The following is a 95659-nucleotide window of genomic DNA, read 5'->3' as shown; positions in this document are numbered from 1 at the left end:
GCCTGGCCGGATAACCTCGGAATCTGCAGACCGCGCCGCCATCGTCGCTTTTGCCCACCAGGCCATATCATCCAGCAGACCCTTGGCGGAGGGCTCGAGATGGGCGGAAATGGTGGACATTTCGCCGTTCTGGCCAAGCGGCGACACAGCAAAGAAATCGCCGCCCCCGATATGCACCGCATTGCGCACCGGCACCATCTGCAGCTCTACCCCGATGCCACGCAGATGTTCGATGGCCCGCGCGGCCCCCACACCGCCGTAGCCGACCGCGCCCATCGGCTTGTGGATCCACTCCACATAGGCCTGATCCAGCGCGTTCTTCAGCGATCCGGTCACCGAGTGGTTGTATTCAGCCACGACGAAGATGTAGCCGTCGAATTCGGCGATCTTCTTCTGCCACGCTACCGCTTTCGGATCCTGCGACGGAACCCAGGCGTTGCTGGCGACCTCATGGAAGAACGGCAGGTCATAGTCCCGCAGATCCACGAGTTCGACCTCGAGATCGTCGCGTTGACCGGCGATTTCCATGAACCACGCGGCAGGCTTGTCCGCGAAGCGGGTGGGGCGCGTCGATCCGATGATGACGGCGATCTTCGGCTTGGTCATGTCACACTCTCCAAAGTTGACAGAATTTCCTTTAGTGACCGACGAACTGTCGCCTCGCGGCTCAGAGAGCGCAAGACGGCACCTGTACGTAACCGAGGCGCGGCACGGAAACCGCCGTCACGTGCCCACCGGGCCTTGCCGCGGGGCAGACGCAGTGCTTTATCTTTGACATGAGCAAGCGCAACGACAACCCCGCCGATCCGTTCAAGAAGGCCTTGGCCGAAGCGACCCGCACCATGGCGGCGGACCGCGATCTTGCCGTGACCTATTCGGTCGACCCTCCCGGCCAGACGAAGGAAGGGGTCAGGCTGCCGCAGATTTCCCGACGCGTGACGAAGGATGAGGTGCTTCTCGCCCGGGGCACCGCCGATGCATTCGCGCTCCGCCATCGTTATCACAATACCGGAACCCATGCCCGCTACCTTCCGCAAGGGGATATGGCCCGCGATCTCTACGATGCCATGGAAACTGCGCGGACGGAGGCCATAGGGGCGCGGGAAATGCCCGGCACAGCCAAGAACATCGACGCCAAGATCGGCCATGAGGCAGAGCGGAAGGGCTATGGCCAAATCCGCGATGCAGCAGATGCGCCGCTGGCGCAGGCTGCGGGCTATCTCGTCCGCCATCTCGCGACCGGGCGACCGCTGCCGCCCGCCGCGGCCAATGTGATGGGCCTGTGGAGGGGTTTCATCGAGAATCAGGCGGGTGGGCAGTTCTCCGACCTGCAGGACGTGCTGGCGGATCAGGCGGCCTTCGCGCGTCTGGCGCGGCGGGTGATCTCGGATCTCGGCTACGGCGACCAGCTCGGTGACGATCCCGACCTCGAGAACGAGGATGAGGAAGACAGCGCGGAGACGGAAGACGATCAGGACACGCCTGAAAGCGAGGGCGACAATCAGGAGGAGGGCGAGGAGAACGAAGCCAGCCCCGAGCAGTCTCAGGAGCAGCAGCAGGATGCCGCCGAGGCGCAGGTCTCCACCGAACACGACGCCGATGGCGAGATGACTGAGGAAGCGGAGATGCCGGACGGCGAACCGCCGACCGAACCGCCGCCCCCTGCTCCGCATTCGGAAGCCGATCCCGGCTACAAGGTTTTCACCACCGCCTATGACGAGGAGATCAAGGCGGAGGAACTGGCTGATCCGGCTGAACTGGAACGGCTACGCGCCTACCTCGACCAGCAACTCGAACCGCTGAAGGGAGCCGTTTCCCGATTGGCCAACAAGTTGCAGCGCCGCCTGCAGGCCCAGCAGAACCGCTCCTGGCTGTTTGATCTGGAGGAAGGAACGCTCGATGCCGGGCGGCTGGCGCGCGTCGTGGCGAACCCCACGATGCCCCTCTCCTTCAAGCAGGAGAAGGACACCGAATTCCGCGATACGGTCGTGACGCTGCTGCTGGACAATTCCGGCTCCATGCGCGGGCGGCCCATTTCCATTGCCGCCATCTGCGCCGATATCCTCGCCCGGACGCTGGAACGCACGCAGGTGAAAGTGGAGATTCTGGGCTTCACCACCCGCGCATGGAAGGGTGGGCAGAGTCGGGAGGCGTGGTTGGCAGCGGGCCGCCCGCCGCAGCCGGGACGTCTGAACGACCTCCGCCACATCATCTACAAATCCGCCGATTCGCCATGGAGGCGTACGCGCGAGAATCTCGGCCTGATGATGAAGGAAGGGCTGCTGAAGGAGAATATCGACGGTGAGGCGCTCGAATGGGCGCATCGGCGACTGGCCGGACGGCCAGAGATGCGTAAGATCCTCATGGTGATCTCCGACGGCGCACCCGTGGATGATTCCACGCTCTCCGTGAATCCCGCGAATTATCTTGAAAAACACCTGCGCGACGTAATTGCGATGGTGGAGCGCAGGAAAGCGGTGGAGCTTCTGGCCATCGGCATCGGTCACGACGTGACACGCTACTACAATCGTGCCGTCACGATCACCGATGTGGAGCAGCTTGCAGGTGCGATGACGGAGCAACTGGCCGCGCTGTTCGACGCCGACCCCCGGGCGCGGGCACGGGCGAAACTTCCCGGCGGCGGAGGGCGATTCGTCCGTCGGGCCTGATGGCAGACCCACACATGTAGCCATTCACAGTCGGCGCTGGCGTCCGCGCCGGCGCCTGTTACATCATTGACCCGGCTCTCGCCTTGTCCGCCCCGCCGGCACCGCGCTAGACAGGGGCGCGTCGGTTGGAGGCGCGGTTAGGCCCGGGGGAGTCCCATGTTCCAGAGTTTTGATGCGCCTACGTCGCCCGAGCAGGGCCCGCCCCGGATCGCCGCCCTGCGCAAGCTCCTGGCGACGCGCGGAATCGACGGTTTCATCGTGCCGCGCGCTGACGTTCATCAGGGCGAGTATGTCGCCGATCATGACGCGCGGCTGGCATGGCTGACCGGGTTCACCGGTTCCGCCGGCTTCGCGATCATCCTTCCCGAGATCGCTGGGGTATTCATCGACGGACGCTACCGAGTGCAGGTAAAAGCGCAAGTCGCCCTCGACAGCTTCACTCCCGTCCCGTGGCCGGAGACGAAACCCGGTGATTGGATACGCACCAACCTGTCACGGGGACGGGTGGCGTACGATCCTTGGCTGCACAGCCGCGACGAGATCGACCGGATCACCACCGCGCTGGCAGGATCCGAGGTAACACTGGAGCCGACGGACAACCTCGTTGACGCCATCTGGTCCGATCAACCCGCCCCGCCGCTTGGCCGGATAGACGTGCAGCCGGAGGCACTGGCGGGCGAAACCAGCGCGGAGAAGCGCGCCCGCCTCGCCGCGGCGCTGAAGGAGGCCGGGCAGAAGGCCGCGATCCTCACGCTCGCTGACAGCATTTCATGGCTTCTGAACATCCGCGGCCACGATATTCCGCGCAACCCGGTCGTCCATGCCCTTGCCATCCTTCGTGATGACGGACAGCTCCGGCTCTTTGTCGATGACCGGAAGCTCGACGCCGACCTGCGCAAGCACTTGGGGCCGGAGATCAGTGTTGAACCGCCGGACGCCTTTGCCGCCGCTCTGGACAGCCTGGAGGGCCCTGTCCGCGTCGATCGGGCCTCCGCTCCCAAGGCGGTGTCGGACCGGCTCGCAGCTGCAGGTGTGGAGATCGTCTGGGCCCCGGATCCCTGCATCTTGCCGAAAGCCCGCAAAAACCCCGCAGAGATCGCCGGAACGGCGGAGGCGCATCTGCGCGACGGGGCGGCAATGTGCGCGTTCCTCGCGTGGCTGGACGCGGAGGCACCGAAGGGGACGCTGACGGAGATTGCCGTTGTCTCCGCGCTGGAAGGCTTCCGCCGCGCGACCAACGCGCTCCGCGACATAAGTTTTGACACCATCTGCGGCGCGGGGCCTAACGGGGCCATCGTGCATTACCGTGTAACGGAAGGCACGGACCGTCCGGTGAAAACCGGAGAGCTTCTGCTGGTCGATTCTGGCGGACAATATGTGGACGGCACGACCGACATCACCCGCACCGTCGCAGTCGGACAGGTGGGGGAGCCGGAGAAGCTTGCCTTCACCCGCGTACTGCAAGGCATGGTGGCCATCTCCCGCGCCCGGTGGCCGCGCGGATTGGCGGGGCGGGATCTGGATACGCTGGCGCGGATGCCGCTCTGGCTCGCCGGGCAGGATTACGACCACGGCACGGGGCACGGGGTTGGTGCATTCCTCTGCGTACATGAGGGGCCGCAGCGCATCTCCCGCATCTCGGAAGTGCCACTGGAGCCGGGCATGATCCTGTCCAACGAGCCGGGTTACTACCGCGAAGGCGCCTTCGGCATTCGCACGGAAAATCTGCTGGCGGTTGTGGAAGCCCCCCCTATCCCCGACGGAGACGACCGTGCGATGCTCTCCTTCCGCACCCTCACCTGGGTGCCGATCGACCGACGGTTGATCCTGCGCGACATGCTCTCCCCCGAGGAACGCTTCTGGATCGACGCCTATCATGCGGAAGTATTGGAGCGCATCGGGGAGCGGGTCAGCCCGGAGACGCTGGATTGGCTGCGGAGGGCGACAGCCCCCCTCTGATCGTCAGGGGGAGAGCAGCGCCCGCGCCGCATCGCGCGCCGCATCGGTCACCACATCGCCCGCGAGCATGCGGGCGATCTCGTCCACCCGCGCCTCCGCGCCGAGCGGCGTGACCGAAGACAGCGTCACGCCGCCTTCCACCCGCTTTTCCACCCGCCAGTGCTGCGCGCCATAGGCCGCGACCTGCGGGGAATGGGTGACAACCAGCACCTGCGCCCCCTCCTCCGCCAGACGGTGGAGACGGCGCCCGATGGCATCGGCGGTGGCGCCTCCCACGCCCCTGTCGATCTCGTCGAAGATCAGCGTCTGCCCGCCTGCCTGCCGGGTCAGCGACACTTTCAGCGCGAGGAGGAAACGCGAGAGTTCGCCCCCCGACGCGATCCGGTCGAGCGGACCCGCCGGTGCGCCTGGGTTCGTCGCCACGGTGAAGGTCACGGCGTCCCGTCCCTCCGGACCGGGATCGCCCTCCTCCACCACGGTCGTGAAGACCGCGCGCTCCATGCGGAGTGGGCGCAGCTCCTCCGCCATGGACAGATCGAGCCGTGTCGCGGCCTCCCGCCGTCGGGCAGTGAGCGTCCGGGCGGCAGCGTCATAGGCCAGACTCGCCGCCTCCACCTCCGCGGCCGCTCGGAGAAGCGCCTGATCCCCCTGATCCACGGCAGCCAGCCGCGCCCGGATCGCCGCCGCCAGCGCGGGCAGGTCGTCGGCCAGAACTGCATGTTTGCGCGACAGCGCACGGATAGCGAAGAGCCGCTCCTCCAACGCTTCCAGCGCGCCGGGATCGAAATCCAGCACCTCCAGACAGCGTTCCACTCCGGACTGCGCCTCCGCCAGTTCGGTAAGCGCGCGTCCCAAGGCGGCGACAGTCTCCTCGAGAACCCCCTCTACCTTGTCTGCCGCCCCTTCCAGCCAGCGGAGCGCATCCGTCATCGCGCCCTCCGCCCCCTGAAGGCCGAGCGCGTCGCCCGCGCGGGCTACATCGGCACGGATGCGTTCAGCCCCCTGCATCATGCGGCGGCGGGCGTCCAGATCCGCCTCCTCCCCCACTTCCGGGGAGAGGTGCTCCAGCTCAGCGTCGGCGTGGCGTAGGAACTCCTCCTCCGCCTTGCCCGCCGCAAGTGCGATGGTCGCGGCAGCCTCCGCCTGGCGCGCGGCAGCGAGCCGCCGCCAAGCGATACGGACTGCCTCCACCTCCGGCGTGAGACCTCCGAAATCGTCCAGCAGCCGACGATGCCCACGGGCATTGAGCAGACCCCTGTCATCATGCTGGCCATGCAGCTCAACCAATGTCTCCGACAATGCGCGAAGCAGCTCGGCCCCGGCACGGCGGTCGTTGATCCACGCGGTCTTACGACCGTCCGGCATGTTCACGCGGCGGAGGATCAGTTCGCTGTCGTCGGAAAACCCGGCCTCCGTCATAACCGCCCGCGCAGGATGCCCGGGGGGCAGGTCAAAGACCGCGGTCACCTCGCCCTGCGCGGCGCCCTGCCGCACGAGTTCCGCCCGCCCGCGCCAGCCCAGCACGAATCCCAGCGCGTCGAGCAGAATGGATTTGCCTGCGCCAGTTTCGCCCGTCAGCACATTGAGGCCAGGATGGAACGTCAGCTCCAGCCGGTCGATGATGAGAATGTCGCGAATATCGAGTCCGCGGAGCATGGTTCCCCCCAGCCCGCGCGGCCCGTCAGAGCCACTCCCCGCGGATCGTCTGCCGATAGATTCGCGACAGCCAGCTATCGCCCCGCATTTCAGGCTCCAGCCCGCGGCCGCGCAGGAGTGCGTAGCTGTCCTGATAGAACGGGCTGGACTGGAAGTTGTGCCCCAGAATTGCGGCCGCCGTTACCGCCTCATTCTCGAAGCCGAGCGCGAGATAGGCCTCCACCAGACGGTGCAGCGCTTCGGGCGTATAGGTCGTGGTCTGGTAATCCTCCACCACCGCCCGGAACCGGTTGATCGCGGCGGTATAATGTCCCCGGCTCAGGTAGAAGCGACCGATCTCCATTTCCTTCGCCGCCAGATGGTCGAAGGCGAGGTCAAACTTCATCATCGCCGATTTCGCATATTCGCTGTCGGGATATTTCTCGATCACGTCGCGAAGAGATTGTAGCGCCTGGAAGGTCAGCCCCTGATCGCGGCCAACGGCCCCGATCTGATCGTAATAGCTGAGCGCGAGAAGATACTGCGCATAGGCTGCGTCCTGATCGCCGGGATAGAGATCGACGAACCGCTGGGCCGCACCGCGCGCATTCTCGTAATCACGCGCCTGATGGTAGGAATAGGCCTCCATCACCAGCGCGCGCTTGGCCCATTCCGTATAGGGATAGAGCCGCTCGATCTCCGAGAAGTAATGCGCCGCATCCTTCGGCTTGCGGTTTGTCTCAAGCTCATACTCACCGCGCTGGTAAATCTGCTCCGCGGTGAAATTGTCCAGCGGCACATCCGTTCCCGAACCGCCATTCCCCGAACAGCCCGCGAGAATCGTCGCCAGCATCATCGACCCGACGAGAATCGCTCCCCGCTTGCAGCCTGCCATGATCCTGAACCTCATTCACTGCCCCACGGGCGATGCGCTTGCCGGTTTGCCGCCCCCTTGTCGGGTCGTTGCATCCCGTTTCGCCGCCTGTTTCCCGTTGGTCCTAACATAGAAAAATCCGGGGCGCAAAATGGCAATCGACCCCCGGCGTGCCGAGGGTCAAAAGCGTGATCTTCAGGTTCAGATGAGAACGGGCACGTCGGTGCGCCGCACACCCACACCCGGCAGTTTTCCGCCTGTGACGCCTTCGGCCACATCAACCATCCGATAGGCGAAGGGATCAGCGAACAGCGCCCGAAGCAGCTTGTTGGTGAGGGCATGGCCACCGCGTTGCGACGTGTATTTGCCAAGAATCGGTGCCCCCGCGAGAGACAGATCGCCAAGCGCGTCCAGCATCTTGTGGCGGACGGCCTCATCCTTGTGGCGCAGGCCGCCGGGCGACAGGACCTTGTCGTCATCAAAGACGACGGCATTCTCATACGTCCCACCAAGCGCCAGACCATTGGCCTGCATCCGCTCCACATCGTCCTGACGGCAGAAGGTGCGGCTGTCGCAAAGTTCCCGCACGAAAGCACCGTTAGACATGTTGAGCGCCTTTTCCTGACGGCCGATTGCCGGCTCGGCGAAATCGATCGTGAAGTCGATCTCCAGCATGTCGGCCGGATCCAGCCGCGCCCACGCCGCGCCGTTGTGCACTTCGACGGGTTTCAGGATACGCAGCGCACGCACCGGGACCGCAAGCTCGCGCAGGCCGCGGGACAGGATGCCCTTCACGAACGGCTGCGCCGAGCCATCCAGAATCGGCACTTCCGGCCCATCGATCTCCACCAGCGCATTGGTCACGCCGCACCCTGCGAGAGCCGCCATCACGTGTTCGATGGTGGAGACGGACGCGCCAGAGCGGTTGGCGATCAGGGTGCAAAGCTTCGACGGCACCACCGCATCCCAGCGGGCCGGGATCAGGTTGTCACCTTCAACATCGGTCCGGCGGAACCAGATCCCGTATTCGGCGGAGGCGGGATGGATCGTCATGCGCACAGGACGACCGGAGTGGAGACCCACGCCCGTGAATGTCACCTGAGATTTGATCGTCGTTTGCACTTCGTTCATCCTTCTACACGCCGGGATCACAAACGCCTGTTTGCGGTCGATCCGACAAGCATGGAGGTAAGGGCTTGATATCCGGACCTCAATTCACTCTTTGCTACCTCGTGTAACAGACGGCGTTACACATCGCGCAAACCCGCCGAGCAAGCGGCGCATATTATTTAAATACTTGAAAACACAAATAAAAAGAGAGCCGAATTGTTTCGGCCCTCTCAAGTTTTGTTCACGAAGTTTCTTGGTTTATTCAGTTCGCCTGACGCCGCAGGAAGGCCGGAATCTCGATCCGCTCCTGCTCGGGCGACATGTTCGGCTCTTCCTCATAACCCGAAACCTGCGGCTGCTGGCGGGGTTGTTGCGGCGCGGGGCGCTCGGCCGGAGCGGCTGCCTCACCATGTCCGGTCATCCGGTTGATGAAGGAGCTTATCCCCATCCGCGGGCGTTCTGCAGCCGGGGCAGGTTGAGCCTGCTGCGGGCGCTGCGCCACCGGACGGGCGGCGGCCTGCGGAGCGGGTGACTTGCTTACTGCCGCATGAAGACGCGCAAGCGTCTCCTCCGAGGGGGTGCCCGCAGGACGTGCGCCGCGGGGCGCGACGAAGGCCGCCGGGTCATCATTGACCGGATAGTTCCGCGCGGCCTGCGGCTGGTAGGCAGGCTGCGGTTGATAAGCGGGCGGCGGCAGGTCGTCCGCCTCCTCATAACGCTGCTGCGGTTCTTGCCGGGCAGCATATGCGTCGAAACTCGGCTCCTGCGGCTGGCGCGACGGCTGCGGAGCCGGACGCGGCGCCCGGGCAGCAGGCTGCGGAACCGGTTGTTGAGACGCATGCAGCTGCTGCGGCTGGGGGCGCTCCCGCGCGGCTGGCTGCTGCGGGACGAATTGCGGTGTGTGTTGGACAGGCTCAGCTTGTGCCTGCTGAGGCGCGAGCGGCGCGGCAAGGCTGCGACGCGGCACGGGCAGTTCCGCGGCCGCCGGGGCGGCGTCGATACCGGTTGCCACGACCGAGACACGGATCCGGCCCTCCATCGTCGTATCCAGCGTGGATCCGACAATGATGTTTGCGTTCTGATCGACCTTGTCGCGGATGATGTTCGCCGCTTCGTCCAGTTCGAACAGCGTCAGATCGTAACCGCCGGTGATGTTGATGAGCACACCCTTCGCACCGTTCAGGCTGATCTCGTCCAGCAGCGGGTTGGCGATGGCTTTCTCGGCGGCGTGGATGGCGCGATCCTCGCCCTCCGCCTCACCGGTGCCCATCATGGCTTTGCCCATTTCGTCCATCACCGCGCGAACGTCGGCGAAATCGAGATTGATGAGCCCCGGGCGGACCATGAGGTCAGTCACGCCCTTCACACCCTGATAGAGCACGTCGTCGGCCATCTGGAACGCTTCGGTGAAGGTCGTGCGCTCATTGGCCAGGCGGAACAGGTTCTGGTTCGGAATGATGATCAGCGTGTCGACGACCTTCTGGAGGTTCTCGATCCCCTCCTCGGCCTGACGCATGCGCTTATTGCCCTCGAACTGGAAGGGCTTGGTCACGACACCGACCGTCAGAACACCCAGCTCACGCGCGGCCTGCGCGATGATCGGGGCGGCGCCCGTTCCGGTGCCACCACCCATGCCTGCGGTGATGAAGCACATGTGTGCGCCGGCAAGATGGTCAACGATCTCCTCGATCGTCTCCTCTGCCGCGGCGGCGCCGACGGGCGGACGCGCACCGGCGCCCAGACCTTCCGTCACCTTCACGCCCATCTGGATGCGTGCGGTGGATTTCGACTGCTGAAGCGCCTGGGCGTCGGTGTTCGCGACGACGAACTCCACACCCTCAAGCTGCTTCTCGATCATGTTGTTGACGGCGTTACCGCCTGCCCCGCCGACGCCGAACACCGTGATACGCGGCTTCAGCTCTTCTTGGTCGTTGACCGTCAGGTTCAATGTCATGGTTCTGGTCCCGCCTGCCTGTGCCGGCTCATGGCCGATTTTTTCCCGCACGTTACCTAAAGGCTACAGTGTGTGGCAGCGAAGGTCACGAAAAAAACGCGGTTTTCCTACAAAATCTGGCCTGCCGCGCGGGGGCGGCAAGCGGGATTTCGCCTACGACGCATGATGTAGCGGTTACCAGTTCTCGCGGAACCATTTGACCGCGCGGCGGAGGGAACGCGCCGGGTAGCGACCCATCGGAATATCGAAATCCCACCATTCGTCCTGCGGGTGAGTCGCAAAAAGGCACAATCCCACGGACGAAGCGAAGGCCGCGCCCGTTGCCGCCTGCGGCAGGCCCTGCACACGGAGCGGACGGCCAAGACGCACCTGCTGGCCAAGGATCCGCGCGGCCAGCCCGTCGATCCCCGGCATCTGGCTGCATCCGCCGGTAAGCACGATCTGCCGGGAGGGAAGATGCTCGAAACCCGCGGCATCGAGACGCGCGCGCACTTCTTCCAGTATCTCTTCCATCCGCGGGCGGATGATGCCGATCACTTCGGAGCGGCTGACGGTCCGGCGATCCTTCTCCCAGTCGCCGGAATCGCCACCGATCTCGATCATCTCGCGGTCATCGACCCCCGTTGCCACGACGCCGCCGTGGAAGGTCTTGATTCGCTCCGCCGTGGCATGCGGGATGCGCAGACCCTGTGCGATGTCGGAGGTGACGTTCTCCCCCCCCATCCTCACGCTGTCGGCGTAGATCATGTGGCGCTTAAGGAAGATCGACAGCCCCGTGGCGCCGCCGCCCATGTCGATACAGGCTGCACCCAACTCCTGCTCATCTTCCACCAGCGCCGACATACCGGAGACATAGGCGGAAGAGGCGATCCCCGCGAGTTCCAGATCGCAGCGTTTGATACAGTGGAGCAGGTTCTGCACGGCCGCGCCCTCCACTGTCAGAAGGTGCATGTCGCAGGCCAGCCGCCGCCCCATCTGCCCGCGCGGATCGGCAAGGCCGGAACGGTGATCGAGCGCAAAGTTCACCGGCTGGGCGTGCAGCACCTCGCGACCATGGCCGATGGGTGGCACCTCGCAGGCGGACAGCACCTGGGCCACGTCTTCCTCCGTGACCAGGCTGTCGGAAACCTCCACCTCGCCCGCCAACCCGTAGGAGCGAGGCTCCCCTCCTGCAAAGCAGGCAATCACATGGTCCACACGCACATTGGCCATCTTCTGGGCGGCGGTGACAGCGGTGCGGATCGCGCGCTCCGTCTCCTGCATCGCGGCCACCTCACCGTAGCGCACCCCGCGAGAGCGGGTGGTGGCGGCACCGATGATGCGGAAGGAGGACTGGCCAGCCATCGACCCCACGCCATCCTGCTCACGGAAGCTGTCCGGCCCGTCGAACCGCAGCACCACGCAGGCGATCTTGGAGGTGCCGATGTCGAGAATCGCCACGACCCCCCGCTGCATGGCCGCCCTGCGCATGTTCCGCATCGCACGTTGCGATTGATAGAGGTCGGTCAATGCAGGGCTCCCTTGGTCTGGCGTGTATTGCGTGCAGTAAGGCTTGCCCCCTGCAGCGCTGCGATTGCTTCTTCGGAAAGGCGGAGGGTGGGGCGGCGCCCAATGCGCATGTCCACAACCGTCACATCGCGGTCCAGCAGGTCCTCCGCCTGATCAAGCGCGATGACCCGTTCCAGCGCGGCAACGGCATCCTGCTCGGGCAGCATGATTTCCTGCCCGCGGTCGAGCACGAGGTTCCAGCGCCGCTCCCCGATCCGGACGAGTCCGCGGATGCGCGTGCGCAGCGGCTCAGCCGCGGCAAGCAGCCTCAGCGCTTCCGGCACTACATCCTGAACACCCGGACCGGCAATCAGCGGCAGGTCCGGCCGGTCGATGCGGTTCTCCAGGCCTGCCACGCGATGGCCTGCCTCATCCAGCAGCACGAGGTCATCGGCGTTCCGCCAGACGACGATCGGCAAGCGTTCCGTTACCGCGACTTCCAGGGTTCCCTCCGGGCGCACCCGGACATCGGCACGGCGCACGGCATCCAGCTCTTCGGCCTTGGCGCGAAGCCCGGTCAGATCCAGCGCCAGCGACGACACGGGAAACTGGATAGCCAGCCCGGAACGGATCGCCTCCGCAGTCTCCGGCGAAGCGCCGCTCACCGTGAGGCGGACGAGCTGCAATTCCGGGCGGCTCTCGATTCGGGCGCGAATGTCCTGAACAACCCCCGCCACTTGAGCGCGGCGATCCGCACTGGAGAACCAGATACCAGCCACCGCGGCGACGAGAAGCACGGGCACGCCCGTGCGTATCAGGCGGCGGTAAAGCGGGGTCAGCCAGATCCGCTGAAGGCGGTAGGCGATACGGGATGGGGCCGGGTCGCGGCGCATCACCGATCGCACGAGGCATCCTCCACGATCCACCGGCACAGCTCCGGGAAGGAGATGCCCCGTGCCGCCGCCTGTTCGGGCGCAAGCGAGGTGGGCGTCATGCCGGGCTGGGTGTTCGTCTCCAGAATAACCAGCCCCTCGACCCCGCTGGAGTCGTCCCAGCGGAAATCGGAACGGCTGATCCCACGGCATCCCAGCACTCGATGGGCACGGAGCGCATAGTCGAGACAGGCATCCGCCACTTCGGCAGGAATATCGGCAGGCACGACGTGACGCGATCCGCCGGGGCGGTACTTCGCGTCGTAATCATACCATCCCTCGGTGATGATATCGGTCACGGCCAACGGCTCGTCGCCCATCACCGCGACCGTCAGATCGCGCCCGGGCACATAGGCTTCCAGCATCATCGTGCCGGAGACACCGGCCAGGGCAGGCGGCCCGTTGTTGGCGGCTGCAACGATATGGATACCGACGGACGATCCTTCGTTGTGGGGTTTGACCACATAGGGTGCGGCCATCATGTGACGCTCGCGCACTTCCTCCGCCGTGGCGAGGCAGCTTTCCACCACAGGCAGGCCAGCGACGGCGAAAGCGGCCTTGGCCCGGATCTTGTCCATCGCCAGTGCAGACGCCAGCACGCCGGAATGGGTATAGGGAATTCGCAGCCATTCGAGCAGGCCCTGAACACAGCCGTCTTCCCCCCAGCGGCCATGCAGGGCGTTGAACACGACAGCAGGACGAATGACCTCAAGACGCGCGGCCAGATCCGGCCCCGCGTCCACCTCGACCACATCGTAACCCGCCACCCTCAGTGCGCCGGCGCATTCACGCCCGGAGACAAGCGACACCTCCCGCTCCGCGGAAGGCCCACCCATCAGTACCGCCACCTCGGGGGCTGCCCTGCTCGACATGCCCCACCGCCTCGTCCGGGCTTTCGCCCTGTTATCAGGGGGTTATCCCCCTTTTGGTTATTGGCCGGCCCAAGGGGCCGTCAACCGCCCGCCGGTTTTCCGACGCGCATGATTTCCCATTCTAGCCACAAACCGCTCGATTGGAACACCCTATTTCGGACCTCCTCGCCCAGCCCCTCCAGATCGGCGGCATTCGCCCCTCCAGTGTTGACGAGGAAATTGGCGTGTTTCGGGCTCATCTCCGCCCCGCCCCGCCGCGCGCCGCGCATGCCGGCGTCGTCGATGAGCTTCCACGCCTTCATCTCATGGCTGTCGTCGGCACGACCCGTGGAGCTCGCGCCCGACGGATTGCGGAATGTGGAACCGGCCGTCCGCTCCTTCACCGGCTGGGAGGCATCTCGGCGGGCGACCTGCTCCGCCATCAGCGCCTCCAACGTCGAAGGATCGCCGGAAGGCGCGCGAAAGGTGGCGGAGACGATCACCGCGCCCTCTGGCAGAAAGGTCTCCCGATAGCCGAAGGCAAGTGCCTCCCGCCCCAGAATCACCCGATCGCCGTTGCGCAGGATCGCCTGCGCGCTCAGGAAACGGTCGGCGACATAGGTGCCATAGCAGCCCGCGTTCATGCGCACAGCACCGCCGATGGAGCCGGGAATGGTGCGCAGGAACGTCAGATCCAGCCCCGCCGCGGCGGCCCTCCGGGCGACATGGGCATCAAGAGCCGCCGCTCCCGCTGTGACGGTGCCATCCCCCGTCTCGATTCCATTGAACCCCCGTCCCAGGCGGATCACCACCCCCGAGATGCCGCCGTCCCGTACGATGAGATTGGAGCCGACGCCGATGGGAAAGACCGCAATCGTCGGAGGCAGCGCGGCGAGGAAGCCGGAAAGATCCTCTACATCCGCCGGCTGGAACAACCAGTCCGCCGGACCGCCGACGCGGAGCCATGTCAGATCCGCCAAGGGACGAAAGGGGGTGAGCGTGCCGCGCACGGCGGGGAGGGGAAGCGTGTCGGTCATGGCGATCCCATAGCGCGACAAGCCCCGCCGCTCAACTCATCCGTCAAGGCGGCGACGCGGTGGCCGCTGGGTCATCGCCATGACCGCCATGCCGATCCCGAGCGCGACAAGCCCCAGCACCGGCCCGCAGGAATGGGTGAGGAGGCCTAGCACCGGAATGCCCGTCGCCAGCAGCGCCAGCACGACCCGCCGCCGCCCTCGCCAGCCACGCCGCGCCAGCACGGCCGCCAGCAGGAGCCACAGGGCAGACAGCAGGAAGGAGAAGGTCATGTCGCCATGGCTGCGGCCATCCCCCTCAGGCCCGTGCGCGAAGAGGCATGACGCGCGCTCCGCCCTGCCGGCCTTCCAGACGCGCAGGCAGGCCATGCGCCCAGCCGGAGATGGAACCCGCGCCCAGCAACACCACCATGTCGCCGGGACGCCCCTGCTCCCGCACCAGCCGGGCCAGATCATCCTCGTCCAGAATGGCGCGGGCATGACGGTGGCCATGCGCGATCAGCCCTGCCACGAGGTGATCGCGGTCGGCACCTTCCACAGGCTCCTCGCCCGCGGAATAGACATCGGTGATGCCGACCACGTCAGCGTCGTTGAAGCAGGTACAGAATTCTTCGAAGAGGTTGTGCAGCCGGGAATAGCGGTGCGGCTGATGCACGGCGATCACGCGGCCTTTCGTTGCCTGACGCGCGGCCTTCAGCACGGCGGCGATCTCCACCGGATGGTGGCCGTAATCGTCGATGATGGTGACGCCGTTCACCTCGGCGACCTTGGTGAAGCGCCGGTTCACACCGCCAAACGCCGCCAGCGCCGTGCGAATCTCGTCCTTCTTCATGCCCAGGTGGCGCGCCACGGCGACAGCCGCCAGCGCGTTGGACACGTTGTGCTCGCCCGGCATGGGCAGGGTGCAGCCCTCGATCAGCCCGCCTTCCTCATTCTGGAGGAGGATGTCGAATGCGGCGGTCCCGTTTTCATACCGCAGGTTCACCGCCCGCACGTCGGCCTGCGCGTTGAAGCCGAAGGTTACGACCTTGCGATCGGTCACACGGCCCACCAGCGCCTGAACCTCCGCATGGTCGGTGCAGCACACCGCGATGCCGTAGAACGGAATGTTGGTGACGAAATCGTAAAACCCCTTCCGCAGCGCGTCGAAGGTGCCCCAGTGCTCCATGTGCTCCGGGTCGATGTTGGTGACGATAGCGATGGTCGCCGGAAGCCGGTTGAAGGAGCCATCCGATTCGTCCGCCTCCACCACCATCCACTCGCCCGCGCCCGCCCTCGCGTTGGAGCCGTAGGCGTGGATGATGCCGCCGTTGATGACGGTCGGATCGAAGCCACCCTTGTCGAGCAGCGTCGCGACCATCGTGGTGGTGGTGGTCTTGCCGTGGGTTCCCGCTACGGCGACGTTCGAGCGCAGCCGCATCAGCTCCGCCAGCATTTCCGCCCGCCGCACGACCGGCAGGTTGCGCCGCCGCGCCTCCTCCAGCTCGGGGTTGCCGCGCTTGATGGCGGAGGAGATGACAACCACCGCGGCCTCACCGATATTCTCCGCGCGCTGCCCCTCGAAGAAGGTCGCTCCCAACCCCACCAGCCGATCGGTGATCTTGGATGCCTTGGCGTCCGACCCCTGCACGGTGTAGCCGAGCGTCATCAGCACCTCGGCAATGCCCGACATGCCTATCCCGCCGATACCGACGAAGTGGATGGGGCCGAGTTCGAGCGGCAGCTTGGTGGCAGCGTTCATCGGTTCTTTCCTTTGTTGGCGATCGCTTCGACCAGGGTGACGAGCCGTTCCGTCGCATCGGGGCGGCCTTCGCCCCGCGCGGCATCGGCCATGGCTTCCGCACGGGCAGGGTCCGACAGGACCGACGCTATCTGCTCCGAAAGCGCGGCAGGCTCAAGCCGGGATTCGGGAATGACGATGGCGGCACCCGCTTCGGCAAGCCCGCGGGCATTGGCGGTCTGGTGATCCGCAGCGGCAGCGGCAAAGGGGATCAGCAGCGACGGCCGACCGATCGCCGCGATATCGGCGACAGACGACGCACCGGAGCGGGAGATGACAAGCTGCGCCTCCTCGATCCGCCGGGGCACGTCGGTGAAGAAGGTCTGGACCTCGGCCACGACGCCCGCCTTGCGGTAGGCCTCCACCACGCGGGGCAAATCCTCCTCCCGTGCCTGATGAGAGACCGAAAGCCGGGTGCGCAGCCGCTCTGGCAGCCGGGCAATGGCCTCAGGCACCACATCCGACAGAACGCGCGCCCCCTGGCTGCCACCGATGACCAGCAGGTGGATCACCCCCTCGCACGGAGGGATATAGGAAGCACCGACCTTCTCCCGCACCGCCGTGCGCACGGGATTGCCGGTATGCACCCCCTCCACCCCCGAAGGCAGAGCAGTGGGCCGCGTGCCACAGGCCACGGCATCCACCCGCGAAGCAAAGGCCGTGTTCACCTTGCCCAGAACGCCGTTCTGTTCATGGATCATGCGCGGCAGACCAAGCAGCCATGCAGCCCCGAGCGCTGGAATCGTCGGATAGCCCCCGAAGCCCACCACAACGGCGGGCCGGTCGCGGCGGAGCGCCCGTGCGCTTGCCAGCACGCCGCCCAGAATGCGGAACGGAGTCGCGGCCTTGGCCAGCGGCCCTCCGCGCGCGAAGGTGGCGGAGCTGACCTCCTCCACCGGAACGGCCTGCGGAAAACCGGCGGTATAGCGCGCACCCCGCGCATCGGTGGAAAGCTTGACCCGCCAGCCTTTCTGCACCATCGCCTCCGCCAGCGCCTGCGCGGGGAACATGTGCCCGCCGGTGCCGCCTGCCGCGATGAGCAGGAGCGGTGATGCCTCGCCGGCGACCATGGATCAGCGCCCCTTCGTCAGGATGTCGCCGATCCGCCCCTGCGGCCGGGTCCGGGTGAAGGCGAGCAGCGCACCGACAACGATCCCGCCCGCGATGAGCGAGGAGCCGCCATAGCTCACGAACGGCAGCGTCATGCCCTTGGCCGGAAGCATTCGCACCGCGACGCCCACGTTGATCATCGCCTGCACCCCGAACAGGCAGGCAAGCCCCGTCCCCGCGAGGCGGGTGAACGTGTCCCGCTCCCGCGTCAGCCGGAACAGCGACCGCACGGTGATGAGACAGAACAACCCGATGATGCACAGCACGAGGATCAGGCCGTATTCCTCCGCCGCGACGGCGATGATGAAGTCGGTATGCGCATCGGGCAGCGACCACTTCACCTCGCCCTCGCCCACGCCCACGCCGAAGAAGCCGCCCTGCTGAATGGCGTTCGTGGCATAGCCGATCTGGGTGCGCGGATCGATCTCGGCGGTCAGGAAGCCGTCGATCCGGCGGGCGAAGTGCTCGGAGCCTTCATAGGCCACCGTCCCGCCGAACCCCACGATCCCTGCGACGATGAGCAGGAGCGTCATAGGTGCGCCCGCCACGAAATACATGACACCCCAGGCGAACAGGATCAGCGCGGCCTGCCCGAAGTCCGGCTGCATGGCCAGCATCCCGACGACCGTGCCCGCGATGAGGAGTGACATCGTCTTGCCGGGCGGACCGTTCGGATCCTGCCCGGCCGCCATCAGCCAGGCGCAGAGGATGACGAAGCCGGGCTTCAGGAACTCCGACGGTTGCACGGAGGCGAAGCCGAAGGAGAACCAGCGGATGGCCCCCTTGCCGAAATCCGTTCCGAAGAACGGCAGCAGCGCAAGCGCCAGAAAGGCCCCGAGAAAGCCGATCACCCCGGCGCGGCGCACCATCTCGGGAGACATCATCGAAACGATGAACATCGCGGCGATGGCGATGCCGCCGAAGAACATCTGACGATTGACATAATAGAACGGGTCCAGCCCGTTGCGCGCGGCCAGCGGCGGAGAGGCGGCAAGGCCCAGCAGCAATCCCACGCCGAACAGCAGCAGGATGGCCGAAACGGCCCATTTGTCGATGGTCCGCCACCACCGCGGGAGTATAGGCTCACCGGCCCGAACGGGCGCGGTGCCGTAGACCATTTCCGTCATGGGAAGACTGCCCTCTGCCCTATATGCCCGGTTTTCCCCGGGTCTGATACGGTAACCTAGCTGAAACCTTGGTTTCGCGCCAGCGTCAATACACGCACTCCCCCGCCACGCCTGCGTGAGCAGGTGCGAGCGATAGGCTTCTCCCGAAGATCCAGCCCTCCCACAGATGAACGTCATCCAGTGCGGGCACCTCCGCCCTACCCTTCCGTTCCACGAGGTCGATCATACCGCACAGACCCACGACGGCGTCGAAGCGATCTTCCGCCGCCTTGTCCGCGCCGAAACCCTGATTGAGCGCGTTGAGAAGTTCGGGCGAGAGTCTCGCGCCCAGACGCTCCGCCCAGCCACTGACGCGGGCGGCAACGGTGGCCCGGTCGGCCTGCCGCCGCTTGCTGAAACGGCCCTCCGGCATGACCTTCAGACGGCGCATCGCCTCCGCCGGATAGGTTTCCGCGAGGATGAAGGGGGGTTCCAGCATCTCCGTGCCGCGATCATAGGGCCAGAGCGCCGCACCAGCCCGGCGCGCTGGCAGTATGACCCGCATCCAGCCGTCCAGCGCGGCCTTGCCAACCTGATTGGCGCCCAGCGTCCAGAAAAGCGGCGCCGCGGGCCTTTCGTCGGTCGCACGGTCACAGCATCGGCGCAGGTCGTCCATCCGCTCGGCTCCCAGCGCACGGATGAGATCCTCCTGCCGGCGCCCGCCGGGCCGGTGCGGATAGAAGGGACGCTTCACCGAAATCTCATTGCTCTCCGCAGCGACGCACAGGAAGGCGGCCCAGTCGTCCTTACCGAGCGCGTCCAGAAGCGTCGGGAAATCGCGAAACCCCGTTTGCCGGCCGTAAAAGGCCGGAACGCCGATGGGAAAGTCGAACCCTGCAATCAGACGGCCCGCACGGGAGGTGCGAAGCAGATCTGCGGCCTCCAACCCCCTCACTGGCGGGTGAAGCGTCCAGACCCCACTCTCACGCGTCGCCCGCGCCTGCCACCGCTTTTGCACAGCGACGCTCCAGTCCGCATGGATGATCGTTTCCAAGGCAATCACCCCTGCCGAAGATGCAGGGACGCGGCGTCGAATGCTGCATCACCGAAAATGCGAATGGACTGGAACACCCGATTCGCTGCTACGTTTGCGGAGGGAGGCCCAAGCTTCAACCAGAGGCCCGCCATGATCGAACTCGCTTTCATCGCCTGTCTGACAGCCGCACCCGCACTTTGCGAAAAGAAAAGCCTGCTGTTCACCGATGTCACGCCGCTCACCTGCATGATGAGCGCGCAGCCGGAACTCGCCCGCTGGGTGGACAGCCATCCGAAATGGCGGATCGCCCGATGGCGCTGCAACACTGCGACCACCGAAAAGGAAATCTGAGCGGAGGTCATGCAGGGGGCAGCGCGCGGACCAGTTCCATGAAATGCTCGCCGCGTTTCTCGAAGTTGGGATACTGATCGAAACTTGCTGCGGCCGGCGCGAGCAGGACGGTGTCTCCAGCCTCGGCCTCCTCGGCCGCTCGGGCAACGGCACGGTCCAGCGTTTCGCAGATTTCATGCGGCGTCTCACCGATCTCCAGCGCGAAGTCCCGGGCCGAGTGGCCAATGAGATAGGCTTTCACGACGGCCCCCAGCAACGGCTTCAGCATCGTTATGCCGCCGTCCTTGCCCAGCCCGCCGGCGATCCAGCGGATACGCGGGAAGGCAGCCAGAGCCTTGGCCGCGGAATCCACGTTGGTGGCCTTGGAATCGTTGACGAAGGTCACGCCCGCGCGCTCCGCGACGATCTGGCTGCGGTGGGGCAGGCCCTCGAAGCTCAGGAATGCCTGCTCGATCACGCGCGGCGCGATGCCGAGCGTGCGCGTCGCCGCATAGGCCGCACAGGCGTTCTGGTGGTTATGCGCGCCCGGAAGCCCCCTGATCCTGCGCAGGTCGATGGAGGCGACCTGCCGCCCCTTGCGCCATTCCGACAGGAAACCGCGGCGGGCAAAGACACTCCACCCCTCCCCCTCCAGCTTCCGGGTGACGGAGATGCGGATGACCCGATCATCCGCCGGACCCTGCGAAAGCTGGTTCGCGAGGAACAGCCCCTCCGTCTCATCGATGCCGATGACGGCGCGATCAGGGCCGCCCTCTGCAAAGAGCCGGCGCTTCGCGGCAAAGTAGCCGCCCATGCCGCCATGCCTGTCCAGATGGTCGGGCGAGAGGTTCGTGAACACGGCTATGTCGGGCGTGAGCGCGCGGGCAAGCTCCGTCTGATAGGAAGACAGCTCGAGCACCACCACCTCCCCATCCACCGGAGGCTCGATATCCAGAACGCCACGGCCGATGTTGCCCGCCATCTGCGTCGGGCGCCCGGCGACGGTCAGGATGTGGTGGATGAGCGCCGTCGTGGTGGATTTGCCGTTGGACCCGGTCACCGCGATGACACGCGGCGGCTGATCGTAGCGGGCCCAGTCCGCCTCGCCCCAGGACCGGAAGAACAGGCCGATATCATTGTCGACCGGCACCCCCTCCATCATTGCCCGCGCGATGATTCGGTTGGGCTGGGGGTAGAGATGCGGTATGCCGGGGCTGACCACCAGCAGCGAGACGCCATTCCAGGCCCCCTCACGTGTGAGATCATGCAGGGAAAACCCCTCCGCCTCGGCACGGGTGCGCGATTCCGGGCTGTCATCCCACAAAAGCGGCTCTGCACCCCCCGCAATCAGCGCCCGAGCCGTCGCAAGGCCAGACCGGCCCAGCCCCAGAACAGCGACGCGCTGCCCCTCAACCCCCCTGACCGGTATCATCTCCCGCCGCTCCTGCTTCTACGCGCCGATCCGTATCGCCACGAATGACTGCTTCGTTGTCGTCCCCGATTACCGCGAGGAACTGGCGGATGCCACGGCAAGATGTACGCTTTCCGGGGGGAGGCGGCCTCCTGCCTCTCTCTTCCCAGCCAAGGCCGGGACAGCAACTCTGCGCGAGTCATCGCGCGGTGTGCTTGTATCTTTGCATCATTTGGATAGGTTACGGAAAAATCGCAGTCAGGGGATGCCTCATGAAATACCGTCTCGTCTTCGCCTTTTCCGCCCTTGCCCTCGCCGCGGCATGCAATCCGACACCGCAGCAGCAGCGCCAACTGGAGTGTGGGATCGGCACCGTGGGCGGCGCGGCGCTTGGTGCCGCGGCGGGCAACGCCTTCGGGGGTGGCAGCGGTCGCACCATCATGACCGCCGCCGGTGGGGCGGCCGGCGCCATGGGTGGCCAATCGGTCGCCTGCCGCTGATCGCAAGCCTGCCGCGAGGCAGCCGCGAAAGTCACTCACAGAGGCGGCGATCAGCCGCCTCTGTTGCATTTCAGAATGTCATTGGGCATCACTCCCAAGCTAGGCATTCCAGGCGAACCCGATCCGGTTCGCGATTTTCAGGGCCTGTCGATCTCTCGCTGTAGCGCGGCCTCTCGCGCGGCGGCGTCCCTCTCGAAAAGTCGCTGGACACAACTTGCTTCATCGGACGACCCGCGCAGGAAACCCAGTTCCTCACATCGGTTTGCCGCTTCGGTGATGACGATCTCTCGGGGGGTAGCCGGTGCCCGCGCACAGGCGCCGCAGAGAAGAATCAGGGCAAGCAACCTCATGTAATCTCCCCCAGAAGCGGACCGGACAGGCGGAGTGCACGCCGCCCCTGCATCTGGCCCAGCCGCCCCTCCGCTATATCCCGCCCATCGGAGCCAATGAGGCGGACCGCCTCGAGCGAGGCGCCGTCCAGCGGCAGGACCATTCCCGGCCGCAGGCTCGTCGCCGCGCCGAGCGGCAGGGTCAGGCGGGCGAGTCTCACGTCGAAACGCAAGGCCGCGCGGGAGACCTGCGCCTCCAGCCGCCGCGACCATTCCTCCGTAGCGAGCATGGGTCGCGGCAGCGCGGGTACAGCATCCGCCCGCGTGCGCTCGATCTCCGGGACGGCCAACAGCAGCACCGCGCGGCGCAGGCCGAAGCCGAAGGACAATGTGAGGCGGAGCGTGCGATACGTCCGGTCCTCCATCATCAGGTCAAGAGGCCGGGGGTCATCGACATAGGAGCCGTACCGGAAGCCCGCCACGTCCCGCAGCCCGGATCCGACCGGCAGTTCCGCTATCTCACCGATGAAGCTGTCGATGAACTCCGCCGTCAGCACGGCGTCCGTCGCAGTCGGTCGCCGTGCCTGTGGATCGGCAGAAACCAGACGGCCCGTCATCCGCGCCTCGACAACCGAAGCAAGCCCCGGCAAGCTCAACGCGGCAAGCCCCAGAGCCTCCTCCGGGCCGGGAAGCAGACCGAAGAAGGCGGGCGAGGGCAATGCATCCAGCAGTTCCGTCAGGCCATGGCGGCCATCCTCCACATTCTCTACCACCGCATCGAGACCGGGCACCTTCCGCGCCGCGCGGAGCAGCGCAAGCCGGGTCGCCCGCTCGGGCGTGGGAGGAGCCGCCTTTCTTACCGCCCGCGCGGAGGCCTTGCGCCGCAGTACCGAATCGCCTGTCGCCATCACGCATCCCTTCGTCACCGCTGCACGATGCCCGAAACAGGTTTATGGAAGGTTGATGCGACGCTCGGCTTCCGCCCGGATCGGCAGCACCGCCGGACCGCGGCGCGGCAGCACAACACGAAAAGCCGCCCCCGACTGGCCGGGAAGATAGGAAAGCGTGCCCCCCAGCCGCTCCATCACCTCGCGCGAGATGGCCAGTCCCAGCCCCGCGCCTCCCGCGCGATTGCCGTCTGCGACCCGGTAGAACTTCTCGAAAATGAGCGCCCGGTGACTTGGCGCAATGCCTTGGCCGTTGTCGATGAAGTCGATCGCGAGCCGCCCCCGCGGCAGGGGCGTCACCTCGATCCGCAGGGTCGGAACCGCCGCGTCGCAGTATTTCCGCGCATTGGAGATCAGGTTGATGAAGACCTGCGTGAGCCTGCCCGCATCGGTGACGATCTCCGTCCCCTCCCCCGCCGGATCGCGGTCGAGCCGCAGAAGCGGCCCCGTGCCTCCCACCTGTGCCGCAGCAAGCGCGGTGTCGATGAGATCGCCCAGCCGCACTTTTTGAAGGTCGAGCTGCACCTCGCCATGTTCCAGAACGGAGAGATCGAGAAGATCGTCCAGCAGCCGGGTCAGCCGCGCGGATTCAGCGGCCATGATCCCGGCATAGTGCCGCTGCCGCTCCGGCGGGAGGTCGCCATCCTCTGCCAGTATCTGCGAGAATGCCCGGATGGAGGTCATTGGCGTGCGCAGCTCGTGGCTGATCTGGCCGAGAAACGCATCCTTCTGCACGGAGAGGGCCGTCAGCTTTTCATTGGCGGCGCGAAGCTGGCGGGCCGTACGGGCCAGTTCCTCCGACTTGGTTTCGAGCTGGCTGGAATATTCCATGATCTGCGCGGTTTCGTTGGCGACGGCCATCAGATCCTCCACCGTCACCAATGCGCGCCCGGCGAGTTGCGCGAGCATTGCATGCGCCGTGGCCGCCCCCACCGAACCCGCAAGGCGCCGCTCCAGCCGGCCGAGAAATTCGGGTGTGGTCTCCGGCAGAAGGCTCGACTGCCCCTGCACCGCCGCCTCTCGGGAAAACAGCTCCTGCGCATCGTCCCGCCCGAGTATCCGCTGGGCGAGCACCAGAAGCTCCTCCGCCTCTGCCCCGCTCCGCCGCCAGCCGCCCGGTGCTGTGTCCGCTTCGAAGGCGTTGACGAACTGCACGCCCTGAAGACGCTCGATCGGCGTGGGAAAGCTCACGAGAGACACCAGAACATATCCCAGCGTGTTCAGCAGCATGGACCAGAAGAGCGCGTGCACGAGCGGGTCCAGAGTATCCATCCCCAGCAGATGCGTGGGCCGGAGCCATCCCCAGCCGAAGGGCCCTGCAGCCAGAAGCCCGGCGGCCCAGCCCGGTGCCAGCGTGGGAAGGAGCAGACAGTAGGCCCAGAGCGCTGCGCCGATCAAAAGGCCCGCCATGGCCCCGGATCGCGTGGCCCCCCGCCAGCACAGCCCACCGACCAGCGCGGGCAGCACCTGAGCGGCCCCCACGAAGGAGATCAGGCCGATTTCGGACAGGGCGGCGGCCTCGTTCATCATGCGGTAATAGACGTAGCCGAGGGCAAGAACGCCAAGGATCGACAGCCGCCGCGCGGTAAGGACGACGCCGCGCAGATCCTCGCTCACGCCCGGCCTGATGCGGAGCCAGAGCGGCGTCACGATATGGTTGGATACCATCGTGGCAAGCGCAATGGCCGCGACGATGACCATGGAGGTGGCGGAGGAGAAGCCGCCCAGAAACGCCAGCATGGCGAGCCATCCCTTGTCGAAGGACAGCGGCAACGTCAGGACGAAGAGGTCCGGGTTGGCACCCGGGGGCAGATAATCCAGCCCGATCACCGCGATGGGCACGATGAACAGGCTCATCCCGAGCAGGTAGAGCGGGAAGGCCCAACCGGCTGTGGCAAGATAGCGCTCGTTGGTGTTCTCCACCACCAGAACCTGAAACATGCGCGGCAGGGTGAAGATCGCCGCGGCAGACAGCAGCGTCAAACCCGCCCAGCGGCTCGGGACGAGCGTACTGGCGGCAAGTGGCGAGGATTCGATGCGGCGATACATGTCCTCTGGCCCCGCAGCCACGAACCATACCACCCAGATACCGACGGCGATCAGTGCCACCAGCTTCACCACCGCCTCTACTGCGATGGCCCCGACGACCCCGTGGTTCTGCTCGTTCGCGGCGATCTTGCGCGTGCCGAAGAGAATGGTGAAGAAGGCCAGCCCCATCGCCACCCAGAGCGCGGTGCCGGAGCCGGAGGCTGTCCACTCCTCCGGCACATCTGCGGCAAAGACCCCGAAGGACAGCGTGACGGACCGCAGTTGCAGCGCGATATAGGGCGTGGCGGCGGCGACGGAGATCAGCGTGACCATCACCGCGACACGGCTTGATTTTCCATAGCGGGCGGAGACGAGGTCCGCGATGGAAGTTACCCGCTGCTGTCGGCCGATCCGCACGAGCTTGCGAAGGAGAAGCCACCACCCGGCGAACACCAGCGTCGGCCCGAGATAGATTGTGGCGAACTCCAGACCCGAACGGGCAGCGTAGCCCACCGCACCGTAAAACGTCCATGCCGTGCAGTAGATGGACAGCGACAGCGTATAGACGAGCGGCGAGCGCAACAGCCGGAGCCGCCCCGCCTGCGCTTGCCGCTCCGCCCAGAAGGCTACGAGAAACAGAAAGGCCACATAGGCAAGGCAGACGAGCAGCAAGAGCTTGAACGGGATCACGGCGCCACTTCTCCCGCCGGTGTTCGCGGCCCGGCCCGGCCCCTGCGAAATGGCAGGGCAGCCGTCATGGCTCCGGGCCTTCGGGCGGCTCCCCCTCGCCCCCCGTCAGCCGCGCAAGGCGGCGGGACATGACGATGGCGGCCACGATCAGCAGCAACCACACGGCAAAGACGTAAAGCCCGACAGCCGCCAGCGATGGCTCTGTCCACAGAAGCGGGAGCAGAAACAGCATCAGGCCCACCGCGGGCAGGACCCGCGCCGCGTCAACCACCCGACGCATCCGGTAGGTCTGACGGGCAAGAAACACCGGATGCTGTATGGGCCGCATGGGTCTATCCTCCCGCCAGTTCGCGTACGGCGGCAAGCATGTCGGCATTGGAAAAAGGCTTGGCCACGAAGCGGCTTGCGCCGAGCCGCTCCGCCAGCTCGCGGTCCTTCAACTGGCTACGCGCGGTGAGCATGAGAACGGGGATGGCGCGCGTCGCCGGTTCGTCACGCATGTCCTTCAGGATGTCGAAGCCGGAGCGACCGGGAAGCATCACGTCAAGGATTACAAGGCGCGGGCTGCACGCAAGGATCGCGGTCATCGCGCTCGCCCCGTCCGCATGGGCGGCGACCTCCCAGCCGTCGCGGGCGAGGATATAGCGAATCGCCTCGGCGATATGTGGTTCATCCTCGATGAGAAGCACATCTCTCCGCATGGCGTGCGCCCCTCCCCCGGTCGCGGCTTGCGTTTCCATGACTATCGCGGAAGGGCGCGGGCCTGTCAAAATTCACCCTGGTAAAAATTCCCCGGTAACAAATCGCCCGTGTCGATCCCCGATCAGGTGAACTGTGTCAGGATGGAGGGCTCTCGGCGCGCGACGCAGAGCGCGCGCGGGCAGATGCGGCAGCCGGTTCCAACGGGAAGATACGGGCCGCTTCCCTCGTCCGGGAGAAGCAGCATCGCCGCCTCCACCACCTCTCCCGCCGCGAAACCGTCGGGCCAGCGCCGCTCCGCCGCAGCCCATACGCGGAAAGCCCGCGGCGACCGGCCTGCCATCTCCACACATGCGCTGATGGGTTCGCCGGGGCGCGACAGCGCACGGTAGATCGGCCACAGCGGGCAGCCCGCCCCGAAACGCGGCAGTGGAAAATCCGGCAACGGCCTGCGGAAGGTCAGCGTCCCCGACGCATCGCACATCACGAAGCCGACCGTCTCAAGAAGCACTCCCGCCCGCCGCAAAACTGCGGTCGTCGGCACACCGAACCGGGCCGCGAGGCGGGCTGGATCGGGCGCTTCGGCCCAGAGAGCGCGAAATGGATGTTCCGGCATGAGGCGTGCATCCTCCCGGTAACGGGCGAGGTGCCTCTCCGCCAGTAGCCGCGCGGAGGCGGAGACCCCCGTCAGATCCCGCGCATCAAGAAGCCGCGCGGGGTCTTCATCCCCCTCAAGCGAAGGAAAGCGATAGCCCCGGCCCTCCAGCCAGCTCTCCATCTCCTCCTGCGGCGAAGCGAGACCCGTCCGCTCCTCCGGCACGCTGTCGAGGTAGTCGACCAGTGCCTCCGCGGCATGGGCTACCCGCTCTGAATCGCTCCGCAGGTTGCCGTGGAACCGGGCGCGCCATTCCGGGTCTATATCCTCCGTCTCTGCAAGGATCTCCGCTGTCGTGCGGATGGAGGTGATGGCGGAAAGCACCTCATGGAGCGCGGTGGAAAGATAGGGATCATGGGCAAGACGGTCAGTCAGCGTCTCCACCGCCCGCTCCAACCCCTGCACCTGCCGCGCCTGGGAAGCGAGCAGGCCCGCCCAGCCGGGAAAGCGTCCGGCGAACTCCTCCAGCCGGTCGATCTCCGTCCCGCTCTCCGCCCCTCCGGCAGCAGCCAGTCGCAAGCCGTCGATGACGCGGGCCTCCCCCCCCTCACTCAAAGCGGCCGTCTCCGTACCGAGCGCATGGGCGATACGGTCGAGCAGATCCTCGCTTACCCGGCGGCGATTGTGTTCGATGAGGTTAAGATAGGAGGCAGACACCCCGGCAGCCCGCGCAAGCTCTGCCTGTCGCAGGCCGAGAAGTCCCCGTCGCTCCCGGATACGGCTGCCGAGCAATGACCGTCGCGCCATTCCGTTCCTCCCAGTCCGCTGCTCCGCCGCAAGGATGCGCGGCGGGCGCCGCGGAGGCAAGCACTCCGCCCGAGCGCCCGGGCCCGCCAGATGCTCCTTATGACAGCGCTCCCGCAACCGTGATCGTGGACGCGGTATATCAGTTCACGCCAGCACCTGATCTCACGGAAGAAAGCCGGTGGAGAGGAGGCTCACCCAATCGTCGAACCCCTGCCTTCGGGCGCGGGCGATCATCTCCCCCGCGTCATAGGGAACGAGGCGAAAGCTCACCTGCCAGCCCTGCGCCCCTTCCTCCAGCACGGCATAGGAGGCATGGGGAACCCCCGCCTCCACCCGATGCGGCAGGGGCGTGTCGTCGGTGTAGCCCGGACATCCCACACTTCCGGGGTTTACCGCGAGCCGACCGTCTGAAAATCGCACCGCCCGGGGCAGATGCGTGTGTCCGCAAAGCAGCAACCGCTCTGTCAGGCCATGTGCGGGTGCCTCCGCCTCCTCCAGCGTGGCGGGACGCATCTCGCCCCCGCCCGCCACACGGTGCAACCAGTAGGTCACGTCGTCGCCGGGCGTGGCATGGCAAAGGAAAACGCCCTCCGCCACCCGGCAGGGCGGAAGGCCGCCGAGCCATGCACGCGTCTCCTCATCGATGAGGGGCGCTGTGACATCCTCCCAGCTTGAGCCTGCCCGCCGCTCCGCCAGCCAGCGGTCATGGTTGCCCCGCACGGTCGGCAGGTCGAGCGCCATGAGCCGCCGGGCCGTCCCCGCGGGATCGAGCGGGCCCGAAAGGCAGTCGCCGAGATTGACGACCTCCTCCACGCCCAGCGCGGCGATATCGGCCAGCACAGCCTCCAGCGCGGCGCTGTTGCCGTGGATGTCCGCGATGGCGGCCAGACGGCGCATGGCTCAGTTCAACGCCTTGTCCGTCACCGCGTGGGTCCATGCGCCCACCGGCTCCTTCGAGATGACGGGATCGGAACCGCCGCCCAGCAGCGTCTTGACCGTCCGCTCGTAATCGGCCGGATCGAGCGCGCCGTTGGAACCGGCGGTCAGCTTTGCGACCTCGGTCATCATGCGCTTCTGGTGGGACTCTGTCTGTGCGCCGGTCTCGTCGTATTCGAGCACGATCATCGCGGCATCATCGGCGTTCTCCTCCGCCCATTTCCAGCCTTTCATGGAGGCGCGGACGAATTTCGCCATCTTCTCCACGAACGCCGGGTCGGAGAGCCTGTCCTCCATCACGTAAAGCCCGTCCTCCAGCGTGGCGACGCCCTGATCCTCATACTTGAAGGTCACGAGCTGCTCCGGCGTGATACCCGCGTCGATCACCTGCCAGTATTCGTTGTAGGTCATGGTGGAGATACAGGCGGCCTGCTTCTGAAGAAGTGGATCGACGTTGAAGCCCTGCTTCAGCACCGTCACCCCCTGCGGCGAACCGTCGGTCGGGATGCCGAGATGCGCCATCCAGCTCAGGAACGGGTATTCATTGCCGAAGAACCAGACGCCGAGCGTATGGCCGGGAAAATCCTTCGGCGTGGCCACGCCACTTTCCTTCAGGCAGGTCAGCATCATGCCGGAGGTCTTGTAGGGCTGGGCGATGTTGACGACCGGCGTCCCGCCCTCCCGCGCGGCGAGGGCGGAGGGCATCCAGTCCACCATCACGTCGGCCCCGCCTCCCAGCAGCACCTGCACCGGGGCGATGTCCGGACCGCCAGGACGGATGGTGACATCCAGCCCTTCCGCCTCGTAGAAGCCCTGGTCGAGCGCCACGTAGTACCCCGCGAACTGCGCCTGCGTGACCCATTTGAGTTGCAGCGTCACCGCATCGGCGGCCATCGCGGCCCCCGCGCCGCCGGTGGTGGCCAGCGCCGCCGCAAAAAGCATCTTTCTCATGTCGAACTCCCTGTTGCCGCGGTGTTTCCCGCGATTTCCCGTTCCAGATTTGCACCTCCCCGCCTCGTTGAGAAGCGGGGGGCAGGCGCCCTCTCAGCCCCCCCGTTGGGCGGGGTGCCAGAAGGTCACCGCGCGCTCGGCCAGAGCGACGAGACCATAGAAGGCTGTGCCCGCCGCCGCCGCGACCGCGATCTCCGCCCAGACCATGTCGAGACGCAGGCGGCCCACTTCAGTGGAGATGCGGAACCCCATGCCGCGTGTGGGCGAGCCGAAGAATTCAGCCACGATGGCCCCGATGAGCGCCAGCGTCGCCGCGATCTTCAACCCGTTGAAGATGAAGGGCATCGCCGCGGGAACGCGCAGTTTGGCCAGCGCCTGACCGTAGCGCGCGCCATAGGTCCGCATCAGATCCCGCTGCATGGGTTGCGTGGCGCGGAGGCCCTCCATTGCATTCACGAGCACCGGGAAGAACACCATGACCACGACGACCGCTGCCTTCGACTGCCAGTCGAACCCGAACCACATCACAAGAATGGGGGCGATCCCGATGACGGGAAGGGCCGCCACGAAATTGCCGATCGGCAGCAACCCACGCTGAAGAAAGGGGGAGCGGTCTATGGCGACGGCAGTCAGCAAAGCCGCCGCGGAACCTATGGCCCAGCCGGTCAGCGCGCCCTTGAGGAAGGTCTGGACGAAATCCTCCCGCAGCAGGTCCGCGTTGCGCCAGACCGCCAATCCGATAGCAGAGGGCGGCGGCAGGATCGCTCCCGGTACGCCGAGGCCGCGAACTACCCCCTCCCACAGCACGAGGACCGTCACACCGAACAGAAGCGGCACGACGATCCTGACCCAGCGGCGGCGAGCAAAGCGCCCGTTCGCCAGACTGACATTCACCGCCCAGGCTGCGAGCCAGAAAAGAAGCGTCCCGATCAGCCAGCCCGACACATGCCCATCCTCCCTATGTCGGGGCGCGGCAAGACCGGGGCATCGAACCCCGGCCTTGCCGGCTGCCGCATGCGAGCGATGAGGATCCCGATCACCTCGCAAGCCCCATGTTTCCCAGCACCACGCGCTGGACAAGACCCACCACCGCCACAAGGACCGCAGCCAGCAGGGCTGCCATGAAGAGCGCCGCCCAGATCTGAACCGTCTGTCCGTAGTAGGAGCCGGAGAGCAGCCGCGCGCCCAGCCCCGCCACCGCGCCGGTGGGCATTTCGCCGACGATCGCGCCCACGAGGGCCGCCGCCGCCGCCACCTTCAGCGCCGTGAAGAGCCACGGGAGAGAGGCCGGGAGGCGGAGTTTGACGAAAGTCTGCAAGCCACTGGCTGAATAGGTGCGCATGAGGTCGAGATCCGACGCCTCGGGGCTTCGCAGCCCCTTGGCCATGCCGACCACCACTGGGAAGAACGAAAGATAGGCCGCGATCACCGCCTTCGGAAGCAGCCCGGACACCCCTACCGAGTTCAGCACCACGATGATCATCGGTGCAATGGCGAGGATCGGTATGGCCTGACTCGCGATGGCCCAGGGCATGACGCTCATCTCCATCGCCCGGCTGTAAACGATGCCGATCGCCAGCAGCAGCCCCGCCGCCGTGCCGATGGCAAAGCCCGCCAAAGTCGCGGAGAGCGTGATCCAGGCGTGGTAGAGCAGGCTGCGCCGGGACGTGGGCGCAACCCCGGCCACCGTCCGCCACAATTCCCCGGCGACCTGATGCGGCGCGGGAAGTTTCGGACGATCCTGCGCCATCGTATCCCGGATCACATCCGCCAGCGTCGGTGTCGTTCCCGCGCGGGCTGCCTGGTCGTAGGTCCAGGTGGCGTTCATCCAGACCGCCGCGACGTACCAGACGGCAATCAGCAGCGCGACCAGCACCGCGACCGGCAGGACGGAGGCGCTACGTCCGGTCATAATGCCGCCGGTACCGTGGGCCGTTCCGCCCGATGCCATGCTCCCGCTCGTCACCTGCCACATGCCCCTTTCGCCGAAACAGCGCCTCGCTTGCCCCGGCATTGGCGCGCCCGCCGCAGGATTTCAGCCCGCTGGGACGGGGAGCCGTTGAAGTAGCCGCACCGCCCCCCACTGCCGGAGGACAGGCTGCCCCCCTGAGCGGCTTGGTGGCGGTGGACGCCTCAATGAGAACCACCTTGCCGGTCATGACGGAACCCTCGGAAAACATCCGGCATCCGAACGCGATCCGTCCGGGCGGATGAAGCCGGCTTTCCGGACCTGCGGTGCTCACCGACATAGCGGGGGGACCGTCTGGCAGAGCCTCAAACAGCATCGCTATCACCCCCCGCCGATAATGCGGCCCTCTGAACCTGTGGCGCGCGGACACATCGTCGGGACCGTGCGGCGGAACCTCAAACAGCATCGCCATGCCCCGCTCGCAGCCCCTCACGAACACGATGCGCAATCTCGATGAACTCCCGGCTGTCGCGGATGTCGAGCGGCCTTTCGCGCGGGAGGGGGCTTTCGATGACATCCGTGATCCGTCCCGGACGCGGTGACATGACCACGATATGGGTGGAGAGAAATACGGCCTCCGGGATCGAATGGGTGACGAAACCCACCGTCTTGCCCGTGTGTGCCCAGAGCGCCAGAAGTTGCTCGTTCAGGCGGTCGCGTACGATCTCATCCAGCGCGCCGAAAGGTTCGTCCATCAACAGGATATCCGCATCGAAGGCGAGTGCGCGGGCGATCGAAGCGCGCTGTTGCATGCCGCCCGACAACTGCCAGGGGTATTTCCGCGCGAAGCCGCCAAGCTCCACCATATCCAGGACGCGCGCCACACGCTCCCGCTGCTCCGCGCGCGAAAGACCCATGATCTCCAGCGGCAGGCGGACATTGGCGGCGATGGTCCGCCAAGGGTAAAGCCCGGCCGCCTGAAAGACGTAGCCGTAGGAGCGCGCCCGCCGGGCGGCGTCCGGCGTCATGCCGTTGACGGAAAGGTTGCCGGCAGTCGGCTCCTCCAGCCCCGCGATGGCGCGCAGAAATGTCGTCTTGCCGCAGCCGGAGGGACCGATGAAAGAGACGAAGTCACCCTGCCGGATGGTGAGGTTCACATCCTTCAACGCAACGACCGGCCCATCCGCCGTGGCAAAGGTCAGGCCAAGGCCCTTGGCGGCGATCACGGGCTGCGGTTCACTCATGACCGCTCACCTGCCGGAACGGTGCCGGCGGCCACGCGGAGCAGCGCCGCGTACGCTCGGACCGGGTTGGGCGCCTGTGCCGCAGATGCTTCGTCCAGTCTTGCTCGCGCCGCCTCCGATATCCCGCGGCAGCCGGAAAGGCCGGGGCTCGATACCCCGGACTTTCCGACGCCCGGCAAGCGGTCCCGCTCATACGGACCTCGTGATGCCGCCATCCACCCGGATATTTTGCCCGGTGATGTAGCCGCCTCCGGGAGAGGCCAGGAAGGCCACGGTCGCCGCGATCTCCTCCATATGGCCATAGCGACCCAAAGGGATCCGCGCGCGAGCCGTCTCCTTTTCCGGCAGGCTGTCTATGAAGCCCGGCAGAACGTTGTTCATTCTGACATTGTCGCGTGCATAGCGATCGGAGAAGAGCTTGGTGAAGGCGGCCAGTCCAGCCCGCGCCACACCCGAGGTCGGAAACGCAGGGTCGGGTTCGAACGCCGCGAAGGTGGAGATGTTGATGATCGCGCCGCCGCCCTGCGCCACCATGATGGGCGTGACCAGCCGCGTCGGGCGCACCGCGTTCAGAAAATAGGTATCGATCCCCCGGTGCCAGTCCTCGTCCGTCAGGTCGAGGATATCGGCCCGCGGCCCGTGTCCGGCGGAATTCACCAGCACATCGACCCGGCCCCAGCGCGCCATGGCGTCATCGACGAGCCGCGCGACATCCTGCTGCGACTGGTTGGAGCCGGTGATGCCGAGGCCGCCGAGCTCCTCCGCAAGCGCCTCTCCCTTGCCGGAGGAAGAAAGGATGCCGACCGCGAAGCCGTCATCAGCCAGGCGACGGGCCGCCGCCGCACCCATGCCCGATCCGCCCGCAGTGACGAGAGCGACCTTCATCATCGCCCCCCGAGCCGCGCGCCAAGCAGCGTGGCGAGTGCCATGGAACCTGCGACAATCGCCATGGAGCGGACGGGGTGGCGGTAAATCCACCAAGCGGATTTCATGTAGGCGGAAGGCAGGTGCGAGGGGCGGCGGGTGGGTTGTGTCATGTCATACTCCGGTTGCTGGGATGGGCCCGCGGGCGACGGCGCGGGGTTCGGTCAGTTCCTTCCAGGTGGACAGCGCGCGGCTGACCGGACCCGCGGGCGGACGATCCACGAAGCGGCCGTGCCCCTCCCCGGGGCGGAGCGCGCCCTCCTCCACCATCACGCGCCCGCGGGAAAGCACGAAGCGCGGCAGGCCCCGCACCTCCATTCCCTCGAACACGTTGTAGTCGATGGCGGATTGCTGCGAGGCCGCGTCGATGATCTTGCCCCGTTTCGGGTCGATGACCACCAGATCGGCATCCGCACCGACCAGAACCGCTCCCTTCCGGGGATAGATGTTCAGGATCTTGGCGATATTCGTGGAGGTCACGGCCACGAATTCGCTGGGGGTGAGCCGCCCCTGCTCCACCCCGTAGGTCCAGAGCAGCGCGAGACGGTCTTCCACCCCGCCGGTGCCATTGGGGATCTTCGTGAAATCGCCCAGCCCGGTGCGCTTCTGCGCGGTGGTGAACGCGCAGTGATCCGTCGCCACGCAGGACAATGTCCCCGCCGCCAGCCCGGCCCACAACCCGTCCTGATGCGCCTTGCTGCGGAAGGGTGGCGACATCACACGCCGGGCGGCGTGGTCCCAGTCCGGATTGGCATATTCCCCTTCGTCCAGCAGCAGATGCTGCACCAGCGGCTCGCCCCAGACGCGCTTGCCCTGCATCCGTGCGCGCCGGATGGCCTCATGCGCCTCCTCACAGGAGACATGGACGATATAGACTGGCACCCCCGCCATATCGGCGATGACGATGGCGCGGTTGGCGGCCTCCCCTTCTACGGCGGTCGGGCGGCTGTAGGCATGCGCCTCCGGCCCGGTATTGCCTTCACCCATGAGGCGGGCCTGCATCTGGGCCACGATATCGCCATTCTCGGCATGGACGAAGGGGATGGCGCCCAGATCCGCGCAGCGGCGGAAGGAGGCGAACATCTCCTCGTCATTCACCATGAGCGAGCCCTTGTAGGCCATGAAGTGCTTGAAGGAGTTGATGCCGCGCTCCGTCACGGCCTTCATCTCTTCGAAGACCTGCTGATCCCACCACGTGATCGCCATGTGGAAGGAGTAATCGCAATGCGCCCGCGCTGATTTGTTGTCCCACATCTTCAGCGCGTCCAGAAGCGACTGCCCGGGCTCAGGCAGGACGAAATCCACCGTCATCGTCGTCCCACCGGCCAGTGCCGCGCGGGTGCCGCTGTCGAAGTCGTCGGCAGAATAGGTGCCCATGAAGGGCATCTCGAAATGCGTATGCGGGTCGATCCCGCCCGGCGCGACATAGCAACCCGTGGCGTCCAGCACGGTGTCGCCCGAAAGGTTCGGCGCGATGGCGGCGATACGCCCGTCCTCTACCAGAACATCGGCCCTGTAGCTCAGATCGGCGGTAAGGACGGTGCCATTCTTTATAACGGTGGTCATAGGAACTCCCGCCTTCCATCATCATGTCCGATCGCCAGATCCCGATTCAGGATCGCAGTTCGCTGACCGGCGGAGCCGCCGTTCGGCGCCACGCGGACTCCACCGCCGATCGGCAAGCCCAGCCAGTTTGCAACATGCCCGGTCAGCCGGAACTTCACGGCGTTTTGGTCCCTGCTCTTCCTACCGCCGTTCCTCCCGCGGGCGGGTGGAAAGCCGTTGTGGACCGGCAGCGGGTCGAGGCGGCCCTCTACAGGCTTCACCGCTCGCTTGGTCCGAGCGCAGGTTGTTCTCAAACGACAACCTCCGCGCTTTTCAGGACCGCGTGCAGCAGCACATTCGTGCCCTTCTCCGCCCATTCCGGAGTGATTTCCTCCGCCTCGTTATGGCTCACGCCATCCTTGCAGGGGCAGAAGATCATCGTCGCCGGGGCGACCTGCGCGGCCCAGCAGGCATCGTGACCCGCGCCGGAGACGATATCGCGGTGGCTGAAGCCCAGTTCCTCCGCCGCCTCGCGCACATTGCCGACCAGCGTTTCGTCGAAACTCACCGGCTCGAAATGGCCGACCGCCTCCACCGTGCAGCCGACGCCCAGACCCTCGCAGATCGCCGCCGCCTCCGTCTCGATCCGGTAGCGCATGCGCGCGAGTTTTTCCGCTTCCGGCGTGCGGAGATCCACGGTGAAAACGACCTTGCCGGGAAGGACATTGCGGGAGTTTGGAAAAAACCGCGCCTGCCCGACACCCGCCACCGCACCCGGTTGCTCTTCCATCGCGATCCGCTGCACGCTCTCCAGAATGCGGCCGAAGGCAAGGCCCGCATTCACCCGCATCGCCATGGGCGTGGAGCCGGTGTGCGCCTCCCGCCCTTCCAGCGTGAATTCCAGCCACCAAAGGCCCTGACAATGGGTGACGACGCCTATATCGACATCCTCCGCCTCAAGGATCGGACCCTGTTCGATATGGAGCTCGTAATAGGCATGCATGCGGCGCGCACCGACCTGCTCGTCGCCCTTCCAGCCGATGCGCTCAAGCTCCGCGCCATAGGTCAGGCCATCGGCATCGGTGCGGCTGTAGGCATGCTCAAGGCCGATTACCCCGGCAAAAACACCGGACGCCAGCATAGCGGGGGCAAAGCGCGCCCCTTCCTCGTTCGCCCAGTTGGTGACGACGATCGGATGTTTCGTGCGGATGTCCAGATCGTTCAGCGTGCGGATCACCTCCAGCCCGGCAAGCACACCCAGCACACCGTCGAACCGCCCGCCCGTCGGCTGGGTGTCGAGATGGGAGCCGACATAGACCGGCAGCGCCTCCGCATCCGTGCCGGGACGGGTCGCGAACATCGTGCCCATCGCATCGACACCCATCGTCAGTCCCGCAGCCTCGCACCAGCGGGCAAAGAGCGCGCGTCCCTCGCCATCCGCATCGGTCAGCGTCTGGCGGTTGTTGCCGCCCGCAACGCCGGGCCCGATCTCCGCCATATCCATCAGACTTGTCCACAGCCGCGCGCCATCGACCTTCAAATTCCCGGCTGCTGCCGTCATAGTCCGTCCTGCCTGTTCTTCCGCGCGCCCTTCCGGCAGCACACAGGGGACGCTATCAAAGGCCGGAAGACAGTCAACCCGGCCCCGCCGCCCGTTGCCGCTTCTCTGGCGCAAAGCCGGAGAAACGCCTATCATCGAGGCAACAGGAGATCGCGATGACGCCAGAGGGCACGGTCCGCGCCGCTCGCAAGACGCGGATACAGCGCAAGAATTCCGACGCGATCCTTGAGGCCGCGCTCGACCTCTTCTCCCAGCAGGGGTTTCGGGGCACCACGCTCGACGCCATCGCGGGGGCGGCAGGGCTGTCGAAACCGAACCTCCTCTATTACTTTCCGTCGAAGGAGGCGATCTATCTCACCCTGATCGGCCGGATGCTGGAAAGCTGGCTCGATCCGCTCCGGGCGCTGGACCCGGAGGGGGAGCCGGTGGAGGAGATCCTCGCCTATGTCCACCGTAAGCTGGAGATGAGCCGCCAGTTCCCCCGTGAAAGCCGGCTGTTCGCCAATGAGGTCCTGCAAGGTGCTCCGCATATCGGCGAGGTGCTTGCGGGGGCGCTGGCCGAACTGGTGGAGGAGAAGGCGCAGGTCATCGCCCGCTGGTCCTCGGAGGGGCGGATCGCCGTTGTCCATCCCAAGCACCTGATCTTCTCCATCTGGGCCGAGACACAGCACTACGCCGATTTCGACGTGCAGGTCCGCGCAGTGCTCGGCCCGCATGAAAGCGATCCCTTCCCCCCGGCGGAAGCCCATCTCGACCTGCTGTTCAGAAAGCTGCTGCACCCATGACCGATACACTCAATGACGTGCCCCGCGATGCCCTGGTCCGGCATCTGCGCGACAGCCTTGGACAATCCGCGCGATTGCGCAAGGAGCGGGGCACCCCCCTCCTGACGGTCGAGGACAGTCCCGAACCGGGGGTGGAGAGTCACGCCACGCTCGGCCTCTCGGCCCTGCCGCTCCGCCTCGATGATGGCACCATCGCCGATCACGGTGCGGAGATCGTGCTTGCCTCCATCGTCGGTGAGGAAGGGGCGGGCCTTCTGGCCGATATCGCGCAGCAGGTCACCGAACATGGCAAGGCGCTGGTACCTGACATGATCCTGACCGATGCGCTGAAGGGGCGCGCGGGCGTCGCGCCGCACCTGCGCCATATTCTCCTCTCCGCGCCGTTCCTGTGGAACACGCCGCCTGCGCCGCTTCGTCTGCCCGAACGGCTGGTGCTGTTCCTGCAGGCCATCCCGATCAGCGAGGCGGAGCGCGCCCTAGCTGCGCAGGACGGGGCCGAACGGCTGGAGGATTTGCTGGAGGAGGCGGAAGCCGACATACTCGATTTCGAGCGCGAGTCGGTCGTCTAAGGGTTGCCGACAAGGCTTTTGGAGCGCTGTTGGAGCGGAAATGCTCGTAATCTGACGAAGTGCAGGCGTGGAAGACCCGGGCATTTTGGCTCAGTCCAAGTCGATTTCCCGAATCCACAGCCTGATCATGATACTGCGGGACATTTTCAGCCGCTTGCTGGAGGACGCGGCCCGTGTGGGCCGCGCCCCTTTTCCCCGGCTGCTCCCTCAGCGGCGGCGGAGCCGCAGACCGGCTGCCGTGGCGATACCGCCCACGAGCAGGAGACCCGCCGCAGGCAGCGGAACCGTAGCGGGCGGCGGGAGACTGCCCTCGTCAAGCAGCGCGTATTTCATCTGGCCTCCGGCGACCAGGTATTCCCCAAAACCGTCGCCCCAGAAGGAGACGGTTCCGAAGCTGCCGGTATCGTCAAAAGCCGCAACGAAGATCTCGCTGACGATGGAGCCACTTCCATCCTGTGACGGAAACTGTCCTTCGGACGGATCCAGCGCGCTTCCCACAAGGATCGGAGCGCCGCCATCAAACGAGATATAGAGGTTCGTCGGGAGGAAACAGCAGGTCGCCCAGTCGCCCACCTCGAAACCGAAGGCGTTGACCTTGTCCTTTAAGGTAAAGGTGATGCCGCTTCCGAAGGCACCCATTCCCGGCCCGGTTCCCTCCGGGCTGATGCCCAGCACCTCACCGGAGAGCGTGCCGTAAGTGGTTTAATAGAGCGTACCGCCATCATTCTTGGTGATGGTGTAGTCGCCCCTGTCGATACTGTCCGAGGCATAGGGCAGATCGTCGAGGACATCGTTCTTGACCATGCCATCCGCCGCCGCGACAGTTGCATCGAACTTCTGCTTACCCGCCTTGACCCCGTCATAAACCGTCAGGGTCGTGGCTTGTGCCATGAGGGTGGACATGGCGAGCACGAGGCGCCCATCAAAGCTAACTTCATGAAAATTCCCCAATAAAATAGGCTTTTCGATCAAAATTCGGAGCCGGCAGAAAGCAAAATCGCCTTCCTTTGCAAGATTAGCCATATTTTGACTTAAAGCCCAAGAAAATTGCTGCGGGCCTTTGCCCCGAAAGCGTGCATGGGCGCGCTTTCGCACCGCTACGATGCCCGCTTTAAACCGCGGGCCGTGTCGCATATAAGCGCGTCCAAAGGCCGAACGTCCTATCGCCGCACGAAGAGGAAGAGCATGACGAAATCCACGCGGGAGGCAGATGTCGCGTTCATCGAAGCGCTGGCAGAAATCCTGAACAAGAGCGACCTGGCGGAAATTGCCGTGAAACGCGACTATGGCGAGGATGACAGCCTCGACGTGCGCATCTCGCGACAATCGACGGTGACCTATGCGCCCGCCCCGCAGGCGTCGTTCGCGGCCCCGGTCGCAGTCGCGCCGGCCGCACCGATGGGGACCCCGGCGGCCGCGGTCGAGGATCCGGCCCAGCATCCGGGCGCCGTGACCTCCCCCATGGTCGGAACCGCCTACCTTCAGCCCGAGCCCGGCGCGCAGCCGTTCGTGACGATCGGCGCGCAGGTGCGCGAGGGGCAGACCGTCCTCATCATCGAGGCGATGAAGACCATGAACCATATTCCGGCGCCGCGGGCCGGGACGGTCAAGCGGATCCTCATCGAGGACGGCACCCCTGTCGAATACGGCGCGCCCCTCATGATCATCGAGTGAGGCGGGAATGTTCGAGAAGATCCTGATCGCCAACCGGGGTGAAATCGCCCTCCGCGTCGTACGCGCCTGTCAGGAGATGGGTATCCGCTCCGTCGCCGTGCACTCCACGGCGGATTCCGACGCGATGCATGTCCGCATGGCCGATGAGAGCGTCTGCATCGGGCCACCCCCTTCCTCTGAGAGCTATCTCTCGCCGCTCGCCATCATCTCCGCCTGCGAGATCACCGGGGCAGAGGCGATCCATCCCGGCTACGGCTTCCTGTCGGAGAACGCCAGCTTCGTGCAGATGGTGGAAGATCACGGCCTGACCTTCATCGGTCCGCGCGCCGAGCATATCCGCATCATGGGCGACAAGATCACCGCCAAGGAAACCATGCGCGCGCTCGGCGTGCCCTGCGTTCCCGGCTCCGACGGCGGCGTGCCGGATGTCGAAACCGCGAAGACCATCGCGCGGGAAATCGGTTACCCGGTCATCATCAAGGCAACCGCCGGAGGAGGCGGGCGCGGGATGAAGACCGCGCGGAGCGAGGGGGATCTCGAGATCGCCTTCCGCACCGCCCGCTCCGAGGCCAAGGTCGCCTTCGGCAACGACGAAGTCTATATCGAGAAATACCTCGAGAAGCCTCGTCACATCGAGATCCAGATTTTCGGCGACGGCAAGGGCCAGGCCGTGCATCTGGGGGAACGGGACTGCTCGCTCCAGCGCCGCCATCAGAAGGTGCTGGAGGAAGCCCCCGGCCCGGTGATCGACGCTGAAACCCGGGCGCGCATCGGGGCAATCTGCGCCGATGCGGTCGCAAAAATCGGCTACTCCGGCGCGGGCACCGTCGAGTTCCTCTACGAGAACGGCGAGTTCTTCTTCATCGAGATGAACACGCGGCTTCAGGTGGAGCATCCGGTCACGGAGGCGATCTTCGGTGTCGATCTGGTGCGTGAGCAGATCCGGGTGGCCTCCGGGATGCCGCTCTCCTTCGGGCAGGACGACCTGGTCATCAACGGCCACGCCATCGAGGTGCGGATCAACGCCGAGCGGCTGCCGAACTTCGCGCCCTGCCCCGGTCTCGTGAAGATGTTCCACGCACCCGGAGGTCTGGGCGTGCGGATGGATTCGGCGCTCTACAGCGGCTACAAGATCCCGCCCTATTACGACAGCCTCATCGGCAAGCTCATCGTGCACGGGCGCGACCGGGAGGAGGCGCTCGCGCGTCTGCGCCGGTCGCTGGGCGAGCTGATCGTGGACGGCGTGGATACCACGGTGCCGCTCTTCTACGACCTGATAGGCGAGCCGGACATTCAGGCCGGGAACTACGACATACACTGGCTCGAACGCTGGCTGGCGCAGGCCTATGCCTGAACGGGGAGCGGCAGACACCGAGGTGCTGCCGCTCGCGCCGGAGCTTCTGCTCCGTGCCTACGCCGCTGGCCTGTTTCCCATGGCAGACAGCCGTGAGGCGACGGAGCTGCGCTGGATAGACCCTCCGCTTCGGGGGGTCTTTTCGCTCCACGACTTCCACATTTCCCGGTCACTGGCGCGCCGTATCCGCAGCGGCCGTTTTCACGTGACCGCGGACCGCGCCTTCACCGCGGTGATGGAAGGATGCGCCGATCGTGAGGAAACTTGGATCAACGCCCAGATCATGTCGCTCTACGGCGCATTGCACCGCGCGGGCCACGCCCATTCCATAGAGGTGTGGGAGGGGGAGATGCTGGTCGGCGGGGTTTATGGCGTGACACTGGGGGCCGCGTTCTTTGGCGAGAGCATGTTCTCCCGCCGGACGGATGCCTCCAAGGTCGCGCTGGCCTATCTGGTGGACCGCTTGCGCGCCGGCGGTTACATCCTGTTCGACACGCAGTTCCTGACGGCCCATCTCGCCAGTCTCGGTGCCATCGAAATCCCGCGCGCCGCCTATCTGAAGCAGTTGCAAGATGCGATCATCGAGGACGCGAGCTTCGAGGCACCCGGAGATATCCCCGCGCCGGAGGTTCTACTCTCCCGTCAGACGCAATGAGCCGTCAGTTCGTGCAGCGGAGTATCCATACGTCGTAGCGGGAACTTTCCAGCGCGGAGAGCGCCGGGCTGTCGGCGATCATCCAGCCAGTGAAGACCGGACCGCTTGTCTGAAGCGAATCGACGATTGTCAGATGCGCGTACGCATTGGAAGCGGGGTCTGCGCTGGGATAGCGACATTCGTCGAGCGTGATGGAAAGCCGCCCTTCTGTCTTCGTTTCGCCGCGATGAAGCGGAACGTCCCGTGTCTCGCCGGAAACCTTGTCGAGCCAGCGAACCATGCCTCCCGCCGCGGAAGACACGGAAGCAGCCCCGGCGGTACCTGCCGAAATCGCAAGCAGAGCCGCCGCCAGGAGCGCGCGCCCGCCCGTCATTGCCCCGCAGGCGCCGGAGCGGGCTCTGTTGCGACAGGAGGGGGAGCCTCTGTCGGGGAATGTTCCCCGGCTTCACCGCCACCGCTCAGCGCATCGCTGGCGGAGCCGCCGACAAACTTCATGAGCAGCGAAATAAGGCTCACCGACCCCTGCGTATCGACGATCTCATCGCCCGCGGCGAGGTTCATCGGCATCCCGCCCGGCACCAGTTCCATGAAGTTGCCGCCGAGCAGCCCTTCGGATGACACGAGCAGCGCCGTATCCTGCGGGAGTTCCAGCCCATTCTGCACGGAGATGGTCATATCCGCGAAGTAGGTCTGCGGGTTCAGTGCAAGACCGGTGACGGACCCCACGCGGACGCCCGCGAGCCGCACATCGGTCCCGACGGCAATACCCTCGGCCGAGCGGAAGCTCGCATGCAGATCATAACTACCGCCCGCCCGATGCAGGCCGATTGTGCCAGAAGAATACAGCAGGAAACCCGCTGCGACGACAAGAACAAGTCCGCCAACCAGAACTTCGGAGATCTTCGTTTCCGCCATCTGTCTACTCCGGCTGCCACGCCTCATAATCCCGCCGTTCGGCAGGTTCGGGCCGCAGCAGCGATCCCGGCGGCACATAGGCGAGCGGCGTGCCGGTCAGATTCTCCTGATGCGGCTTTTCCCATGTCTTGCGAGCAAGCGGCGCCTGTTCGGGGGTCTTATCCCAGGTGTGGTGCAGCCAGCCATGCCAGTCAGGGCTGATGCGGGAGGCCTCTGCCTCACCGTTGTAGATCACCCAGCGACGGCTGCCGTCCTTGTTGCGGTAGAACACGTTGCCCTGATCGTCCTCACCGACACGGATGCCGTTACGCCAGGTGAAGACCTGCGTTCCGATGGTCTGGCCATTCCACCAGGTCAGCACACGTTTGAGAAAGTCCATCCGTCCCTCCGGGCCTTGCCTGCCCTGATATGGCCCATCCCCGCCACGACGTCCAGTCGTGACGGAACGGGGAACCTCAACTCCGCGTGCCGGAGAAGCGGCGTTCCCAGTCCTCGCGGTCTTCATCCGCGATCTTGCTGAACAGCACGTCCGGCACCTCGAAGGCATGTCCGGGTTTCAGCTGCGACAGCGCCTCCGCCAGATCATCGGGCCATACGCCCTCCATCGTGCGGAGCGAGGCCAGCATCCGAGCCGAGGTGTCGGGAATGAACGGCGCGGAAATGACGGCATAGACCCGGATGAGGTTCAGCGCGAGCCGGGTGATCGCCGCCGCGCGCTCCGGGTCCGTCTTGACGGCAGTCCAAGGCGCGGCCGATTGCAGATACTCGTTGCCGGCCACCCAGATGGCGCGCAGCTCGGAGGAAGCCTTGCGGATCTCCATCTGCTCCATGAATGTCTCATAGGCACGAAGCCGGGTGGTGAGTTCGGCGATCAACGCCTCCTCCTGCGGGCCCCAGCCACCGCCGTCCGGCAATGCCTCTCCGAACTTGGAGCGGCAGAACTTCGTGACACGGGACACGAGGTTGCCCAGCACATCGGCCAGATCCTTATTCACGCTCGCCTGAAAATTCTCCCAAGTGAATTCGCTGTCGGAATTCTCCGGTGCATGGCTGAGCAGCCACCAGCGCCAGTAGTCGGCAGGCAAGATCGACAGTGCCTGATCCATGAACACGCCGCGGCCCTGGCTGGTGGAGAACTGGCCACCGTCATAGTTCAGGTAGTTGAACGACTTGATGTAATCGACAAGCCGCCACGGCTCGCCCGACCCCATGATCGTCGCGGGGAACGACAGGGTGTGGAAGGGTACGTTGTCCTTGCCCATGAACTGGAAGTAGGTGACGTCATCGCCTCCCTCGTCCAGCCGCCACCAGCGGCGCCAGGCGCTGTCGGGCAGGCCCTGCGCATCGGCCCATTCCGCCGTCGCGGCGATATATTCGATGGGCGCGTCGAACCACACGTAGAAGACCTTGCCCTCCATCCCCGGCCAGTCCTGCTCGCCCCGCTTCACCGGCACGCCCCAGCTCAGGTCGCGGGTAATGCCGCGGTCCTGCAACCCGTCGCCATCGTTCAGCCATTTCTTCGCGATGGAGGTGGTCAGGATCGGCCAGTCCGTCTTGGAATCGATCCACTCCTCCAGCCGGTCGCGCATCAGCGACTGGCGAAGGTAAAGGTGTTTCGTTTCCCGCACTTCCAGGTTGGTTGAACCAGAGATGGCGGAGCGCGGGTTTATCAGGTCGGTGGGATCGAGCTGCTTGGTGCAGTTCTCGCACTGGTCGCCCCGCGCCCGGTCATAGCCACAGTTCGGGCAGGTGCCCTCGATATAGCGGTCGGGCAGGAAGCGGTTGTCATCGATGGAGAACACCTGCCGCTCCGCGACTTCGGCGATCATGCCGTTGTCGGCGAGCTTCCCGGCGAAATGCTGGGTAAGCTTGCGGTTGCGCTCGGAGGACGACCGCCCGAAGTGATCGAAGGACAGCCGGAACCCTGCAGCAAGCTCCTTCTGCACCTCGTGCATTTCCGCGCAGTACTCTTCCACGGGCTTGCCTGCCTTGGCAGCGGCCAGTTCGGCGGGCGTACCGTGTTCATCCGTCGCGCAGATGAACATGACCTCATGCCCCCGCGCCCGCATGTAGCGCGCAAACAGGTCGGCGGGCAGCTGCGAGCCCACCAGATTGCCCAGATGCTTGATCCCGTTGATGTAGGGGATTGCAGAGGTGATGAGAATACGGGCCATGCGCGTCTTTCCTGTCGGGCCTGCCAGATTGCCTGCCGCTATGCTTGCCGGTCTGCGCCCCCTTTACCGCAGGCTCCCTTCCTCCGCCAGCGGTCAGGCGCGAAGGGATTGCGGAGGGGAGGGATGGGGCCTATGGGATGAAATGTCGCAGGTCATCGTCCGCCGCATGTCACAAAGGAGGTGCAATGGACTTTCTCTCCTCCAGCCTCGCGGTACTGTTTCAGGTGATCGCCATCGACCTCGTGCTCGCGGGGGACAACGCGGTGGTCATCGGACTGGCGGCCGCCGGTCTCCCCGCTGATCAGCGGCGCAAGGCGATCTTCATCGGTATCATCGCGGCCACGGTCCTCAGGGTGATCCTCGCGACGGTGACAACGCAACTTCTGGAAGTGGTGGGGCTGATCCTCGTCGGAGGGATCCTGCTCCTCTGGGTCTGCTGGAAGATGTATCGCGAACTCCGCACACCGGAAGAACACGAGATCGCCGCGCATGAGGCGCTCGGCGATGCGGACCTGACGGGTGAAGGTCAGGTGGGCGAGCGCGCTCCGCGCAAGACACTGGGGCAGGCCGTGCGGCAGATCGTGATCGCCGACGTTTCAATGTCGCTCGACAATGTGCTGGCGGTCGCGGGGGCCGCGCGGGAGCATCCGGGACTGCTCGCCCTCGGACTGGTGTTCTCGGTGGCGTTGATGGGGTTTGCGACGTCGTTGGTGGCGCGGCTGCTGCACCGCTACCGCTGGATCGGCTATGTCGGACTGCTCATCATCCTCTATATCGCGCTCGACATGATCTATCGCGGGGCGATGGATGTCTGGGCCGTGGCTGAAACGGCCGGCGTCTGACAGGCTGCAGAAAAGCCCTGAAGGGCCATGTCCCTGTTCAGGAAGCCGGGCGATCGGCCTCCCGGAAGGTGTGGATTTCCGGCTGGATTTCCGCAGATCGCACATGATTTCCGCTCCGGCCCGGCAGCCTCCCAAGCGTGCGTCGCCGGGGGCGCGCGGGAGCGCCCTGATGGCACCATCATTCCGCGATGACCGGAGGCGATCCGTGAACGGCTGCGGAAAGCAACATCCGGGGTTGCCCCTGGGCGGAAATCTTTCCCACATCGTTGAAGAGCACCCCGGAAACCGCAAGTTCTGGCTCATGACCGAACCGATTTTCCAGCTTTTGGCGTAAGCAGGGATAGATGCCTGACTTTTTCGCCGCCTGCTGGACAATCCCAGACATGTGAGGGCGGGCCCGGACATGTGAGGGCGGGAGCGCCCGCCCCTTCGCCCTCGCGCTCAGTGCGCCTCCGCCCAGTTGTCGCCCCAGCCCGCATCCACGACCAGCGGCACGGAAAGCTCGACGGCAGGGAGCGCCGCGCCCTCCATCACCGCACGAACGCGCCCGATCAGTTCCTCCACGGCGCGATCCTCCACCTCGAACACCAGTTCGTCATGCACCTGAAGAAGCATCTTCGCAGGCAGATCTGCGATGGTCTGCGGCACACGGATCATGGCGCGGCGGATCACATCGGCGGCGGTGCCCTGAATGGGCGCGTTGATTGCCGCGCGGCGGGCGAAACCTGCCGTCGGCCCCTTGGCGTTGATCTCCGGCGTATGGATCTTGCGACCGAAGAGCGTACGGACGAATCCGTGCTTCTTCGCGAATTCGATCGTGCCGTTCATATACCCCCGGATGCCGGGAAACCGCTCGAAATAGGTATCTATGAAGCGCTGCGCCTGATCGCGGGGAATGCGCAGGTTCCGGGCGAGGCCGAATCCAGAAATCCCGTATATCACCCCGAAGTTGATGGCCTTCGCCTGCCGCCGGACCATCGGGTCCATGCCTTCGATCGGCACCCCAAACATTTCCGAGGCGGTCATCGCGTGGATGTCCAGCCCTTCGTCGAAGGCGCTGCGCAGTTCCGGGATCTCTGCCACGTGGGCAAGAATGCGAAGCTCGATCTGGCTGTAGTCGAGGGAGACGAGCTTGCAGCCCGGCTGAGCCACGAAGGCCTCGCGGATGCGCCGTCCCTCCTCCGTCCGCACGGGGATGTTCTGAAGGTTCGGATCGGTGGAGGCAAGCCGCCCGGTGTTCGCCCCGGCGATGGAGTAACTGGTGTGCACCCGGCCCGTCTCCGGATGAATATGGGCCTGAAGCGCGTCCGTATAGGTCGATTTCAGCTTGGAGAGCTGGCGCCAGTCCAGCACCCGTGCGGGCAGGTCATGGCCTTCCGCGGCCAGATCCTCAAGGATGTCCGCCCCCGTTCCATAGGCACCATTCTTGCCCTTGGAGCCGCCCGCAAGGCTCATGCGCTCGAACAGGATCTCGCCCAGCTGCTTCGGAGAGCCAACGTTGAACGGCTCCCCGGCAAGCTCATGGATCTCCGCTTCCAGCCCCGCCATCTTCTGCGCGAAAGCGTTGGACATGCGCGAGAGCGCGTCTCGGTTGACGAGGATCCCCGCCATTTCCATCCCAGCCAGCACCGGGACGAGCGGGCGCTCCAGCGTCTCATAGACCGTGGTCACCCGCGCCCTGTGCAACTGCGGCTTGAACCTCCGCCAGAGCCGGAATGTGACATCCGCATCCTCGGCGGCGTATTTCACCGCCTCCGCGACCGGCACGCGGTCAAAGGTGATCTGACTCTTGCCCGAACCGATCAGCGACTTGATCGGGATGCACTGATGCTGAAGATAGGTGTCCGCCAGCACATCCATGCCGTGATTGTGCAACCCGGAATTCATCGCATAGGACATCAGCATCGTGTCGTCGATGGGGGCCGCATCGATGCCGTAGCGGCGCAGGATCTTCAGGTCGTATTTCACGTTCTGGCCGATCTTGAGGATCGCGGCATCCTCCAGCACGGGCCGGAGCGCATCGATCACCATGTCCAGTGGAAGCTGGCCTTCCGCCAGATCGGAACCACCGAACAGGTCGCCCTCCCCCACCCGGTGGGACAGCGGGATATAGGCCGCGCGACCCGGCGCGGTAGCAAGCGATATGCCGACCAGCTCGGCCCGCATCTCGTCAAGCGAGGTGGTTTCCGTGTCAAAGGCCACAAGTCCCGTGTCGCGAATCTCGGCGATCCACGCCTCCAGCGTGTCCATGTCCCGGATCCATGTGTAATCCGCGAGCGTGAAGGGTGGCTCCTCCATCGCCTCCACCGGCTCCTCATCGGCGGGCGGTACGTCGGAGACCGCGGGCGGCAGTATGCCCTTCCGGTCAGCGATGCGCTTCGTCAGCGTGCGAAGCTCCATGCGGGCGAGGAAGTCCATCAGAACCTCCGCCTCCGGCTCCTGCACTTCCAGCGTCGCCAGATCGCAGTCGAGCGGCATGTCGCAATGCAGCTCCACCAGCCTGCGGGAGATACGGATCTGCTCCGCGTTGTTCAGCAGCGTCTCGCGCCGCTTCGGCTGCTTGATCTCGCCCGCCCGCTCCAGCAGCGTCTCCACATCGCCATATTCCTGGATGAGCATCGCCGCGGTCTTGATGCCGATGCCGGGCGCGCCGGGGATGTTGTCCACCGAGTCGCCCGCCAGCGCCTGCACATCCACCACCTTGGCGGGAGGAACCCCGAATTTCTCCTCCACCTCCTCCGGCCCGATGCGACGGTTCTTCATCGCGTCGAGCATCTCCACCCCGTCGCCGACGAGCTGCATCAGATCCTTGTCGGAGGAGATGATGGTGACCCGTCCGCCCGCATCGCGTGCTCGGCAGGCGAGGGTGGCGATGATGTCGTCGGCCTCGTATTCCTCGATCTCGATGCAGGGAATGCCGAAGGCGCGGACCGCTTCGCGGGTGAGCGGGAATTGCGGGCGCAGATCCTCCGGGAGTTCCGGGCGGTTCGCCTTGTAGAGCGGGTAGATGTCGTTGCGGAAGGTCTTGGAGGAATAGTCGAAGATCACCGCAAGATGCGTTGCCGCATCGGCGGAGTTGCTGTTGCCGTCCACATATTTGAACAGCATGTTGCAAAAACCCGCGACCGCACCGATCGGGAGACCGTCCGACTTCCGGGTCAGCGGCGGCAAGGCATGATAAGCGCGAAAGATGAAGGCGGAACCGTCGATCAGGTGCAGGTGATGCCCCTTGCCGAAGGGCATCGCCCCCGTGCCGCCTGCCGTATCGTCCTTCGCCATATCCGCCTCCATCGCCATCAGGCCGCCCTTTTACTCCGGCGGGCGGCGGGATGCGAGGGCCGGCGGAACCGGCGTCATGCCTGCCGGGCCGGTCAGTGCGCGTCGGGCACCGCGTTCGGGTCGAGCACGAAGCGCTTGTCGCAGTAGCCGCATTCGACCCAGCCCGGCTCCTCCGGGATCGTCAGCCATACCCGCGGATGACCGAGCGCGCCTTCGCCACCGTCGCAGGCGATGCGGCGGGAATGGACGATTTCCGTTTCGGGGGCTTCGATGGTCATGCCTTGGCTCCGCTCGTGGCTCAAACTGGTCGGCTCAGCAGGTGCTGCTTATCTGCCTCACCCCTGCCCAGCAAGGGGGCGCGCGGCAGGGTTGCGGTTCAGGATAGCCGCGCATCCCGCCTGCGGGCAAGCGGCGCATCGCGCTTGCCGTGATGCGCGGACCTTTCCGAAGGGGCGGCGCATCAGGAACTGCGGCCTGCCTCCTCCGGCAATGGCTGCTCCGCCCGGTCGATCCGAAGCTGGTAGCAGTTGTTGCGGGCCGAACGCACGTGCAGATAGGCAACCGCCTCATCCGAGAGAAGCTCTGTCGCCCGCAGGGTCAGGCTGGAGGTGGCGACGACCCGTCCCGTTCCATAGACGATGCGATGATCGGCGCCGTAGCCGCGCAGGATATAGTCGGGGGAGGACAGGATCTCCGGCAGTGCCCCGCTATCGGGCGCCCGCTCGCACGCGGCACAAAGGAAGATCGGTCCGGTTTCCGCATAGGGCTGCAGCGCCGGAAAAGGCCGCCATGCCAACGTCAGGTAATCGCGTCCCACCGGAATGTGGCGCAGACAGTGGCGGCAGGGCAGCGCGGGCTCCGTCGCGCAACGAAGCTCGGGCGGCAGATCATAGGCATCCCGCCCGCCCTTACGCAGACGGGTGACCTCAAGGCCGGGAAGCGCGGAAAACAGGATCATGGCAGGCTCCTTTTTCAGGCATCATCGCCTGTCCGGTAACGGGCCTGCCACCCGGATCCTGCGCAAAGCTCCGCCGATTCGCGCTAGGCCGGAGAGCCGTCAACATGCTGCCGGCGCGCCAGAACCCGGCGAAGGCCTCAGTCCCGGGGGAGCATCCGCCCCAGCTGCCGTCCGCCCAGAATATGCACGTGAAGATGGGGCACTTCCTGATGGCCATGCTCCCCGGCATTGGTGATCGCGCGGAAGCCCATGCCGCCGTCCTTGGTCTCGACCTTTGTCATCTCGCAGACCTTCCCGATGGTGCGGTTGAAATCGAGAATCTCCGCATCAGAGGCTTCCTGCGTGAAATGATCGAGGCTCGCGTACGGCCCTTTCGGGATCACCAGCACATGTACCGGAGCCTGCGGCTGGATATCCGCAAAGGCAAGTGTGTGTTCGGTTTCCAGCACCGTCTTGTTCGGGATTTCTCCCCGAAGAATCTTCGCAAAGATGTTCTGGTCGTCGTAAGCGTAGCCCACTGCCGTCTCCTGCCCTGGTGTCGCGACTCGCCGTCTGCCTAGCATGGCCCGCGCGGGTAAGTCAGCCCGGTCGATCGACCTGACGGGAACCGTATGCCGATCCCTCGGTCGGAGCAGACGCAAGGAGGTGCGGCGCGGATTCGAAATCGGGGGTCGCCCCCCGCGGCACCGAAGCTCCACCCGGATCGGGTGGAGGCGAATCCTGCCCCGTTGGCGCCATCCAGCGCAACCCGAAGCAAGAACGTTCGCCTGTAATCACTTGTCCGGAGCCGCGGCACGGCCCATGGCAGTGCATCGGTCCGGCCGAATTTCTTTCTGCCTAAGGGCCCTGGCGGCCTCCGGGCCAACTGGCTCGCGTACAGGTGGTTCGCCGGCACGTCGGCCGCTCACAAGGCGCATTCCGGCCACCGCACCGGTCCCCGCAGCGGGCATTGCCTGCCGGACAGGTGCGCTTGCGTGCGGGGCGCATCGGGCGCTACATCCTACCGCGCATCTGACGGAGCCCCTATGTCCCTCCCCCTGAATCCCCGCATGGCCACCACCTTCCCTCCCCCGGTGATGGAGGCCCGTCGCTGGCTCTCCGGCGTGGAGTTCCCGCCGGACCGTCCGCTCATCAACGTGAGTCAGGCGGCCCCGGTGGAGCCGCCGCCGGAGCCGCTCCGCCGCGCCATCGCAGAGGCAGCGCTGAACGATCCCGCCGCCCATCTCTACGGTCCGGTGCTCGGCATGCCGGAGTTGCGCGAGGAGATCGCGACGCAGTGGTCCGCCGCCTATGGCGGAGAGATCCGGCCCGCACATGTCGCCATCACGCAGGGCTGCAATCAGGCGTTCACCGCCATCATGTCCACGCTCGCGGGCGAAGGGGACGAGGTGATCCTGCCGACGCCGTGGTATTTCAACCACAAGATGTGGCTTGACATGCAGGGCGTCGCTGCCGTGCCACTCGCGACCGGCCCGGGACTGATCCCGGAAGTCGAAGCCGCGGCGCGGCTCATCACCCCCCGGACGCGCGCCATCGTGCTCGTCTCGCCCAACAATCCGGGCGGGGCGGAGTATCCGCCCGAAACCGTCCGCGCCTTCTTCGAGCTTGCGCGGGCGCGGGGCATCGCGCTGGTGCTGGACGAGACCTACCGGGACTTCGACGCCCGCTCCGGCGCGCCGCACGACCTGTTCGCCGATCCCGACTGGCACGACACACTCATCCACCTCTACTCCTTCTCCAAGGCATACCGCCTGACCGGCCACCGCGTCGGCGCGATCGTCGCGTCGGAGCGGCAGTTGGCGGAGGCGGAGAAGTTTCTTGACACCGTGGCCATCTGCGCGGGCCAACTCGGGCAGCGCGGCGCGCTCTGGGGCATGCGGAACCTCGGGCAGTGGGTCGCGGGCGAGCGGGCGGAGATCCTCGACCGTCGCGCCGCAATCGTGGAAGGCTTCCCGCGGCTGGAGGGGTGGAAGCTTCTGGGCTGCGGCGCCTATTTCGCCTACGTCGAGCATCCTTTCACCTTACCCTCCGATCAGGCGGCCCAGCGGCTGGTGCGGGAAGCGGGCGTATTGCTGCTGCCGGGCACGATGTTCATGCCCGAAGGTGATGCCGCCGGCGCACGCGCCTTCCGCATCGCCTTCGCCAATATCGACCGCGCGGGTATCGGCGAGTTGTTCGGACGGTTGTCGCAGGTTGCCATGTGATGCTTGCCCGGCCCCGTTCCGTGCCGTAGGAAGCCCCGGACCAGCAGAGGGATCCGCGCATGGCCAAGTTTCGGAGCAAGGGGGCAAACGTCACCATCTGGGTGCTGATGGGGCTGCTCATCTTCGGTCTGGGCGGGTTCGGCGTCACCAATTTCGGCGGCGGGGCTACAGCTGTCGCCACGGTGAACGGGCGTGACGTGACCGCCAACGACTATGCCCGCGCGCTGGAGCAGCAACTCCGCACCTTCTCCGCCCAGTCAGGCCGGGCGCTTACCCTGCGGGATGCGCAGGCCATGGGTCTGGACGCGGCAGTGCGCAACCAGCTCGTCGGGCGGGCGCTCATTGATGCGGAGCTGGAGCGGATCGGCCTTTCCGCCGGAGATCAGGAAGTTCAGCGGCAGGTGCTCGCCATCTCCGCCTTCCACGGTCTGGACGGCAAGTTCGACCGGCGCGCCTATGCCGAAGGTCTGCGCCGTGCCGGCTACACGGAGGCCGAGTTTGAACGCACGCTCCGCTACGACGCCGCCCGCGGCGTATTGCAGACGGCGATCGCCAGCGGCGTGGCTGAGCCGGGCACTTTCGCGGACACCCTTGTGCGTTATCTGGCGGAGACCCGCTCCGCCACGCATGTCACGCTGACCGAAGCGAACCTTTCCACGCCGGTGCCTGAGCCGGGAGAGGCCGAGCTCACCGCATGGTATGACGCGCACAAGGATCTCTACACGCTGCCCGAAGCGCGGCGCATCAGCTACGCTTGGGTAACGCCCGATACCCTCGCCCCGACGGTCGAGGTGGCTGACGCCGCACTTCGGAGCGCCTATGACCAGCGGCAGGAGGAGTTCGTCCAGCCCGAACGGCGGCTGGTCGAGCGCATGGTCTTCGGCTCGGAGGCGGAGGCTCAGGATGCCAAGGCGCGCCTCGACGCCGGACAGATCACGCGGGACGGACTGCTCGCGGAACGCCGCATCACGGCGGCGGACATCGACCTTGGCGATGTGTCGGAGGCTGAACTGGGCGCTGCGGGGGCAGAGGTGTTCGCGCTGTCGGCTCCCGGCGTGGTCGGACCGCTGCCCTCGGATTTCGGCCCGGCGCTCTACTGGATGAACGGCATTCTCGAAGCCCAGAACATCACCTTCGACGAGGCGCGGGACCAGCTTCGCGGCGAAGTCGCCGTGGAGGAGGCCCGCCGCCAGATCACGGCAGACACCCCGAAGTTCGACGATCTGATCGCCGGCGGCGCGACGGTGGAGGAGCTGTCCCGCGACACGATCATGGAAGAAGGGCATATCGACTTCCGCCCCGATTCGGAGGACGGCCCCGCCGCCTACCCGGAGTTCCGTGACGCGGCCCGCACCGTGCAGAAAAACGACTTCCCCCGCCTGATCCAGCTTTCCGATGGCGGTCTCGCCGTGCTGCGGCTGGATGAGATTCTGCCACCGCAGGCGATCCCCTTTGCCGAGGTGCGGGATCGTGTGGCGGCGGACTGGCGTCACGATGCCGTTCAGAAGGCGTTGGAGGCAGAGGCTGCAACACTGGAAAGCCGTCTCGCCGCTGGCGAGGCGATCACCGCGCTTGGCCACCCCGCCGCAAAGGTAGAGGCGCTCCGTCGCGATTCGGTGGTTGAAGGCACCCCCGCCGGCTTCACCGAGGCTGTGTTTGCCCTGCAACCCGGCGCCCGGCAGACGGTGAAGAGCGACGGGATGATTTCCCTTGTGCAGCTCGACAGCGTGACCCCTCCGGATGCCAGCGATCCCGATGTGCTCGCGCTGCATGACGGCTTGGCCCAGCAGGGCGGGCAGTCGCTGTCGCAGGACATGTTCGACTATTTCTCCACCGCATTGCACGCGGACGCGAAGATCAGTTTCAATCAGGCTGTCATCAACTCCGTGCATTCCCGCTTCCCGTGAGGCAGACGTGGCGCTTATCCCCTCCTTCGACGCTTTCGAGGCCGGCTGGAACGCCGGCCGCAATCAACTCGTCTATACCCGGCTCGCCGCGGATCTGGACACGCCGGTCTCCTTGATGCTGAAGCTCGCCGAGGCGCGAGCCGACAGCTTCCTGCTGGAATCCGTGACCGGGGGCGAGGTTCGTGGCCGGTTCTCCGTCATCGGGATGAAGCCTGACCTGATCTGGGATTGCCGGGGAGAGGAAAGCCGCATCAACCGGCAGACGCGCTTCGACCCGGCCGCCTTCGAGGATCTGCCCGGCTCCCCCCTGGAAACGCTGCGCACGCTTATCGAGGAATCGCGGGTGGAGATGCCCGCCGACCTCCCCGCGATCGCCTGCGGCCTGTTCGGCTATCTGGGCTACGACATGATCCGGCTGGTGGAGAAGCTCGGCACCCCCGGCCCGGACCCGATCGGCGCTCCGGATGCGGTCATGATCCGCCCCTCCGTCATTGCCGTTCTGGATGGGGTGAAGGGAGAGGTGACGCTCGTCTCGCCCGCATGGGTCTCCTCCGGGCTGAGCGCGCGGGCCGCCTATGCGCAGGCAGCAGAGCGGGTGATGGACGCGCTCCGCGACCTCGACCGCAGCGTGGAGGGTGACAACCGGGTATTGCACGAGACGGCCCCCGTGGGCGAACCCCGCTCCAACTTCACCAAGGAGGGCTACAAGGCCGCCGTGGAGAAGGCCAAGGAATACATCCGTGCGGGCGACATCTTTCAGGTAGTGCCGGCGCAGCGCTGGACGCAGGATTTCCGCCTGCCGCCCTTTGCGCTTTACCGGAGCCTGCGGCGCACCAACCCCTCGCCCTTCATGTTCTTCTTCAACTTCGGCGGTTTCCAGATCATCGGCGCCAGCCCGGAGATACTCGTCCGTCTCCGGGATGGGGAGGTGACCGTCCGCCCCATCGCCGGCACCCGCCCCCGTGGTGCCACGCCGGAGGAGGATCGCGCGCTCGAAGCCGACCTGCTTGCCGACCCGAAGGAGCGGGCGGAGCATCTGATGCTGCTCGACCTTGGTCGGAACGACGTGGGTCGCGTGGCGCGGGTGGGCACTGTCCATCCGACGGAAAAGTTCACCATAGAGCGCTACAGCCACGTCATGCACATCGTTTCCAACGTGGTGGGCCAGCTGGCGGAAGGTCAGGATGCGCTTTCCGCCCTTCTGGCAGGCCTGCCTGCGGGCACGGTCTCCGGCGCGCCGAAGGTCCGGGCGATGCAGATCATCGACGAACTGGAGCCCGAAAAGCGCGGCGTCTATGGCGGCGGTGTCGGTTATTTCTCTGCCAATGGCGAGATGGACATGTGCATCGCGCTCCGCACCGGAGTGTTGAAGGACCAGAAGCTCTACGTTCAGGCGGGGGGCGGCGTGGTCTTCGACAGCGACCCGGAGTCCGAATGGATGGAGACGGTGAACAAATCGCGCGCGCTCCGTCGCGCGGCGGAGGATGCGGGGCTTTTCGTCCGCCGCGGCAACGGCTGACAGCGCGGGTGTAAAGACGGCGGTTCCGCCGGAATCCTGCGGGCTCCCGCCGTTGCTGCGTACATGCGATTCTCCCGGATAACTGCCGCTGGATCTGGATAATGCCGAAGGGCGAGCAGGAGCGTGAGGAGCCTCTTCCCCCGCTCCGTCCGCCATCCTGTGGCATCACCCGATAACGGCGGCGCTCCTATTCACGGCGGAACCAGCGCTAGGGGGTGGATCTCCGTCTGCCTTGCGTGTCTGCTGTGGGGGATCAAGGAAAGGACATCCCATGCAGACCAGACCGCTCGGCCGGACCGGCATCGATATCGCGCCGCTCGTTTTCGGTGGCAACGTTTTCGGCTGGACCATCGACGAGGCGCAGAGCTTCCGCGTTCTCGATGCCTTCGTGGATCATGGTTTCAACGCCATCGACACCGCCGATGTCTATTCCCGCTGGGCCGAGGGCAATCAGGGCGGTGAATCGGAGACGATTATCGGCCGCTGGCTTCAGACCCGCCCCGGCTTGCGCGACAGGGTGAAGATCTTCACCAAGGTCGGCTCCGACATGGGCAAGCCCGGCCACAAGGGGCTTAGCGCGGCTTGGATCATGGAGGCGGTGGAGGATTCGCTCCGCCGATTGCAGGTGGAGCGAATCGACCTCTACTTCTCACACTTTCCCGATTCGACTCCGCATGAAGAGACACTTGAAGCGTATTCCCGCCTGCTGAAAGCGGGCAAGATCGGAGCCATCGGCTGTTCCAACTTCGATGCGGGTCAGCTCCGGGCCGCGCTGGACGTGGCTGCGGCGGAAGGTCTGCCGCGTTATGGCGTACTTCAACCGGAATATAACCTCTATGATCGGGAGAAGTTTGACGGCCCGCTCCGTGATCTCTGCATTGCAGAGGATATCGGCGTGGTCTGCTACTATGCGCTCGCCTCCGGTTTCCTAAGCGGCAAATATCGCAACGAGGCCGACCTTGGGCAGAGCGCGCGCGGCGGCAAGGCCAAGGGCTATCTCACACCCAAGGGGCTGCGTATTCTCGACGCGCTGGACCGCGTGGCGGAGTCCCATGGTGCGCAACCGGCGGAGATTGCGCTCGCCTGGCTGATCGCGCGGAAAGGCATCACCGCCCCCATCGCCTCCGCAACGCGTGAGGAGCAGGTCACCAGCTTCGCCCGCGCGGTGATGATCGACCTGAAGCCGGAGGAAGTCGAGCTGCTCACCCGCGCTGGGGAGTGATCCTCGCCGCATCCCTTCCGCAACTGCCACTGCGCCGCATGGTCGAGGCAGCGGCAGTTGCGGGATACTCTCTGGTATCCACCGATTGAGACCCGAGCGGCTATCAGCAAGCGGGCCGCATCAGGTGTATTGCCAGCATGTCTTCGATTTCCGGAAGAACTTGACCCTCAGACAGGGCGCGGCGCCGACTAACGCGCCCGGCCGCACCGGAACGGGGCAAGCTCGCGCCGCTCCTGACCGGATCACATGAAAAGCGGTTGGCCGAGCCTGCGACTTTTCCCGCGAACCGATAACGGTCCAAAGAGTTCTTCCGCGGCAGCGCTGGCCGACGGGGCTCGACGCCCCCGAGGCCAGCCCTCCCCTCGCCGTTGCGGGGGGACCGCGACGGCTTCACCGGCGGCGTGGTGCCGGAGCGGTCTTCCCAGCGGATTGGCCACCCGGCGCAGGTGGCGTATCGGGCCGTTTGCGCGCCCTCTCCCCATCGACGACCTTCTGGGCCAAGTCGCGGGCGATGGCGAAAGCGCCCTTGATCTTGTCGCCCTCCTTCGACCAGTCGCGCAGGATGACCACCTTGTTGTCTTTGATCCGGGCAGCATTTCCCTCGGCATGCAGGAACTCCACCAGCCCGGCGGGATTGGCGAACTTGTCCTTGTGGAACTGCACGGTACACCCCTTCGGCCCACCGTCCAGCCGGGCGATTCCCGCACGTTTGCAAAGCGCCTTGATCCGCACGATGAGCAAGAGTGTGTTGACCTCCTTCGGCAGCGGCCCGAACCGGTCGATCAACTCGGCTGCGAATCCCTCCAATTCCACCTTTGTCGTCAGCGTGGAGAGTCGCCGGTACAGGCCGAGGCGCACGTCGAGATCCGGCACATAGTCCTCCGGAATCAGCACGGGCACGCCAAGGTTGATCTGCGGCGACCAGTCGCCGTCGTCTGTCAGCCCGTCGATCTCGCCGGAGCGGAGCTTCTGGATCGTTTCTTCGAGCATGGACTGGTAGAGTTCATAGCCCACTTCCTTGATGTGGCCCGACTGCTCCTCTCCCAGCAGGTTGCCTGCCCCCCGCAGGTCCAGATCCTGGCTCGCCAGCGTGAAGCCCGCGCCGAGGCTGTCCAGCGACCCGAGCAGCCGCAGCCGCTTCTGCGCCGCCGGCGTCAGCGGCGCGCGGGGTTTCGTCGTCAGGAAGCAATAGGCCCGCGTCTTGGAGCGGCCGACCCGTCCGCGGATCTGGTAAAGCTGGGCCAGCCCGAACATGTCCGCCCGATGCACGACCATCGTGTTGGCGGTCGGAATATCCAGGCCTGATTCGACAATGGTGGTGGCCAGCAGAACATCCGCCTTGCCGTCGTAGAAATCGTTCATCCGCTGGTCGAGATCGCCCGCCGCAAGCTGTCCGTGGGCGACGATATAGCTCACCTCCGGCACGTGCTCTTTCAGGAACGTCTCCATATCCGGCAGGTCGGCGATACGGGGAACCACGATGAAGGACTGCCCGCCGCGATAGCGTTCGCGCAGCAGCGCCTCCCGGATCGTCACCCCGTCGAACTCCGACACGTAGGTGCGGATGGCCAGCCGGTCCACCGGCGGGGTGCCGATGATCGACAGGTCGCGCACCCCCGTGAGCGACAGTTGCAGCGTGCGCGGGATCGGCGTCGCGGTGAGCGTCAGGACGTGGACGTCCGTCCGCATCTCCTTCAGCCGCTCCTTGTGGGAGACGCCGAAATGCTGCTCCTCGTCGATGACCATGAGGCCGAGGTTCTTGAACCGGACCCCCTTGGCAAGCAGCGCATGGGTGCCGACGACGATGTCGATCGTCCCGTCTGCCATCCCCTCCCGCGTTTTCGCCGCTTCCTTGGCGGGGACGAACCGCGACAACTGTCGCACCGTGACAGGGAAGCCGCGGAAGCGGTCGGCAAAGCTGCGGTAATGCTGACGGGCGAGCAGCGTGGTGGGGCAGATCACCGCAACCTGACCACCGCCCAGTACCGCGGCAAACGCGGCCCGGATCGCCACCTCCGTCTTGCCGAAGCCCACATCGCCCACCACCAGCCGGTCCATCGGCACCCCGGCCTCCAGATCGTGCATCACATCGGCGATGGCGGAGAGCTGATCCTCCGTCTCCTGATAGGGGAAGCGCGCCTCGAAGCTTTCCCAGATGCCATGCGGCGGGTCATAGACGGGGGCGGAACGCAGGTGGCGCTCGGCGGCGATGCGCATGAGCTTTTCGGCGATCTGGCGGATACGCTCCTTCAGCTTCGCCTTCTTGGCCTGCCAGGCGCCACCGCCCAGCTTGTCGAGCAAACCGTCCTCATGCCCGTAGCGGGAGAGGAGTTCGATGTTTTCCACCGGCAGGAACAGCCGATCGCCGCCCGCATATTCGAGCGCGATGCATTCATGCGGCGCCCCCATCGCGGTGATGGTCTCCAGCCCGGTGTAGCGCCCGACGCCATGCTCCACATGCACGACCAGATCGCCGGGCGAAAGCGACTGCGCTTCCGACAGGAAGTTCTCCGCCTTCCGCTTGCGCTTCGGGCGGCCCACCATGCGGTCGCCCAGCACATCCTGCTCGGAGATGACGGTGAGACCCGGGGCCTCGAACCCCTGTGCCAACGGCCAGACGGCAAGGAACAGCCCGCCCTTGCCCTCCGGGACGTCGCGGATATCCTCCACCTCGCGGGAGGCGGTCAGGCCCTGATCCTCCAGCAGCCCTTTCAGCCTCTCCCGCGGGCCTTCGGAGAAGGAGGCGATGACGACCTGGCTGTCCTTGCGTTTCGCCCGCACGTGATCGGCCAGCGCGCCGAACAGGCTCACGCTTTCCTGTTGCCGTTCGGGGGCGAAGTTCCGGCCCACGCGCCCGCCAGCATCCACCACGCCCGGCCCCGGCGCCTGCGGCAGCGGCGAGAGCTGCACGACGCGGTGACCCGCTACTGCCGCCTCCCATGCGGCATCATCCAGATAGAGCAATCCCGGCGGACAGGGCTTGTAGACCGAGTCCGTCCGCCCCTTCTGCACCATCGCCTCGCGCCGGGCATCATAGGCGTCGTCCACCGCTTCCCACCGGGCGAGCCGCGTGGACGTCGCCTGATCGTCGAGCATCACGCCCGCATCCGGCAGGTAGTCGAAGATCGTTTCCAGCCGCTCATGGAAGAACGGCAGCCAGTGCTCCATCCCCTGATGCCGCCGCCCGGCGCTCACCGCCTCATAAAGCGGATCGTCGGACCCGCCCGCACCGAATTCCAGCCGATAATTCTGCCGGAACCGGGTGATGGAAGCATCGTCCAGCACCACCTCCGACATGGGAGCAAGCGCGATACGGTCGAGTTTGTCGGTAGTCCGCTGAGTCGCCGGGTCGAAGCGGCGCGCGCTTTCCAGAACGTCACCGAAGAAATCGAGCCGTATCGGCCCGCTGTCCCCCGGCGGGAAGATATCAACGATGCCGCCCCGCACCGCGAAATCTCCAGCTTCCGTCACCGTGGGACTCTGGGTGAAACCCATGCGGGCGAGGTAGGCCCGCAGGCCCATCTCGTCCACCCGCTGCCCCACCTTGGCGCTGAAGGAGGCATCGCGCAGCAGGTCGCGCATCGGCAACCGCTGCGTCGCCGCGTTGAGCGTGGTGAGCAGGACGAAATTACCCGGAACACCCCGCGCCAGTGCCGCCAGCGTCGCCATGCGCGCTGCCGTCACCTCTGGATTGGGAGAAACACGGTCATATGGCAGGCAGTCCCATGCGGGCAGATCGAGCACCGGCAGGCCGGGAGCAAAGAAGGACAGCGCGCGGCGCATCTCCTCCATCCGCCGGCCGTCGCGGGCGACGTGGATTACCGGACGCTTCTGCTTTTCGACTTCACGGGCGAGCAGACGTGCGTCAAAACCCTCCGGCGCACCGCCGAGCGTGACTGTCTGGCCTTTGGGGCGGGTCATATCATCCATTTTCGGGTGAGGTAATCACGCATACAGCGAAGTCAACTGCCAAGGGCCGACACCGTCAGGTTCCGCCACATTCCCCAGAGCGCCGTGGCAAGAATGAACACGATCCCCAGGCACTGGACGCGAAAGCGCTGCCAGAAAAGCACGGAGCGCAGGGTCTCCCCCACCAGCCCGCGCGCCAGGATCTTCTCCGCCGTCCACAGTTCCAGCCCGCGTACCAGCGTCAGCGGCAGAATGAGGAGGAACAAGGCCTGTCCCAGTTCGATCCCGTAACCCCAGCCCGCGATCATCAGCGAGGAAAGCAGAAAGAACACAGCCGCTACGGCCAGCAGCCCGAAGGCCGCATGACGCCGCGCCAGCCGGAGCGCGGAGAGCCGCGAGACCTCCTCAAGCTCTGCCATGCTGCCAGGCCGGTCGGCATGGGCGGCAGCGATGACATCCACCGGCACCCCGGCCACCCGCTGCCCGAGGAGAAACCACATCACGGCAAGCATCACCCAGAACCACAGGCTGGAGAATGACCGGACGTCTATCAGTCCGGCCAGCATTGAATACCAGTTCAGCACGTCGTTTGGTCTCGCCTCTCGCCTGTTGCAGCACCGTATCGCTGCGTTGCCGCGAATCCTACCCTTGAGATGGACGGTTCTCCGTGGCAGGCAAGGCCCAGTCAGAAGGAGAGCCGTCATGCCAGCCACCCTCGCCGCCTATCCCGCCACGCGCCTGCGCCGGCTTCGCCGCTCCGCACAGATCCGGTCCCTGGCGCAGGAAAACACGCTGGTGGTCGGCGACCTGATCTGGCCGATCTTTCTGCGCGACGGCTACGATGTAGCGGAACCCATCGCCTCCATGCCGGGGGTGGCGCGGCTCTCCATCGACCGCGCCGTGCGGGCGGCGGAAGAGGCGGCAACGCTTGGCATTCCGGCACTGTGCCTCTTTCCCCACACCGATGCCGATCGCCGCACCGAAACCTGCGAGGAAGCGTGGAGCGACGAGAACCTCGTCAACCGCGCGATCCGGGCGATCAAGGCGGAGGTGCCGGAAATCGCCATCATGACGGATATCGCGCTCGACCCCTACAATGCCAACGGGCACGACGGCTTTGTAAAGGACGGTGTCATCGTCAACGACGAGACGATCGAAGCGCTGGTGAAGATGGCGCTGGCGCAGGCGGATGCCGGGGCGGATATCCTCGGCCCGTCCGACATGATGGATGGCCGGATCGGGGCGATGCGGGCGGCGCTGGAGGCCGCAGGCCATCAGGACGTGGCGATTCTGTCCTATTCCGCGAAATACGCCTCGGCCTTCTACGGCCCGTTCCGTGATGCGGTTGGGGCTTCGGGGCAGCTGGTGGGCGACAAGAAGACCTACCAGATGAACCCCGCCAATGCGGAGGAGGCGCTCCGCCTTGTCGAACGGGACCTGGCAGAGGGCGCGGACATGGTGATGGTGAAGCCGGGTATGCCCTACCTGGACATCTGCCGCCGCGTCCGCGACCGTTTCGGCGTACCGACCTTCGCCTATCAGGTGTCGGGGGAATACGCGATGCTGGAGGGCGCGATCCGCAACGGCTGGCTGGACGGCGACAAGGTGGTGGTGGAGAGCCTGATGGCCTTCAAGCGCGCGGGCTGCCACGGCATATTGACCTACTTCGCCCCGCGGGTCGCGCGCCTGCTCGCGCCGAGCTTCTGACGGGGGAATGAACGCAATCGGCGGTCCTGCCCTGACGGGGATTTGATTCCTCCTGACCCCAGCCCATACGGCAGCAGGGGTGACAAGACCTGTCTCGCAGGATAGCCTCCCGGCCCAACCGGAGCGCCGCATTTGCGACGGGCCGACACAAGCAACGCCGGTCAACGGTTCTCTAAAAGGGCAGCAGATGGTCCAGATTTCCCGCAGGGGCTTCTTCATCGCAACGGGCGGCGCGGCGCTTGGTCTAACGGCAGCCTGCGGGAACGGGGTGGGCACGGCCAATGCCCAACGCATCGACGCTCGCGTGGATGCGACGCGCGACTTCCTATTCAGCCGCTATCCCGGCACGGTCGATCTTGCCGCCAAGGCGCAGGGTGTGCTCTACATCCCGCTGATGACGGAGGCGGGCTTCGGCTTCGGCGGCGCTTATGGTCAGGGCGCGCTTCGCATCAACGACGTGACGGTGGACTATTACTCCGCCACCAAGGTGTCGGCCGGACTGCAGATCGGCGCACAGCAATATGCCCACGCCCTGTTTTTCATGACGGAGCAGTCGCTCGGCCAGTTCCGCGCCGGAGAGGGCTGGGCTGCTGGCGCGGACCTCAAATACGCGGTTTTCGATCAGGGCGGCAACCTCGGCCTCGACACGACGACGGCGCTGGCGCCGGTCATCGCGCTGGTCTTCGGACAGGCTGGGCTGCTGGTCGGCGCGACCCTCGCAGGCACGAAATACACTCGCATCATCCCCTGAACCTTCGGAATTCCTGACGGCGACGGGGCGGCTCGGGCATCGGACAGGAGCCGGTCCCAAACCGAAGGCCTGTGAGGTATGGAAGAGCTTATCGACGCGGTCTGTTCGCCAGCCGCTGGCTGATGGTGCCGATGTATATCGGTCTGGTCGGTGCCCTGCTGCTGCTTCTGTGGGGATTTCTGAAGAACTCATCGGCCGGATCACTCAGTATGACGTGATCCTTGGGACTCTGGTGCTGACCGACCTGACGCTGCCCGGGAACCTGGTCCTGATCGTGATCTTCTCGGGCTACGGGAACTTTGTCTCCAAGATGAACATGGATGGTCATGAGGACCGTCACGAACGGCAGGGACGGTTGATCTCTCGGGCCTCAAGCCGAAGCTCATAGCCTCCATCGTGGCGATCTCGGGCTGCTCAAAGTGTTCATGGATGTCACCTCAACCTCACCCGAGCAGATCCGCTGGATGGTCGTCATCCACCTCGTCTTCGTGATGTCCGGCGTTCTTCTGGCGCTGATGGACTGGCTCACCTGAAGGCCAAGCCGAATAAGTGAGGGGGCCTTCCGGCCCCCCCTCCTCACGCGAAGTCGAGCACCACACGCCCCTCGATCTGCCCCTTTTCCATCCGGGAAAAGACGTCGTTCACCTCCTCCAGCTTCGCAGTGGAAGTATGGGCGTGCACAAGCCCGCGGCCTGCGAAATCCAGAGATTCCGCAAGATCCAGCCGGGTTCCCACGATGGAGCCGCGCACGGTGATGCCCTCCAGCACCATATCGAAGATCGGCAGCGGGAAATCACCCGGCGGCAGGCCGTTCAGCGCGATGGTGCCGCCACGCCGCGCGAATTTCAGTGCCTGCTCGAACGCCTTCGGCGACACGGCTGTCACAAGAACGCCATGTGCCCCGCCGATTTCCTTCTTGATGGCGGCCACGGGATCGGTGGTCTTTGCGTTGACCGTTACTTCTGCCCCCAATTCGCGGGCGAGTTTCAGCTTGGAGTCGTCGATATCGACCGCGGCGACATGCAGCCCCATCGCCTTGGCATATTGTACGGCCATGTGGCCCAGCCCGCCGATGCCGGAAATCACCACCCATTCGCCCGGGCGCGTGTCGGTCATCTTCAGGCCCTTGTAGACCGTCACCCCCGCGCAGAGCACAGGCGCGATATCCACGAAGCCCACCTCCTTCGGCAGATGGCCAAGATAGTTCGGATCGGCCAGCACATATTCCGCAAAACCGCCGTTCACCGAATAACCGGTGTTCTGCTGCAACTCGCACAGCGTCTCCCAGCCGCCCAGACAATGCTCGCAATGGCCGCAGGCCGTGTAGAGCCACGGCACGCCAACCCGGTCCCCCTCCTTCACGGCCGTCACGCCCTTGCCGACCCCGACCACGTAGCCGACGCCCTCGTGCCCCGGGATGAATGGCGGCTTGGGTTTTACCGGCCAGTCGCCATGCGCGGCGTGAAGATCGGTATGGCAGACGCCACAAGCCTCTATCTTCACCAGAACCGTGCCCGGCGCGACCTCCGGCACCTTCGCTTCCTCGATGACAAGCGGCTTGCCGAACTCCCGCACGACGGCGGCTTTCATGGTCTTCTGCATGATATCTCCTTTGGCAGTAAAAACCTCCACGCCGTGGGGGACACGGAGGCGTCTCAGTTTGGGAAACCGGGGGCGGACGGGCGCACATGGAAGGCGGCCCGTCCGCAGCGCCGGTCAAGGTGTGGAGGGGAAGGCACCCGGACCGGAACCCTCCTCAGGCAGCGGACCAAGCTGGTCCGCTCTGACTGGAGGAACAGGCTCCCGGCCACGCCGGAAGCCCGAAGGGGATCAGAAGAAACCGAGCTTGCTGGCGCTGTAGCTCACCAGCATGTTCTTGGTCTCCTGATAATGGTCGAGCATCATCTTGTGCGTTTCGCGCCCGATGCCGGACTGCTTGTAGCCGCCAAAGGCCGCGCCCGCCGGGTATACGTGGTAGCAGTTCGTCCACACCCGGCCCGCCTGGATCGCGCGCCCCATGCGATAGGCGGTGTTCCCGTCGCGGCTCCATACGCCCGCACCCAGACCATAGACCGTGTCGTTTGCGATCTCGATCGCCTCATCCGCAGTCTTGAACGTGGTGACGGACACGACGGGGCCGAAGATCTCCTCTTGGAAGACCCGCATCTTGTTGTTGCCCTCAAAGACCGTCGGCTGGATGTAGTAGCCGCTGGACAGATCACCGCCGAGCTTGGCCGCTTCGCCGCCCGTCAGCACCTTCGCGCCCTCGCGCTTGCCGATGTCGAGATAGCCCATGATCTTTTCGTACTGCTCGGCCGAAGCCTGCGCCCCGATCATGGTGGAGGGGTTCAGCGGGTCGTCCTGCGTGATCGCCTGAACACGCTTCAGCGCCTTCTCCATGAAGCGGTCGTAGATGGACTCGTGCACCAGAGCGCGGGACGGACAGGTGCAGACTTCCCCCTGGTTCAGCGCGAAGAAGGCAAAGCCCTCCAGCGCCTTGTCAAGAAAACCGTCGTCCTCGTCCATCACGTCGGCAAAGAAGATGTTGGGCGACTTGCCCCCCAGTTCCAGCGTGATGTTGGTCACGTTCTGCGCGGCATAGCCCATGATGAGCTTACCGACCTCGGTGGAGCCGGTGAAGGCGATCTTGGCGATGCGCGGGTTTTCCGCGAGCGGCTTGCCCGCCTCCGTCCCCAGCCCGTTGACGATGTTGACCACGCCCGGAGGCAGCAGATCGCCGATGATCTCGAACAGCACCATGATGGAGGCGGGTGTCTGCTCTGCCGGCTTCAGCACCACGCAGTTTCCGGCGGCCAGCGCCGGGGCAAGTTTCCATGCACCCATCAAGATCGGGAAGTTCCACGGGATGATCTGGCCGACAACGCCCAGCGGCTCGTGGAAGTGGTAGGCGACGGTGTCATTGTCGATCTGGGAGATCGTGCCTTCCTGCGCCCGGATGCAGCCCGCGAAGTAGCGGAAGTGATCCGCCGTCAGCGGAATGTCTGCGGCCATCGTCTCACGCAGCGGCTTGCCGTTGTCCCAGGTCTCGGCTGTGGCGATGGTCTCAAGGTTCTGCTCGATCCGCTCGGCGATCTTCAGCAGGATATTGGACCGTTCGGTGGGAGAGGTCCGGCCCCACGCATCCTTCGCCTTGTGCGCGGCATCGAGGGCCGCTTCGATATCCTTGCCGTCCGACCGGGCAACCTCGCAGACAACCTTGCCGGTCATCGGCGAGATGTTCTCCATGTAGCGGCCCGACTTCGGCGCGACCCACTCGCCACCGATATAATTCTCATAGCGCTTCTTGAACGGAGACTTGTGATGCTGCTCCGAATGGGTCTGGGTGTCTGCCATGATTTCCTCCTTTTCGTCGGCCCCTCCTCGGGCCGTCTGAAGGAGAGTTTAGACATTCGGATGCGCTATGAAGCCCCCGCCGGGACATGCTGCGCCTGCAAGTGTCTCACCCGCGATACAGTTGCGCGGCGAAGTCCTCAGGAAACCTGCACGCCGAATTGCTTCATCTTGCGATAGAAGGTCGCGCGTCCGATGCCCAGTTCCCGCGCGGCGGCAGATACATTGCCCCCTGCGCGGTGCAATGCCCGCAACATCTCCGACCGTGCGGCCTCGTCCAGCCCGCCGGGGCTGTCCTCCCCCAGAATGTCGCTGGCGGGGCGCCGGGCAAGGATGTCATCCTCCGTCAGGCCAAAGCTCCGCCGCGCCGCGCGCGTCGCGCCCAGAATCAGGTCATCCCGGTCGACCGCGAACAGGACCGGGCCGGTGGTGTCACGCCCCTCCAGCGTCAGGATCCGGGCAGTGGCGAAGGCTGCCCGAAACAGCTCGCGCTCTATCCGCCGCGCGGCATCGATGACGGCCAGAGAAACGAGCCGCGCATGGCCCTCCGTCAGGTCCCCCCGGACAGAGGAAACGTCGATCACGGCGGTAAGTTGCCCTTCCGGGCCGAAGACGGGCGCACCCATGCAGGAGAGCTGCGTATGGGTAGCACGGAAATGCTGACCGCGATGGATGATGACGGGGCGCCGTTCTGCAAGGCAGGTACCGATCCCGTTCGTCCCCTCCTCCGACTCGCTCCAGTTGGCGCCCGCCACCAGACCCGCGCCGGAGAACCATGCCTGATCCGAACTGCGGGTACGATCATCGATCACCAGCCCGTCGCCATCGGTCAACAACACCGCGCAACCCGCATCGAGAGCGGCCCCCGCCAGACGGTCCAGCACCGGTGCGGCGATCCGCAGAAGCGGGCCGACACGCTCCCTCCGATGACGGAGCGCTGCGTTTTCCAGACGACCCACCGCATGACTTTCCGCCGGGTCCAGCTTGTGATGAACGAGGGAGCGGCGCCAGGACGCCGCGACCGGAGACCGGGCGGCATCGCCCGATGCGGCGACCGCCATCACGTTCTCCACATGTCCCCTCTCGAATTGCGAGAACATTCCAGCCTCCCCTCTGTCCTGTCTCCACAAGGAAGGATGGCTCAGTCGGGACCATGTAGCAATAAACTTGTCGTCAACCGAAACGTGAACGGGAAGCGCTCGCCCCGATCGGGGTTATTCTTCCCCCGCCGCGTCCCTCTCCGCCTCTCCAATGCCCGCTTCGCCGAGATCCTCCGAGCGTCGCGACGCGCCGCGAAAACCCGTGGCCACGACAAATTTCTCGGAACTGTCGGAGCGGCTGGCCGGAGGCTTCACATGGGCGACCTTGCGGAAGTTCTGCTTCAGCAACTGCTGCAGTTCCGCTTCCGCCCCGCCGGCAAGGACCTTGGCAACGAAAGTGCCGCCCTCCTCCAGCACGTCGAAGGCGAAATAGGCTGCGGCTTCGCACAGCGCCATGATGCGGAGGTGATCGGTCTGCTTGTGCCCGGATGAGGCAGCCGCCATGTCAGACATGACCACATCCGCCTTGCCCCCAAGCCAACCCCTCACCGCGTCGTCCGCCCCATCGGAAAGGAAATCAAGCTGGTGCAGCTCCGCCCCGGCAATGGGCTCCACCTCCTGCAGATCGACGCCGAGAACGGTGCCCTGCTTCTTTCCCCCGCGATCCCCGAGCGCGTTCACCCGCGCAACCGCCACTTGGCTCCACCCGCCCGGCGCACAGCCGAGGTCCACCACGCGCGCACCGGGCACGAGGAAGTGGAACTTGTCGTCCAGCTCCAGTATCTTGAACGCCGCACGCCCGCGATAGCCTTCCCGCCGGGCCCGCTGCACATAAGGGTCGTTCAACTGCCGCTCCAGCCAGCGGGTGGAGGAGAGCTTGCGCCCCTTGGCGGTCTTGACGCGAACGCGAAGCTCGCGCTGGCCACGGCCGGATGTTCCCTTTTCCGTCGTCATATTCTTCCTCGTCAGAAACCGTCCGTCAGCACGCCATCGGCCGACATCTGGGCATAGAGCAACCCTTCCCTAAGACCGCGATCCGCGACAGACAGCCTGTCTGTCGGCCAGACGCGCATCAGCGCCTGCAGGATGGCGGAACCGGACATGATGAGCGCGTGGCGGTCGCGACCGATGCGCGGATCCGCCCGCCGCCCCTCGGGGCCGAGCGTCAGGTAATTGCGAATGACCGAATCGATCTGGGCGGAGGTCATCCTCAACCCATCGACCTTGTTCCTGTCATACCGTCGCAGCCCCAAGAAAGACGCGGCAACCGTCGTGACCGTGCCGGACGTGCCGATAATCTGGAACCCCGCGCGCGGATTTTCTGCATTATAGGGAGAAAAGCTCGCCAGGTTCTCCTCAAAATGCCAGCTCATCAACGCGAAGCGGGCGGCATCGTCTTCCACATCCTCGAACTGGTCGCGGAGCGTCGCCACACCGAGCGGCACGGAAATCCAGTCCACCACCTTGGCAGCCGGTCCGCGCTGTGGAGCATTGAACCCCCGGTGAAGCCGCATGATGGCGGCTGGCCTGTCGGCTCGCGGCACCTGCGACAGGTCGATCCAGACAAGCTCCGTCGAGCCGCCGCCGATATCCACGACCAGCAACTGCTCCGTCCGGTGGGACACGAGCGGCGCGCAGGAGATGACGGCAAGCCGCGCCTCCTCCTCCGGCGGGATGATTTCTAGGCTTAGACCCGTTTCCGCCCGGATCTGTCGCAGAAGCTCCCGCCCGTTGCGGGCACGCCGGCAGGCCTCCGTCGCAACCAGTCGCATCTTGCGGACGCGGTGTGTCTCCAGCTTGCGCTGACAGATGCGCATCGCCTGAACGGTACGCGCCATTGAGGCACGCGACAACCGGCCGGAGGCTTCAAGCCCCATGCCCAGCTGAACCGCTTTCGAAAAGCTGTCGATGACATGGAACTGGTTGCCGCGCGGTTCGGCCACCAGCATCCGACAGCTGTTGGTTCCAAGGTCGAGCGCGGCATAAAGCTCGCCCGTCTCGGGGGTCTTGGCGGCGGTCGGTTCGACCTCTACAGGGATCGCGCCCGCAGCCTGTGGACGCATGGGCGTCATTTTACGCCCTCCGGGTAACGTGTTGCGTCCAAGCTAATCACTGGCAGCCCCCTCCGCAAGCATGAGCTTCCGCTAGCGGGTCCGCCGGGGCGCTGTTAGCATCGCCTTCATCCTGTTGGAGGAAGACATGTACAAATCCATTCTCGTCGCCATTGCCCTCGATCACGGAGATGCCGCAAAGGCGCTGCTGGACCGGGCGAAGCAGCTTCTGGAACCCGGCGGCACCATCCGTGCGGTAAACGTGGTCGAGCCAATACCCGCCTATGTCACGGCCGAAATCCCGCCCGACCTGTTCATGAACCAGAGCGGCCGCGCCGAGAAGGACATGCACGACCTGCTCGCGGGCTATGAAGGCGTCGTGCCGGAGATCCGCGTGGGCGGCGCGGCGGCAGAGATCATGGCCGCAGCGGAGGAACATGGCTCCGACCTCATCATGATCGCATCCCACAAGCCGGGTTTCAGCACTTACTTCATCGGCTCGACCGCGGCACGCGTCGTGCGCCATGCACAGTGCTCGGTGCTTGTCAGCCGCTGACCATGAGGATTTCCCCAAGGATTGAGGCGATCACCGCCGCCGGTTCCGACGGCTGGGAGATCTACTACCGCACGCGAGAGCTTCTCGCGCGCGGGGAGCGGGTGCTGTCGCTCACGATAGGAGAGCATGACACCAAGACCGACCCGGTGATTCTGGAGGCAATGCATCAAAGCACGCGCGCCGGAAACACCGGCTATGCCTTCGGACCGGGCAATCCCGAGTTGCGGGCGGAGGTGGCCGCGCGGGTCGCCGCGCGGACGGGCGTCCCCACGGGGCCGGAGAACGTCATCATCACGCCCGGCGGTCAGGCCGCGCTCTTTGCTGCGCATATGGCGCTTCTGGACAAAGGGGATCGCGCGTTGCACGCCGATCCCTACTACGCCACCTACCCCGGCACGATCAGGGCGGCAGGCGGCGTTCCGGTGGCAGTCCCGACCCGCTCCCGCGACGCCTTCCAGCCGACAGCGGAGGCCATCCTTGCACGGGCGGACGGCGCAAGGACGCTGCTCATCAACACGCCGAACAACCCCACCGGCGTCGTCTATGATCGGCCCACGCTAGAAGGAATCGCCCATGCCGTCACGGATGCCGATCTGTGGCTGATTTCGGACGAGGTCTATGACACCCAGATCTGGGAGGGCGAGCATATCTCGCCCCGCGCGCTTCCAGCGATTCGGGAGCGGGTGCTGGTGGTCGGCTCGATGTCAAAAAGCCATGCGATGACCGGCTCCCGGCTGGGCTGGGTGGTGGCAGAGCCGGAGGTGATCGAGGCGCTGGCAGTGCTCGCCACCAACACGACCTATGGCGTTGCCCCCTTCGTGCAGGATGCCGCACTCCACGCGCTGCGTCTTGGGCCGGAATTCGAATCGCGGATCGCGGAGCCGTTCCGCAGACGCAGAGACATCGCCACGCGCCTCATAGCAGGTCAGAACGTGGTGCGACTCGTCCCCTCCTCAGGCGCGATGTATCTGATGCTGGACATCCGTGCGACCGGCCTTTCAGGCAACGACTTTGCCGGGCGGCTTCTGGATGAGGAGCGTATCGCCGTCATGCCGGGAGAAAGCTTCGGTGCGGCGGGAGCAGGGCATCTGCGGGTCGCGATGACGATTCCCGATCCGGCCTTCGAGGAGGCGCTCAGGCGGCTTCTGGCGTTTGCCATGCGTATCGCCGCGTGACCCAGAAATAAAAAAGGCGGGCACAAGGCCCGCCTTTTCCGTTCGATCCGTAAGGATCAGAACTTGTAGGACAGCTTCGCTTTCAGCGTGTAGCCGTCGATGTCTACACGGCTGCCGTCGAAGTCGCTGTAGTCGTGGTAGAGAGCTTCCACGCCCACGACCCAGTTGGTGTCGTAGAGGTAGTCCGCGCCCACACCGGCAACCCAGCCGTTGTCCTTGTAGTCTTCACGACCGACCGTGAACTCGGTGCGCGACCAGCCGGCGGTGCCGTAGAACAGCCAGTTGGCGGGAGCGTAGCCGACTTTCAGTTTGGCGGCATAGCTGTCGCCTTGGTCGATGCTGCTACGGTCGGCATTGGTGCCGCTCACGTCGGAGAAGTCATAGGTGAGTTCACCACCGACGACCCAGCCATTGTTGAAGCCGTAGTTGTAACCGGCGTGCAGACCGTAGATGGCGCCGTCGGAGTCACCCCAGCCACGACCGGCCGAGAAATCGCCGTAGCCAACTTGAGCACCGCCGTAGAAGCCGGTCCACGGGGAAGCGATGGGTGCCACATAGGTGACGGGAGCCGGCGCCGGCTCGATAACCGGGGCGACAATGTTGCCAGCGAAGGCCGCCGGGGCGGCGACGGCGCTAACCAGAGCTGCAAGAGCAAGTTTTTTCATAAGATATACTCCATCTCCTCGAACCGCGCTGAGGCGGCGTCCGACCGGGTTTATGTCCGACCGTTGACGTGCCATCTATCGCCGCCGAAAGCGGTTTCAAAGGGGGGCTCACGCGAGCGTGAGTATTTTCTCTGAAGTGACGGATTTCCAAGCGTTTATTTGGCCGTTTTTGGCTCAGAATCGCTCACTTTTGCCAATTTTAGTAACAAACTGCGACAGGCCGATGTATATCAGTCACAGTTCCATGAAATTACGATGACGCCTAGCAAAAAATCTTGCGCAAGACGTCATTCTTTCAAGGGAATGACCCTGACATTCTGTCCGCGAGCCGTCAGCGCGACTTCCCCACGGCATAGCCGAAGGGCGTCTTCGCCGAAGACTTCGTTTCGCCAACCCTTGAGTGCTGGCACATCGCGACGCCCGGCCGCAATCGCATCGAGATCGGTCGCGGTCGCAATGAGCTTCTGCGCGACGCCGGCATCTTCTGCCTTGGCCTTCACCAGAACCCGAAGCAGATCGGCCAGCGCTGGATTGACGTTGAGCTGCTCCCGACTCTCCTCGACATGAGGAAGGTCTTCTGGCTTTCGCGCCAGCCCCTGACGCACCGAAGCCAGAATTCCCTCAGCCACCTCGCCCCGCCGCGCTTCGCGCTGCAACAGCCGGGAGCGGCCCAGTTCTTCGGCAGTCGTCGGTTTAGTGGAGGCGAGTTCCAGAAGCGCGTCATCCTTGTAAACACGCGATCTGGGAACATTGTGGCTCTGGGCATATTCCTCCCGGAATCGCGCAAGCTCGCGGACGACGGCAAGGAAACGGCCCGAATTCGTCCGGGTCTTGACCCGCTGCCAAGCCTCCTCCGGCCGCACCACATAGGTTTCTGGATCGAGGAGAACGGCGATTTCCTCCTCCACCCATTTCTGCCGACCAGTATCGGCAAGCTGGCGCGCCAGCACCTCATAGATAACCCGGAGGTGGGTCACATCCGCGATCGCATAAGTCTTTTGCGCAGGCGTCAGCGGGCGGCGCGACCAGTCGGTGAAGCGGGAGGTCTTATCAAGCGACTCGTGCGCGATCTTGCGCACCAGAGTCTCGTAGGCGACCTGCTCGCCAAAGCCACAGACCATCGCAGCGACCTGCGTATCGAACAGCGGTCTCGGCAGAACATTGCCCTGAACGAAGAATATCTCCAGATCCTGCCGCGCGGCGTGAAACACCTTCACGATAGTCTCGTCACGGAAAAGATCGTAAAGCGGCTCCATGGATACTTCGCCCGCGATGGGGTCTACCAGCACCGCCTCCCCGGTCTTCCCGGGTAGCGCCAGCTGCACGAGGCAGAGCTTCGAATAATACGTTCGCTCGCGCAGGAATTCCGTGTCGATGGCGATATAGGGTTGCCCCTTCGCCCGGTCGCAGAAAGCGGCCAGCTCTTCGGAAGTGGTGAGTGTCTTTACTGTGGTTTCGGGCAAGGACTCTGCCATCGCGGAAATTTGACTGTCCCGTCATAGGGAAAAGCCGGCGGAAAGAAAAGTCCCGGAAACATTTATGCTTGAGCGACGGCGGTCAGAGCCTTTCCGACGTCTCCGCCAGCATTATCGGAGAGCGGTCGCCCCCCGCATAACGCCGCAGCACCGCCGGGTAGAGAATGTGCTCCTGTCCCAGGACACGGCCCGCCAGCACCTCCGGCGTATCGCCGGGCAGAACGGGAACGCGCGCCTGACCAAGTATCGGGCCGTTATCCAGCACAGCCGTCACTTCATGCACCGTGCAACCTGCTTCCTGATCTCCCGCCGCAATGGCGCGCGCATGGGTGTGCAGACCGGGATACTTCGGCAGGAGGGAGGGATGGATATTGAGCATCCGCCCCTCGAACCGCGCCACGAAGTCGGGTGTCAGCACCCGCATGAAACCGGCCAGACAGAGGATATCCGGCTCCGCCGCAAGAATAGGCCGGAGCAGTTCCGCCTCGAATGCCGACCGGTCTCCCCTGAAAGGCCGGTGATCCACGGCAGCCGTGGGCACGCCGAGCTCCGCCGCACGCAGCAGTCCCTGTGCTCCCGGATCGTTGGAGGCGACCAGCACGGGCCGCGCCGGGTGATCCCCCGTCATGCTGCGGACAAGAGCCACCATATTGGACCCCCCGCCAGACACGAGGATCACGACCCGTTTCACGCCAGCGCGCCCCGATAGCTCACGCCCTCGCCCGCGGTGACCGTGCCGAGATGGAAGACCGTCTCTCCTTCCCTCTCCAACAGCGCGGTCAAAGCCTCCGCCCGGTCGGCGTCCACGGCGAGGATCATGCCGATGCCGCTGTTGAAGGTGCGCAGAAGCTCCTCCCGCTCCATGCCGGATACGTCCGACAGCCAGCGGAACACCGGCGGCAATGCCCAGGCGGAAAGGTCGATCTCCGCCCCCAGACCTTCGGGCAGAACGCGGGGCAGATTTTCGGTGATGCCGCCGCCGGTGATATGCGCGGCGGCATGAAGACCGCCCGCCTTCCGCGCCGCAAGAACCTGCTTCACATAGAGACGCGTCGGGGTCAGCAGGGCATCACCGAGTGTCCCCTCGCCAAACGGCGACGGGGCATCCCAACCCAGCCCTGACATCTCCACCACACGGCGGACCAGCGAGTAGCCGTTCGAATGCACACCGGAAGAAGCGAGACCGAGCAGGACATCGCCCTCTCTCACCCCCTGCGGCAGGTCATCGCCCCGCTCCATCGCTCCCACAGCGAAACCCGCAAGATCGAAATCGCCGCCGTGATACATCCCCGGCATCTCCGCCGTCTCACCGCCGATCAGCGCGCAACCGGAGGCGGCGCAGCCTTCGGCGATGCCTTCGATGATGCGGGTCGCAGCTTCCAGCTCCAGCTTTCCTGTCGCGAAATAGTCGAGAAAGAACAGCGGCTCAGCCCCTTGGCAGACCAGATCGTTCACGCACATTGCGACGAGGTCGATACCGATCGTGTCCACCCGGCCCGTGTCGATGGCGATGCGAAGCTTGGTGCCCACGCCATCCGTCGCCGCGACCAGAATGGGGTCGCTGTAGCCCGCGCCCTTCAGGTCGAACAACGCGCCGAACCCACCCAGCCCCGCCACTGTGCCGGGCCTGTTGGTGCGTTTCGCAGCCGGCTTGATCCGCTCGACGAGCGCGTTTCCAGCGGCGATATCCACGCCTGCCTCAGCATAGGTGAGACCGTTCCGCTTCTGCGGGTCTATGGTCATCTGCGCCTCCGAGATTCGTCCGCGCGACCGATAGACGATACGCGGGCTTTCCACAACGCTTTCGGCTCAGTTGAGGGTTGCGGGAACCGGGAAGCGTCCGGGCGGGTTTGTCAGCAGCAACTTTTTTCGGAGGATAAGATGATCCTGAATGGAAAATCCGCTGTTCTTGGCGCCCTGCTGGCGCTCGGCCTGAGTGGTGCCGCCTTCGCGCAGAACACGAGCCAGAATGCCGTTTCCGCCGCTGACAGCGCGGCTCCCGGCCCCTACGCGGGTTGGCCGGTTCTTTCAAAGGAAGGAATTCCGGTCGGTCGCGTGACCTATTCGCCGGAAGCCGTGGACGGCAAGCTTCCCTTCATCGTGGTCTATGGGGAAGACGGCTCGAGCTTCCGCGTTACCAACGGTGTGGAAATGATCGGGCCGGATTCGATCGTGCTCACGCTCTCCAAGGCGGTGATCGACAGCTCCGCCAGCGGGAACTTCCGCAACATCGTCGTGCAATGAACGGGTGGAGGGCTCGTGAGAGCCCTCCTTCCCCCTTGACCCCGACGGGCGTCCCACCTAGGCAGAGCATGGCGGGCCTGTAGCTCAATGGTTAGAGCAGGGCGCTCATAACGCCTTGGTTGGGGGTTCGAGTCCCTCCGGGCCTACCACCCGCCTCCAGTCCCTGAGATCCTTGGTCACCGGACCTGTAGGTCATATATCACTTCCTGCCGCCCTGCCAAATTTCAAGCGCCAATCAGAAGTCCGCCCGGCATGGCTTGAGCACAAAGAACCTGCGGCCCGCTCGATCACGGCCATGATTGAGCAGGATAGCGTCGACATCGGTCGCATCAGCCCTGCGCTGTGGTTCAAGATCGCTATGAAAATTCAGGCAAATTTAATGGTGCTGTGAGAGAGGATTGAACTCTCGACCTCTCCCTTACCAAGGGAGTGCTCTACCACTGAGCTACCACAGCGAACCGATCCGGGGGAATGTTTGGCTTCCCGGGGTGGACGCCGGCTGATTAGTCGGAAATCCGCAGGGGTGCAAGGCCAAACTGGACGGATTGCGACGCCTGCGATACAGACGGCACATGACCCGGCAAAACAGTGGCAAAGGCGGCGGAAAGGCCGCTACGGAACGCGAGGAGCGACTGCGCGCGGCGCTCAGGGCAAACCTTGCCCGGCGCAAGGCTCAGGCCCGCGCGCGCGCTGCGTCGGAAACGGAAAACCCGCAGGACGCGGACAGCGACCAAACCGGCACAGACCGGCAGGAATGAGGCGAGCAATGGATTCGATCCTGATCACTGGCGGGACACCGCTGAATGGCGCCATTCCTATCGCGGGGGCAAAGAACGCTTGCCTTACGTTGATGCCGGCGACGCTGCTGTCGGATGAGCCGCTGACGCTCACCAACGCGCCGCGGCTCTCGGACATACACACGATGACGACGCTGCTGCAATCGCTGGGCGCGGAAGTGACCCGGTTGCAGGGCGGGCAGGTTCTGGCGCTCTCCTCCCACGACATCACAAACCTTACCGCGGATTATGAGATCGTGCGCAAGATGCGTGCCTCCATTCTCGTACTCGGGCCGCTGGTGGCGCGGTATGGGCAGGCTGTTGTGTCCCTGCCGGGGGGATGTGCCATCGGGGCGCGGCCTGTCGATCTGCATCTGAAGGCGTTGGAGGCCCTTGGAGCGACCCTCGATCTGAGGGACGGCTATGTCCATGCTGAAGCACGGAACGGGCTGAAGGGCGCGCGGATCGATTTTCCGCTCGTATCCGTAGGCGCTACCGAGAATGCGCTGCTGGCGGCCACTCTGGCGCGCGGCACGACGGTCATCACCAATGCGGCGCGCGAGCCGGAGATCGTTGACCTGGTCCATTGCCTGCGGCGCATGGGCGCGCGGATCGAGGGCGAGGGCACATCGACCCTGACGATAGAAGGTGTGGACCGCCTCTCGGGCGCGACCCATCCCGTGGTGACGGACCGGATCGAACTCGGCACCTACATGCTCGCACCGGCGATTACCGGCGGCACGGTGGAACTGATCGGCGGACGGCTCGACCTTGTCGCCTCCTTTGCGGAGAAGCTGGACGCGGCGGGGATCGAGGTGCAGGAAACCCAGCGCGGTTTGAAGGTGTCCCGCAAGAACGGCCGCGCGCGCGCCGTGGATGTCACGACAGAGCCCTTCCCCGGCTTTCCCACGGACCTTCAGGCCCAGATGATGGCTCTCCTCTGCACGGCAGAGGGGACGAGCGTGCTGGAGGAACGGATCTTTGAGAATCGGTTCATGCATGCCCCGGAGCTTTCGCGGATGGGCGCGCGTATTTCCGTTCACGGCGGCACCGCGACAGTCACGGGGGTAGAGCGCCTGCGCGGCGCCCCGGTGATGGCGACCGATCTGCGCGCCTCCGTCTCTCTGATCCTTGCCGCTCTCGGCGCCGAAGGGGAGACGGTGGTCAGCCGAGTCTATCATCTCGACAGGGGGTATGAGCGGGTGGAAGAGAAACTGCGCGCCTGCGGCGCCCGAATCGAACGAATTACCGGAGAACTCCGTCGTGACGAGGCCGCGGAATGACCGACGCCCGATTTGAAGACGGCGCGCCGCGTCAGCCGCTGAACCTTGTCGCTGTGGATGGCGATGACGTGACGGTCATCTCGGCGCTGTTGCAGGATTCGGTTCTGCCCGTAACAGAGATGCGCTGGCAGCCTGCGCAGCGCCGCTTCGCGCTGCTTGCCAACCGTTTCCGCTGGGAAGATGCGGCGACCGCAGAGCAGCGCAGCGCACCCGAGCGGGTGCAGAGCCTCCTCATCATCGAGGATGCGCTCCGGGTATCGACACAGGGGTTGGATCGCGGGGACAGGGATGTCGTCCTCTCCCTTCTCACGCTTGCATTCGAGCCGGCCGAGGATGGAGCAGGACGGATCACCCTGACCTTCGCCGGTGACGGGGCCATCGCAATCGATGTGGAATGTGTCAATCTGCGCCTGCGCGACGTGACGCGACCCTATCTCGCACCGTCCCGGACAGTGCCGCGCCACGTGGATTGACCCGCCGGACTGCCGCGTGGCTGCATCGCGCAGAGCGTTCTGGGCCTGAGCAGTTCCGCAAGAGCCCCAGCAGGCGCCGCGCCGGAGCGGGAGGGCAATGCCTCTGGCTTCTGCTCCCGACCTGTGCGGAGATGTTCGCAGAGTTTTTTGCTGCCGAGAGCCTTAGCGAAATCAACGGGCTGGTGCTGTTTCACAGATGACGCTGGGTGGGCGGCCCTGCACCGAACGGAGCCTCTCAACGCAATGGAAAAGGGCGACACCCAAGTGCCGCCCTTTCTCATCCAAACATCTGCGATCAGATCGCGCGTTCGACCATCATCTTCTTGATCTCGGCGATCGCTTTCGCCGGATTCAGACCTTTCGGGCAGGTCTTGGTGCAGTTCATGATCGTGTGGCAGCGATAGAGCTTGAACGGATCTTCCAGCCCGTCCAGACGCTCGCCCGTCGCCTCGTCACGGCTGTCGATGATCCAGCGGTAGGCATGGAGCAGCGCCGCCGGGCCAAGGTACTTGTCGCCGTTCCACCAGTAGCTCGGGCACGAGGTGGAGCAGGAGGCGCACATCACGCATTCATAAAGACCGTCGAGCTTCTTGCGATCCTCGATGGACTGGCGCCATTCCTTCTGCGGGCGGTTGGTCTTGGTTTCCAGCCACGGCATGATGGAGGCGTGCTGGGCGTAGAATAGGGTGAGGTCCGGGATCAGGTCCTTCACCACCGGCATGTGCGGCAGCGGATAGATCTTTACCGTTTCGCCATTCACCTCGTCCAGCCCGTAGATGCAGGCCAGCGTGTTGATCCCGCCGATGTTCATTGCGCAGGAGCCGCAGATCCCCTCGCGGCAGGACCGGCGGAAGGTGAGGGTCGGATCGACCTCGTTCTTTATCTTGATGAGCGCGTCCAGAACCATCGGGCCGCACTTGTCCATGTCGAGATAATAGGTATCGACGGACGGGTTCAGCCCATCGTCCGGGTTCCAGCGGTAGATCTGAAACTTGCGGACGTTCGTCGCGCCTTCCGGCTTGGGCCAGGTCTTGCCGGTGCGGATCTTGGAGTTCTTGGGAAGTGTGAACTGGACCATGCTGTCCTACCTTGTCGTTGTCTTGCTGGCGCCGTGAAGCGGCCGGGCTTGCTCGAACGATGACACGGGCGCCCCGGTCATGGCGTAAGCTCATAATAGGGGCGGGTCGGATAAAGGCCGCCCGAACGCCGGACGACGCAGCTCGTATAGACCTCGTTCGGATCGCGTCCGCGGAGGTAGTCGGAGGTCACACTTATACCGACGCTCGTGCCGGTCGATACCCGCCGCCCATCCGTGCCGAGACCGAAGGCCACATGCCCGTGCGGGCGGACCGCGTCGTAAGCTTGGCTCGCACACTGCCGCTCGGCCGCGTCGAGCGGGATCGGCCCGCAGGCCACCAGCGCTGCCAGGAAAGGCAGCACGGCAACCGGAGGGGAGATCCCGCACCGCATCAATAGACGCGCGCTTTCGGCGCGATCTTCTTCAGCGGGATGCCGCCTTCGGATTCCGGCGTCAGCGGATCGAGGTGGACCGGGCGGTAGTCCAGCGTCACCTTCGTCCCGTCAACCCATGCGAGGCTGTGCTTGCGCCAGTTCGTATCGTCCCGGTTCGGCCAGTCCTCATGGGCATGGGCGCCACGCGATTCCTTGCGCGCTTCCGCCCCCACGATGGTGGCCAGCGCGTTCGGCATCAGGTTGGTGAGCTCCAGCGTCTCCATCAGGTCGGAGTTCCACACGAGGCTGCGATCCGTGACCTTGATGTCGGCCATCTTGGCCGCGACCTTGTCCATCTTCTCCACGCCTTCGGCAAGCGTCTTGTCGGTGCGGAAGACGGCGGCATCGGCCTGCATCGTGCGCTGCATCTCAAGCCGCAGCTCTGCCGTCGGAACGGAACCATTGGCATGGCGGAAATGGTCGAACCGGTCGAGAGCCTTGTCGATCGAGGCTTTGTTGAGCGGCGGGTTCGCATCCTCGGGCTTCAGCAGTTCGCCGGCCCGGATCGCCGCGGCGCGTCCGAACACCACAAGGTCGATCAGCGAGTTCGACCCCAGCCGGTTCGCCCCGTGGACGGAGGCGCAGCCCGCCTCGCCCACCGCCATCAGGCCGGGGAAGATCGCGTCGGGATTGTCCGCCGTCGGGTTGAGCACCTCGCCGTGGTAGTTCGTCGGAATGCCGCCCATGTTGTAGTGCACAGTCGGAAGAACCGGGATCGGCTCCTTCGTCACATCCACGCCGGCAAAGATGCGCGCAGATTCCGAGATGCCGGGAAGCCGTTCGTGCAGCGTTTCCGGCGGCAGGTGATTCAGGTGCAGGAAGATGTGGTCCTTGTGCTCCCCCACGCCGCGGCCCTCGCGGATCTCCAGCGTCATGCAGCGCGATACCACGTCGCGCGACGCCAGATCCTTGTAGGTGGGCGCGTAGCGTTCCATGAAGCGCTCGCCCTCGGAGTTGGTGAGATAGCCACCCTCGCCGCGCGCACCCTCGGTGATGAGGCAGCCGGAGCCGTAGATGCCGGTCGGGTGGAACTGCACGAATTCCATGTCCTGCAGCGGCAGCCCGGCACGGGCCACCATGCCGCCGCCGTCGCCCGTGCAGGTATGCGCGGAAGTGGCGGAGAAATAGGCGCGCCCGTACCCGCCCGTAGCCAGCACGACCATCTTGGAGGAGAAGACGTGCATTGTGCCGTCATCGAGCTTCCATGCCAGGACGCCGACGCATTGCTTGCCGTCTTCCGACATGATGAGGTCGATGGCGAAGTATTCGATGAAGAATTCCGCCTTCTCCTTCAGCGACTGGCCATAGAGCGTGTGCAGAATCGCGTGCCCTGTCCTGTCTGCCGCAGCACAGGTGCGCTGCACGGGCGGGCCTTCGCCGAATTCCGTCGTGTGACCGCCAAAGGGACGCTGGTAGATCTTGCCCTCTTCCGTGCGGGAGAAGGGCACGCCGTAATGCTCAAGTTCGTAAACCGCCTTGGGCGCCTGACGGGCGAGGTATTCCATCGCATCGGTGTCGCCAAGCCAGTCCGACCCTTTCACGGTGTCGTAGAGGTGCCACTGCCAGTTGTCCGGCCCCATGTTGGCAAGGCTGGCGGCGATGCCGCCCTGTGCGGCGACGGTATGGGACCGCGTCGGGAAAACCTTGGTGATACAGGCCGTGCGGAGCCCCTGCTCGGCCATACCGAGCGTGGCGCGGAGCCCGGAGCCGCCCGCACCCACGACAACGACGTCATAAGTATGGGTCTCGTAAGGATAGGCTGCCATTCTTAGCTCCGTTGGCTCAAAGCGCGAGGCGGATCAGCGCGTAAACGCCGGCAGCCGCCGCGGCATAGCTGATGAAGGTGGAGAGCAGGATCAGGATCTTCCGGACGTTGCCGTCGGTGTAATCCTCGATCATGATCTGTGCGCCTTCCTTGAAGTGGATCAGACCCACGATGAAGGTCAGGCCCGCGACGATCGCCGGGAAGGGGCGCGCGTAATAGGCGGCGACTTCCGCATAGGGGCGACCGAGCATCGGGCCGAAGGTGAAGATGAAAAGCGGGATGAGGAACACGAGCGCCATGCCCTTGACCTGCATCTGCCAGTGGTGATGCGTGCCGGTCTTGGCGGAGCCGAGCCCTTCGGCCTGCTTGCGGGACGTCAGGTAACGCATGTCGGGCCTCAGACGATGATCAGGGTAAGGAGGGTGAGGACAACCGTGCCCGCCAACATCGCGTAGCCGATCTTGTAGGCGGTCGGGATATCCATGCCGCGTGTGGTGTTGTCCCACCATACATGCCGCAACCCTGCGAGGAGGTGATACCACATCGCCGCCACCGACAGCGTCATGATGAGGTCGCCGAACCATGAGGTCAGGAACCCGTTCGCCCGGTCATAGGCTTCCGGCCCGGACGCAAGAGCGACGAACCACCACACGATCAGAACGGCGGTGACGATCAGGCCATTGCCCGTGATCCGCGTCATGATCGAGGTGAATGCCGTCAACTGCGGGCGATAAATCTGGAGGTGGGGCGAAAGCGGGCGATTACCGCGCTCGACATCGGCCATGACGTTCTTCTCCGTACTGGCGGCCCGCGGGCCGCGCCGCCCGGGGTCTGGCTTTCCCAAGATGTGCGGACCGGTCAACCGGGCCTCATCCGGGCATGAATAGCCGATTTGCGGCCCATGTCACGCCCATGCTGGACCCCGTTTCCCCTATTACGCAGCGAAGCGCCAGAAAAATCGCAGATATGTGATCACAGCGCAGTTGCCGTGATCACATTTGGAGTCACAACTCCGGTCAATACTGGCCAAGCTTCATTTCGGGGCTGTAGGTTCCCTCAACTTCTTTCACCACCGCCTGACCACAGCGCATTATGCCGTTGGCCCCGTCAAAAGCGTAAGTCGGCCCGCCATGCAGGTCCCACCCTGCGTTGAGGGCCGCCGTCACCTTGTGGCAAAAGGCGGAAGTGTCGTCATCGCTCAGAAATCTGTAGAGTTTCATGGTGTTCCCGTTTCAATCACGTGCGGCGATGACAGCCGCGCGTGCAAGCAGATCGCGCGCGGTCGCAACATGTAGATTTTCCACGATCCTGCCGTCCACGACGGCCACGCCCCGGCCTTCCGACTCGGCCTCCTCCCAGGCGGCGATCTGCCGGGTGGCCAAGTCGATTTCCTCCGCGGAGGGCGCGAAGATCGCGTTGGTGATAGCGAGCTGGTCGGGGTGGATCAGCGTCTTGCCGTCGAAGCCCATGTCCCTGCCCTGCTCGCATTCCCATGCCAGGCCCTGTTCGTCCCGGAAGGCATTATAGACCCCATCCAGACAGATCACCCCCGCGGCCCGCGCGGCGAGCACAATGCCCCCGAGTGCCGGCAGCAGCGCGAGCCGGTCCGGCCGGTCCTTGCTGCGGAGTTCCCGCGCAAGGTCGTTCGTCCCCGCGATCAGGCCGGCGGTGGAGGGATGCGCCGCGATCGCGGCGGCATTCAAAACACCGGCAGGTGTTTCGATCATCGCAAAGATTCGGGGACGGTCGATTCGCTCCAGCACCTCCGGGCCTGAAACCTTCGGCACCACGAGGCCGTCCAGCGGCACGCCTTCCAGCGCAGCAAGATCGTCCGCACCCCATGGCGTGTCCAGCCCATTGATCCGGACGAGCCGCGTCCGGTCGCCGAAGCCACCCATTTCCAGAGCATTGGCAATGGCTGTGCGCGCCGCCTCCTTGTCCGAAGGCGCGACCGCGTCCTCCAGATCGAAGATCAGGGCATCGGCGTCAAGCTCGCGAGCCTTTTCAACGGCACGGGCGCGACTTGCAGGCATATAGAGAGCCGAGCGCCAAGGGCGGGTCAGCAGGTCCATGGGTCATCTCCTCGCAGATCGGCGCCACGATGCGGGAAGACCCGCCGGTCCGCAACCCGGGTCAGCCGAGAAGCCCCTGCCAGATCAGCCGCAGCGAGATAAGCAAGAGCGCCCATGTGACCAGCCGGTAGAACAGGGCGGTCGGGATGATCTTCACGAGCTTCACACCAAGGAAAACCGCCGCCGCCGCGGGCAGTAGAAGCACGGCGGCGATATGCAGGTTCTCTCCCGAAAGCTGGCCGAGCAAGTAATAGGGGATGAGCTTTATCGCATTCACATAGGCGAAAAGCACCGTCGTTGTGCCCGCAAACACCGCCTTGGGCAGGCCGAGAGGCTGGACATAGACCTGATAGGGCGGCGCGCCCGCATGGCTGACGAAGCTGGTGAAGCCGGTGAGCAGTCCCCAGAACAGTCCGGAACCCGTTCGCGCCGGTCGCGCCACCGGCGTCGCGGCCCGTCGCAGTAGCATGGACGCCGCGAAGGATGCCCCGATCAGCCCGATCAGCAGGGTGACGATCCACTCAGGGACGCTGCTCGCCGTGGCCCCGCCGAGCGCGACACCAAGCGTGGCGCCAGCGGCCAGAATCGCGACCACGCGCCGGTCGAAGGCGTGACGATAGGCCCAGAGACCGAACATGTCGGAGACGACGAACACCGGCAGCAGCACTCCCGCCGCCATGACAGGCGGCAAAACCAAAGCCAGAACGGGAACGCCGAGCATGCCGACGACCGGAAGACCGCCCTTGCTCATGCCCACGAGCATGGACGCCAGCACCGCCAGCGCCCAGAATCCAACACCGTGTTCCGTGATGATCGACATTCTCTGCCCTCTTTCCTTCCGCTTTAGCGCAAACGGTGTGCGCCGCAAGCTTGCACGAGGGGGCCGGAGGGCTTACCCATCGCGCCGTCAACAACCGTTTGGAGACAATTCCATGGCCAGACCCAAGATCGCGCTCATCGGCGCGGGGCAGATCGGCGGTACGCTCGCCCATCTCGCCGCGATGAAAGAACTCGGTGACGTCGTCCTGTTCGACATCGCGGAAGGCACCCCGCAGGGCAAAGCGCTCGACATCGCGGAATCCGGCCCCTCCGAAGGGTTCGACGCGGTGCTCAAAGGCACCAACACCTATGAGGACATCGCGGGCGCCGATGTCTGCATCGTGACGGCAGGCGTGCCGCGCAAACCGGGCATGAGCCGCGACGACCTTCTCGGCATCAACCTCAAGGTGATGAAATCGGTCGGCGAAGGCATCAAGCAATATGCGCCGAACGCGTTTGTCATCTGCATTACCAACCCGCTCGACGCGATGGTTTGGGCGCTGCGGGAGTTCTCCGGCCTGCCGCACGAGAAAGTCGTGGGCATGGCGGGCGTGCTTGATTCCGCCCGCTTCCGGCACTTCCTGTCGCTGGAGTTCAACGTCTCCATGCGCGACGTGACGGCCTTCGTTCTTGGTGGCCACGGCGATACGATGGTTCCGCTCGCCCGCTACTCCACCGTCGCCGGTATCCCGCTGCCCGACCTGGTTGCAATGGGCTGGACCACGCAGGAGAAGCTCGACAGCATCATTCAGCGCACCCGTGACGGTGGCGCGGAGATCGTGGGTCTGCTGAAAACCGGCTCCGCCTTCTACGCCCCCGCGACCTCGGCGATCGAGATGGCGGAAGCGTATCTGAAAGATCAGAAGCGCCTTCTGCCCTGCGCCGCCTATGTCGACGGCGCGTTCGGGCTGGACGGGTTCTACGTCGGCGTACCGACGATAATCGGCAAGGACGGGATCGAAAAGATCGTGGACATCAAGCTGACCGCCGACGAACAGGTGATGTTCGACAAGTCGGTGGACGCTGTGAAGGGTCTCGTGGCGGCCTGCAAGAACATCGACAGCTCGCTGGCCTGATAGTCTCGTCATTGGATGGCCGCCTCCGACTCACATCGGAGGCGGCCATTCGCATTTTGTGATCACACGATTTTTCCTTGTGATCACATAAGGCGGATTTTGGCGCGCTCCTTCAGGGTTGCCCAGCCTTTCCCTTTCCCCTGCCCGCGGATCGTGCCAAAAGACCGCCCAGTCGGCCCGGTTCGACGACCGGGACGGGAGAGGACCGAACTCAGCAGAGGAACCGGTGAGAGAATGAACATCCACGAATATCAGGCCAAGAAGCTCCTGCGCGACTACGGCGTGCCGGTCTCCGACGGCCGCGCCGTGTTGAAGGCCGAAGACGCGAAGACCGCCGCAGGCGAACTGGGCGGACCGCTCTGGGTCGTAAAGGCGCAGATCCACGCAGGCGGCCGCGGCAAGGGCAAGTTCAAGGAGCCGGAAGCCGGCGAAAAGGGCGGCGTCCGTCTGGCCAAGTCTGTCGAGGAAGCAGCCGAACTGGCCAAGCAGATGCTGGGCCGTACGCTGGTCACCCATCAGACGGGGCCGGCCGGCAAGCAGGTCAACCGCATCTACATCGAGGACGGCTCCGACATCAGCCGCGAGCTTTACCTCGCGCTGCTGGTGGACCGGGCGACTTCCCGCGTGTCCTTCGTCGTCTCCACCGAAGGGGGCATGGACATTGAGGAAGTGGCTGCCTCCACGCCCGATAAGATCCTGTCCTTCTCCGTCGATCCGGCAACCGGCATCCAGCCGTTCCACGGCCGCAAGGTGGCCTTCGCGCTGGGTCTCGAAGGCAAGCAGGTCAAGCAATGCGTGGACCTGATCGGCAAGCTCTACAAGCTCTTCATCGAGAAAGATGCGGAGATGGTGGAGATCAACCCGCTGATCGTCACGACCGACGGCGACATGAAGGCGCTGGACGCGAAAGTGGGCTTCGACAACAACGCCCTCTACCGCCATGCCGACATTCTCGCGCTGCGCGACGAGACGGAGGAGGATCCGAAGGAACTCGCCGCCTCCAAATACGATCTGAACTACATCGCGCTCGACGGTGAGATCGGCTGCATGGTCAATGGTGCGGGCCTTGCCATGGCGACGATGGACATCATCAAGCTCTATGGCGCGGAGCCGGCGAACTTCCTCGACGTGGGCGGCGGCGCGACGAAGGAGAAGGTGACGGAAGCCTTCAAGATCATCACCTCCGACCCGAACGTCAAAGGCATCCTCGTCAACATCTTCGGCGGGATCATGCGGTGCGACATCATCGCGGAAGGCATCATCGCCGCGGTGAGGGAAGTGGGCCTGCAGGTTCCGCTGGTCGTGCGACTTGAAGGCACCAACGTCGAACTCGGCAAGAAGATCATCGCCGAGTCCGGCCTGAACGTGATCGCTGCCGACGATCTGAGCGACGCTGCTCAGAAGATCGTGAAAGCGGTGAAGGGGTAAGGAATGTCCGTTCTCGTCAACAAAGACACCAAGGTCATCTGTCAGGGAATCACCGGTTCCCAAGGGACCTTTCACACCGAACAGGCCATCGCCTACGGCACCAAGATGGTCGGCGGCGTGACGCCCGGCAAGGGCGGCACCGAGCATCTCGGCCTGCCGGTGTACAACTCGGTTCTGGAAGCGAGGGAGCAGACCGGGGCGGACGCCTCCGTGATCTACGTTCCGCCGCCCTTCGCGGCCGACTCGATCCTCGAAGCCATCGACGCGGAGATCCCGCTGATCGTCGCGATCACCGAGGGTCTTCCGGTGCTCGACATGATGAAGGTGAAGCGGGCCCTCGCCAACAGCAAGTCGCGCCTCATCGGGCCGAACTGCCCGGGCATCATGACGCCGGGTGAGTGCAAGATCGGCATCATGCCGGGCAACATCTTCAAGCGCGGCTCGGTGGGCGTCGTCTCCCGCTCCGGTACGCTGACCTACGAGGCGGTGAAGCAGACCTCCGACGTGGGTCTCGGCCAATCTTCCGCAGTCGGCATCGGCGGCGACCCGATCAAGGGGCTCGAGCACATCGACGTGCTGGAAATGTTCCTTGCCGACCCGGAAACCGAGTCCATCATCATGATCGGTGAGATCGGTGGTTCGGCGGAGGAGGATGCCGCGCAGTTCCTGGCCGATGAGAAGAAGAAGGGCCGTTGGAAGCCGACCGCCGGGTTCATCGCCGGGCGCACCGCTCCGAAAGGCCGCCGCATGGGTCATGCCGGGGCCATCGTCTCCGGTGGCAAGGGCGATGCGGAATCGAAGATCGAGGCGATGAAGTCCGCGGGCGTCATCGTTGCCGACAGCCCCGCCGGTCTCGGTGAGGCAGTTCTGAAGGCCATGGGCAAGTAACGCCCCCTCGCGGGGCCGGCCCACGGCCCCGCCTGCGCCCCGGAAGGGCGCCCATTCGCCGGAGGCCGCATCCTCCGAAACAGGTGAGCATCATGGGCTTCGTAGAAGCTGTCCGTTCATGCCTGAGGCAGTATGTCGGTTTCCGGGGTCGCGCACCGCGCTCGGAATACTGGTGGTTCGTGCTTGCGTTGACGATTGCGGGTGTGATCGCATCCCTGATCGACACGCTGCTGTTCGGAGCTACCGTTTCCACCGGCGTCGCCACATCCACGCCGCCTCCCCCGATTGAAGGCTATGGCGCCTCCGCCTGGGCCACGGCCGAGAACGGACCCGTCTCTTCGTTGCTGGGGCTGCTCGTCTTTCTGCCGCATCTCGCCGTCATGATCCGACGGCTGCACGACACGAACCGCTCCGGCTGGTACGTGCTTGCCCCGTTCGCCATCGTGGCGATCGGCATCTTCGCCATCGCCGCCTTCTTCACCATCGCGCCAGCACTCGCCGGACTGGCCTGGTTCGTGATGTTCATCGCCGCCGCTTTACTGCCGCTCTACTGGCTCATCCAGCGCGGCACCGCCGGGCAGAACCGCTTCGGCCCCGACCCGCTTGAGGTAAGACAATGACCGACCAATCCCCGAACGACGTGTTCCACGCCTCGTCCTTCCTGCAGGGGGCTAACGCGGATTACGTGGAGCAACTGCAGGCGCGCTATGCCACGGACCCGAACTCCGTGGACGCGAGCTGGCAGGCATTCTTCAAGGCGCTGGGTGACGACAGGCAGGATGCGCAGCGCAACGCGGAGGGCGCAAGCTGGACCCGCAGCGACTGGCCTCCGCTTCCCAATGACGATCTGACCGCCGCACTTACCGGCGAATGGCCTGTTGCCGCCCCCGCAAAGGAGGCAAAGGCCGCCGGTCAGAAGATCGCCGAAAAGGCGAAGGCCCTCGACGTCGAGGTGTCGGATGCCCAGATCCGCCGTGCCGTACTGGATTCGATCCGCGCGATCATGCTGATCCGCGCCTATCGCATCCGGGGGCATCTGGCCGCAGATCTCGATCCGCTGGGGGTGCGGCAAAGCGCGGATCACCCCGAGCTCGACCCCGCGTCCTACGGTTTCACCGAAGCCGACATGGACCGGCCGATCTTCCTCGACAACGTGCTCGGGATGGAGCACGCCACGATGCGGCAGATCGTCGATATCGTGAAGCGGACCTATTGCGGCACCTTCGCCCTGCAATACATGCACATCTCCGACCCGGAGCAATCCGCCTGGCTGAAGGAGCGGATCGAAGGCTACGGCAAGGAAATCACCTTTACCCGTGAAGGCCGTCGCGCGATCCTGAACAAGCTGGTGGAGGCAGAGGGTTTCGAGAAGTTCCTCCATGTCAAATACATGGGCACGAAACGCTTTGGCCTTGACGGGGGCGAGGCCCTCATCCCGGCGATGGAGCAGATCATCAAGAGGGGCGGCGCGCTCGGCGTGCAGGAGGTGGTGATCGGCATGCCGCACCGCGGCCGGCTGAACGTGCTTGCCAACGTGCTGCGCAAGCCCTACCGCGCGATCTTCAACGAGTTTCAGGGCGGCAGCTTCAAGCCTGACGACGTGGACGGTTCCGGTGACGTGAAATATCACCTCGGCGCCTCCTCCGACCGGACGTTCGATGACAACACCGTCCACCTCAGCCTGACCGCGAACCCCTCGCACCTCGAAGCGGTGGACCCGGTCGTGCTGGGCAAGGCGCGCGCCAAACAGGACCAGCTTCACGATCAGGCGGAACGCGTCGCCGTCCTGCCGATCCTGATGCATGGCGATGCGGCCTTTGCCGGTCAGGGCATCGTCGCGGAGTGCTTCCAGCTTTCGGGCATTCGCGGCCACCGGACGGGCGGCACAATCCATATCGTGGTGAACAACCAGATCGGCTTCACCACCGCGCCGCATTTCTCCCGCTCCTCGCCCTATCCGACCGACATCGCCCTGATGGTGGAAGCGCCGATCTTTCACGTGAACGGCGATGACCCGGAGGCGGTCGTCCACGCCGCCAAGGTGGCGACCGAATTCCGGCAGAAGTTCCACAAGGACGCGGTCATCGACATCTTCTGCTACCGTCGCTTCGGTCACAACGAAGGCGACGAGCCGATGTTCACCAACCCGGTGATGTACACCCAGATCAAGAAGCACAAGACCACGCTTCAACTCTACACCGACCGGCTCGTCGCCGACGGCCTGATCCCCGAGGGCGAGATCGAGGATATGAAAGCCGCCTTCCAGACGATGCTGAACGGAGAGTTCGAAGCCGGCCGGGAATACAAGCCGAACAAGGCCGACTGGCTGGACGGACGCTGGAAGAACATCAACCGCGAGGGTGAGGACTACCAGCCTGGCGACACCGCGATCACGCCGGAGACGCTGACGGATATCGGCCACGCGCTCACCACCGCGCCGGACGGGTTCGAGATGCACAAGACCGTCACTCGCCTGATCGAGGCCAAGAAGCAGATGTTCGAGACGGGCGCTGGCTTTGACTGGGCGACGGGCGAGGCGCTGGCCTTCGGCTCCCTGCTGACGGAAGGCTTCCCTGTCCGTCTGTCGGGGCAGGATTCGACGCGCGGCACCTTCTCACAGCGGCACTCCGCGTTCATCGACCAGGCGACGGAGGAGCGTTACTATCCGCTCAACCATATCCGTGAGGGACAGTCCCGTTACGAGGTCATCGACTCGATGCTCTCCGAATATGCGGTTCTGGGCTTCGAATACGGCTACTCGCTCGCAGAGCCTAACGCGCTGACCCTGTGGGAAGCGCAGTTCGGCGACTTCGCCAACGGCGCTCAGATCATGTTCGACCAGTTCATCTCCTCGGGCGAGTCGAAATGGCTGCGGATGTCCGGGCTGGTGATGCTGCTGCCGCACGGCTACGAGGGTCAGGGTCCGGAGCACTCCTCCGCGCGTTTGGAGCGGTATCTTCAGCTTTCCGCACAGGAAAACTGGATCGTCGCGAACTGCACGACCCCCGCCAACTACTTCCACATCCTGCGCCGCCAGCTGCACCGCACTTTCCGCAAGCCGCTGGTGATGATGACGCCGAAGTCGCTGCTCCGGCACAAGCTCGCCGTCTCCACTGCGGAGGATTTCACCACCGGATCCAACTTCCACCGTGTGCTGTGGGACGATGCGCAGAAAGGCAACTCCACCACGGAACTGGTGGCGGACGAGCAGATCCGGCGTGTCGTGCTCTGCTCCGGCAAGGTCTATTACGATCTGCTGGAGGAGCGGGATGCGCGGGGCATCACCGACGTTTACATCCTGCGGCTCGAACAGCTCTATCCGTTCCCGGCGCTCACGCTCGTCCGTGAACTGGGCCGGTTCAAGGATGCGGAAATCGTCTGGTGCCAGGAGGAGCCGAAGAACCAGGGCGCCTGGACCTTTGTCGAGCCGAATATCGAATGGGTTCTGACCCGCCTCGGTTCCACCCATCAGCGGCCGCGCTATGTCGGCCGTGCGGCCTCCGCCTCGGTGGCGACGGGCCTTTCCAGCCAGCACAAGGCACAGCAGGAAGCGCTCGTGAATGAAGCGCTCACGATCGAAGGATAAGACTAATGACCGTTGAAGTCCGCGTCCCCACGCTGGGGGAAAGCGTCACCGAGGCGACCGTTGCGACCTGGTTCAAGAAACCGGGCGACAGGGTCGCGGCTGACGAGATGCTCTGCGAACTGGAGACCGACAAGGTGACGGTGGAGGTTCCGGCCCCCGCCGCCGGGACACTGGGTGAGATCGTGGCGAAAGAAGGCGAAACTGTCGGAGTGGACGCGCTGCTGGCGACGATCAGCGAGGGCGCCGGCGCATCCACGCCCGCACCGGCGGCCAAGCCTGCAGAAGCGAAAGCCCCCGAGACCAAACCGGCCAGCACCGGCGGCGAACGTGTCGAGGTCAAGGTCCCCGCTCTGGGCGAAAGCGTGACGGAGGCCACCGTCGCGACCTGGTTCAAGCAGGTGGGCGACAAAGTCACCGCCGACGAGATGCTGTGCGAACTGGAAACCGACAAGGTCTCCGTCGAGGTTCCCGCCCCGGCTTCGGGTGTGCTGGCCGAGATCCTCGCCGCTGAAGGCACCACGGTTGAGGCCGCGGGCAAGCTCGCGGTGATCGCCTCCGGTGCGGGCGCCGTTGCCGCCGCACCCGCTGCGGCTGCCGCACCCGCCGCCACGTCCGCGCCGGCCTCCGGTCGGAAGGACGTGGAAGATGCACCCTCCGCCAAGGTCGCCATGGCGGACGCGGGCCTGTCCCGCGATGCCGTGACGGGCACCGGGCGCGATGGCCGCATCATGAAGGAAGACGTGCTGAAGGCGCTTGCCAACCCGCCCGCCGCCTCCGCTGCGCCTGCCGCCGCCCCCGTCGCCCGCGCACCGGTCGCTGCAGATGACGTGGGCCGGGAGGAACGGGTGAAGATGACGCGTCTGCGTCAGACCATCGCCCGCCGCCTGAAGGACGCGCAGAACAGCGCTGCCATGCTGACCACCTACAACGAGGTGGACATGTCGGCGGTCATGTCGCTCCGCAATGAATACAAGGAGCAGTTCGAGAAGAAGCACAAGGTGAAGCTCGGCTTCATGTCCTTCTTCACCAAGGCCTGCGTCCATGCCCTTCAGGAAGTGCCGGAAGTCAACGCCGAGATCGACGGAACGGACATCGTCTACAAGCACTTCGTCCATATGGGCGTGGCCGTGGGCACGCCGAACGGGCTCGTGGTGCCGGTCGTGCGCAATGCCGACCAGATGTCGTTTGCGCAGATCGAAAAGACAATTGCTGAGCTTGGCGCCAAGGCGCGGGACGGCAAGCTCTCCATGAACGACATGCAGGGCGGCACCTTCACGATCTCCAACGGCGGCGTCTATGGCTCGCTGCTGTCCTCGCCGATCCTGAACCCGCCGCAGTCGGGCATTCTCGGCATGCACAAGATCCAGGAGCGCCCCGTTGTGGTGAAGGGACAGATCGTCATCCGTCCGATGATGTATCTCGCGCTGTCCTACGATCACCGTATCGTGGACGGTCAGGGCGCCGTGACGTTCCTCGTGCGCGTCAAGGAAGCGCTGGAGGATCCGCGCCGCCTGCTGATGGATCTCTGACGACCCCCGGCGCCTCCGGTCTTGTCGGGGGCGCCTTCCTTCAACCTGTGAGGCTTCGATGCAGCTCATCTGTCACGCCGACGTTCCCGACTACACCGCCTGGAAAGCCGCGTTCGACTCGGAGGTCGAGAACATCGAGGCGGCCGGCCTGTCCACGCTCCAGATCTGGCGCGGCGCCGATCAACCCTCCCGGGTCGTCGTGCTGTTCGAAGTGCATGACCGGGGGCGGGCGCAAGCGTGGCTGAACAAGCAAAATGCGCTCGGCACCGGCTTCTCCAGCACAGAATTCCTCGAAACGGCGTGACCCTCACATGACCCCTGAACTCACGGTCCTCGCGCTCGCGGCGCTGTTGCAGGCGGTTCAGATCGGTCTGGCCGCCGTGGCGATGAACCGGGATATCGGGCCTGAGTGGAACGTCGGACCACGCGACAACCAGCCTGATTTCTCCCCCCTGACCGGTCGCCTCCGGCGCGCGGTCAACAATCATTTCGAAGCGCTCTGCTTCTTCACCATCGCGGTGGTCGTCGTCACGCTGTCCGGCGCGGCCACGTCACTCACCGCCTTCTGTGCCTGGATCTATCTGGCGGCGCGGGTGCTTTACATTCCCGCCTATGCCTTTGGCTGGTCGCCTTGGCGATCCGTCATATTCGGGGTGGGATTTATTGCCACCTTTGTGATGATCCTCGCGGCACTTATCTGATCTGGGCGCACGGCAAGAGCGGCGCCCGCAAGGAGTCAAGTTATGGCAAGTTATGATGTGATCGTGATCGGCGGCGGCCCCGGCGGCTATGTCTGCGCCATCCGCGCGGCCCAGCTGGGACTGAAAACCGCCTGCGTCGAAGGGCGGGAAGCGCTTGGAGGCACCTGCCTCAACGTTGGGTGCATCCCCTCCAAGGCGCTGCTGCATGCGACGCATCTGCTGCACGAAAGCCACGAGAATTTCGAAAAGATGGGCCTCATGGGCGGCCATCCCACCGTGGACTGGCCGAAGATGCTCGCCTTCAAGGAAGACGTGATCGGGCAGAACACGAAGGGCATCGAGTTCCTGTTCAAGAAGAACAAGATCGACTGGATCAAGGGCTGGGCCTCCATCCCCGAAGCCGGGAAGGTCAAGGTCGGAGACGAGGTGCATGAGGCGAAGAACATCGTCATCGCTTCCGGTTCCGTCTCCTCCAGCCTGCCCGGCATGGATGTCGATGAGGAAACCGTCGTCACCTCTACCGGCGCGCTGGCGCTGAAGGATATCCCTAAGCGCCTTGCAGTGATCGGCGCGGGCGTGATCGGTCTGGAGCTTGGATCGGTCTACAAGCGACTCGGCGCGGAAGTGACGGTGATCGAATATCTCGATGCCATCACCCCTGGCATGGATGCGGAGGTGCAGAAACAGTTCCAGCGTATCCTCGCCAAGCAGGGGCTGAAATTCGTGCTGGGCGCCGCGGTCCAGAAGTTGGAGAAGGGCGCAACCGGCGCGACCGTGACCTACAAGCTCCGCAAGGATGACAGCGAGGCTACGGTGGAAGCCGATGTGGTGCTGGTCGCTACCGGACGTAAGCCTTACACGGAGGGCCTTGGCCTTGACGCGCTGGGTGTCGAGCTGACGCCGCGCGGCCAGATCGTCACGAAAGGCCAATGGCAGACCACCGTCCCCGGCATCTACGCAATCGGTGATGCGATTCAGGGTCCGATGCTCGCCCACAAGGCGGAGGATGAGGGCATGGCAGTGGCGGAGACGATTGCCGGAAAACATGGCCACGTGAACTATGAGGTCATTCCGGGCGTGATCTACACCACGCCGGAAGTGGCCTCGGTCGGTGCGACTGAAGAAGCGCTGAAGAAAGAGGGTCGGGCCTACAAGGTCGGCAAGTTCTCCTTCATGGGCAATGGCCGTGCCAAGGCCACGTTGGCGGCAGAAGGGTTCGTCAAGATCCTGGCTGACAAGGAAACGGATCGGATCCTCGGGGTTCATATCATCGGCCCGTCGGCGGGCGAGATCATCCATGAAGCCTGTGTGGCGATGGAATTCGGCGCTGCGGCGGAAGATCTGGCCCGCACCTGCCATGCCCACCCGACCTATTCGGAGGCGGTGCGGGAGGCGGCACTGGCCTGCGGCGACGGCCCGATCCACTCCTAAGAACCACCTAACGGCGAAAAGGGCGGTGTCACTGGCACCACCCTTTTTCATGTCTTGGCAGCAACCGAAGGTTTGCCCCTTCCCTGCCGCACGCCGCAGGCGGGCACCGCGGATGTCCCTTCCATGCCGTCGCACGCAACGACCACAGGCTGCGGAAAAGTCCCAGTGCCTTTGTGTTCTGTTCTGAAAATCGGAAAATCTGTCCGCGAATAGCCCGAAATATGTATATTTTCGGCATACTCTCCTAGGCTCATGACCTATTGATTTCAGGTGTTTGGGGTGATTCAGGCTCCACAGGGAGGCTGCACGATGAGCAACCTTTACTGGCTTTCCGACGCGCAGAGGGAGCGCCTCAGGCCTTTCTTCCGGAGAGAAGTGGCTCGGTTTACCTAAAC

Annotated in this window: 93 protein-coding genes and 2 tRNA genes; 34 read left to right on the top strand and 61 right to left on the bottom strand. The window is 65.0% G+C overall.

Annotated elements, in window-relative coordinates:
- Nucleotides 1-606 (bottom strand): NADPH-dependent FMN reductase (locus tag CG51_RS10700; protein WP_051930416.1); only part of this gene is annotated, 606 nt, incomplete at its 3' end.
- A gap of 170 nt (nt 607-776) precedes the next feature.
- Here CG51_RS10700 and cobT point away from each other — a divergent pair.
- Nucleotides 777-2669, top strand: a complete 1893-nt coding sequence (cobT, locus tag CG51_RS10695; RefSeq protein ID WP_051930414.1) for a cobaltochelatase subunit CobT — start codon at nt 777-779, stop codon at nt 2667-2669.
- A 156-nt stretch (nt 2670-2825) separates the two neighbouring features.
- On the top strand, nt 2826-4628 hold the full coding sequence (locus CG51_RS10690; RefSeq protein ID WP_035744770.1) for an aminopeptidase P family protein: 1803 nt from the start codon (nt 2826-2828) through the stop codon (nt 4626-4628).
- Between the two features lie 3 nt (nt 4629-4631).
- On the opposite strand, the gene recN is transcribed toward CG51_RS10690, so the two are convergent.
- From recN to CG51_RS10625, 13 genes are all read right to left on the bottom strand, one after another.
- A complete protein-coding gene (gene recN / locus CG51_RS10685; RefSeq protein WP_035744767.1) occupies nt 4632-6284 on the bottom strand; it encodes a DNA repair protein RecN in 1653 nt (550 codons plus the stop codon).
- A gap of 25 nt (nt 6285-6309) precedes the next feature.
- The gene (locus CG51_RS10680) at nt 6310-7158 is read right to left on the bottom strand and encodes an outer membrane protein assembly factor BamD (RefSeq protein ID WP_035744765.1); all 849 of its coding nucleotides are present in this window, start codon (nt 7156-7158) and stop codon (nt 6310-6312) included.
- A 180-nt stretch (nt 7159-7338) separates the two neighbouring features.
- The gene (gene lpxC / locus CG51_RS10675; protein WP_035744810.1) at nt 7339-8259 is read right to left on the bottom strand and encodes a UDP-3-O-acyl-N-acetylglucosamine deacetylase; all 921 of its coding nucleotides are present in this window, start codon (nt 8257-8259) and stop codon (nt 7339-7341) included.
- 250 nt (nt 8260-8509) lie between these two features.
- Nucleotides 8510-10201: a cell division protein FtsZ gene (gene ftsZ / locus CG51_RS10670; protein ID WP_035744763.1), complete on the bottom strand. Its 1692-nt coding sequence runs from the start codon at nt 10199-10201 to the stop codon at nt 8510-8512.
- 174 nt (nt 10202-10375) lie between these two features.
- The gene (gene ftsA, locus CG51_RS10665; protein ID WP_035744761.1) at nt 10376-11710 is read right to left on the bottom strand and encodes a cell division protein FtsA; all 1335 of its coding nucleotides are present in this window, start codon (nt 11708-11710) and stop codon (nt 10376-10378) included.
- Nucleotides 11707-12594, bottom strand: coding sequence for a cell division protein FtsQ/DivIB (locus tag CG51_RS10660; protein ID WP_233141258.1), 888 nt, complete (start codon nt 12592-12594; stop codon nt 11707-11709). The genes ftsA and CG51_RS10660 overlap by 4 nt, the downstream gene beginning before the upstream one ends.
- A complete protein-coding gene (locus tag CG51_RS10655) occupies nt 12582-13493 on the bottom strand; it encodes a D-alanine--D-alanine ligase (RefSeq protein WP_088233518.1) in 912 nt (303 codons plus the stop codon). Before CG51_RS10655 ends, CG51_RS10660 begins: the two co-directional genes overlap by 13 nt.
- A gap of 80 nt (nt 13494-13573) precedes the next feature.
- Nucleotides 13574-14509: a UDP-N-acetylmuramate dehydrogenase gene (gene murB, locus CG51_RS10650; RefSeq protein WP_035744801.1), complete on the bottom strand. Its 936-nt coding sequence runs from the start codon at nt 14507-14509 to the stop codon at nt 13574-13576.
- A gap of 36 nt (nt 14510-14545) precedes the next feature.
- The gene (locus CG51_RS20400; RefSeq protein WP_035744758.1) at nt 14546-14779 is read right to left on the bottom strand and encodes a DUF2484 family protein; all 234 of its coding nucleotides are present in this window, start codon (nt 14777-14779) and stop codon (nt 14546-14548) included.
- Between the two features lie 25 nt (nt 14780-14804).
- On the bottom strand, nt 14805-16247 hold the full coding sequence (gene murC, locus CG51_RS10640) for a UDP-N-acetylmuramate--L-alanine ligase (protein WP_051930411.1): 1443 nt from the start codon (nt 16245-16247) through the stop codon (nt 14805-14807).
- On the bottom strand, nt 16244-17356 hold the full coding sequence (murG, locus tag CG51_RS10635) for an undecaprenyldiphospho-muramoylpentapeptide beta-N-acetylglucosaminyltransferase (protein ID WP_035744756.1): 1113 nt from the start codon (nt 17354-17356) through the stop codon (nt 16244-16246). Before murG ends, murC begins: the two co-directional genes overlap by 4 nt.
- A 3-nt stretch (nt 17357-17359) precedes the next feature.
- Nucleotides 17360-18523, bottom strand: a complete 1164-nt coding sequence (locus CG51_RS10630; protein ID WP_035744755.1) for a peptidoglycan glycosyltransferase FtsW — start codon at nt 18521-18523, stop codon at nt 17360-17362.
- A gap of 85 nt (nt 18524-18608) precedes the next feature.
- Nucleotides 18609-19556 (bottom strand): DUF429 domain-containing protein, encoded by a 948-nt coding sequence (locus tag CG51_RS10625; RefSeq protein WP_143412849.1) that lies wholly within the window; start codon nt 19554-19556, stop codon nt 18609-18611.
- Between the two features lie 132 nt (nt 19557-19688).
- On the opposite strand from CG51_RS10625, the gene CG51_RS10620 reads away from it, so the two are divergent.
- On the top strand, nt 19689-19889 hold the full coding sequence (locus CG51_RS10620) for a hypothetical protein (RefSeq protein ID WP_035744753.1): 201 nt from the start codon (nt 19689-19691) through the stop codon (nt 19887-19889).
- A gap of 7 nt (nt 19890-19896) precedes the next feature.
- Here the strand turns inward: CG51_RS10620 and murD are convergent, their stop codons facing one another.
- Nucleotides 19897-21300 carry a UDP-N-acetylmuramoyl-L-alanine--D-glutamate ligase gene (gene murD / locus CG51_RS10615; protein WP_035744751.1) on the bottom strand — a complete coding sequence of 468 codons (1404 nt, stop codon included), beginning with the start codon at nt 21298-21300 and terminating at the stop codon, nt 19897-19899.
- 251 nt (nt 21301-21551) lie between these two features.
- Here murD and CG51_RS10610 point away from each other — a divergent pair, with 251 nt between their 5' ends.
- Entirely contained in the window at nt 21552-21779 is a 228-nt protein-coding gene (locus CG51_RS10610; protein WP_035744748.1) for a glycine zipper 2TM domain-containing protein, read from the top strand.
- 137 nt (nt 21780-21916) lie between these two features.
- Here CG51_RS10610 and CG51_RS10605 read toward each other — a convergent pair whose 3' ends face one another.
- The 16 genes from CG51_RS10605 to CG51_RS10535 all read right to left on the bottom strand — a co-directional run bounded on the left by CG51_RS10605 (nt 21917) and on the right by CG51_RS10535 (nt 36944).
- A complete protein-coding gene (locus CG51_RS10605) occupies nt 21917-22129 on the bottom strand; it encodes a hypothetical protein (RefSeq protein WP_035744745.1) in 213 nt (70 codons plus the stop codon).
- On the bottom strand, nt 22126-23016 hold the full coding sequence (locus tag CG51_RS10600) for a FliM/FliN family flagellar motor switch protein (RefSeq protein WP_051930408.1): 891 nt from the start codon (nt 23014-23016) through the stop codon (nt 22126-22128). The genes CG51_RS10605 and CG51_RS10600 overlap by 4 nt, the downstream gene beginning before the upstream one ends.
- A 42-nt stretch (nt 23017-23058) precedes the next feature.
- Nucleotides 23059-25770, bottom strand: coding sequence for an ATP-binding protein (locus tag CG51_RS10595; protein ID WP_051930417.1), 2712 nt, complete (start codon nt 25768-25770; stop codon nt 23059-23061).
- Nucleotides 25771-25837: 67 nt separating this feature from the next.
- A complete protein-coding gene (locus CG51_RS10590; protein ID WP_035744742.1) occupies nt 25838-26101 on the bottom strand; it encodes a hypothetical protein in 264 nt (87 codons plus the stop codon).
- A gap of 4 nt (nt 26102-26105) precedes the next feature.
- Complete coding sequence (locus tag CG51_RS10585) at nt 26106-26474, bottom strand: response regulator transcription factor (protein ID WP_035744739.1); 369 nt, start codon at nt 26472-26474, stop codon at nt 26106-26108.
- A 122-nt stretch (nt 26475-26596) separates the two neighbouring features.
- Entirely contained in the window at nt 26597-27874 is a 1278-nt protein-coding gene (locus tag CG51_RS10580; protein WP_035744737.1) for a helix-turn-helix transcriptional regulator, read from the bottom strand.
- 162 nt (nt 27875-28036) lie between these two features.
- Nucleotides 28037-28771, bottom strand: coding sequence for a metallophosphoesterase family protein (locus CG51_RS10575; protein ID WP_035744735.1), 735 nt, complete (start codon nt 28769-28771; stop codon nt 28037-28039).
- Nucleotides 28772-28774: 3 nt separating this feature from the next.
- On the bottom strand, nt 28775-29761 hold the full coding sequence (locus CG51_RS10570; RefSeq protein WP_035744733.1) for an ABC transporter substrate-binding protein: 987 nt from the start codon (nt 29759-29761) through the stop codon (nt 28775-28777).
- Nucleotides 29762-29854: 93 nt separating this feature from the next.
- A complete protein-coding gene (locus CG51_RS10565; protein ID WP_416171656.1) occupies nt 29855-30655 on the bottom strand; it encodes an ABC transporter permease in 801 nt (266 codons plus the stop codon).
- Nucleotides 30656-30797: 142 nt separating this feature from the next.
- A complete protein-coding gene (locus tag CG51_RS10560) occupies nt 30798-31673 on the bottom strand; it encodes an ABC transporter permease (RefSeq protein ID WP_035744732.1) in 876 nt (291 codons plus the stop codon).
- Complete coding sequence (locus tag CG51_RS20055) at nt 31660-31941, bottom strand: hypothetical protein (protein WP_156961341.1); 282 nt, start codon at nt 31939-31941, stop codon at nt 31660-31662. The genes CG51_RS10560 and CG51_RS20055 overlap by 14 nt, the downstream gene beginning before the upstream one ends.
- Before the next feature lie 184 nt (nt 31942-32125).
- Complete coding sequence (locus tag CG51_RS10550; protein ID WP_035744729.1) at nt 32126-32914, bottom strand: ABC transporter ATP-binding protein; 789 nt, start codon at nt 32912-32914, stop codon at nt 32126-32128.
- 189 nt (nt 32915-33103) lie between these two features.
- Nucleotides 33104-33802: an SDR family oxidoreductase gene (locus tag CG51_RS10545; protein ID WP_035744727.1), complete on the bottom strand. Its 699-nt coding sequence runs from the start codon at nt 33800-33802 to the stop codon at nt 33104-33106.
- Entirely contained in the window at nt 33799-33951 is a 153-nt protein-coding gene (locus tag CG51_RS20050) for a hypothetical protein (RefSeq protein WP_156961340.1), read from the bottom strand. The genes CG51_RS10545 and CG51_RS20050 overlap by 4 nt, the downstream gene beginning before the upstream one ends.
- Before the next feature lies 1 nt (nt 33952).
- Nucleotides 33953-35404: a dihydropyrimidinase gene (gene hydA, locus CG51_RS10540; RefSeq protein WP_035744725.1), complete on the bottom strand. Its 1452-nt coding sequence runs from the start codon at nt 35402-35404 to the stop codon at nt 33953-33955.
- A gap of 289 nt (nt 35405-35693) precedes the next feature.
- Complete coding sequence (locus tag CG51_RS10535; protein ID WP_035744723.1) at nt 35694-36944, bottom strand: Zn-dependent hydrolase; 1251 nt, start codon at nt 36942-36944, stop codon at nt 35694-35696.
- A 155-nt stretch (nt 36945-37099) separates the two neighbouring features.
- Here CG51_RS10535 and CG51_RS10530 point away from each other — a divergent pair, with 155 nt between their 5' ends.
- Nucleotides 37100-37729 carry a TetR family transcriptional regulator C-terminal domain-containing protein gene (locus CG51_RS10530; protein WP_035744721.1) on the top strand — a complete coding sequence of 210 codons (630 nt, stop codon included), beginning with the start codon at nt 37100-37102 and terminating at the stop codon, nt 37727-37729.
- Nucleotides 37726-38298 carry a suppressor of fused domain protein gene (locus CG51_RS19160; protein ID WP_051930406.1) on the top strand — a complete coding sequence of 191 codons (573 nt, stop codon included), beginning with the start codon at nt 37726-37728 and terminating at the stop codon, nt 38296-38298. The genes CG51_RS10530 and CG51_RS19160 overlap by 4 nt, the downstream gene beginning before the upstream one ends.
- A 207-nt stretch (nt 38299-38505) precedes the next feature.
- Here CG51_RS19160 and CG51_RS19155 read toward each other — a convergent pair whose 3' ends face one another.
- A complete protein-coding gene (locus CG51_RS19155; protein ID WP_051930404.1) occupies nt 38506-38937 on the bottom strand; it encodes a VPLPA-CTERM sorting domain-containing protein in 432 nt (143 codons plus the stop codon).
- Nucleotides 38938-39000: 63 nt separating this feature from the next.
- On the bottom strand, nt 39001-39201 hold the full coding sequence (locus CG51_RS19150) for a hypothetical protein (protein ID WP_051930402.1): 201 nt from the start codon (nt 39199-39201) through the stop codon (nt 39001-39003).
- A gap of 282 nt (nt 39202-39483) precedes the next feature.
- Between CG51_RS19150 and accB the strand changes: the two genes are divergently transcribed.
- From accB to aat, 3 genes are read left to right on the top strand one after another with little or no spacing between them, the layout of a single operon-like run.
- A complete protein-coding gene (gene accB / locus CG51_RS10515) occupies nt 39484-39972 on the top strand; it encodes an acetyl-CoA carboxylase biotin carboxyl carrier protein (RefSeq protein ID WP_035744719.1) in 489 nt (162 codons plus the stop codon).
- 7 nt (nt 39973-39979) lie between these two features.
- Entirely contained in the window at nt 39980-41326 is a 1347-nt protein-coding gene (gene accC / locus CG51_RS10510; RefSeq protein ID WP_035744718.1) for an acetyl-CoA carboxylase biotin carboxylase subunit, read from the top strand.
- Entirely contained in the window at nt 41319-41981 is a 663-nt protein-coding gene (gene aat, locus CG51_RS10505; RefSeq protein ID WP_088233515.1) for a leucyl/phenylalanyl-tRNA--protein transferase, read from the top strand. The genes accC and aat overlap by 8 nt, the downstream gene beginning before the upstream one ends.
- Nucleotides 41982-41985: 4 nt before the next feature.
- Here the strand turns inward: aat and CG51_RS10500 are convergent, their stop codons facing one another.
- The 4 genes from CG51_RS10500 to metG all read right to left on the bottom strand — a co-directional run bounded on the left by CG51_RS10500 (nt 41986) and on the right by metG (nt 45070).
- Nucleotides 41986-42261 carry a DUF2155 domain-containing protein gene (locus CG51_RS10500; protein ID WP_233141259.1) on the bottom strand — a complete coding sequence of 92 codons (276 nt, stop codon included), beginning with the start codon at nt 42259-42261 and terminating at the stop codon, nt 41986-41988.
- A gap of 89 nt (nt 42262-42350) precedes the next feature.
- The gene (mlaD, locus tag CG51_RS10495) at nt 42351-42896 is read right to left on the bottom strand and encodes an outer membrane lipid asymmetry maintenance protein MlaD (RefSeq protein ID WP_084695142.1); all 546 of its coding nucleotides are present in this window, start codon (nt 42894-42896) and stop codon (nt 42351-42353) included.
- Between the two features lie 4 nt (nt 42897-42900).
- The gene (locus tag CG51_RS10490) at nt 42901-43275 is read right to left on the bottom strand and encodes an NADH:ubiquinone oxidoreductase subunit NDUFA12 (protein WP_035744715.1); all 375 of its coding nucleotides are present in this window, start codon (nt 43273-43275) and stop codon (nt 42901-42903) included.
- A 76-nt stretch (nt 43276-43351) separates the two neighbouring features.
- Nucleotides 43352-45070, bottom strand: a complete 1719-nt coding sequence (gene metG, locus CG51_RS10485; protein WP_035744713.1) for a methionine--tRNA ligase — start codon at nt 45068-45070, stop codon at nt 43352-43354.
- Between the two features lie 185 nt (nt 45071-45255).
- Here metG and CG51_RS10480 point away from each other — a divergent pair, with 185 nt between their 5' ends.
- The gene (locus CG51_RS10480; protein ID WP_035744711.1) at nt 45256-45912 is read left to right on the top strand and encodes a TerC family protein; all 657 of its coding nucleotides are present in this window, start codon (nt 45256-45258) and stop codon (nt 45910-45912) included.
- A 441-nt stretch (nt 45913-46353) separates the two neighbouring features.
- On the opposite strand, the gene polA is transcribed toward CG51_RS10480, so the two are convergent.
- The 4 genes from polA to CG51_RS10460 form a co-directional block, all read right to left on the bottom strand.
- Nucleotides 46354-49155, bottom strand: a complete 2802-nt coding sequence (gene polA / locus CG51_RS10475) for a DNA polymerase I (RefSeq protein WP_035744781.1) — start codon at nt 49153-49155, stop codon at nt 46354-46356.
- A 128-nt stretch (nt 49156-49283) separates the two neighbouring features.
- Nucleotides 49284-49469 (bottom strand): zinc-finger domain-containing protein, encoded by a 186-nt coding sequence (locus tag CG51_RS10470; protein ID WP_035708036.1) that lies wholly within the window; start codon nt 49467-49469, stop codon nt 49284-49286.
- A gap of 182 nt (nt 49470-49651) precedes the next feature.
- Complete coding sequence (locus CG51_RS10465) at nt 49652-50149, bottom strand: DUF1203 domain-containing protein (protein ID WP_051930401.1); 498 nt, start codon at nt 50147-50149, stop codon at nt 49652-49654.
- A 137-nt stretch (nt 50150-50286) separates the two neighbouring features.
- The gene (locus CG51_RS10460) at nt 50287-50667 is read right to left on the bottom strand and encodes an HIT domain-containing protein (protein WP_035744708.1); all 381 of its coding nucleotides are present in this window, start codon (nt 50665-50667) and stop codon (nt 50287-50289) included.
- Nucleotides 50668-51174: 507 nt separating this feature from the next.
- Here CG51_RS10460 and CG51_RS10455 point away from each other — a divergent pair.
- From CG51_RS10455 to CG51_RS10440, 4 genes are all read left to right on the top strand, one after another.
- On the top strand, nt 51175-52353 hold the full coding sequence (locus CG51_RS10455; RefSeq protein WP_035744705.1) for an aminotransferase: 1179 nt from the start codon (nt 51175-51177) through the stop codon (nt 52351-52353).
- Nucleotides 52354-52412: 59 nt separating this feature from the next.
- Entirely contained in the window at nt 52413-54260 is a 1848-nt protein-coding gene (locus tag CG51_RS10450) for a SurA N-terminal domain-containing protein (protein WP_051930399.1), read from the top strand.
- A 7-nt stretch (nt 54261-54267) separates the two neighbouring features.
- On the top strand, nt 54268-55779 hold the full coding sequence (gene trpE, locus CG51_RS10445; protein WP_035744703.1) for an anthranilate synthase component I: 1512 nt from the start codon (nt 54268-54270) through the stop codon (nt 55777-55779).
- Nucleotides 55780-56050: 271 nt separating this feature from the next.
- Nucleotides 56051-57001, top strand: a complete 951-nt coding sequence (locus CG51_RS10440) for an aldo/keto reductase (protein WP_035744700.1) — start codon at nt 56051-56053, stop codon at nt 56999-57001.
- 390 nt (nt 57002-57391) lie between these two features.
- Here the strand turns inward: CG51_RS10440 and mfd are convergent, their stop codons facing one another.
- Both mfd and CG51_RS10430 read right to left on the bottom strand, forming a co-directional pair.
- Nucleotides 57392-60922 carry a transcription-repair coupling factor gene (gene mfd, locus CG51_RS10435; RefSeq protein ID WP_084695143.1) on the bottom strand — a complete coding sequence of 1177 codons (3531 nt, stop codon included), beginning with the start codon at nt 60920-60922 and terminating at the stop codon, nt 57392-57394.
- Between the two features lie 41 nt (nt 60923-60963).
- Nucleotides 60964-61494 carry a component of SufBCD complex gene (locus CG51_RS10430; RefSeq protein ID WP_143412848.1) on the bottom strand — a complete coding sequence of 177 codons (531 nt, stop codon included), beginning with the start codon at nt 61492-61494 and terminating at the stop codon, nt 60964-60966.
- A gap of 118 nt (nt 61495-61612) precedes the next feature.
- On the opposite strand from CG51_RS10430, the gene hemB reads away from it, so the two are divergent.
- The 3 genes from hemB (at nt 61613) to CG51_RS20730 (ending at nt 63756) form a co-directional block, all read left to right on the top strand.
- A complete protein-coding gene (hemB, locus tag CG51_RS10425; RefSeq protein ID WP_035744698.1) occupies nt 61613-62617 on the top strand; it encodes a porphobilinogen synthase in 1005 nt (334 codons plus the stop codon).
- Nucleotides 62618-62804: 187 nt separating this feature from the next.
- Nucleotides 62805-63368, top strand: coding sequence for a lipid-binding SYLF domain-containing protein (locus tag CG51_RS10420; RefSeq protein ID WP_035744697.1), 564 nt, complete (start codon nt 62805-62807; stop codon nt 63366-63368).
- Between the two features lie 214 nt (nt 63369-63582).
- On the top strand, nt 63583-63756 hold the full coding sequence (locus CG51_RS20730; RefSeq protein WP_244901155.1) for a YqhA family protein: 174 nt from the start codon (nt 63583-63585) through the stop codon (nt 63754-63756).
- Between the two features lie 188 nt (nt 63757-63944).
- Here the strand turns inward: CG51_RS20730 and adhP are convergent, their stop codons facing one another.
- The 5 genes from adhP to CG51_RS10390 form a co-directional block, all read right to left on the bottom strand.
- Nucleotides 63945-64970, bottom strand: a complete 1026-nt coding sequence (adhP, locus tag CG51_RS10410; RefSeq protein WP_035744695.1) for an alcohol dehydrogenase AdhP — start codon at nt 64968-64970, stop codon at nt 63945-63947.
- A gap of 228 nt (nt 64971-65198) precedes the next feature.
- The gene (adh, locus tag CG51_RS10405; protein WP_035744692.1) at nt 65199-66722 is read right to left on the bottom strand and encodes an aldehyde dehydrogenase; all 1524 of its coding nucleotides are present in this window, start codon (nt 66720-66722) and stop codon (nt 65199-65201) included.
- 137 nt (nt 66723-66859) lie between these two features.
- Nucleotides 66860-67819 (bottom strand): GAF domain-containing protein, encoded by a 960-nt coding sequence (locus CG51_RS10400; RefSeq protein ID WP_035744689.1) that lies wholly within the window; start codon nt 67817-67819, stop codon nt 66860-66862.
- A gap of 114 nt (nt 67820-67933) precedes the next feature.
- Nucleotides 67934-68713: an RlmE family RNA methyltransferase gene (locus CG51_RS10395; protein WP_035744686.1), complete on the bottom strand. Its 780-nt coding sequence runs from the start codon at nt 68711-68713 to the stop codon at nt 67934-67936.
- 11 nt (nt 68714-68724) lie between these two features.
- Entirely contained in the window at nt 68725-69831 is a 1107-nt protein-coding gene (locus tag CG51_RS10390; RefSeq protein WP_035707995.1) for a Ppx/GppA phosphatase family protein, read from the bottom strand.
- A gap of 127 nt (nt 69832-69958) precedes the next feature.
- Here CG51_RS10390 and CG51_RS10385 point away from each other — a divergent pair, with 127 nt between their 5' ends.
- Nucleotides 69959-70366 carry a universal stress protein gene (locus tag CG51_RS10385; protein ID WP_035744680.1) on the top strand — a complete coding sequence of 136 codons (408 nt, stop codon included), beginning with the start codon at nt 69959-69961 and terminating at the stop codon, nt 70364-70366.
- 2 nt (nt 70367-70368) lie between these two features.
- On the top strand, nt 70369-71541 hold the full coding sequence (locus CG51_RS10380) for a pyridoxal phosphate-dependent aminotransferase (protein WP_035744678.1): 1173 nt from the start codon (nt 70369-70371) through the stop codon (nt 71539-71541).
- Between the two features lie 56 nt (nt 71542-71597).
- On the opposite strand, the gene CG51_RS10375 is transcribed toward CG51_RS10380, so the two are convergent.
- From CG51_RS10375 to purM, 4 genes are all read right to left on the bottom strand, one after another.
- Entirely contained in the window at nt 71598-72206 is a 609-nt protein-coding gene (locus CG51_RS10375) for an outer membrane protein (protein WP_035744675.1), read from the bottom strand.
- Between the two features lie 287 nt (nt 72207-72493).
- Nucleotides 72494-73681: a ribonuclease D gene (rnd, locus tag CG51_RS10370; RefSeq protein ID WP_035744674.1), complete on the bottom strand. Its 1188-nt coding sequence runs from the start codon at nt 73679-73681 to the stop codon at nt 72494-72496.
- Between the two features lie 82 nt (nt 73682-73763).
- Nucleotides 73764-74372: a phosphoribosylglycinamide formyltransferase gene (gene purN, locus CG51_RS10365; protein ID WP_035744673.1), complete on the bottom strand. Its 609-nt coding sequence runs from the start codon at nt 74370-74372 to the stop codon at nt 73764-73766.
- The gene (purM, locus tag CG51_RS10360) at nt 74369-75424 is read right to left on the bottom strand and encodes a phosphoribosylformylglycinamidine cyclo-ligase (RefSeq protein ID WP_035744672.1); all 1056 of its coding nucleotides are present in this window, start codon (nt 75422-75424) and stop codon (nt 74369-74371) included. Before purM ends, purN begins: the two co-directional genes overlap by 4 nt.
- A gap of 138 nt (nt 75425-75562) precedes the next feature.
- On the opposite strand from purM, the gene CG51_RS10355 reads away from it, so the two are divergent.
- The 3 genes from CG51_RS10355 (at nt 75563) to CG51_RS20045 (ending at nt 76316) form a co-directional block, all read left to right on the top strand.
- Nucleotides 75563-75925: a hypothetical protein gene (locus tag CG51_RS10355; RefSeq protein ID WP_035744671.1), complete on the top strand. Its 363-nt coding sequence runs from the start codon at nt 75563-75565 to the stop codon at nt 75923-75925.
- A gap of 73 nt (nt 75926-75998) precedes the next feature.
- Nucleotides 75999-76074, top strand: a tRNA-Ile gene (locus tag CG51_RS10350).
- A gap of 23 nt (nt 76075-76097) precedes the next feature.
- A complete protein-coding gene (locus CG51_RS20045) occupies nt 76098-76316 on the top strand; it encodes a hypothetical protein (protein WP_143413000.1) in 219 nt (72 codons plus the stop codon).
- Here the strand turns inward: CG51_RS20045 and CG51_RS10345 are convergent.
- Nucleotides 76306-76380, bottom strand: a tRNA-Thr gene (locus CG51_RS10345). The two genes, CG51_RS20045 and CG51_RS10345, sit on opposite strands and share 11 nt — an antisense overlap.
- 117 nt (nt 76381-76497) lie before the next feature.
- On the opposite strand from CG51_RS10345, the gene CG51_RS10340 reads away from it, so the two are divergent.
- Genes CG51_RS10340 through CG51_RS10330 form a run of 3 tightly spaced genes read left to right on the top strand, consistent with a single transcriptional unit; the run spans nt 76498 to nt 78457 of the window.
- Nucleotides 76498-76683 (top strand): hypothetical protein, encoded by a 186-nt coding sequence (locus tag CG51_RS10340; RefSeq protein ID WP_035744669.1) that lies wholly within the window; start codon nt 76498-76500, stop codon nt 76681-76683.
- An 8-nt stretch (nt 76684-76691) separates the two neighbouring features.
- A complete protein-coding gene (murA, locus tag CG51_RS10335; protein ID WP_035744667.1) occupies nt 76692-77984 on the top strand; it encodes a UDP-N-acetylglucosamine 1-carboxyvinyltransferase in 1293 nt (430 codons plus the stop codon).
- Entirely contained in the window at nt 77981-78457 is a 477-nt protein-coding gene (locus CG51_RS10330) for a DUF2948 family protein (RefSeq protein WP_035744666.1), read from the top strand. The genes murA and CG51_RS10330 overlap by 4 nt, the downstream gene beginning before the upstream one ends.
- A gap of 295 nt (nt 78458-78752) precedes the next feature.
- On the opposite strand, the gene CG51_RS10325 is transcribed toward CG51_RS10330, so the two are convergent.
- The 8 genes from CG51_RS10325 to CG51_RS10290 all read right to left on the bottom strand — a co-directional run bounded on the left by CG51_RS10325 (nt 78753) and on the right by CG51_RS10290 (nt 84626).
- Nucleotides 78753-79535: a succinate dehydrogenase iron-sulfur subunit gene (locus CG51_RS10325; RefSeq protein WP_035744661.1), complete on the bottom strand. Its 783-nt coding sequence runs from the start codon at nt 79533-79535 to the stop codon at nt 78753-78755.
- 77 nt (nt 79536-79612) lie between these two features.
- A complete protein-coding gene (locus CG51_RS10320; RefSeq protein ID WP_035744658.1) occupies nt 79613-79927 on the bottom strand; it encodes a hypothetical protein in 315 nt (104 codons plus the stop codon).
- Nucleotides 79927-81735: a succinate dehydrogenase flavoprotein subunit gene (gene sdhA, locus CG51_RS10315; protein ID WP_035744656.1), complete on the bottom strand. Its 1809-nt coding sequence runs from the start codon at nt 81733-81735 to the stop codon at nt 79927-79929. The genes CG51_RS10320 and sdhA overlap by 1 nt, the downstream gene beginning before the upstream one ends.
- Before the next feature lie 16 nt (nt 81736-81751).
- Nucleotides 81752-82123: a succinate dehydrogenase, hydrophobic membrane anchor protein gene (sdhD, locus tag CG51_RS10310; protein WP_035744654.1), complete on the bottom strand. Its 372-nt coding sequence runs from the start codon at nt 82121-82123 to the stop codon at nt 81752-81754.
- Between the two features lie 8 nt (nt 82124-82131).
- Entirely contained in the window at nt 82132-82518 is a 387-nt protein-coding gene (sdhC, locus tag CG51_RS10305) for a succinate dehydrogenase, cytochrome b556 subunit (RefSeq protein WP_035744652.1), read from the bottom strand.
- 232 nt (nt 82519-82750) lie between these two features.
- Nucleotides 82751-82954, bottom strand: a complete 204-nt coding sequence (locus CG51_RS10300) for a DUF1737 domain-containing protein (protein WP_035744650.1) — start codon at nt 82952-82954, stop codon at nt 82751-82753.
- A 12-nt stretch (nt 82955-82966) separates the two neighbouring features.
- Nucleotides 82967-83806, bottom strand: a complete 840-nt coding sequence (locus CG51_RS10295; RefSeq protein ID WP_035744649.1) for an HpcH/HpaI aldolase/citrate lyase family protein — start codon at nt 83804-83806, stop codon at nt 82967-82969.
- A gap of 61 nt (nt 83807-83867) precedes the next feature.
- Complete coding sequence (locus tag CG51_RS10290) at nt 83868-84626, bottom strand: sulfite exporter TauE/SafE family protein (protein ID WP_035744645.1); 759 nt, start codon at nt 84624-84626, stop codon at nt 83868-83870.
- 112 nt (nt 84627-84738) lie between these two features.
- Here CG51_RS10290 and mdh point away from each other — a divergent pair, with 112 nt between their 5' ends.
- The 9 genes from mdh (at nt 84739) to lpdA (ending at nt 95264) form a co-directional block, all read left to right on the top strand.
- Nucleotides 84739-85701, top strand: a complete 963-nt coding sequence (mdh, locus tag CG51_RS10285; RefSeq protein ID WP_035744642.1) for a malate dehydrogenase — start codon at nt 84739-84741, stop codon at nt 85699-85701.
- Between the two features lie 234 nt (nt 85702-85935).
- Nucleotides 85936-87129: an ADP-forming succinate--CoA ligase subunit beta gene (gene sucC / locus CG51_RS10280; protein WP_035744640.1), complete on the top strand. Its 1194-nt coding sequence runs from the start codon at nt 85936-85938 to the stop codon at nt 87127-87129.
- Between the two features lie 3 nt (nt 87130-87132).
- On the top strand, nt 87133-88017 hold the full coding sequence (gene sucD, locus CG51_RS10275; RefSeq protein ID WP_035744638.1) for a succinate--CoA ligase subunit alpha: 885 nt from the start codon (nt 87133-87135) through the stop codon (nt 88015-88017).
- Nucleotides 88018-88109: 92 nt separating this feature from the next.
- On the top strand, nt 88110-88637 hold the full coding sequence (locus CG51_RS10270) for a DUF805 domain-containing protein (protein ID WP_035744637.1): 528 nt from the start codon (nt 88110-88112) through the stop codon (nt 88635-88637).
- Nucleotides 88634-91603, top strand: coding sequence for a 2-oxoglutarate dehydrogenase E1 component (locus tag CG51_RS10265; protein WP_035744635.1), 2970 nt, complete (start codon nt 88634-88636; stop codon nt 91601-91603). The genes CG51_RS10270 and CG51_RS10265 overlap by 4 nt, the downstream gene beginning before the upstream one ends.
- A 5-nt stretch (nt 91604-91608) precedes the next feature.
- Nucleotides 91609-93132, top strand: coding sequence for a 2-oxoglutarate dehydrogenase complex dihydrolipoyllysine-residue succinyltransferase (gene odhB, locus CG51_RS10260; protein WP_035744634.1), 1524 nt, complete (start codon nt 91609-91611; stop codon nt 93130-93132).
- A 58-nt stretch (nt 93133-93190) separates the two neighbouring features.
- Nucleotides 93191-93436: a hypothetical protein gene (locus tag CG51_RS10255; RefSeq protein ID WP_035744632.1), complete on the top strand. Its 246-nt coding sequence runs from the start codon at nt 93191-93193 to the stop codon at nt 93434-93436.
- A 7-nt stretch (nt 93437-93443) separates the two neighbouring features.
- Nucleotides 93444-93833 (top strand): MAPEG family protein, encoded by a 390-nt coding sequence (locus tag CG51_RS10250; RefSeq protein ID WP_035744630.1) that lies wholly within the window; start codon nt 93444-93446, stop codon nt 93831-93833.
- A gap of 42 nt (nt 93834-93875) precedes the next feature.
- The gene (gene lpdA, locus CG51_RS10245; RefSeq protein ID WP_035744627.1) at nt 93876-95264 is read left to right on the top strand and encodes a dihydrolipoyl dehydrogenase; all 1389 of its coding nucleotides are present in this window, start codon (nt 93876-93878) and stop codon (nt 95262-95264) included.
- Nucleotides 95265-95659: the final 395 nt, after the last annotated feature.

The sequence above is a fragment of the Haematobacter missouriensis genome, assembly GCF_000740775.1.
GTDB lineage: Bacteria > Pseudomonadota > Alphaproteobacteria > Rhodobacterales > Rhodobacteraceae > Haematobacter > Haematobacter missouriensis.
Note: the sequence above shows the minus strand (reverse complement) of the source record. Positions and strands in the feature narration are given on the sequence as shown.

Excerpts from the sequence above, each read along its gene's own strand:
- murC (WP_051930411.1), bottom strand. The coding sequence starts at position 16,247 with ATGAACGCTGCCACCAAGCTGCCGCTCGAACTCGGCCCCATCCACTTC.
- lpdA (WP_035744627.1), top strand. The coding sequence starts at position 93,876 with ATGGCAAGTTATGATGTGATCGTGATCGGCGGCGGCCCCGGCGGCTAT.
- CG51_RS10545 (WP_035744727.1), bottom strand. The coding sequence starts at position 33,802 with ATGATGAAGGTCGCTCTCGTCACTGCGGGCGGATCGGGCATGGGTGCG.
- CG51_RS10500 (WP_233141259.1), bottom strand. The coding sequence starts at position 42,261 with ATGGTTCGCTGGCTCGACAAGGTTTCCGGCGAGACACGGGACGTTCCG.
- polA (WP_035744781.1), bottom strand. The coding sequence starts at position 49,155 with ATGCCCTTCGGCAAGGGGCATCACCTGCACCTGATCGACGGTTCCGCC.
- CG51_RS10270 (WP_035744637.1), top strand. The coding sequence starts at position 88,110 with ATGGGCTTCGTAGAAGCTGTCCGTTCATGCCTGAGGCAGTATGTCGGT.
- CG51_RS10400 (WP_035744689.1), bottom strand. The coding sequence starts at position 67,819 with ATGTTCTCGCAATTCGAGAGGGGACATGTGGAGAACGTGATGGCGGTC.
- CG51_RS10450 (WP_051930399.1), top strand. The coding sequence starts at position 52,413 with ATGGCCAAGTTTCGGAGCAAGGGGGCAAACGTCACCATCTGGGTGCTG.
- CG51_RS10480 (WP_035744711.1), top strand. The coding sequence starts at position 45,256 with ATGGACTTTCTCTCCTCCAGCCTCGCGGTACTGTTTCAGGTGATCGCC.
- hemB (WP_035744698.1), top strand. The coding sequence starts at position 61,613 with ATGCCAGCCACCCTCGCCGCCTATCCCGCCACGCGCCTGCGCCGGCTT.
- mdh (WP_035744642.1), top strand. The coding sequence starts at position 84,739 with ATGGCCAGACCCAAGATCGCGCTCATCGGCGCGGGGCAGATCGGCGGT.
- CG51_RS10265 (WP_035744635.1), top strand. The coding sequence starts at position 88,634 with ATGACCGACCAATCCCCGAACGACGTGTTCCACGCCTCGTCCTTCCTG.
- CG51_RS10390 (WP_035707995.1), bottom strand. The coding sequence starts at position 69,831 with ATGACGCCCATGCGTCCACAGGCTGCGGGCGCGATCCCTGTAGAGGTC.
- odhB (WP_035744634.1), top strand. The coding sequence starts at position 91,609 with ATGACCGTTGAAGTCCGCGTCCCCACGCTGGGGGAAAGCGTCACCGAG.
- CG51_RS20050 (WP_156961340.1), bottom strand. The coding sequence starts at position 33,951 with ATGACACAACCCACCCGCCGCCCCTCGCACCTGCCTTCCGCCTACATG.
- sdhD (WP_035744654.1), bottom strand. The coding sequence starts at position 82,123 with ATGCGTTACCTGACGTCCCGCAAGCAGGCCGAAGGGCTCGGCTCCGCC.
- aat (WP_088233515.1), top strand. The coding sequence starts at position 41,319 with ATGCCTGAACGGGGAGCGGCAGACACCGAGGTGCTGCCGCTCGCGCCG.
- CG51_RS10340 (WP_035744669.1), top strand. The coding sequence starts at position 76,498 with ATGACCCGGCAAAACAGTGGCAAAGGCGGCGGAAAGGCCGCTACGGAA.
- sucD (WP_035744638.1), top strand. The coding sequence starts at position 87,133 with ATGTCCGTTCTCGTCAACAAAGACACCAAGGTCATCTGTCAGGGAATC.
- CG51_RS10680 (WP_035744765.1), bottom strand. The coding sequence starts at position 7,158 with ATGGCAGGCTGCAAGCGGGGAGCGATTCTCGTCGGGTCGATGATGCTG.
- CG51_RS10380 (WP_035744678.1), top strand. The coding sequence starts at position 70,369 with ATGAGGATTTCCCCAAGGATTGAGGCGATCACCGCCGCCGGTTCCGAC.
- CG51_RS10375 (WP_035744675.1), bottom strand. The coding sequence starts at position 72,206 with ATGAAAAAACTTGCTCTTGCAGCTCTGGTTAGCGCCGTCGCCGCCCCG.
- CG51_RS10610 (WP_035744748.1), top strand. The coding sequence starts at position 21,552 with ATGAAATACCGTCTCGTCTTCGCCTTTTCCGCCCTTGCCCTCGCCGCG.
- CG51_RS10440 (WP_035744700.1), top strand. The coding sequence starts at position 56,051 with ATGCAGACCAGACCGCTCGGCCGGACCGGCATCGATATCGCGCCGCTC.
- CG51_RS10630 (WP_035744755.1), bottom strand. The coding sequence starts at position 18,523 with ATGACGGAAATGGTCTACGGCACCGCGCCCGTTCGGGCCGGTGAGCCT.
- metG (WP_035744713.1), bottom strand. The coding sequence starts at position 45,070 with ATGGCCCGTATTCTCATCACCTCTGCAATCCCCTACATCAACGGGATC.
- mfd (WP_084695143.1), bottom strand. The coding sequence starts at position 60,922 with ATGACCCGCCCCAAAGGCCAGACAGTCACGCTCGGCGGTGCGCCGGAG.
- accB (WP_035744719.1), top strand. The coding sequence starts at position 39,484 with ATGACGAAATCCACGCGGGAGGCAGATGTCGCGTTCATCGAAGCGCTG.
- CG51_RS10690 (WP_035744770.1), top strand. The coding sequence starts at position 2,826 with ATGTTCCAGAGTTTTGATGCGCCTACGTCGCCCGAGCAGGGCCCGCCC.
- CG51_RS19150 (WP_051930402.1), bottom strand. The coding sequence starts at position 39,201 with ATGTCCACCCTCATGGCACAAGCCACGACCCTGACGGTTTATGACGGG.
- CG51_RS10395 (WP_035744686.1), bottom strand. The coding sequence starts at position 68,713 with ATGACGACGGAAAAGGGAACATCCGGCCGTGGCCAGCGCGAGCTTCGC.
- CG51_RS10355 (WP_035744671.1), top strand. The coding sequence starts at position 75,563 with ATGATCCTGAATGGAAAATCCGCTGTTCTTGGCGCCCTGCTGGCGCTC.
- CG51_RS10560 (WP_035744732.1), bottom strand. The coding sequence starts at position 31,673 with ATGACCGGACGTAGCGCCTCCGTCCTGCCGGTCGCGGTGCTGGTCGCG.
- rnd (WP_035744674.1), bottom strand. The coding sequence starts at position 73,681 with ATGGCAGAGTCCTTGCCCGAAACCACAGTAAAGACACTCACCACTTCC.
- CG51_RS10420 (WP_035744697.1), top strand. The coding sequence starts at position 62,805 with ATGGTCCAGATTTCCCGCAGGGGCTTCTTCATCGCAACGGGCGGCGCG.
- CG51_RS10250 (WP_035744630.1), top strand. The coding sequence starts at position 93,444 with ATGACCCCTGAACTCACGGTCCTCGCGCTCGCGGCGCTGTTGCAGGCG.
- CG51_RS10600 (WP_051930408.1), bottom strand. The coding sequence starts at position 23,016 with ATGGCGACAGGCGATTCGGTACTGCGGCGCAAGGCCTCCGCGCGGGCG.
- CG51_RS10490 (WP_035744715.1), bottom strand. The coding sequence starts at position 43,275 with ATGGACTTTCTCAAACGTGTGCTGACCTGGTGGAATGGCCAGACCATC.
- CG51_RS10530 (WP_035744721.1), top strand. The coding sequence starts at position 37,100 with ATGACGCCAGAGGGCACGGTCCGCGCCGCTCGCAAGACGCGGATACAG.
- CG51_RS10295 (WP_035744649.1), bottom strand. The coding sequence starts at position 83,806 with ATGGACCTGCTGACCCGCCCTTGGCGCTCGGCTCTCTATATGCCTGCA.
- CG51_RS10580 (WP_035744737.1), bottom strand. The coding sequence starts at position 27,874 with ATGGCGCGACGGTCATTGCTCGGCAGCCGTATCCGGGAGCGACGGGGA.
- purM (WP_035744672.1), bottom strand. The coding sequence starts at position 75,424 with ATGACCATAGACCCGCAGAAGCGGAACGGTCTCACCTATGCTGAGGCA.
- murA (WP_035744667.1), top strand. The coding sequence starts at position 76,692 with ATGGATTCGATCCTGATCACTGGCGGGACACCGCTGAATGGCGCCATT.
- accC (WP_035744718.1), top strand. The coding sequence starts at position 39,980 with ATGTTCGAGAAGATCCTGATCGCCAACCGGGGTGAAATCGCCCTCCGC.
- murG (WP_035744756.1), bottom strand. The coding sequence starts at position 17,356 with ATGGTCGCCGGCGAGGCATCACCGCTCCTGCTCATCGCGGCAGGCGGC.
- adh (WP_035744692.1), bottom strand. The coding sequence starts at position 66,722 with ATGGCAGACACCCAGACCCATTCGGAGCAGCATCACAAGTCTCCGTTC.
- CG51_RS10455 (WP_035744705.1), top strand. The coding sequence starts at position 51,175 with ATGTCCCTCCCCCTGAATCCCCGCATGGCCACCACCTTCCCTCCCCCG.
- hydA (WP_035744725.1), bottom strand. The coding sequence starts at position 35,404 with ATGACCACCGTTATAAAGAATGGCACCGTCCTTACCGCCGATCTGAGC.
- CG51_RS19160 (WP_051930406.1), top strand. The coding sequence starts at position 37,726 with ATGACCGATACACTCAATGACGTGCCCCGCGATGCCCTGGTCCGGCAT.
- adhP (WP_035744695.1), bottom strand. The coding sequence starts at position 64,970 with ATGCAGAAGACCATGAAAGCCGCCGTCGTGCGGGAGTTCGGCAAGCCG.
- CG51_RS10535 (WP_035744723.1), bottom strand. The coding sequence starts at position 36,944 with ATGACGGCAGCAGCCGGGAATTTGAAGGTCGATGGCGCGCGGCTGTGG.
- mlaD (WP_084695142.1), bottom strand. The coding sequence starts at position 42,896 with ATGGCGGAAACGAAGATCTCCGAAGTTCTGGTTGGCGGACTTGTTCTT.
- CG51_RS10300 (WP_035744650.1), bottom strand. The coding sequence starts at position 82,954 with ATGAAACTCTACAGATTTCTGAGCGATGACGACACTTCCGCCTTTTGC.
- CG51_RS10585 (WP_035744739.1), bottom strand. The coding sequence starts at position 26,474 with ATGCGGAGAGATGTGCTTCTCATCGAGGATGAACCACATATCGCCGAG.
- CG51_RS10550 (WP_035744729.1), bottom strand. The coding sequence starts at position 32,914 with ATGAGTGAACCGCAGCCCGTGATCGCCGCCAAGGGCCTTGGCCTGACC.
- CG51_RS10325 (WP_035744661.1), bottom strand. The coding sequence starts at position 79,535 with ATGGTCCAGTTCACACTTCCCAAGAACTCCAAGATCCGCACCGGCAAG.
- CG51_RS10655 (WP_088233518.1), bottom strand. The coding sequence starts at position 13,493 with ATGTCGAGCAGGGCAGCCCCCGAGGTGGCGGTACTGATGGGTGGGCCT.
- CG51_RS19155 (WP_051930404.1), bottom strand. The coding sequence starts at position 38,937 with ATGGGTGCCTTCGGAAGCGGCATCACCTTTACCTTAAAGGACAAGGTC.
- murD (WP_035744751.1), bottom strand. The coding sequence starts at position 21,300 with ATGATACCGGTCAGGGGGGTTGAGGGGCAGCGCGTCGCTGTTCTGGGG.
- murB (WP_035744801.1), bottom strand. The coding sequence starts at position 14,509 with ATGACCGACACGCTTCCCCTCCCCGCCGTGCGCGGCACGCTCACCCCC.
- CG51_RS10620 (WP_035744753.1), top strand. The coding sequence starts at position 19,689 with ATGATCGAACTCGCTTTCATCGCCTGTCTGACAGCCGCACCCGCACTT.
- CG51_RS10385 (WP_035744680.1), top strand. The coding sequence starts at position 69,959 with ATGTACAAATCCATTCTCGTCGCCATTGCCCTCGATCACGGAGATGCC.
- CG51_RS10605 (WP_035744745.1), bottom strand. The coding sequence starts at position 22,129 with ATGAGGTTGCTTGCCCTGATTCTTCTCTGCGGCGCCTGTGCGCGGGCA.
- CG51_RS20400 (WP_035744758.1), bottom strand. The coding sequence starts at position 14,779 with ATGACCTTCTCCTTCCTGCTGTCTGCCCTGTGGCTCCTGCTGGCGGCC.
- CG51_RS20055 (WP_156961341.1), bottom strand. The coding sequence starts at position 31,941 with ATGTTTTCCGAGGGTTCCGTCATGACCGGCAAGGTGGTTCTCATTGAG.
- CG51_RS10330 (WP_035744666.1), top strand. The coding sequence starts at position 77,981 with ATGACCGACGCCCGATTTGAAGACGGCGCGCCGCGTCAGCCGCTGAAC.
- CG51_RS10570 (WP_035744733.1), bottom strand. The coding sequence starts at position 29,761 with ATGAGAAAGATGCTTTTTGCGGCGGCGCTGGCCACCACCGGCGGCGCG.
- CG51_RS10290 (WP_035744645.1), bottom strand. The coding sequence starts at position 84,626 with ATGTCGATCATCACGGAACACGGTGTTGGATTCTGGGCGCTGGCGGTG.
- CG51_RS10575 (WP_035744735.1), bottom strand. The coding sequence starts at position 28,771 with ATGCGCCGTCTGGCCGCCATCGCGGACATCCACGGCAACAGCGCCGCG.
- CG51_RS10255 (WP_035744632.1), top strand. The coding sequence starts at position 93,191 with ATGCAGCTCATCTGTCACGCCGACGTTCCCGACTACACCGCCTGGAAA.
- sdhC (WP_035744652.1), bottom strand. The coding sequence starts at position 82,518 with ATGGCCGATGTCGAGCGCGGTAATCGCCCGCTTTCGCCCCACCTCCAG.
- recN (WP_035744767.1), bottom strand. The coding sequence starts at position 6,284 with ATGCTCCGCGGACTCGATATTCGCGACATTCTCATCATCGACCGGCTG.
- sucC (WP_035744640.1), top strand. The coding sequence starts at position 85,936 with ATGAACATCCACGAATATCAGGCCAAGAAGCTCCTGCGCGACTACGGC.
- cobT (WP_051930414.1), top strand. The coding sequence starts at position 777 with ATGAGCAAGCGCAACGACAACCCCGCCGATCCGTTCAAGAAGGCCTTG.
- sdhA (WP_035744656.1), bottom strand. The coding sequence starts at position 81,735 with ATGGCAGCCTATCCTTACGAGACCCATACTTATGACGTCGTTGTCGTG.
- CG51_RS10465 (WP_051930401.1), bottom strand. The coding sequence starts at position 50,149 with ATGATCCTGTTTTCCGCGCTTCCCGGCCTTGAGGTCACCCGTCTGCGT.
- CG51_RS10320 (WP_035744658.1), bottom strand. The coding sequence starts at position 79,927 with ATGCGGTGCGGGATCTCCCCTCCGGTTGCCGTGCTGCCTTTCCTGGCA.
- CG51_RS10590 (WP_035744742.1), bottom strand. The coding sequence starts at position 26,101 with ATGCGGCCCATACAGCATCCGGTGTTTCTTGCCCGTCAGACCTACCGG.
- ftsZ (WP_035744763.1), bottom strand. The coding sequence starts at position 10,201 with ATGACATTGAACCTGACGGTCAACGACCAAGAAGAGCTGAAGCCGCGT.
- CG51_RS10470 (WP_035708036.1), bottom strand. The coding sequence starts at position 49,469 with ATGACCATCGAAGCCCCCGAAACGGAAATCGTCCATTCCCGCCGCATC.